The following is a 111950-nucleotide window of genomic DNA, read 5'->3' as shown; positions in this document are numbered from 1 at the left end:
GAAGTCGGCGAGCGCAAAAGTGTTCTGGTTTAGCGTGGCGCCGGTGTAGAGGACGTTTTCGGAATATTCGAAACCCTCATAGATCGAGGGATACCAGAGCAAGCCGTTGTAGCGCTCGACGATCGGCAGCACGGCCTTGCGGCTGCCCGACATCGAACAGCCGAAGATCACGTTGACGTCGTCCTCGGTCAGAAGCTTGCGGGCCAGCGACCGAAACGCCTCGGGGTCGCTACCCGGGTCGTAGGCGATTGGCTCGATCTGCCGCCCCAGCACGCCGCCGCCGGCATTGATCTCCTCGATGGCAAGCGCCGTCCCGTAGAAATGCTCGCTTTCGGTGACTGAGGTGATGCCGCTGCGCGAAAAAAGGATGCCGACACGCCATGTCTGGGCTGTTCCTGTCACGGCAATCCTCCCCTGCGCTTTTCCGGCAAAGGCCTATTGCACGCGCGACGTCATGGCAATCGTCATCACATGCCAACGTGCTGGTGGTGTTCGAGCTTGCAGCTGCTCATGGCAGCCTAAAATCAGCTGCATTGCCTTCTGCGGCCGCGCGCTGGATAGTCCTGCCGATGTTGCAGACCATAGCGAGTCACTGGCCCCAGATCCTGGTGATCATTCCAGCGGTGATGGCGACCATCGGCATCGTCCACGCCATCATGACGAAGGAGGATGTCCGCGCAGCCACGGGCTGGGTGGGCGTCATGCTTTTGTCGCCGTTTGTTGGCGCGATCATCTATGCGGTTGCCGGCATAAACCGGATCCGACGCGCAACGATCAGCGCGCAGCGGCCGCTCGATGGAGAGGCGGCTTCGGCAAAACGCGACGGCGACATTGCCGCGGAAAAACTGATTGCCGAGCGCTACGGCCTGCGCTTTACCGGACTGAAGACATTGGGCGACAGGGTGGCGCGGCGCGCCCTGACATCGGGAAATGCGATTGCGATCCTCAAGACCGGTGACGAGGCCTATGCCGCGATGCGCCGGGCGATCGACGGCGCATCGCGCAGCATCCTGCTTGAGACCTACATCTTCGACAATGACGAGGTTGGCCAGCTTTTCGTCGAAGCGCTGGCCGGAGCGGTGCGACGGGGTGTGACCGTTCGCGTGCTGATCGACGCCGTCGGCGTGCGCTACTCCGTCCCCAGCATCCTCAAGCTTCTCAAAGACGCAAACATCACCGTCGATCTCTTCAATGGCAACATCGTCATGGGCCTGCGTCTTCCCTATGCCAACTTGCGAACGCACAGGAAGATCCTGGTCGTCGACGGCACGGTCGCCTTTACCGGAGGGATCAACATCCGCAAGGGATTCTCGGCCGAGTTCTCGGGGTCCGCCAGCTCGGTGGACACGCATTTCCAGGTCACCGGACCGGTGGTGGCCGACCTGTTCTCGGTTGCCGCCGAGGATTGGCGCTTTGCCGGCAACGAGGCCCTCAAGGGCGACGTCTGGCAGGTGGACGTGCCCTCGCCGCCTGCCGGTCAGCCAATGCTGGTGCGGGCGGTGGCGTCGGGGCCGGATGCCCGCATCGAAACCAACCAAAAGCTGCTGATGGGGGCATTTTCCGTGGCCCGCCATTCGATCCTCATCATGTCGCCCTATTTCCTGCCGGATCGCGAGCTGATCAGCGCGCTGACGACGGCGGCCCGGCGCGGCGTCGAGATCGACATCGTCGTGCCGGCGGTGAACAATCTCTTCCTTGTCGACCGTGCGATGACGGCGCAACTCGATCAGGTGCTGAAGCATTATTGCCGGGTATGGCGCCACGCGGGCGCGTTCGACCATTCGAAGCTGCTTTCGGTCGACGGCGTCTGGGCCTATGTCGGCTCGTCCAACCTCGATGCCCGCTCGCTGCGGCTGAATTTCGAAATCGACATGGAGGTTCTGGATGCAGGCTTTGCCGCCGAGATCGAAGCGCGCATCGGATCGGCAATCGCCTCCGCCACACAAGTGACGCTCGAGACCTTGAAAGCGCGGCCTTTTGTCATTCGTGTCTTCGACCGATTGCTGTGGCTGGGATCGCCCTATCTATAGAAGCTGAAAGCCGGAAAGACATAAGCAGCGCACATATGCAGAGAACCGTACGCAGCCTTCGGGCGAACATGCTTTCAACCATTCGCCGCAGAAAAGCCCGCGCGACAGGGTCCGCGCCGCATGAGCGGACGGATGCTGCCGGCACGCTGGTCGCATCCTACAACGTCCACAAATGCGTAGGCGTCGACAGGAAGTTCGACCCGGACCGGATTGTCCGCGTCATCCGGGAAATCGGCCCCGACGTCATTGCGCTGCAGGAGGCGGACAACCGTTTCGGCGACCGCGCCGGGCTGCTCGATCTTGCCCGCCTCGAAATGGAAACGGGCCTGGTGCCGGTGCCAATATCGGGAAACGGCAAGGGACATGGCTGGCACGGCAATGTCTTGCTGTTCAAGCGCGGCACGGTTCGCGATGTCCATCAGATAAAGCTGCCGGGCCTGGAACCGCGCGGGGCGCTGGTTGCCGAGATCGACCTGGACGAAAAACGGACGCTGCGCATCATTGCCGCGCATCTCGGCCTGCTGCGCCGGTCACGCTCCGAACAGGCCCGCGTCGTGCTCGATATCATGAACCGCCCGGACGAAACGCCAACGCTGCTGCTTGGCGATCTGAACGAATGGCGGCTCGGAAACCGGTCGGCGCTGAAGACGCTGCATGCGACTTTCGGCTCCTCGCCGCCGGCGGTTCCCACCTTTCCGTCGAGCCTTCCGCTCCTGGCGCTCGACCGGATCATGGCCAACCGACACGACATGATCTCGACAGTGGAAGCTCACGACACGCCGCTGTCGCGGGTTGCCTCCGATCATCTGCCGCTGACAGCTTTCCTGCGGCTGTAGCTGCCTCAGCCGTCCCGCAGCCAGACCAGCATCTCGCCGGGCTCGCGGTTGTCCCAGGCAAAATACGGAACGGCGGTGATCTTGGTCTCGCTCACCGCCGGCGGTGCGGTGCGGTAGAGCCCGGTCTCCCAGTTTTCCTGGGCCTCCGTGCTGGCTATGGCCGAAAGCGTGACGATGCCGCCGAGCAGGTTCGGCTCGGGATGCGCCTCGATTTTTGTCGTTCGCGGCAAAGCGATACGGTGCAACTGGCCGGCATTGTCGGTTTCCTCGACACAGTAGATCAGCGGACCGCGAGCGAGGGCGACGCGGCCGATATCCTGGCGCACCTCGGGGTTGGCGAAGAGGCGGGCAATGGACATTTCGAGATCGAGTTCCACCCGGTCGCCGTGGCGCCACTCGCGCCGGATCGCGGCATAGCCGTCGCTGGTGATGCCATCCAGTTCGACCGCGGCGCCGTTGACCTTGAGCGCCGCCTTGCCGCACCAGGAGGGCACGCGCAGGTGCAAGGTGAACTCGACCGACGCTTCGGTTTCGATCCGGAGCGAGACCGCGCCGTCCCAGGGATAATTGCTGGTTTGGATCAGACTGACCGACCGGTTCGATATGTCGAAGCGGGCGGTCGAGTCGCCGTAAAGGTGGACGGCGAGTGCGTCGTCCGACAGGCTGTAGAAATAACTGCCGATGGAGGCGACCATGCGACCGATATTGGGTGGGCAGCACGGGCAGCGGTGCCATTTCCAGCGATTGTGCTTACCACGGCTCTCCAGCGGATTTTCGTAGAAGAACAGCGAACCGTCGAGCGACAGGCCGGAGATCGAGCCGTTGTAGAGCGCCCGCTCCATCATGTCGGCGTAACGCGCATTGGGACCCATGCCGAGCATGCGGCTGGCCCAGAACACCAGCCCGACCGAGGCACAGGTCTCGGCATAGGCGGTTTCGTTGGGCAGGTCGTAGTCGCTGGTAAAGCCCTCATTGTGCGCCGATGGCCCGATGCCGCCGGTGATGTAGAGGTTCTTGGTGGTGAGATCGTTCCAGAGACGATCGAGCGCCACGCGCAGCGTATCGTCGCCATATTCGGTGGCGATGTCGGCCATGCCTGAGAACAAATACATCGCCCTGACCGCATGGCCGACGACCTTGTCCTGCTCGCGCACCGGCTTGTGCGACTGGTTGTACTCGTAAGTCTTGAAATGATAGGCTTTTGGGTCCGTGCCGCGGGCCAACGCCTCCTCGTCGAAATAGTGTGGCTGCTGGCCGCGCTGGTCGATGAAATACTTGGCCAGGTCCATGTATTTCTGCTCGCCCGTCGCCCGCGCCAGCTTGACCAGCGCCAGCTCGATCTCCTCATGGCCGCAATAGCCCTTCTTCTTGCCGGGCTCGGGGCCGAAAGTGTCGGCGATATGGTCGACATAGCGGCACATAATGTCGAGCAGCTTGCGCTTGCCCGTGGCCTGGTAATAGGCGACCGCGCCTTCGATCAAATGGCCGGCGCAATAGAGCTCGTGGCAATCGCGCAGGTTGGTCCAGCGCTTGCCGGGCTGGATGCGCTGGTACCAGCTGGAGAGATAACCGTCTTCCTGCTGCAGTCTGCCGTAGAGATCGATGACGGCGTCGATCTTCTTCTCGAGTGCCGCGTTCTTGCGCCGGTAGAGCGAATAGGCGGCGGTCTCGATGGTCTTGCCCCAGTCGGAGTCCCAGAACATCTGCGTCGTCACCGTCGAGCCGGTGAAGCCGGGGCTGGCTGCCTCGTCGGGCGACGGCGAATGGAACGGGATGACGACGCCAGGTGACGGCCGGCCCGGGTCGATCTGCTCCAGCATGCGCGCTTCGACGCAGCGCTCGTAGAGGATGTCGGCGGTGCGCGACGCCACGGCATCGACACGGTCGCCCCAGAAGCCGCGCACGTCGACCTGCGGCACCGGCAGCGGACGGAAGGCGAGTTTGCCGGGCTTGGCGGATGGTTGGGCGGTCATCGTGTCACTCCGTTGGATATTGGTCATTTCACGGCGGGTCATTTCACCGCGCCGGCCATCAGGCCGCGGATGTAGAAGCGTTGCAGCAGCAGGAAGAGCACCAGGCACGGCACCATCATCACGGTGACGCCCGCCTGCACCGCGCCCCAGTCGATGGCGCCGAAGCGGCCCGATTGCAGCGCCGTCATCATGATCGGCAGCGTGAATTTGGACTGGTCGGTCATCAGCACGAGAGCGGCCAAAAACTCGTTCCAGGCGCCGAGGAAGGCGAACAGCGCGATGGTGACGATGCCCGGCCAGACCAGCGGCAGCATCACCTTCAACAGCATGGTGACGTTGTTGGCGCCGTCCATGCGCGCGGCCTCCTCGATCTCGCGCGGCACCGCGTCAAAGGCGTTGCGCATCATGAAGATCGAAAACGGCAATTGCAGCGTGGTGTAGACCAGGACCAGCCCGGTCAGCGTGTTGTGCAGGCCGATCTTGGTCAGCACCAGGAAGATCGGCGTCAGGATCGACTGGAACGGGATCATGATCGTCGACAGGATGACGATGAACAGCAGGTCCTTCATGGGAAAGCGGAAGCGCGAGAAGCCGTAGCCGGCGAGCACGCTGACGATCACCGACAACACCACCGTCATCGACGCGACATAGAGGCTGTTTTGCGCCGGCAGCCAGAGGCCGTCGCCAAAGGTGTTGAGCGTGCGGTAGTTCTCGATCGAAAAGCCAGTCGTTGGCCACGGCGGCAGCGGCGGCTGGCGCGCCTCCTGCGCCGGCTTGAAGGTCGACAGCACGGCCCAGACGATCGGCGCGATGAACAGCGCCGACGCTATCATGCCGGTCGAATGCTCGGCGATGTTGAGCCCGAGACGGCTCCTGCGGCTTCTTGCCTGCGCCATCAGTCGATGCCCTCGGGTTTGCGCAGCAGCCATAGCTGAACCAGGCTGAGCGCCACCAGTATGGCCAGCAGGATCATCGACAATGCCGCGCCGTAGCCGAGTTTGAACGAGACGAAGGACTGGTTGAAAATCCAGTAGACGGCGGTCAGCGTCTGGTTGCGCGGGCCGCCGCGCAGGATGATGTAGAACTGGTCGAAGGCGAGGATCGAGCCGGCGACCGACAGGATCAGCGCCAGCGCCAGCGTGCGGCGCATCAGCGGCAAGGTGATGGCGCGAAAGCGGGCGAACGGCCCTGCCCCGTCGATCATCGCGGCTTCCTGCAGATCGGTCGGGATCGACTGCAGGCCGGTCATCAGGATTATCATGGTGAAGCCAGCCACCTTCCAGACGACCATGGCGATGATCGACCAGAAGGCCGGCTGAAACGTCGCCAACAGATTGAACTTTTTCGCGGTCAGGCCGAGGTCGAAAGCGGCCGGGCTGAACAGGCCGGAATCGACATTGAGCAGCCATGACCAGAGCAGGCTGGCCGAGGCGAAACCGACGACGGCCGGCATGAAGAAGGATGTCCGGTAGAAGCCGGTGAGCGGCCGCGGCCTTTCGATGAACAGTGCCAGCGGAAAGGCGACGGCGAAGATCACGATGGTCACGATCACGGTGTAATAGCCGGTGAAGCTCAGCGCGTTCCAGAACCTGTTGTCGCGCAGGATCGCCCGGTAATTGTCGAAGCCGATGTAAAAATGCTCGCCCATCAGCGGCCAGTTGTGCAGCGACATCCACGCCGTCATGCACAGCGGGATGATGAAGAACACGACGACCAGCGCCACGGCCGGCGCCACATAGAGCAGGCCGATCCACTGCCGGCGGCCGGCGCCGACCAGCTTTCTGGCGCGTGGCGGGGTGGTGGTGATGGCGGTCATGGGTAGGCTCCGGGTGCGGTGGTCCCCTCCCCCTCGAGGGGAGGGTCCGGCCGAAGGCCGGGGGTGGGGTCCTCTGCGCAGTGCGCCGACGAAAAAGGAACGTCGAGCACTGCCGAGACGACCCCACCCGGACCTGCGGTCCGACCTCCCCTCAAGGGGGAGGTAGGGCGATTGCATGTCCGGCCGCCCGTCCAGGGAGAACGGACGGGCGACCGGATCAGGACTTTTGACGGCAAAGGCGTTGCGCCACCCCTGCCGCCGGCCAGTCCTTATTTCTGCGCCTGGTCGATGATCGACTGCATGGTCTCCTGTGCATTCGCTATTGCGCCATCGACGTCGTCGCCGAAGAAGACCTCGTTGATCATCTGCGTCCACGGACCGTTGGCCGAGTTGATCAGATCGTTGAACACCACGGAATAGGGCGTGCGGCCCTTGGCCATGGCTTCGGCGGCGATCTGGTAGCGCGGATCGAGATCCTTGAGCGCGTCCTTGGCGATGTCGCCACGCACCGGCAGGCTGCCGTATTTGGCCAGGATGGTCTGGCCCTCGAGCGAATAGGCGAAGTCGAGGAACTCCTTCACCACGGCGAGCTTCTTGGTGCCCTTGGTGACGACGAAATTGTCGCCGCCGGCGAAGGACGACCAGCCGCTGTCCTTCCCCGGCAGGAAGGTGACGCCGTAGTCGATGTCAGGATACTGGGTGTTCAGCGCACCGATGGCAAAAGCGCCGGACGGCGAGATGCCGATATTGCCGCCGGCAAAGGCGGCAAAGAAGTTGGCGCCGGTGTCGGTCTGCGCGCCGGCCGGCACCAGATCCTTCTTGACCATAGAGCGGTAGAGATCGATGGCGCCGCGCAATTGCGGGCTGTCCAGCGTCGCCTTCGAGCCGTCTTCGCTCAAAATGTCGCCGCCCGAGGCCCAGATCAGCGGCGTGAAGGTAAAGATGTTGCAGCCGCCGCAATTGCCGGAGAAGTAGAAGCCCTTGATGTCGCCGCCGAGCGCGTTGACCTTCTCGGCGTCGGCCGCGATCTCGGCCCAGTTGGTCGGGCCCTTTTCGGGATCGAGCCCGGCCTGCTTGAACAGTTTCTTGTTCCAGATCAGCACCGAGGCGTCGGCCGAGAACGGCAGCCCATAGATGTGGTCCTTGTAGGTGCCGGTCTTGACATGCGCCGGCGACAGGCTGGCGAAGTAAGGCAGCGATTTCGCCCAGTCGGTGATGTCTTCGAGCTGGCCGGCGGCGGCAAAGGACGGCGTGTAGATCAGGTCGAGCGACAGCGCGTCGGGCGCCGTGCCGCCGGCAGCGGCAGCACCATATTTCGGGATGATCTCGGCATTGGGAATGATGTCCAGCTTGACCTGATTCTCATGGCCCTTGTTGAAGGCATCGACGATGCGCGGCATGAAGTTCGAGCCGTCGGCGCGAACCCAGATGTTGGCGGTCTCGGCGGCAGAAGCTGTTGCCAGCGTGCCCAAAATGCTCGCAAAGGCGAGCCCGGCGATCATGGTCTTCATGGTTCTCCTCCTCATGGTTTTCTTCTCCTCCCTGTGGCCGCGCTCCCCGCGCGACCTTTTGATTCTCAACCGCCCGGCGGGCGGCCGCATGACTGACGCACCACCAGCCGGCACGGCAGTTTTCGAATGCCCGGCGCGGCCGGTTGGCCACCGACGAGCGAAAGCAGAGTGAGGCCGGCCTCGCGGCCGAGCGCTGCCAGGTTCATGTCGACCGAGGTCAGCGGCGGGCGGGTTGCCTCGGCCACGATCTCCCAATTGTCGAAACCGATGACGCCGACATCGCCAGGCACGCCAAGGCCGCGCTCGCGCAGCGCATCGATGACGCCGCGCGCGATCTGGTCGTTGCCGCAGAAGACGGCGTCGGGTTTCTCGCCCTTGCCGTCGAACAGTTTTCCAACGGCGTCATGCCCCCAGGCTTCCGACCAGGTGCCGAGCAAGGGCTCGGTGACCGGCAAGCCATTCTCGACAAGCACATCGCGAAAAGCCTGCGCCCGCTCATGCACCACGGCAAAACTCGCGGGACCGCTGACATGGGCGATGCGGCGGCGCCCGAGCCGGCAAAAATGCTCGACCGCCAGCCGCGCGCCGCCGGCATCGTCCGAGACAAAGGCGATGGCGCCGGGATCGGGCTGGCTGAAAGCGTAGATCACGGGAACGCCGAGATTGGCGAGGTCGACCGGCAGATGGCGGTCGATGCGCTTGCCGCTGGCGATGATGCCGTCGATGCGCTTGTCCAGCATCGCCTCGACATGCAGCTGTGCCAGCCGCGGATCGTCCTCGACATTGCACATGAACACCGAGACACCGGCATCGACCAGCGCATCGGAAATGCCCGACATGACCGGCAGCGAAAAGCGGCCATAGGTGTCGTTGGTCAACAGGCCGACGGTAAAGGAGCGGCGCCTGAGCAGGCTCTGCGCCAGGCTGTTGGGGCGAAAGCCAAGCCGCTGCGCCGTCTCGCGAATGCGCTGCCGCGTCTCCGCAGTCATCCGCCCCTGCCCGTTCAGCGCCTTCGACGCTGTGGCCACACTGACGCCAGCCATCGCCGCGACTTCACGCAGGGTGACGGGTTGCTTGGTAGGTGGTGGCGTGTCGGAGGCCATTGATCGGGTGTCGGTCCTCGGTTTGGGAAAAGGTTTTCTCTTACGGGCCTGTAGTGTGTCGAGGTGGTGGGTCGATGGACGCTGCGGGGTTTGGGAAAAGGTTTTCTCAGAGGAGATTAGGATGAGAATTTGGGGATGGCAAGAGGGATGTGGCGAACTGGCGACGAGATCGACACGGTTTGCTGCCAGTGACCGCGTTCATGTCAAAACCCGGTATTGAGAGTTTAGTCTAGGCCAGAGAAAGCGCCCTCCCGCAAGGGCCAACGAGCGGCCGCGCAAGATCCGACCCCAGACACACTCCAGAAACAAAATTCAACAGTTCGGAAAAACTGGCGAAAAGATCGGGTGGCATAAGCTGCCGCGGTCGGGATTCCGGGTTGTTCCTTTTTGGCAGCGTCGGTCCTTCATCAACAATCGCAGCGGCGGCAGGGCTGAAAATGCCTGCTCGAGCAGGAACAGCCGGGCGTTGCCCGGCCAGGACGAAAGAGTATGGAAATGGACTTCGATATCGCCGGACTGGACAGCGACGCGGCAACGCCGATCGTGCCAAGCGCACTGGCAAGGATCGCTCCGGCAAGGGGTGCGCAGATCCTGACGGGCGCCGACTTTGCCCGGCAGCCGGGTGAGCGGCTTGAGACGGTGTTCGAGCAGCTTGCCGTCACCTTCGCCGCCTTGCCGGCGGTGATCTCCGACGGGCGTGTCTGGACGTATCAGGAGCTGAACAGCCGCGCCAACCAGTTCGCCCGCATGCTGATCAAGCACGGCGTGCGGCCGGGTCACCGGGTCGGGCTCATTCTCGACCGGTCGGCGGAGACCTATGTCGCGTTGCTGGCGGTGATGAAGGCAGGCGCTGCCTTCGTGCCGCTGGCCACCGCGTTTCCGCAGGAGCGGATGGCGCTGATCATCGAAGACGCCGGCGTCAGCATGATCGTCACCATCGCCGCCTATGCGTCGCGCGCCGGTCAACTGCCGGTTCCCCATGTGCTGATCGACAGCGCCGCCGCCGAGATCTCCGCCCAGTCGCCTGCGCCGCTGAAGCCGCAGGCGAAGACCACCGACGACATTTGCTACATCCTCTACACCTCGGGCACCACCGGCAAGCCCAAGGGCGTGGTCATCAGGCACCAGAGTTTCGTCAACTTCATACACGTCGCCGCCGCCTCCTACGGATACCGGCCGGGCGACCGGGTCTACCAGGGCATGACCATTGCCTTCGACTTTTCCTCCGAAGAGATCTGGGTGCCGTTCGTCGCCGGCGCGACGGTGGTGCCGGCGCCTGGCCAGATGCCACTGGTAGGCGAGGAACTGGCGGATTTCCTGCGCCTTCATGACATCACCTGCATGGCCTGCAGCCCGACCTTGCTGTCGTCGATGACGTCGGACGTGCCCAGCCTGCGCACGCTGCTGGTGGGCGGCGAGGCCTGCCCGCACAATCTGGTGGTGCGCTGGTCGAAGCCGGGCCGGCAGATCCTCAACACCTATGGCCCGACCGAAGCGACCGTCACCGCGACGATGGGGGCGCTGACGCCGGATAAGTCCGTGACCATCGGCGCGCCGTTGCCGACCTATTCCATCGTCATTCTCGACGCCTCGCTGCCGCAGCTTGCCGAGCCCGGCGAGCTGGGCGAGATCGGCATTGCCGGCATCGGGCTCGCCGTCGGCTATCTCAACCGGCCCGACCTGACCGAGCAGAAATTCATTGCCGATTTCGTCGGCCTGCCGAACAACCCGTCGCAGCGCATCTACCGCACCGGCGACCTTGGCCGGATCAACGACAGCGGCGAGATCGAGTATGCCGGGCGCATCGACACACAGGTGAAGATCCGGGGATATCGCATCGAGCTCGGCGAGATCGAGGCGGTGCTGCTCGACCAGCCCGAGATCGCGCAGGCTGCCGTCACCACCTGGGAGATCGAGCCCGGCCGCGTCGAACTCGTTGCCTATTACGCGCTTAAGACCGGCGTAGCGGCGATTTCCCGAGGGGATCTCGCCCAGACGATGAAGCGGCGGCTGCCCGATTACATGGTGCCCTCCTACCTCGAGGAACTGCCTGCGATCCCGATGACGGTCTCCAACAAGGTCGATTTGCGCCAGCTGCCGAAGCCGACCAGCGTTCGGCTTTCGGCCGATCGCGCCATGGTGCCGCCCGCCAATGAGGACGAGCGTTTCCTGGCCGACGCGCTGGCGACGGTGCTGAAGTTCGACGCGGTGTCGGTCGAGGACCACTTCTTCGACGATCTCGGCGCCAACTCGCTGCTGATGGCCCATTTCTGCGCGCGCGTGCGCACCCGGAAGGAATGGGCGACGACGTCGATGCGCGACATCTATCTCTATCCGACGGTTGCGCGCCTGGCGCAGCATCTGGGCGTGGCGGAAGAGATGACGACGGCGACCAACGAGCCTGTTCTCACCCGCCGGGCCTCGAACTTTGCCTACTGGACCTGCGGCGCGGCGCAGCTTTTGTTCTACTGCCTCTACAGCTACGTCGCGTTGTGGGCGATCAATGACGGCCTCAACTGGATGTATGACGCGCTCGACGAACCGCTGCAGCTCTATTTCAGGTGCGTGGCGCTGTCGGCCGCCGTGTTCTTCGGCATGTCGGGCTTTGCCGTGCTGGCCAAATGGGTGCTCATCGGCCGCTGGAAGGCGGAAGTGTTTCCCATCTGGGGCCAACGCTACTTCCGCTTCTGGGTGGTCAAGACCTTGATGCGCACCGCGCCCGTCGTGCTGTTCCGCGGCAGCCCGCTCTACAGCCTCTATCTGCAGCTGCTCGGCACCAAGCTCGGGAAAAACGCCGTCATCGAATCGAAGTCCGTGCCCGTCTGCACGGATCTCATCTCGATCGGCGACAACACCATCCTGCGCAAGGAATCGATGATCCTCGGCTTCCGCGCCCAGTCCGGCTATATCCACACCGGGCCGCTCACCATCGGCCGCGATGCCTTCGTCGGCGTCGGCTCCACGCTCGACATCGACACCAGGATCGGCGACGGCGCCCAGCTCGGCCACTCGTCCTCGCTGCATCGCGGGCAAAGCATCCCGGACGGCGAGCACTGGCATGGATCGCCGGCGGTGCCGACCACGGCGGACTATTGCAAGGTGCGCAACGTCAATCCTTACCAGGTCCGGCGCTTCCTCTATGAAACGCTGCAGTTGGTCGGCCTGTTCGGCCTCGTCACCCCGCTGCCGCTCCTGTTCCACAGCTACTGGGAATATGTCGGCGACGACTATCAGGAGACGATCGGCCTTGTCGCGATCGGCACCACGGTCACGCTTTTCGGCTACATCGCCGTGGCCTTTGCGGCGGCGACGCTGGTGCCGCGCCTGACAAGCCTGATCTTGAAGCCAGGCCGCACCTACACGCTCTATGGCTTCCGCTACTGGCTGCAGACCGTCGCCGAATTTTCGAGCAATTCCCGCGTGCTCGGGCTGCTGTTCGGTGACAGCTCGGCCATCGTGCACTATATCAGCGCCATCGGCTGGAACCTTAACAAAGTGGTGCAGACCGGTTCCAATTTCGGCTCCAACCAGCAGCACGAAAACCCGCTTCTGTGCGAGATCGGCACCGAGACCATGGTGTCGGACGGGCTGTTCATGATCAACATGCACAAGTCCGCCTCGGCCTTCAGGCTCGAGCCGACGCGCATCGGCGAGCGCAACTATCTCGGCAACAACATCTACTATCCGCCGGACGGACGCACGGGCGACAACGTCCTGCTCGGCACCAAGGTGATGATCCCGATCGACGGGCCGGTGCGCGAGAATGTCGGCCTTCTCGGTTCGCCTGCCTTTGAAATCCCGCGCATGGTCAACCGCGACAAGGAGCTTATCGCCGGCGTCGACGAGGCAGACCGGCGCCAGCGCATCCCGTTCAAGAACCGCCACAATCTGGTGACGATCCTTTTGTTCGTGGCAACGCAATGGGTCATGCTGTTCGTCACGCTGGCGATCTGGGACCGGGCGCTGAACTACTATACCGAATGGGCGGAAGTCGCCCTGTTCGTCGCCGTGATCTTGACCTCGGCGATCACCATTCCGTTCTACATCCTGGTCGAGCGGGCAAGCCTTGGTTTCCGGCGCCTGAAGCCGCAGATGACGACGATCTACGATGTCGCCTTCTGGCGCCACGAACGCCATTGGAAGCTGGCGGATTCGCCGATCGTGCGCCTGTTTGCCGGCACGCCGTTCCGGCCGATGATCCTGCGCCTGCTCGGCGTCAGGGTCGGCAGCCGAGTCTATGACGGCGGCAGCAATTTGACCGAGCGCTCGCTGGTCGAGATCGGCGACGACGTCACGCTCAACGAGGGCTGCGTCATCCAGGCCCATTCGCTGGAGGAAGGCGCGTTCAAGTCGGACTTCATCCGCATCGGCGATGGCTGCACGCTCGGACCTTCCGCCTTTGTCCACTATGGCGTGGTGATGGGCAAAGGCTCGATGGTCGATGCGGACTCCTTCGTGATGAAGGGCGAAGAGCTGGAACCCAACTCGATATGGCGCGGCAACCCGGCCAAGCTGCATCGGTTCGTCCAGCCGGTCACGGACGATGGTTCCAGGGCATCGGTTTGACGACCGCAGACATCCGTCTGGTTTCGGTGACCGCGGCCAACCGGGCCCTGGTCGCGGTCCTGGAACTGGCTCCGGATCAGATGGATTTCGTCGCCAGCAATGCGGAGTCCCTCGACGAAGCCGAAACAGACGCGGACGCACAGCCGCGCGTCGTCATGGAAGGAGATCGCATCGTCGGTTTCCTGATGTACGAGGCAGACGACGATGAGGCGCGCATCTACCGCTTCATGATCGATCGCGCCCATCAGGGCCGAGGCTACGGCAAGGCCGCGTTGCGCGAAGTGCTGGATGAGATCACGGGGCTCGGCCACATCAGCCACGTTTCGATCTGCTACGAACCTGGGAATGAAGCGGCGCGCCACCTCTATCGCGCTGCCGGTTTCGTCGAAGAAGGGCTGGACGAGGACGGGGAAATGATCGCCGATCTCGCCCTGCCGGGATAGATCGACCAGCCATGACACGGCCGCTCGACGTTGACGCGAGCCTGTCGGCGCAGACATCGCTGCTGGCGGCGATGGTCGCCATGGCGCCGATCGGCGTTCGCATCGGATGCCGCACGATACGCGAAGCCGATGAGAACCACCTGCTGCCGCAGGAAGCTCGCTCCATCCCGTCACGCCAGCCGCCGATGCGGCGGGCGAGCGGCGCGGCGCGGTGGATCGCGCGCGGACTGCTGGCCGATATGGGCTTGAACGATGTCGCTGTTTTGCGCGGCTCATCCGGTGCGCCGGTATGGCCCCAGGGGATAACGGGGTCGCTGGCTCACGACGACGAGATGGCCGTGGCGGCAGTCGCACCCATTGGCCACATCGCCTCGCTCGGCATCGACGTCGAGCCCGCCCTGCCCTTGCCCGACGAAATCTTCCCGCTCGTTGCAACCACTGCGGACCGGACCGACGCAACCGACCGGCGTCTTGCCGGTCGCATCCTGTTTGCCGCCAAGGAAGCCGTCTACAAGGCCGCCTACCCGCTTGATCGCGAGGTGCTGGACTATGAGGACATCTCCGTCGATCTCGACGCAGGCGCCGCGATGACGAAGACAGGCCGCAAAGCGAGGCTGGTCTACTGCGCTGCTCCGCGTGTCGTCGTTCTGGCGTTCGTCGACGGTGGCCAAGGCTCGTCCCTGTAAGCGCGAGAGGCGGCCTGCGCAGTGCTTGGCCAGGCCAGCCGAGTGCGGATCAAATTAGCTAAACTTTTATTAAACTATATGGGATCACCCTTGGCGCGCCTACAGTCGCAGACGGCGGATCACAGGTGATGTCGCATGGCGCGAAACCCGGAAACGAAACTCGACGATCACAGCCTGATAACGTCGATATTGGTCAAGAGGCATCGAGCGGAAGCGCCCGATATTGTCGACGCCGACGAACTGAAGGAGCGGACGGCAGAGCTCGCACTTGTCCTGGATCTCGCTCACCAGGCATTCGCAAAGAAAGCGCCGGCAGGACCGATAGTCGACCGTCTGGCAGGCCGACTCCACGAGCTTCGCAGGCAGTCTGCTCCCGCGGTCTGGCAGGCACTCATTCCCCTGGCCCAGCAACATCGCGTTGCCGAATATTTGCTGCAAGATCCGTTCACGCGCTGGTCCTTCGAAAAGCCGCGCGGCTATTCGGGCGATGCAAGCCTGCTGGACATTTACTACAAGCACCCCAGCGCCGACGAGATGGTGGCTTCTTCGACCCCGCTTGGCCAGGAGATCTACGCCTATACGAGCGAGGCGGCGAGTTCTGCTGCCGGACGAGAGCGGCGCAACATCCTCGCCAAAACGGTGGATGAGACGGCCCGCCGGGTCGGGAATGCCGAGGTGCTGGCGATCGCGTGCGGTCATCTGCGCGAAGCCGAACTCTCCGAGGCGCTCTCTCAGGAGAAATTGAAACGCTGGATTGGACTGGACCAGGATCCTGTCAGCGTCGACATCGTGAACCGCGATTTTGCCGGCACGGTGGTTAAGGCTGTGGAAGGCTCGGTGCGGGGCCTTCTTCGTCGCGCCTACCCTCTTGGCGCATTCGACCTCGTCTATGCCTCGGGTCTCTACGACTATCTGGCGCCCGCTATCGGCATCCGCCTGTTTCAGAGAGCCATGGAAATGGTCAAGCCCGGTGGCGAACTGCTTTTTGCCAATTTCAGCGACGAGATCACGACCGATGGCTACATGGAAACCTTCATGGATTGGCCGCTGATCCTGCGTTCGGCTGACGATATGTGGGACATCATCAATGCCGCGGTCGACAGGAATTGCGTAGACGCCGAAGTGTTCTATGGATCGAACCGAAACATCGTTTACGGCAAGGTCCGCAAAGCGTGATCCCAGGATGTGGACGGCGGTGACATTCCGGGCCGGCGGTTGACACCAGGCACCAAGTCCGCGCGCCTTGGGTTCTTTGGTCGAAGGTCTCAGCCATGAGGTCGAGAATTTCGGGTTGAACGCCGGGCAACCGCTGCCATCCAGCTGTCAATCAAACAAATTTAAGAAAAATGTCCGGGTCGCGCGAAACATTCCGTAAGGCCGGCTCCTTATGATTGTGATTTTCGTGAGGCTAGGCGCGACCGCAACGCGGAACATCAGCGCTATCTTATGAAACGGGGCGTAGAATCCTGTCCAGCCGGAGCGAATCATTAGGATCTGTGCATGACTCAAACGTTGGCCGATGTGGTTGAAGACGAAGTCCTTCCGCAGCGGCAAGAGCCACTTCCGGGAGACCTGCGCAAGCTTTACCGAATGGAGGGCGAGAGTGCCCGCAGAAAGGCTGCCCGGCAGGGGCTCTGGCTCGCGGTTGCGTGCTATCTCTCGTTTTCCGTCACCGATATACTGCTGATCCCGGATGTCGCGGCTTACACGATCGGCGCGCGTTTTGCGGTCAGCGCAATCGCGCTCGTCGTCCTCGAAACACAGTATCGCCTGGGGTTCAAAACGGAAGGGCTTGATCTCACCTGCGCGGTCGCCCTGGTCTCAGGCTATATTGGTTGGTTGATTCCGGCGATAACGACCGGATACACTCAGAATTTCTCTTACTTCATGATTTTTGGCTCCATCTTCATGATGGGCGCCAACCTGTTCTTTCGATTCCAGTTTGTCCTTTCGATTGTGTCGTCTGGCGTGGTCCTCGCCGCGTTCTTCGTCGCTCTGTATTTGTTTCCTGCAACCTTGTCTTACCAAATCGCCCTCGGGACATTTTACATCTCGTGCTTCACGTTTACCTCCTACGTGAACTGGAAGCTGAATGAGGAGCGCTACAACGTCTTCCTGAATGCGCTGGAAGCCAAAATCCAGCACAAGGAGGCCACCGAACGCGGACAGGCGCTGCTCAATCTGTCGAGAACCGATCCCCTTACAGGTCTCCAGAACCGGCGAGCGATTGACGAGAAACTGCGGGACTACTGGAGTGGCTGGCAGAGGTTCGGCAACAGTTTTGTGGCGATTCTCATCGACGTCGACTTCTTCAAGAAGTTCAACGACTGTTACGGCCACCAAGAGGGCGACCGCTGCCTGATCCTTGTCGCCAACGCCCTTAGCGAAATGATCAAGGGGTACAATGGCTCAATCGGCCGCTACGGTGGCGAGGAATTCATTGTCCTGGCTCGCCTGGAAGAGAAAGAGCAGGTCGCGGACCTTGCCGAAGCCATTCGCCGCACGGTGGAGGATCTCGGCCTTACCCATGAACTGCGGCGCGACGGCATCTCGGTCGTGACGGTGAGCGTTGGGGCTGCGTTCACCCGGCTGCAGACCGGCGCCAAGCTGGAGAAGATCATCCACGAGGCTGATCGCGCACTTTACCTGGCAAAAGCCGGCGGTCGAAATTGCGCCCGGCTGTTCGATCCATCCGACCCCCAGAGCAGCGACGAGAGCGAGAACATTGCCGCTTTGCTGAAGATCGCGATCGGCCAGGATCTCGTTTCACTCGTCTATCAACCGATCCAGGATGTCGCATCGGGCCGGGTCGAGGCGGTGGAGGCTCTGATGCGCCTCAAAATGCTGGACGGCACATCGGTCCCACCGAGCCTGTTCATTCCGGTCGCGGAACGAACCGGCGCGATCCTGGAACTCGGCCGCTGGGCAATACGGACAGTGTGCGCCGAGCTCCTGGCGGACGATCATATCAGCGTCGTCAGTGTCAATGTCTCTCCGATCCAGCTCAAGACACCCGGCTTTGCCACCTCGGTTGCGGCCATTCTGGGCGAGACCGGCGTGGGCGGCAGCCGGCTGGCCTTCGAACTCACCGAGGGGCTGGAGATCGAGATGCACTCGGACATTCTGCGCTGCATCAGCGACCTCAAGCTGCTCGGGGTCAGGATATGGCTCGACGATTTTGGGACGGGCTTCGCAGGCCTGTCATGGCTTCGTCTGATCGATTTCGATACGGTGAAGATCGACCGCTCGTTTCTTCACGACTGCGCCGCCCCCAGGGGCAAGGCGATGCTCCAGGACATTATTGCCCTGGTCCGGAATCGCGGCCACAAGATCCTGGTCGAAGGGGTGGAAACCGACGAGCAGATGGCGCTCATGCGCGATTTCGGCATAGACAAGATCCAGGGCTTTCGCGTCGGCCGCCCCGCTCTGGCCAAAAGTTTCCAGACGAAACAGACCCCCTACAAACGCACACTCACTGTCGTCAAGTCCGCATGACAGCGGTGCCGGCGGCGACCCGGCGGTGCCTGTCGCGCGACAAGCTATCGAGACTGGCGGGCGCCACTTTGCCGGATCCGCTTCAGCCAGGGCGCCAGGTGGAAGCCGCTCATCAGCAGGTACATCGGCACCATTCCGCTGAGTGGTGAAACACCCTGCCCGCCCATGCAGAGCATGGCGGCATCGCCACTGAGGATGCAGGTCAGCAGCGCCATGACCGCGAAAGTCGGCGCCGCTGCGAGGGATATGAGATCAGCTGCGCCGAGCGCGGCCTCGCCGGCGCCGTCTGCATGAGGCTCGCTCATGGTCTGTTTCCCTTGATACCACGGAGGCAGCAGAAGCCCCGCTAATCCACGGAGCTGGGCTCGCGCAGGCCAATTACTCGGCGCGGTCGCGGAATGCCGCCTCGCCGGCGTCCGACACCTCTTCCCATTTCTTGTCGGGCGCCGCGTCATAGCTGTCGTGCCAGTTCCACCATTTGTAGGTCGGGGTCTGCGGATAGCCTTCGGGCGAGTCCTCCCAGACCTCCTGGCGGCCGAGCGGGGTGGCGTCGAGGTAGTTCCAGACGGTGCCCATCGCCTCGTCGCCGCGGCTGTTGATGAAGTAGGTGCGAAACACCCTGTCACCGTCGTGGATGAACACGTTGTGGCCGTGCCATTCGGCGACGCCAAAATCGGCGTCAAAGCTGTCGGTGATGGTGTACCAGGGCATCTTCCAGTCCATCCGCTGCTTCAGCCGCGCAATGTCGGTCTGCGGGGCGCGCGAGGCATAGACCAGCGTGGTGTCGCGGGCGTTGAGATGGGTGAGATTGCCGACCTGATCGGCGCCCATGGAACAGCCGCGGCAGGCGTGATCGGGCCAGCCATGGACGCCGGGCTCGAAGAAGGCGCGGTAGACGATCAGCTGGCGGCGGCCGTCGAACAGGTCGAGCAGGCTGGCCTTTCCGTCAGGCCCTTCGAAGACATATTTTTTCTCGACTTCCATCCACGGCATCCGCCGCCGCTCGGCGGCCAACGCATCGCGAGCGCGGGCCTGCGCCTTTTCCTTCACCAGCAAGGCTTCACGCGCGGCCTCCCACGCCTCCTGCAAGACGATCGGCGGTGTCTTCATGGCGAGCCGCGCCGAGCCTCCCTCGCCTGTGCCATTCGTGTGACTGGTCATCGTTCTTCTCCTCTCTGCCGTTGCGTGCGGGTCGTGAGTTAGGGCGCGCGTGCCAATTGGCGATAAAGGCGATGGTATCTCGCTATTTTCCGGGCTCCGAAGCCACCTGCCCGATGGGGCGCGCACCGGCCATATAGCGATCATTATCAAAGGGTTCGGCCTGGTTGCTTTCGAGGTCCCACAGATGCCGGTGGGTGGCCGGCAGGTTGCCGAGATAGACATGCAGCGCGCCCGAGCGCGCATTGCCGGTGTTGGCCACCGAATGCACGATGTGCGGCGGCATATGCATCACGGCGGGCGCGGCGATGTCCTGCCTCTCCGGCACGTCGATCTCGCTGCCGATAATGGGATAGATGAAGTTGGTCTCGCTGCCCTTGTAGATGCCGATCAGCGCATCCATCAGATGGTTGTGCGGGGGATACTGCAGGCCGGGCGACAGCGTGATGTGGTAGATCGTCAGATTCGGGCTGGCGTGCAGAAGCACTTCGTCGTCGTCTTCCTCATGCGCGAGCACGCCCGTCGCGTGAAAACGCCTGGTATGGTCGTGCAGCACCGTCCTGACGCGTTCGAACGGATCGGGGCCTTGCGCGGCGTTGACGATATCATTGGTTACGGCGTAGAGAGGCGAGCTGGGGGAAAGAGACATTGTCAGTTATCCCTTCTGAGATGCTCAGTGCAAATATCTGAGAAGCTCACGCTAGCGAATGCCGATACCGGCGTCAACTGGGCCCAAACGGAAGACCAACATGACTCCTCCGAAAGCCGCGGCGGCATCGACCGCCGACATACTGCGCAGCGAAGAGGCCTATGAGCAGGTCAAGACCGATATCGTCGCCTGCGTGCTGCGCCCCGGCGAAAGCCTGACCGAAAAGCAGATCGGCGACCGCTACCAGATCAAGAAGGCGACGATCCGCTCGGCGCTGGCCCGTCTGACGCAGGAAGGGCTGATCAAGAGCGAGCCCAGGCGCGGCTATGTCATCGCGCCGCTCAGCCTGCGCGACGTCAACGAAATCTTCGATGTGCGCAGCCTGATCGAGCCGGAAGTGTTCCGTGTCGCTGCATCGGGCCTCACCGCGCGCGGGCTGGAAGATGTGAGACTAGCGGCGAAGAAGGTGCTGAAGCCGGAGACGCTGCGCAGCCACGTTGCGTTCCTCGCCGCCGATCGCGCCTTTCGCCTGGCGCTGGCGGAGCTGTCGGGAAATCTGCGGCTGGCGCGCCTGCTCGATCAGATACTCGACCAGTCGGAGCGCGTTCTCCATCTCGGCTTCAAATCGCGCGACCTGACGCAACTGATCATCAGCCAGCAGCAGGAATTGGTGCTGGCCTGCGAGGTGGCGGAGGTTTCCGGCATCGTCAAACTGGCGCGTTCGCAGTGCCTGCTGCTCAAGAAACAGGTGCTCGAAGCCTTGCTTGCCAGCGCCAAGCTGCAGGAAGCCAATCTGCAGACCTTCGCATAGAGCCTATTCCCATCCCGATGAAAGATCGGGATGGGGCTCTATCTTCCCTCACCGTGTAGGCGCCTGCTAGGACGTCGCACGCAGGTTGCGGCGGGCGCGCCGCCTGTGTGTTGCGCGCGCCGCCTCGGCCACCGCGCCGTTGATTTCGACCACGACGCCTTCGCGCGGCTTGGCGTTGGTGACCCTGTGCAGGCGCTCATAAGGCAAGAGCTCCTTGATCCGGGCATTGAGCGACGCGACTTCAGCTCGCAAATCCTCGCATTCCTGCCTCTGGACATCGTACTGCATTTGTTCAGATGCCTGCTGCAGGGAAAGCTGCGAATAATTTGCGTTCACCGCCGAAAGGTTCATCTTGTCGCTCTCGCTCTCCTTCATGAGCGCAGACAGTTTTTCATCCGCAACCTGCTTTTCGGCCACGGCGTCGCTCCATTGAGTCCGAAGCGTGGCTATCTCGGCAGCCGCTGCGCTGCTCTCGTTCGAGGCCAGCTCCAGTCGCGACTGGAGGTTCTGAATTTCAGAACGCAAGCCGTCCATCTCCAGGTGATTGCGGGTGAGCTCGGCTTGCGTGTCACTTTCCATGAAACGGGCCGCTTCCGTCATTTCCGACAGCTTCGTTTGCGCCATCTCGAACGATTTCTGAAGCCGCATTTCCTCCTTCTCGCTCTTGCCAAGCGCAGCCAGCAGTTCCGAAAGTCGCACCGCCTCGCTGGCATGAATCGTCGAGAGCTCGTCGAGCCTATGGCGCGTCTCGGTTTCCCGCTTGTGCGCCTTGTCGAGTTCAATCTGCAGGCTGACATGCTTTTCCCGCAGCATCTTGTTCTCACGTAAGCGTCTGTTGGCCTCGACCGTCTTGGCCGCTAGCGTCTTGACGACCTCGCCGAATTCCGCTTCGCGTTTTGCGCTTGCATTGGCTGCCTCGACCAGTTCCAGCCTCACTGCAGCCAGCGCAGCTCGAAGTGCCTCCTTGTCCTGAACCAGGCCCGCCTCATGCTGCTGCAAGACTTCGACGGCGCCTTCGCGCTCGCGCAGCTTTCTGGCCGCATCGTGGAGCTGTTCCGACAGACCTCTTTGGTGTGCGGTCAGGCCGGTATTTGCCAGTTCCAGTTCGTTAGCGCGAAGAACATCGCCATGGAGGATGTTCAAGAATTCGCGTGTCAGATGGTGCGAAGTCGCGATCTCCGACAGTTTCGCGTTGATCTCCTCCAGATAGTCCTGGGCATCGTGAAAGAGCCCATCAACCGCACTCAATGCAGCCAGCCGGGTTTGCGTGTGCGAAGTCAGCAGCCGTACGGTCTCTGGACGATCCGCACCGTTCTCTGGCTGGGCGTTGTCGTTGTTTGTCGCGAGATTCTCGTCCGCGTTCTCCGGCGGCGACTGGTCGTCTAGTTTGAGACACTCATCGAACGCGTCCGCCAACTCGGCTTCGAGCTTCTCAAATGCTCTGTCGGAATTAGCGGCACGCTTCATCAACCCCTTGAAACTCATGGCCTAACACTCCTTACACTCCCTCCATTTTTTTACTTAAGGAATTGCTAACATTCCTTTTTACATCCTCTTCTTCCGTTGGGGAAGCCCCACCGAGCCCTGAGCAGCCTTGGTTGATCGATACGCTCTTGGGCGCCGGCGCAGCAGACGCGACGCTGGCCCGCAGTTCACCCTGCTTGCGTTTGGCCTTGGTGGCGCCGCCCGTAAGGCAGATATCCGGTCACCCCCGCGCAGGGGCACCAAGCGCCCTCACCCGGCGGCACGCTTGCCGCGTTTGGTCTTGCCGGCCCGCGCTTCTAGCGTCTTCTCGATCTGCCGCTTCAGCTCGTCCTTGATATCGACGGTCTCGGCCAGCAAGGCGTCGATCTTCATGAAGTCGAGCACCCGGTATTTCGACACCGCCGGACGGATCAGAATGTCGGGCTGGCACTGCTTAAGCTTGTTGGCGATGATCGACTGCATCATCAACTGCGTGGCGCCGAACATCAGGTCGACGGAGGTCGGGTTCTTGCGCTCGGCTTCGGTCGGGGCACCGACGACATCGACGGCGATAATGATGTCGGCGTCATGCTCGATCAGGTCGAACGGTACCGGATTGTAGATGCCGCCGTCGATCAGCAGCCGGCCGTCGCGCATCACCGGGCGGAATACCGCGGGAATGGCGGCCGAGGCGGCGAGTGCCGAATGCAGGTCGCCGTCTTCGAAGACGGCCAGCTTGTGACCAAAATAGTCCGTCGCCGTCACCTTCAGCGGTATCTTCAGCTCGGCGAAGGTTTCGGGAATAGCGTCGGGCAGGAAGGCTTTCAGGATGCGCTCGACATTGAACTGGCTGACCCGCAAGCCGCCCTGCATCGCCTCGGCAAAAGTGCCCGGCCGCGCCCGCCACATGCGCGTCGCCACCTCGGCGCGGCGCATCAGGATCGAACGCGTATAGTCCTGGATGTCCCGGCCGGCCATGCCCGAGGCCATGCCGGCGCCCATGATGGCGCCGATCGACGAGCCGGAAATGGCGACCGGCCTGATGCCCAGTTCGTCCAGCGCCTCGATGACGTGGACATGCGCCAGCCCGCGCGCGCCGCCGCCGCCAAAGGCGATGCCGAAGCTTGGACCAGCACTCATCCCTTGCCGCCCAGCGCCAGTTTTGGTCCGACGACCATGATGGCCGGCTCGGCAGAAAGCAGTTTCTTCGCCGCCGCCTTGACCTGGTCCAGCGTCACCCCGTTGATCAGGGCGCCGCGGCGCTGCATGTAGTCGATGCCGAGCTTGTCGAGCTGCAGTTCGACCAGCGTCGCTGCAATCGCGCTCGAGGAATCCAGATTGTTGATGGCATAGGCGCCGACCATGTATTTCTTGGTCGCTTCAAGTTCTTCCTCGGTCGGCCCCACCTCGGCCATGCGCTTGACCACCTCGCGCACGACGCCCAGCGTCTCGGCCGCCCTGTCGGAGCGGGTCGCCGTGGTGACGAGCAGCGCATCGGCGTGTTTCTGGTCGATCAGGTCGGAACTGACGCTGTAGGCCAGGCCGCGCTTTTCGCGCACTTCGTCGAACAAGCGCGAGGTGAAGGTGCCGCCGCCGAGGATCTCGTTCATCAGCACCGCGGCGAAAAAGTCCGGCGCGTCGCGCTTCACGCCGGGATAGGCCAGTTGCAGCGAGGTCTGCGGCAGGTCGTAGTTGACCTCGAGTTGCTGGCCGAGCTTCGGCTCGATATCGGCGACGGGGTTCAGCGTCTGCTTTTCCGGCAGGTCGCCGAACAGCGCGTCGAGCTTTTGCTTCAGCGTCCTGGCGTCGATGTCGCCGACCACCGCCACATGCAGGCCGTCGCGGGCGAAATTGGCCTTGTGGAAGGCTTTCAGATCATCCGGCGTGATGGTGGCGAGGCTTTGCTTGGTGCCCTCGTCGGACCTGGAATAGGGATGGGTGCCGTAGATCGCTTCCGCCCATTTGGTCTGGGCGATGGTGCCCGGGTCGTTCTCGCCGGCGATGATGCCGGACAGGATCTGCGAACGAATGCGGTCGATCGGCGCCTGGTCGAAGCGCGGTTTGGTGACCGCCAGCCGCAACAGGTCGAACGCCGCGTCGTTGCGTTCGGCCAGCATACGCATCGAGCCATAGGTGCCGTCGCGCCCGGCCTCGAAGCCCATTTCAGCGCCGACATCATCGAGCTTTATCTGGAAGGCCTCGCTGTCGAGATCGCCGGCGCCCTCGTCGAACAGGCCGGTCATCAGATTGACCAGCCCTTCCTTGCCAGCTGGGTCCTGCGTCGAGCCACCGTCGAAGACGAAGCGGATGGCGATGATCGGCACCGTATGATCTTCCACCAGCCAGGCGGTGATGCCCTTCGGCGATTTCACTTCCTGGATGTCCATGGCGCGAGCGGCGAGCGCCGGCAGGGTAAGGAAGACGAGGGAAAGGAACAGGGTCGCCAGCGGCGTGGCGGTGCGGCGGGGCAGGATCGCGAGTCTGTTCATCGGATCAGTTCCCCGCCTGGGTTTGCGGCAAGAGATAGCCGGTCGTCGAATGATCCAGCACAAGATACCGCACGGCGACGGCCTTGACCTCGTCGGCGGTGACCTTGCGGATGCGGTCGGGCCATTCCTCGATATCCCTGACATTGCCCCCGACGGCCAGCGTCGAGCCATAGATGTTGGCCATGGAATCCTGCTTGTCGCGGGCGAAGATCATCGAGCGGACGTAACGGGCCTTGGCCTTCTCCAACTCCTCGCCAGTGACCCCGTCCTTGGCGATGCGGATGATTTCGGCGTCGACCGCCGCCTCGACATCGGCGAGCTTGGCATCACCGCGCGGCGCGCCATAGACGGTGAAATTGGTGGCGTCGTGCATGGTGCCCTGGAAGAAGGCCCCGGCGCTGGCGGCTATGCCTTGCTTGACCACTAGCTCCTTGTAGAGCCGGCTGCGGCTGCCGCCGCCGAGGATTTCAGCCAGTATGTCGAGCGCTTCGGCTTCGCCCGGTTTTGCCGTGCGATAGGACGGAACCACCCATTGCGTCGAAAAGCTGGGCACGCTGACGCGCGCATCGGTGAGCGTCACCGTGCGCCTGGTGTTCTGCTCCGGCTCGACCGGACGGATGCGCGGCGGCAGGTCCGGACCGCGCGCGACCTTGCCAAAGGTCTTTTCGGCCAGCGCCTTGACCGCGTCCGGCTCGACGTCGCCGGCCACCACCAGCACGGCGTTGTTGGGGGTATAATATTTGTCGTAGAAGGCCGTGGCGTCGGTGCGGTTCAGCTGCTCCATCTCCTGCATCCAGCCAATCACCGGAATGCGGTAGGGCTGGTTCTGCCACAGCGTGGCGTCGACTTCCTCGTCGAGAACCGCCTCGGGATTGCTGTCGATGCGCGCGCGGCGCTCCTCGAGGATGACGTCGCGCTCGGTCTTGATGACCTCGTCGGTGAGGATGAGGTTACGCATCCGGTCGGCCTCGAAGCTCATCATGTCGCCGAGTGCCGAGGGCGCCACCGTCTCATGGAAGGCGGTGTAGTCATAGGAGGTGAAGGCGTTGTTGGAACCGCCTATGGCCGAGATGGCGCGGTCGAACTCGCCGGCTGGATGGTTCTTGGTTGCCTTGAACATGAGATGTTCGAAGAAATGGGCAATGCCGGATTTGCCCGGCGGCTCATCGGCACTGCCGATCTTGTACCACACCATATGGGTGACGATCGGCGCCCGGTGATCCGGGATGACGACCACCTCCATACCGTTGTCGAGCAGGAAGTCCGTAACCTTGCCGTCCTCCGATGCGGCCAGAACCGGGCTGGTCGTGACCAGGGCCAGCGCGGTCGTCAGCAGCATTCTGCGCAGAGATGTCATCAATGGCTCCGGATTTCATGCCGCGACGATAGGCAAGGTCTTGTGGACAAGCAAAGTGAATTGTTGGTCATGTTGCCGGCAAAGGCGGCGGCAAAGAGGCCGCCCCCGGGCTTGCAAGGGATGCTGCAAGCAATCAGCCGGCTTCGATGAAACGAATGACGGTCTCGCCATAGCCACGCTCGTCGACCACCGCAAAGCCGGGGCCAAGCTCGAACGGGGCCGCCGCCGCTTCTTCGACGACGCAGAGCGCACCGGGCGAGAGCCAGCCACCGGCCTTGGCCGAGCGCAAGGCGAGTTCGCCAAGACCCTTGCCGTAGGGCGGATCGGCAAACACCAGTCCGAAGGCAGCGATGGTGCCGGCCTCGCCCAGTGCTGACGCATCCCGGCGAAAAATCTTGGTGCGCCCGGTCAGCCCGAAGGCTTCGACATTGGTGCGGATCAGGCCGCGCCCTTCCGCCGCTTCCTCGATGAAGACGCCATAGGACGCGCCACGCGACAGCGCTTCGAGGCCGAGCGCGCCGGTGCCGGCGAACAGGTCGAGCACGCGCGCGCCGTCCAGTTTCTCGGGATAGCGATGCGCCAGCACGTTGAAGACAGCCTCGCGGGTGCGGTCGGTCGTCGGGCGGATGCCATTGCTGCGCGGCGTCGCCAGCGGACGCCCGCGAAACTCACCGCCGACGATCCGCATTACTTGCCCTTGGGGCCGTTACGCGGCCGGTCACTGCCGGGACGATCGCCCCGCGGCTTGCCGAACGGTTTTGCACCGCCGGGCTTGCCATAGGCGGCCTTGAACGAAGCCTTGCGGGCCTTGGCATCGCTGGCCTTGGCCGCGTCTGCCTCCGCCCTGCCCTTGCCGATCGGCCGCGCGCCAGGCGCCATCCAGACATTGGCCTTGCGCTGGCCCGGCGGCTCGATCGGCCGCTGCTCGCGTTCCGGCCTCTTCCCGCCTGGCTTGCCGCCGAAGCCGCCACGCGGCTTGTCGCCGAAGCCCCCGCGCGGTTTCTCGCCGAAGCTGCGCTCGGGCCTCGGGCCACGCTCGCCAAAGCTCTTTTCCGGCCCAGCACCTCTGTCGGGACTTGTCGACAGCTTGCCCAGCGCCTCGTCGCGGCTGCCTTCGCGGCGCTTGCGGTTCTTGATCAGCCCGCCCTCGCCGATCGGACGGCGCTCGCCGTCGCGGGTGAATTTCGGCCGCTCGGGTTCCTCTTCGCGCACGGTTTCGCGCCGCACCGGCTTGTTGGAAAACGGCTTGGTGATCTCGGCGTCGAAATTGGCGCCGGATTCCTCGACCAGGCGCTCGCCAAGCTGGTCGCGCAGCACGCGGCCCTTAATCTCGAGAACATGGCCTTCCTTCAGATCATCCAGCTGGAATGGGCCGTAGGAAATGCGGATCAGCCGCGTGACGTCGAGGCCGAGCGAGCCAAGGATGTTCCTGACCTCGCGGTTCTTGCCCTCTCGCAGGCCAAGCGTCAGCCAGGCATTGGTGCCCTGCTCTCGGTCGAGCGTCGCTTCGATGGCGCCATAGAAGACGCCGTCGACGGCAATGCCTTCGCGCAGGCCGGCGAGCGCGCTTTCCTCGACCTTGCCGTGGACGCGCACGCGGTAGCGCCTGAGCCAGCCGGTGGCCGGCAGTTCGAGCACGCGCGACAGCCCGCCATCATTGGTGAGCAGCAAAAGGCCCTCGGTGTTGATGTCAAGGCGACCGATGGTCATCAGCCGCGGCAGGTCGGCCGGCAGCACGTCGAACACGGTTTTGCGGCCCTCGGGATCGCGGTTGGTGGTGACCACGCCGGCCGGCTTGTGGAACAGGAACAGCCTTGTGCGCTCGATCGGTGGTATCTCCATGCCGTCGAGATGGATGATGTCGCCGGGCATGACATTGAAGGCCGGTGTGGTCAGCGCGCGGCCATTGACCTTGACGCGGCCGGCCGCAATCAGCTCCTCGGCATCGCGGCGCGAGGCGAGGCCGGCGCGCGCCAGCCGCTTGGCGATGCGCTCACCTGCCTCTTCCGTTGCCTCGGCGGCACGCGGGCGCGGCTTGAAACCACCGCCTGATGCGCCCTGGGGACGATCGCCAAAGTCGCGCTTGGGGCGATCAGCGAAGTCACGCTTAGGCCGGTCAGCAAAGTCACGCTTAGGCCGGTCGTCGCGCGGTTTGAAGTCACGCTTCGGCCGTTCGCCTTCGGCGGCCATCGGCCGATCGCCGCGCGGTGCATAGGGTTTGCGCGGACCTTCGCGCTTCTCATAAGGCTTGCGCTCGCCTTCAGCGGCCATTGCTCGGTCGCCGCGTGGCGCATAGGGTTTGCGCGGTCCTTCGCGCTTCTCGTAAGGCTTGCGCTCGCCCTCGGCGGCCATCGGACGATCACCACGCGGGGCATAGGGCTTGCGCGGGCCTTCGCGTTTTTCATATGGCTTGCCCTCGGGGCGCGGACCCTTGCTGAATGGCCGATCGCCGCTCTTGAAGTCGCGCTTCGGCCGCTCGCCGTCGGTGGCCATCGGCCGGTCGCCACGCGGGGCATAGGGCTTGCGCGGGCCTTCGCGCTTTTCAAAAGGCTTGCCTTCGGGGCGCGGGCCCTTGCTGAATGGCCGGTCGCCGCTCTTGAAATCGCGCTTCGGGCGCTCGCCCTCAGCGGCTATCGGCCTGTCACCGCGCGGTGCGTAGGGTTTCTTGGCGCCGAAGGATGGCTTGCCGCCTTTGCCGGCGGCGCCATCGCGGCTGCGCGGTCCCGCAGCTTTCGGGCCGCCTCTGGCCGGACCCTTTTTGGGCCGGAATTTCTTGTCGTTGTCGTCCATGTGGCCTTTGCCTGTTTGCGCTGCTACAGCGTGGCGCATCCTTTCGGGCGCGCAAAGAACGCTGTAGCACTTTTGATTTGGCGCATGATCATTTCCGAAAACCGAGTCCGATTTTCGAGGTTATGCGCTCAATAACAGGATCACGCCTGAGTGGCGAGGAGATAATCGGCATGGAAACCCGCGTGAAGCGGCCGGATTTCATGGCGCTGGCGTTGCAAGAGGCCGAAGCCGCCGCCTTGCGCGGCGAAGTGCCGGTCGGCGCCGTCATTGCCAGCGGCAGCACGGTGGTGGCAAAAGCCGGCAATCGTACCCGCGAGTTTGCCGATCCGACGGCACATGCCGAGATGCTGGCGATCCGCGAGGCTTGCCAGAAGCTGTCAGCCGAGCGGCTTACCGGCCACGATCTCTATGTAACGCTGGAGCCCTGCGTCATGTGCGCCGGTGCCATTTCCTTCGCCAGGCTGCGCCGGCTCTATTTCGGCGCCGCCGACGAGAAGGGCGGCGCGGTGGTCAACGGCGTGCGCTTCTTCACGTCACCCACGTGCCACCACACGCCCGACATCTATCCGGGCATGGCCGAACATGACGCGGCGTTGCTGCTGAGGGATTTTTTCCGGGAGCGACGCGAACCTTAGCGCCTGTTACAGCGTCCGTTGCGTCCAGGAACGCGTAGCGCTGGAAAGCCGCGTGCTTACCAGGGCAGCCAGTCGAACATGCCGCCGCTCTTGCTCTTGGCGGCTGCCTCCTTCTTGAGGCGGCGTTCCTTCTTGTATTCGTCCTCGCCGAGCTGGTCCTGCGGCGCCGTGTCGGCGGCGACACGGTACTGCACCGGCGGCTCGCTCAGATATTTGCGCTTGGTCGGATCGCCCTGCTTGCTTTCTATCATGCGGCGCTGGATTTCGGCGGCGCGACCCTTGTCCGAGTCAGCCGGCGACCAGCGTGGCGGATGGCTCGAACCCGAATCCGCCATCGCCTTCTTGATCGATTCCGGGTCGGTCTGCACATCATCGACGATCTGCGACTGGTAGGCAGGATCGTCCTGATGCGCGGTGGCGTCGGCACGCAGGCGGGCGCGGCGTTGCTCGGGCGATTCGGGCCATTCGGCGCTCGCCGTCTCGATGCTGTCCTGCGGCGGCGGCAGCACTTCCTTCTGTCCCAGCGCCGGCTTCACCAGTTCGGGACGCGGCTTGTAGTCGATCCGTTCCTTGTGCTTCGGCGCGATCGAAAAGGCGCTGGAGAGATCGCCCGCCAACTGTTCACCGGCGGTCTTGTCGGTGCCGTAGGTGGGCGAGCCCATGCAGCCGGACAGAGCGAGCCCCGATGCGACAAGCGGCGCTAGCAGCGCAACGCGCGCGTAAGTTCTCTCGGTCATGCCAAAAAGTCCCACTCTAGACAGCCTCTCGATCGCCACCGGCCAAAGGTCCGGTCCCCATCGTCGATGCTCTTGCGACGGAAATCCGGCGACAATTTGTCGTCCGGAGTTTCGCGTGTTTACCTCAACCGCTCGTTAAGGGCAACGCGCGGGGGGCTGTCAGCCCCTCGCCGTGGCATTTGTGCACCGTTTCAAAGCCGCCCGAGCGCCTTCAACTCTTGCAGGACAGCGGCGTCCCGGGCCGAAACATCGGGGAATTCGGCATCCTGTCCGACATCGGCGGTGTAGCGCCATGAGCGCGCGCATTTCGCCAGGCCCCGATCCTGCGCCTTCTCGATCACGACCGCTATGCCCTTGACGTCGTCCAGGGTGAAGGCGCCGGAAGGCGCGTTGCCGTGGGCGATGACGAGATCGCTGGTGATCGCCATCTCGGCCATGTCGACATCCGCTATCGCCGCTTCGAGCGCGGCATCGTCCAGCGTGACCACCGGCACGGCTTCCAGCGACGAGCCGATCACCTTCTGGGCGCGCGCGATCTCGAGCGCGCCGGTGACGACACGGCGAACCTGCCGCACTTTGCGCCATTTTTCCGCCAGCGCCTCGTTCTTCCAGTCCGCCGGGATTTCCGGAAACTGGTCGAGATGCAGCGACACGGCGTCCGGATGACGGTCGAGCCAGGCCTCTTCCATGGTGAAGGGCAGCATCGGCGCCAGCCACTTCACCAGGCAGTCGAACAGGTGGCGCACCACTTGCACGGAGGCCTTGCGCTTCACGCTCGACGGCGCGTCGCAATAGAGCGCGTCCTTGCGGATGTCGAAATAGAAGGCCGACAGTTCGACCACCATGAAGTCTAGCAGCGTGCGGGTGACGCGCTTGAACTCGAAGGCATCGTAGCCCGATCGCACGATCTCATCGAGCTCGGCCAGCCGGTGCAGCATCAGCCGCTCCAGCTCCGGCATCTTGTCCAGCGGCACCTCCTCGCCATCGTCATGGGCGAGCGTGCCCAGCATCCAGCGGATTGTGTTCCTGAGCTTGCGGTAGGCGTCGATATTGGTCTGCAGCACGTTCTTGCCGAGCCGCTGGTCTTCCCAATAGTCGGTCGTCACCACCCACAGGCGCAGGATATCGGCGCCGGACTGCTTGATGACGTCCTGCGGCACGACGGTGTTGCCGAGCGACTTCGACATCTTACGTCCCTCTTCATCCATGGTGAAGCCATGGGTGACGACGGTTTCGTAAGGCGCCCTGCCCCTGGTGCCGCAGCTTTCGAGCAGCGAGGAGTGGAACCAGCCGCGATGCTGGTCGGAGCCTTCCATATAGACGTCGGCCGGCCATTTCAGGTCGGGACGGTCCTCCAGCGTGAAGACGTGCGTCGAGCCCGAATCGAACCAGACGTCGAGGATGTCCATCACCTGCTTCCACTTCGAAGCGTCGTGGTTGCCGAGGAAACGCTCCTTGGCGCCGGCCGCGAACCAGGCGTCGGCGCCTTCTTTCTCAAAAGCGTCCATGATGCGCTGGTTGACCGCCTCGTCCTTCAGCACATTGCCGTCGGCATCGGCGAAGACGGCGATCGGCACGCCCCAGGCGCGCTGGCGCGACAGCACCCAGTCGGGCCGCTCCTCGATCATGGCGCGGATACGGTTCTGGCCCGCCGCCGGCACGAAGCGGGTGTCATCGATCGCCTTCAGCGCGCGGCTGCGCAACGTCGTGCCGTCGCCGAGATCCTTGTCCATATAGACGAACCACTGCGGCGTGTTGCGGAAGATAATCGGCTTTTTCGAGCGCCACGAATGCGGATAGGAATGCTTCAGCCGGCCGCGCGCGAACAGCGCATTGCGCTTGATCAATTCGTCGATGACCGCCTGGTTGGCATTGCCCTTCTTGCCATTGTCGTCGATGACGCGCGCTGGCCCGCCCTCGCGGTCCGGGCCAAAACCCGGCGCGTCCTTGGTGAAGAAGCCGCCATCGTCGACCGGGAACGGAATGGCTGTGTCGATGCCGCGCTGGCGAAGCTCGTTGGCGGCATCCGTCCAGGCATCGAAGTCCTCGCGACCGTGGCTGGGCGCTGTGTGAACGAAGCCGGTGCCGGCATCGTCGGTGACATGATCACCGGCAACCATCGGCACCGGGAATTCATAGCCACCGCCGAAGCCTTTGAGCGGATGCGAAAGCGTAAGACTTCCAAGCTGTTCCGCCGAAACGCTGTGAAGCCGATTCAAGGTGACCTTGGCCTTGGCCGCCGAGTCTTCCGACAATGCATCGGCAAAGATCAGCTTCTCGCCCGGCTGCGGACCGAAGGCGTTCTCGACCGCCGTGACCTCATAAAGCCCATAGCCGATACGCGACGAATAGCTGACCGCGCGGTTGCCCGGGATGGTCCAGGGCGTCGTCGTCCAGATGACGACATGAGCTTCCAGCAGGTCCAGTGACGTCTCGGTCAGCTTTGGATCCCGTGCCGGCTGCCCAGCCTCAAGGCTGGCGACTGGAAACTTCACCCAGATCGTATCGGACTCATAATCCTGGTACTCAACCTCGGCCTCGGCAAGTGCTGTGCGCTCGACCACGCTCCACATCACCGGCTTGGAGCCGCGGTAAAGCTGGCCCGACATGGCAAATTTCAGCAATTCGCCGGCGATACGCGCCTCGGCATGGAAGGCCATCGTCGTATAGGGGTTCTTGAAATCGCCGACGACGCCGAGCCGCTGGAACTCGCCGCCCTGCACCGAGATCCAGTGCGCAGCGAATTCGCGGCATTCCCGGCGGAACTCGTTGACCGGCACCTCGTCCTTGTTCTTGCCCTTGGCGCGGTATTGTTCCTCGATCTTCCATTCGATCGGCAGGCCGTGGCAGTCCCAGCCGGGCACATAGTTGGAGTCATAGCCGCGCATCTGGAACGAGCGGGTGATGACGTCCTTGAGGATCTTGTTCAGCGCATGGCCGATATGGATGTTGCCGTTGGCGTAGGGCGGGCCGTCATGCAGCACGTATTTTTCACGGCCGGCCGCGCTTTCGCGCAGCTTGCGGTAGAGGTCCATGTCCTGCCAGCGCTTGACCAGCAGCGGCTCCTTCTCCGGCAAGCCGGCACGCATCGGGAAATCCGTCTGCGGCAGATAAAGCGTCTTGGAATAGTCGATCGTATCGGTTGTGTCGGTCATTGGTCTGCCATGTGCATTGCCCGGCGGGCGTAGAAGCTCGGGCGTTGAAATCTTCGCTTTGACGCGTATCGGTTTCCCAAAACCGGACCCATTTTTGGGCGATATGCGTCGATCATTTGGAAAAAGCGCGAGAGGCACGCGCAAGATCCCCGGCGGCTCCAGCGGCGCTCAGGCCGCCCGGAACACCGGGCTCGTAATTCGTATCGTCAGCGCGCGAAGGCGCGAAAAGCTCGTCATGGCAGGGCTTTTAGCGGAGAAAGCCGCAGGAATAAAGCGTCTCTCGTTCGATTCAGCTACATCGTGAAGTCGAAACGATAGGTGGTCGAGACGCCGATCATGAACTGGTTGCGCTCGCCGCGCTCCTTGACCAGGCTGGAATCGGCGGCCGGGCCCATCAGGCGGGAATATTCGCCAAACAGGCTGGCCGTCATCGGTTCGGTCACCTTCCAGGTTATGGCGCCGCCAAGGCCTGTCGATTTCAAGCCGCCGCCGGGATGGTATTCGCTGAGGCCCGAGGCCACCGCCTCCTGCGCATTGACGCCATAGTAGGCATCGAAATAGCCGGAAGAGGCGAAGGAAACGCGCGGACCGCCCGAAATCCTGACATTTGGCGTCACATCATAGAAGGCGTCGGCGGCGATGTCGGCGACGAAACCGTTATGGGCGCGAATGCCGTGGCGCAGTTCGGCGCGAGCGCGCAGCCAGTCCGTCGGATAGAATTCGAAGAAGCCACCGACCTCGCCGCCCCAGCGCACCGGGTCGAGGCCCTTCAGCTCATCGTCGCTGCTGCGGGAAAACAGGAATTTGCCGGTCAGGCCGGCGCGGACACCGCCATCGTCGACCAGCGCCAGCGAGATGTTGTCGTTGCGCGAGACAAAGCGGGCGGTGGGACCAGCCTTGCCGAGCGAGATGATCGGCTGGGCACTGAGCAGGTACTTCTTGCCGCCCTCGAAATTCGGCGCGACCATGCCGGTGGCGCCAACCGTTAGATACCAGTCGCCGGACAGCCAGCCGAAGGTGCCCTCACCGGCCTCGGCGGCAGCGGGCGCGCCCAACATGACGGCCGCCAGAAACGCAGACATTTTTCCGACCGGACTCATGGTCACTCCACTAACACAACACAGCCGCGCACCGGCCACAGCTTTGACGGTCGTTTGGTAAAATTTGATTTAAATCCGTGACAGGGGAGCTCGGTTTGTTGTCCTTGCTGGCTGTCGCCTTCGGCTGGACGCGCGCCGCCACCGGTATTAACCTCGTGGCCGGCAAATGCCAGACGTTCTTCTATGCCAAAGCGAGACTGGAGGAGATGCGGCAATGACCCTGCGCGGCGATGCATTGAAGGACGCGATCGGCCAGACACGAGACAAATGGGGGTGGTTCGTCGCGCTCGGCGTGCTGCTGCTCATCTTCGGCGGCATTGCCTTCGGCAATCTGTTCATCGCCACGGTCGCCTCGGTCTATGTCGTGGGTTGGCTGATGCTGATGGCCGGCATCATCGAGATCATTCATGCCTTCGGCGTCAAGACCTGGGGCCGCTTCTTCTACTGGCTGCTCAGCGGCCTGCTCTATGCCGTCGCCGGGTTCTTCGCCTTTGACAATCCGCTGCTGGCCTCGGCGGTACTGACCTTCCTGCTGGCGGTGTCGCTTGTCGCGTCAGGCGCGCTCCGAGCCTGGGTCGGCTACAGCCATCGGCCGGCCAATGGTTGGGGCTGGGTCGTCGCGGCCGGCCTGATCAGCGTGCTGGCGGGCCTGACCATCGCCATGGGCTGGCCAGTCAACAGCCTGTGGGTGCTCGGGCTGTTCCTGGCCGTCGATCTGATTTTCCAGGGCTGGACCTTTATTGCCGTCGGGCTTGCCCTGAAGAAGTAAGGGCGCTGAAGACGTCGTTCAAAAAGCCACGGCCGCGTCGAGGTCGGAAAGCGGGCTGACACCGGCAAGCAGCGCCCTCGCCTCGGCCTCGTCACGCTTCATCTGCGCAACCAGAGCGTCGAGCCCGTCGAACTTCACCTCCGAACGCAGGAAGCCGAAGAACGACACCGCGCAAATCTCGCCATAGAGATCGCCGGAAAAGTCGAAGACAAAGGTTTCCAGCAGCGGCGCGCCATTGTCGTCGACGGTCGGACGGCGGCCGAAGCTGGAAACGCCGTCGTGCAGCGTGCCGTCGGCGCGGCGGAAGCGGACGGCATAAATCCCTTCCTTCAGAGTCGCTTCCGGGGAAAGCCTCATGTTGGCGGTGGGAAAACCCAGCGTCCGGCCCAGCTGCTGGCCGCCGATCACCTCGCCCTCGACGGTGAAGCGGTAGCCAAGCAGGCCGGCGGCCTCGGCTACCTCTCCCGCGCACAGCAACGACCGGATGCGGCTCGACGACACCACCTCGGCGCCCTCGTCGCGAAAGGCGTCGACCAGGGTGACGCCAAAACCGTGGCACTCGCCTGCCGCCATCAGAAAAGCCGGACCGCCCTGCCTGTCCTTACCGAAGTGGAAATCGAAACCGGTCACGGCATGCGTGATGCCGAGGTTCTTTTCCAGCACGTCGGTGACGAAAGCCTCCGCCGACAGGGAAGCGAAGTCGCGCGTGAACGGCTGTTCGACCAGGGCTGCAAAACCCAGATGCGACAGCAGCCGCGCCTTCATCGGCGGCGGCGTCAGCACGAACAGCGGCATATCCGGCCTGAACACCTTGCGCGGGTGCGGCTCGAAGCTCAGCGCGAGCGCGGGTGCGCCGCGCCGCGCCGCCTCGGTGAGCGCGCGTTCGAGCACGGCCTGATGGCCGCGATGAACGCCGTCGAAATTGCCAATCGCGACAACGCCGCCACGCAGTTGGGCGGGCAGCGGCGAGATTGCGGAAATGCGGTCCGTCATTTCGAGGCTTCCGTCATGGCGCGACCCTATCGCAGTCTCGGAATAACTGCGACCGGCCGGTAGCCGTGCTTTTCCAGAAAGGCCTGGAGTCGCGCCGGATCCGGCTGCAGCGGGTCGCCATAGTCGCGGGCATGGACGCCGCCCGACACGTAGAGCACGTCGAAGCCATTGTCGGCGGCGCCCTTGACGTCGGTCATCATGCCGTCGCCGATGGCCAGCACTCGGCCGCGCTCGACCGTGCGGCCGAGAAGGCCGGCGACCTCTTTCAGCGCGACGTCATAGACCGGTGCATAAGGTTTTCCGGCGATCAGCGTGCGCCCGCCAAGCCGGGCATAGTCGCGGGCCAAGGCCCCCGCGCACCAGATCATCCGCTCGCCGCGCTCCACCATGATATCGGGATTGGCACAGATGAAAGGCAGGTTCCTGGCCCGCAGCCGCCGCAGAAGCTCGGCGTAGTCCTCCGGTTTTTCTACCTCGTCATCGAACAGCCCGGTGCAGACGATGCCGGATGCCTCGAACTCCTCGACGAGTTCGACGTCAAGACCGTCATAGAGCGTGAAATCGCGGTCGGCACCGATATGGAAAATCTGGCGCGGACCCTCGGCAATCAGATCGCGAGTGACGTCGCCGGAGGTGACGACCCGGTCATAGGCCGCAGGCGGAACGCCGATGGCGTTCATCTGCGCCACCACGTCTGCGCTGCGGCGCGGCGAATTGGTGATCAGCACGACAGGCAGTTTGGCCGCGCGCGCGGTTTCCAAGGCCAGGGCCGCCGCCGGAAAATGCCGTTCGCCATTGTGAACCACGCCCCAGACATCGCAGAGGATGGCACTATAGGAATCCGACAGATCCGCGAGCGAGCCGATGATGTCGGGCGTATGCGCCATGCCGTTTCCCAAAATGATGATCGTTGCAGGAGCCGCCGCCGACGGTCCGCCGCAGCCGGTCCGCATTAGCCGAAGCGCCTCATCCTGTCACCAGCTTTTGCAAGGCGATGTGACGACCCTTGCGCTGGGCAGCAATATTCGCCGCCGCCGACCGCGTGGTTAATGAGCGTTGAATGGATGGCGTGATCTTGAAAGCATTTCAGAAACTCGAAATTTAACGATTTGTGGCATCGTCCTGCCGACAACTGGGGTTTGGGCAGGGGTTCTGACGACATGATCCGGAAATTCGGAAGTGACAGGCGTGGCAACTACGCATTGATGACCGTTATTGCCATGGTGCCGCTGATGGGCGCCGTGGCGCTCGCCGTCGACTATTCGGAGTTGCTGCGGCAAAAGCAGGATACGTTGAACGCACTGGATGCCGCAGGCATCGCCACCGCACAGCAGATCGTCGCGGGCAAGAGCGACACCGCCGTCACGGCCTTCGCCAAGACTTTCTTCGAGGTCAATCTCGGGCACGTCAAGCCGGCGAATACCCTGCTGACCGTCACGCTGCCCGCCACCAACACAGGCGGCGGCACGCTGAAGCTGTGCGCCGCTTTGACGTACCATCCCTATTTCCTGCCGGCGGCCGCCATGCTGATCGGAAGGACTGCCGAGAATGTCAACCTGTCGGCATGTTCCGAGGTTCGCCTCAAGAACACGCTGGAAGTCTCTCTCGTACTCGACAATTCCGGCTCGATGAGCACCAACGGCTCCGGTACCGGCCAACCGCGAATAGACCTGCTCAAGCAGGCCGCGACCGAACTTGTCAATACGATGGCGCTCCAGGCCGCACAGATGAAGCAGGTCACCAAGCCGATGCAGTTTTCCCTGGTTCCGTTTTCGGCGTCGGTCAATGTCGGCGCAGCCAACAAGGACGCGACCTGGATGGACACGACCGGCATTTCGCCGGTCCATCATGAGAACTTCGATTGGTCGACGATGACAGCGGCCGCCAATGCGAACAAATGGGTCGAAAAAGTGGGCACCATGTACTACCAGCGGGGCACGGGCTGGGGCACGGACAAAGACAAGCAGATGACCCGCTTCAGCCTTTACAAGGATATGCTGGCCACGACCTGTACGAAAAAGCAAGGCGGCACTTGCAAGACCTCTGTGACCGCCGCGTATGAAGCCTGGAAGGGCTGTGTGGAGGCAAGGCCGTATCCCTACAATGACGACGATACATCGCCGGCCACAGGCACGCCCGCCACCATGTTCGTGCCGATGTTCGCGCCGGACGAAGCCGGCAATTTCTGGGTCGACAGCACTCGCACCAGCACATCGTCATGGGGTTACACCAACAATTGGTGGATCGATTCTCTAGACACGCTGACCGTGCCCAAGCGCCAGGCGGACATGCGAAAGTATTTCCTGACGAAGCCCTGGGACGCAGCGGCCGCAGCCACCGATGATGGACCCAATTCGGGATGCACGACCGCCGCGATCACGCCGCTGCAGGACGTAACGACCACGGCCGGCAAGAACACTATCACGAACGCCATCGCCGCCATGGCGCCGACCGGCAACACCAACGTGCCGGAAGGGCTGGCCTGGGGCTGGCGGACGGTGTCGAGCAACGAGCCTTTCACGGAAGGCCGACCGAACACCGAAAAGGGCAACGACAAAGTGGTCATCGTGCTGACCGACGGCGCCAACACCTACAGCATCGGCCCCAGCAACGACATGACCACCGGCTATGCCAAAAACGGATCGACCTACGCCGCTTACGGTTACACCGGACCGAAAACGGGGGAAACCGCGACCCGAATGTTCGTTAATACAACCGTCACCAAGACAACTTATACGGACGCCAACTACACAGCCGCGCTTGACCAGCAGATGCAAACGCTTTGTGCCAATGCGAAGAATGCGAACATTCTCCTGATGACCGTCTCGCTCGACCTGGTTACCACCAAGCCCGCGGAAAAGACTGCCATCGACGCGCTCAAGAAATGCTCCTCGGATTCGCGCTTCCGCAAGGATCCGACCGACCCGACCGGCAAGACACCTGCGAAACTCTACTGGAACGCGACTGGCGCCACCTTGTCGCAAAGTTTCAAGGAAATCGCCGACGAACTGTCGAACCTGCGCATCGTCAGCTGATCTTCTGAACTTTTCGAAACGACACGCCCCGCCTCCGGCGGGGCGCTTTGTTTGGAGCGCCTGTTCAAGGTGCGCCGACGCGCTTGGTTAGCTTTTGATGAAATGCCGATCGCGCAATCGACAGGTTTCCCAAACCCGTCCTTCAGCGTTTTGTGAGACTCTGGCTGGATTGAGAATACGCAGGCGGGGCCGCTTACAGACATGCGTGAATTCTGGCGTCAATTCTTCCGTGACCGGCGCGGCAACTATGCACTCGTGACCGCATTTGCCATGGTGCCGCTGATGGGCGCCGTGGCGATGGCCGTCGACTACACGGAAATGTCCAACCAGAAGCAGTCGGTGGTGAACGCGCTCGACGCTGCCAATTTCGCCACAGCGCGTCGCCTGGTCCAGGGTGCCACCGAGGATCAGTTGAAAGCCTACGCGCTCGACTTCTTCAGAGCCAATCTCGACAAAGTCGATCCTGCCAAAACCACGCTCAGCGTCACGCTGCCGACCACCACCACTGGCGGTGGCATTCTCAAGTTGTGCGCCGCCCTGGTGTATGATCCCTATTTCCTGCCGGCAGCGGCGATGCTGGTCGGCAAATCCTCCGGCGAGATCGACTATTCCGTTTGCTCGCAAGTCCGGCTGAAGAACACCCTGGAAGTCGCCATGGTGCTGGACAATTCGGGCTCGATGACGACGCCTGGCACCGGTTCGGGACAAAAGCGCATCGACCTTCTCAAGCAGGCCGCCAAGCAATTGGTCGACACGCTGGCCGTGCAGGCGGCGATGATCAAGCAGATCGACAAGCCGGTCCAGTTCAGCCTGGTGCCGTTCGCTGCCTCGGTCAATGTCGGGCCGGCGAACGACAACGCGTCCTGGATCGACGCCTATGGGCTGTCGCCAATCCACAACGAGAATTTCGACTGGTCGACGCTGAACGCCGCCAACAAATATGCCCAGAAAATCAATGGCATCTGGTACAAGAAGGGTACTGGCTGGGGCACCGAGGAAGGCCAGATGCTGACCCGGTTCTCGCTCTATCGCGACATGAAGGTCGTCACCAGCCACGAGCGGATCGCCGGCAGCGAGCGCGTCGTCTGCGACGTCTACCGTTCCAACCACACCTGCAAGACCAGTCACAAGGAATACGACTACACCGACACGTATGGCCCATTCGCCAGCTGGCAGGGCTGCGTCGAGGACCGGCCTTATCCCTACAATGTCAACGACGCGCCGGCATCCGGCGGGCCCAACAACGGCGGCATCGGCGTCGGCGATCCGGCAACGATGTTCGTGCCTATGTTCGCACCCGACGAGCCCGGCAATCACTGGAAGCTGACCCAGGATCCGGACGAGGCGAACCCTGTAACCTATGGCGCGGCAAACAGCTGGTGGAACGACGACCCGACAAGCACCACCGGCAAGACGCGGCAATCCAACATGGCCAAATATTTCCAGCCGCGGCCGATCGATGCGCCGGTGCTGGCCAAGGGCGCCGGCCCCAATTACAGCTGCACCACCACGCCGATCACACCGCTGACCGACGTCACCGATGCCGCAGGGCTGACCAAGATCAAGGCCGCAATCGACCTGATGACGCCCAACGGCAACACCAATGTGCCGGAAGGTCTGGCCTGGGGGTGGCGCACCGTCTCCAGCACCGAGCCCTTCACCGAGGGACGTCCGGAGACGGAACGCGGCAACGACAAGGTGGTCATCGTGCTCACCGATGGCGAGAACACCTATTCGACGGTGAGCAGTGACCCGGCCGGCAACAAGTCGACCTATGCCGCCTACGGCTATACCGGCCTCGGCTACAATGGCGGCGCGGTCACCCGCCTGTTCGGCGGCACGTCGAGCGCCGTCGGCCAGTTCAACTATTCGTCCAGCAACTACACTACCGCGCTCAACGACCAGATGGCGACGCTGTGCAACAACGCCAAGGCAGCCAACATCATGGTGATGACCGTGGCGCTGGACCTGTCGACCACGGATGCCAGCGACAAGAAGGCGATCGACGCGCTGAAGACGTGCTCGTCGGACTCGCGCTTCCGCAAGGACCCGACCGACCCGAGCAAGCCGGCCAAGCTGTTCTGGAACGCAACGGGTGCAACGCTGTCGGACAATTTCAAGGAAATCGCCAACGAGTTGTCGAACCTTCGCGTGGTGAGCTGAGGCAATTTTCGACACTGGCGCAACGGTCGGCCCGGCCAAGCTCTTGTGCGTCGGTGTCGCGCGAGGCAAAGATCGAACGCTTCCCGGAGACCACCATGCCTGAAACCGCCAACCATCTCGCCTTCGCGCTGGTCTGCCTCGGCATGGTGCTGACGCCTGGTCCCAACATGATCTACCTGATCTCACGCTCGCTGTCGCAGGGACCGAAGGCCGGCCTGATCTCGCTCAGCGGCGTGGCGCTCGGTTTTCTCTTCTACGTGCTGTCGGCGGCATTCGGCATCACCGCGCTGCTGCTCGCCGTGCCCTTCGCCTATGACGCGCTGCGCTTTGCCGGTGCGCTCTATTTGCTGTGGCTCGCCTGGCAAGCGGTGAGGCCGGGCGGACGCTCGCCGTTCCAGGTGCGCGAGCTGCCGAAGGACAGGCCGCGCAAGCTGTTTGCCATGGGCCTGATGACCAACCTGCTCAACCCGAAAGTGGCGGTGCTCTATCTGTCGCTGCTGCCGCAGTTCATCAGCCTCGACAAGGGCCATGTGCTGTCGCAATTGCTGGTGCTCGGCGCCACGCAGATCACGATCAGCCTCACCGTCAACGCCATCATCGCGGTGACGGCCGGCTCTATCGCCACCTTCCTGGCGGGACGGCCGCTGTGGCTGGTGATCCAGCGCTGGATGATGGGCACGGTGCTTACCGCACTTGCGCTCAAGATGGCGACCGACGCGCAGCGCTGACCCAGGAAGCCGATCTCGACACGGCTGCCTAGTCGTAACCACGACTACTCCGGCAAATTGAAAACCGCCTCGATGTGATGGCCGTCCGGGTCGACAACGAAGGCGGCATAGTAATGCGGACCGTAGTCGGGCCGCAGGCCGGGTGCACCGTTGTCGCGACCGCCATGGGCAAGCGCGGCGACATGGAATTGCGCGATGCTTCCACGGTCAGGGGCGGCGAAGGCCAGGTGAAAACCGGGACCGGGCGGACGCTGGCCTTTCGGGCGCAATTTGATCGCCAGCTTGTCGCCGCCGCCGGGAGGCCCGTAACCGACGGCCTGGTCGGGTTCGCCAGGTTCGAGGTCTTCCCAGACCCTGATATAGCCGAGCGGCGCAAGAGCCGCGTCGTAGAAGGCTGCCGCGCGCCCGATATGGGAAACGCCGAAGGAGACGTGATGCAGCACTTTTTGACCTCATGGTGTTTTTCGAATCGGCCTGGATGTGGCGATTTTCGCTGCCCTGCCCGGCAAAAGCCATGATCGCCATTATCTCAGGCGGGCATGACCCTTGCGAAAATCGACAATCACCAAGCCCCATCGAACTTGAACAGGCGCATGCTGCTGAAAGGCGCCGGCCTTGCCGCACTGGCCGGGCTTGCCGCTTGCAGCACCGTTTCGCTGCCCACCGGCGAAGGCGCCGGCGCCTCGTCGTCGGCCGCCGGCACGCTGGCCAGCATCCGCGCTTCCGCAGGGCTCGGACCGCTTGTCCCCGATCACCAGCTCGAACAGGCGGCGCTGCAGCAGGCCAGCTTCATGGCGCGGCGGCGGCGCATGAGCCACACCACCGGCTGGGGCAAGGACTTTGCCTCGCGTGTCAAAGACAATGGCATTTCCGGCGCAGCTGCCGAAAACATCGCCGAGGGCCGCTTCGACCAGCAAAAGCTATTCGACATCTGGATGCATTCGGCCGGCCACCGCCGCAATATGCTCGACCCGCGCTTCACCCGCTTTGGCCTCGCCTATGTCAGGGACGGCCGCGACAGTGCCATCCGCTATTGGAGCCTTGTGCTGGGAAAATAGCAGCAAGCAAGTGGCGGCGATGTTCGTCGCGTTGCGCGGCAGATCGTCGGCGACCGCCGGTTGGCCAGTCCGTCAATCCCGGCGCTGGAGCAATTTCTCGATGCCCTGCGCCGGGACCGGTTTGCTGAAAAGATGGCCTTGCATTTCGTCGCAATTGTTCCGGCGCAGGAAGGCGACCTGCTCGTCCGTTTCGACGCCTTCGGCAAGGACCCTCAGATTGAGCTTCTGACCCAATGAGATCACGGCGCTGGTGACAGCCTGGTCGTCCTCGTCGGTGGCCAGATCGTTTATGAAAGACTTGTCGATCTTGAGCCGCTGGACCGGAAAGGTCTTGAGCGCACTGAGGCTGGAGTAGCCCGTGCCGAAATCGTCGATCGAAATCTGAACGCCCAGCCTTTGCAGCCCGTTCATGGTGGCGACCGCCACGTCGAAATCCTGCATGATAAGGCTTTCGGTCACTTCCAGTTCGAGATATCTGGCCTCCAGACCGCTTTCCTTCAAAGCGTTGACGACACGGCTGATCAGGTTCTTCTCCCGGAACTGTCTCGCCGACACATTCACGCACACGGTCACGGGCGGCAGGCCAGCGTGCTGCCATGCCTTGTTCTGCCGACAGGCCTCGTGAAGAACCCAGTCGCCGATCGGCACAATCAAACCTGTCTCTTCGGCAGTCGGAATGAAGGTCAGCGGCGCTACCACGCCGCGCGTCGGATGGTTCCAGCGTATCAACGCTTCGACGGCGACGACCCGCCCTGATCGGAGATCGACTTGCGGCTGATAGTGCAGGGTAAATTCCGAACGCGCGAGCGCGTTTCGCAATTCATCCTGGAGCAGGAGTTTTTCATGAGCCCTCGAGTTGAATTCGGGAGCGTAAAACTGGAAATTATCGCGACCGATTTCTTTCGCGCGATACATGGCTGCATCGGCATTGGCGAGCAGCGTGTCCGGGCTCGCCCCATCCTTGGGATAGTTTGCGATGCCGATACTGGCCGTCGTTCTCAGGCGATGCTCTCCGATATGAACCGGCTCGGCAATCGCGTCCCGTATCGTTTGCAGCGCCTCCGAAACAAGATCGATGTTGGCGGGCTGGTCGAACAGAACGATGACAAATTCGTCGCCGCCAAGCCGCACCACGGTATCGGTCACCTTTACGCATTCAACCATACGACTGGCGAGGGTCTTCAGCAGTTCGTCGCCGGCATTGTGGCCAAGCGTGTCGTTCACCAGTTTGAAATTGTCCAGATCGATGAACACCACCGTCACCCAGCGGTCGTATCGTTGCGCATACAGGACCGCTTGCGAGAGCCGGTCCTCCAGCAAGGCGCGGTTGGGAAGCCCGGTCAGCACGTCATGGTTGGCCATGAAGTGGATTTGATCTTCAGCCAGTTTGCGCTCGATCGCGATCCCGGCGATGTGCGTCGTGAATTCTATCAGGCGGGTCTCGGCCTCGACAGGTTCACGCACAGTCTTCGAATACATGGCAAAGGCGCCCAGGACGACGCCCTGGTGGGACAGGATCGGGGTCGACCAGCACGAACGATAGCCATGCGGCGCCACCAGTTCACGGTAGTCCTCCCAGAGCGGATCCTGCTGGATATCGGTGACAATGACTGGCTCCCGCCGGTAGATGGCGGTTCCACAGGATCCCACCTTGGGACCGATAGCGACCCCGTCAATGGCGCTCGTATAGGCTTTCGCCAGGCTCGGCGCCGCACCGTGGCGCAAATGGATGCCGTCCTTGTCGAGCAGCAGGACGGAACCGAATATCCCCTTTAGCTGGGCCTCGACGAAGCGCATGAGACGGTCGAGCACGTCCTCCAGCGGGGCGCTCGTGGCGATCATTTCGAGGATGTTTGCCTGCCCGCTGCGAAGGACATCCGCCTGCTTGCGGGCCGTGATGTCATGGGCGATGCCAACCAGGCCGAAGATCTCATTTTGACGATTGCGCAACGGCACCTTCGTCGACGAAAGCCATTTGCCGGCGCCCGACGCATCGACGACAAACTCTTCCGCGTCGATCATCGGTTGGCCACTGCGCAGGACCCTCTCCTCGATCTGGCGAAATTTCTCCGCAACCTCCGCAGGATGGAGGTCAAAATCGGTCAACCCGATCATGTCGCTGGTCTTGTCGTGGCCACTGTCGGTCGCAAGGGCGCTGTTGACCACGACGAAACGGCTTTCGGTGTCCTTGACCCAAAGATAGTCGGGCACCCAGTCGATCAGCGCCTGGAGCGAGATGCGCTCGTCGACGATCTGGCGATTGAGGGTGAGTTCGGTAATGTCCTCATGCGTGGCCACCCAACTGCCGTCAGGCATCGGCTGGTTGCGGATCTGGATTGTTCGCCCATCGGCAAGTTTGGCGGTCCAGAGCCGCGAAGCCTTGCCCGAATTGTGCGACCGGGCGGTTGCGAGATAGGTGTCGGCATCCAGCGCCGCGGTGCCGGCGATGACGCGGCGTTCGACGATTTCGCCCAGTGTCACGCCGGGCCGTAATTCCTCGGGCGCAATTCGGTAGATTTCCGCATAGCGACGGTTGCTCAGGATCAGCCGTTCATTGGCATCGAAAAAACAGATGCCTTGCGAAATATTGTCGACCACCGTCTCGAATCGCAGCGCCTGTCCTTCGAGCGTTGCGATCGCAGCCCGAAGCTCACGCTCGAGTGTGTCGTTGGAGGCAGCCGCGAGTTTCGCCAGGGTGGCCAGACTGGCGGGCTGCGGCGCATCGGCGGGTTTCCTGGATGATTTCGTGACCAAACAGACCTCCTCCAGTTTGGCGCCTGGAACAAAGCAAAATTCCCTCTCCTGCCATCCGACAGTCGGTTCATAGTGTTACTTATGTACTAATAGCAGATAAACTGGATCGAAGTCAGAAGCGACGGCAGCTGGTTGACTCCAGCAAAGGCCGTCTTCAATCTGCTATTGGCACAGCAGAATCGATATTCTTCAACATCTGGAGAATTTGGCGATCATCCCAGCAAGCGCTTCGGCCTTACATGTCTGCAGGCGCGTCCGCGATAGCGTCATCTGCTACCGGCAAATATCGGCGTCGCTTCAATCCATATGTGCGGCAGGCGCTCCGCCAGCGGCCGGAGCAGCCTTTGGCTTGCGCAGCAGGAACACGAACGGCACGGCAAGCAGCGTCATCATCATCAACAGCTTGAAGTCATTGACGTAGGAAATCATCATTGCCTGGATATTGACCAGCCCGTCCACCTGGGACAGGGCCGTTGGGTCGCCGCCTGCGGCTGCCGGCGAAGCCGCCCAAAGGTTAGGGTTGAACGGGTTGATGAAGGCCGAAAGCTCGGCATGATTGATCTGCGTGTTGCGCACCAGCAGAACCGTCACGACCGATACGCCGATGGATGAGCCGAGATTGCGCACCAGGCTGAACAAGGCGGTTGCATCGGTGCGGTAGCGCGGGTCAAGCGTGGCGAAGGCCACGGTCGACAGCGGCACGAACACCATACCCATTCCCAGGCCCTGGATGATGCCGGAGCTGAGGATCAGCCAGTTGTCCATCTGCGGCGTGAAGCTGGCCATGGTGTAGAGCGACTGCGCGGTGAGCAGAAAGCCGATGACGACGAGAATCCTGGCATCGACCTTGCTCATCAGCCGCCCGACGACGAGCATCGAAATCATCGTGCCGACGCCGCGGGGGCCAATGACGACACCGATGGTCATGGTCGGATAGCCGAAGATGGTCGCCAGCATTGGCGGCAGCAGCGACATCGAGGCCAGGATGAGCACACCCATGACGAAGATGAACGCCAGCCCGGTCACGAAATTGCGGTCGACGAATATCTTGGGGTCGATGAACGGGCGCTCCGCCGTCACCGTGTGAATGATGAAAACCCAGAAGCCGGTTATCGCAAGACCGAGCTCGATCCAGATCTCGACCGAGGAAAACCAGTCGACCTCGCCGCCGCGATCCAGCATCAGCTGCAGCGCGCCGACACCGAGCGAAAGCATTGCGAAGCCGAAGAAATCGAAGTTGCGCACCCGCCGGGCAACGGCCGGCAGATAGGCGGCCATGCCGAGGAAGGCCGCAATGCCGACCGGCAGGTTGATGAAGAAGACCCAACGCCAGTTGAAATTCTCGGTCAGCCAGCCACCGAGCGTCGGGCCCAGGATCGGCCCCAGCATGATACCGGCACCCCAGATGGCCATCGCCTGGCCGTGGCGTTCCCTGGGATTGATGTCGAGCAGGAAGGTCTGCGACAGCGGCACGATCGCGGCGCCGAAAACGCCTTGCATCAGCCGGAACAGCACGATGGATTCTAGGCTCCACGCCAGACCGCACAGCATGGAGAGGATGGTGAAGCCGACCACAGCCGTCAGGAACAATTCCTTGCGGCCGTACCGGTCGGCCAGCCAGCCGGTCACCGGTGTCATGATGGCGGCGGCAACGATGTAGGACGTCAGCACCCAGTTGATGTTGTCGGGAGAGGCGCTGAGATCGCCGGTCATGGTCGGCAGCGCGACATTGGCGATCGTGGTATCGAGCGCCTGCATGACCGTCGCCAGCATGAGCGCAACCGTGATCAGGCCTCGGTGGGGCACTTCCTTGAAGGGTTCTGGCGTGCTCATGATGCAAAACTTCCGACAGGTAACAAAACCGTGTACACTAGGTTTCCGGGCGGCGAGGCCTTCCTAGTGGAAAGACACTCATCGCGGTGGGACGCGACTATCGATGTGGGGGTTACATCGACCGAACGTCTCGACACATCAGGCGCTTGCCGCCCGGAAACCTGAGGACCGAAGAGCCCTGCGTCGAGTCGTCCAGGTTTCGGTCAGGCCGCAATGTGGCCCGGTCCAACCCCAACCCCTCGCACACCTCCCATCGGACCAATCCTGTCGTCTGCATTCACCCTGCCTGCACGGCGAGCGCTGGTATTCGTCCGTGACCATGAATTTTGCCGAACACCGATTTTCACTTTTCGGTATCACGGTCCATTCACGGTCTATTGAGCCTCGCCAGCCGTGGCGTGGCCAAAGATACTCGGAAGCCCGCGCGAAACGCCGGTGTCGACCGTGACTGAGACGCTCATGCCGGTGCGCAACGCCATTTTGGCGTCGGCATCGGTCAGTTCCAGGCGCACCGGGATGCGCTGCGTGACCTTGACCCAGTTGCCGGTGGCATTCTGGGCCGGCAGCAGCGAGAACTCGGCCCCGGTGCCGGCGCCGATCGCCTTGACCGTGGCTTCGAACGTCCTGCCCGGATAGGTGTCGACGACGATCTCGGCCTTCTGGCCGGGCTTCATATGGGTGAGCTGGGTTTCCTTGAAATTGGCATCGATCCAGGTGTCGCCGGTCTCGACCAGCGCAAACAGCGGCGTGCCGGAACCGACATACTGGCCGACCTTGAACGACGAGGCCTGGCTGACGACGCCGTCGGCCGGCGCCTTGACCGTGGTCTGTGCCAGATCGTAGGCGGCTTTGTCGCGCGCCGCGAGTGCGGCCATCACGGTCGGGTGCTTGTCGGTCTCGATATCGGGGTTGCCGGCAAGTGCCGCCTTGGCGCTGATGATACCCTGCTGTGCCACAGCCAGCTGCTGCTTGGCCTTGTCGAGGTCGTTCTTGGCCTGGTCCAGCGCCGACTTGGTGTTGATGCCCTTCTGGGCAAGGTCGGCGGCGCGGTCATATTGCGACTGGGCATAGTCGACTTCGCTGGTGGCGGACTTTTCCTGCGCCGTCGCCTGGCTGTAGGAAGCGCGCAGCTGCTCGATGCCGACCCGTGCGACTGCAACAGCCGCGTCGGCCTGGGCCAGCGCGATCCGGTAAGGCTCCGGGTCGATGGCAAACAGCACGTCGCCCTTTCTGACCAGCTGGTTGTCGGCGATATCGACCTGAACGATGCGGCCCGCCGTATCCGAGGCGATCGACACCTTGGCCTGCTGCAGATTGGCGTTCTCGGTCTCCTGGTAGCGGCCGCCGGTCACCCAGACGTAGGCGCCGCCGGCGATCAACGCCGCGGGCAGTGCAAACATTAAAAGGAAACGACCAGCGGGGCGCTTCTTCTTCGGCGCCACCGACGCCGGCTGAACCGGAGGAGCAATCGCCACCGGCGCAGCCGCCGGCTGCGATGGCGCCTCGGCGACCGGTTGCGCCGGCGCCTGCATCTCTAGCCTGGTTACGTTCTCTTCTATCTTGGCTGCCGCGTTCATGCTGCTGCGCCTTCCGTACTCTTCACTTTTTCCAAGGACGACGTCTCGCCATCCGCAAGATTCTGCACGATCATATCCAACGCCCGGATCAGGACACGGCGATCTTCCGGCGAGACGCCGACGAGCGATTCCTCATAAACCTCTCCGGCAAGGCTCTTGACGTGGGCATAGGCCGCGCTCGCCTTGGCGGTCGGGAAGATCATGCGCACGCGGCGGTCGGTGGCGTCGGGGCGGCGTTCGATCCAGCCGCCCTCCTCCATGCGATCGACCAAGCGCGAGACACTGATCGGCTCGATTTCGAGAAGTTCGGCGAGCCGTGCTTGCGCGACTCCAGCCTCCTTGGCGACGCGGACCAAAAGCCGCCATTGTGCCGACGAAAGGCCGAAGCCGCTGGCACGCGCCTCGAACCGCTTGCGCATCAAACGCTGGACGTCGTGGATCAAAAAGCCCAATCTGTCGATGCCATCGGAAACCATGAGCGGGATATATAATGAGCGTGCTTACCATTCAAGATGCTGCATTGCACCAGAGGTTCAAATAATTGTGTGGCAGCCATGCAAGGCGGGTCATGGTTAGCGATTTCTGAAGGCGCATGTGCGCCATGCCCGGAACCACGCATTGCCATCGGCGTCTGTCCCGTGGCTATGGACGAATCCAATCATGCGCAATATGGATGGAGGTACGGTCTGCCGTGGCGCTTTCGCGCTGAGGCAGGCGACGTTCGATCAATGACGCTGCGCCGGGCGCCTGTTCGATGACGCCGCCTTGCAACGTGTCGAAACCGGGGGACCTGGTCATGGCCGACAACAAGCCGACAACAGACGTTACCAAGGATTGGCAGGCATCGCAGGGCCAGAAGTCCGGCGCCACGCGCCTCCGGCTTTTCGCCGCGCTGGCCTGGATCATTGCCATTGGTGGCGAGATCTACGGGATCGTCTTGCTCCGCCAGCACAAATTCGACCAGGGCAACCTGCCGCTTTTGATCGGCATTCTGGTCGGGATCGCGATTTTCGCCATTGCCGGCAGCCTGCTGTGGAAGGCGGCCAACCGGAAGGACCCGGCCCGCGAATCCGACACATTCCGTTTCTTCGTCCAGAACCAGCTCGGCGCGATCATCACGCTGATTGCCTTCCTGCCGCTGGTTCTTTTGATCCTCAACGACAAGAACATGGACCCGAAGAGCAAGAAGATTGCCGGCGGCGTCGGCGCGGTGCTTGCCGTGCTGGCGACACTGATCGGGGTCAGCTACCAGCCGCCGTCGGTCGAGCAGTACACGCAGGACATGAACCAGTGCGCGGCGCAGATCAAGGCGGGGCAGCCGACCACGGCCTGTTCGCCCGAGGTCGCCGCCCAGGCGCAGGCGATCGCCACCGACTCGACCACGGTGGCCGATGCGACGAAGGACGCGGCACACCCCAATGGCCAGGATATCGTGTACTGGATCGCGCCGGAAAACGGCGCCGCGAAGTCCGCCACCGAGCATGTCTTCCACCTCTGCGCGGCCGTCAGTCCGCTGAAGGACAAGACCGTCAACAGCGGCACCGTGACGGAAGCCTACGCCCAGAACGCCATCCGCATCACCAAGCAGATCGAGATGGAACAGAAGCAGTGCGGGTTCACGACGGCGGCGGCACCCGCGGCAGCGCCGGCGGCACCCGCGCCGGCGCCGGCGCAATAAATCCGATGGCGTTCTGGCGCGCCCGGCTGGGCGCGCCTGCAGCATGGCGGCAAAAGGCGGTCTGGGCATTGCCCGCTCACCGCAGCCGTGGAGTGAACCGGCCTATAGCTTTCTGAAAAAGCCGGACAGAATGTTCGGCCCGGCTTCGCCCGGCCGCAGCCTGATCCCGTCCTCGAATCCATTCAGCGTCACGCACTCGAAACCGTTGTCAGCCAGCAGCGCCACCAGCGATTGACGGTCGAAATGGTGCAGGTGCTCGTTGGGCAGACGCATGCGCCACGTCCGGAACCACCCGTCGCCATCGGCGCCGAGCTCACGCCAGCGACAATAGGGAACGGCGATGGCGAGATGGCGGGCCTGAAGGCGGGCGAGAAAACCCAGGTCAGGGATGTGCTCGAGCACGTCGAACATGGCAACGAGATCCCAAGAGCCGGCAAGCGCCTCCTCCCAATCGACAAAGCGCACCCCCTCGGGCAGCGGAAACCGGGTGATGTCACAGCCGGCGCAATCGGCAACTCCGGTAATTTTGGCGGCCTCGACGAAGGTGCCGGTGCCATAGCCGATCTCCAGCACCGAGCGCGGTATCTCGCCGGTGATCCCCAGCACCCAGCCAAGCCGCTGATAGCCGAGCTTGATGGTCCGGTCGCTCAAATCCTCGTAGTAGGAAATGTACTGCTTGTCGTATGTGATCGGCGTGGCGTCGATCTGGTGGATCACGCCAAACCGGTCCACGTCGTAATTGTCTAGCATGAGCGTTCGGCCCCCGGATTTCGGATCCTTACATGACGGAGCTAAACGCAACGTAAGCGGCAGGGGCTGGCAATCCTGGTCAGGAGCACGCTGCCCCGGTACTGCACCGTCCTCGTACCTGGTCGTTGAGCGAGAACGGTGACAGACTTCACGAATGGCCGCGACGGACAGCATGCCTGCCGGATGTCAGTTTTCGCGCCACGGGCGGACCTCTCGGAACCGAGAACTGGATGCCGCATTTGGGCCGGGAGCAGTAGGTCCGCTTGTGGCGAGGGAAGAACGATAGCGGACCTTCAACCTCAAAGGTCCGATGTCGTTACTAGGCCTCAGGGCATCCATTCGGCAGCATCCGCTTTTGGCTGGCCGCAAAAACGACGTGGTTGCATTATCGCTGCCCAGTGTGCCGAGCACGCTCGCATTCGAAATGCCAGTCGACTACGCTCGTCGGCGAAGCTTGGGTGGACGAGGCAGGACACCATCACATGGAGCGAAGGCTTACCGCAATCCTTGCTGCCGACGTGGTCGGGTACAGCACGCTCATGGGCGAAGATGAGGTCGGCACTCTCGAGCGATTGAAGAGTTGCCGTCGCGAACTGATCGACCCTACGATCAAGGAATTCCACGGCCGCATGGTCAAGCTCATGGGCGACGGCGCGCTCGTCGAGTTCGCCAGCGTCGTCGACGCCGTCCAGTGCGCTGCCGTGATCCAGCGCCGAATGGCGGAGCGCGATCGGGGCGCCGAAGCGCGGCAGATCCGGTTTCGCATCGGCGTCAATCTCGGCGACGTCATCGTCGAAGGCGATGACATCTATGGCGATGGCGTGAACATTGCCGCGCGCCTGGAGGCAATGGCGGAGCCCGGGGGTATTTGCATCTCAGGCACGGCGTTCGACCACGCCGTGCACAAGGTGGATGTCGGCTTTGCCAGTCTTGGCGAGCAGCGCCTTAAGAACATCGCCGATCCTGTTCGCGCCTATCGGCTGCTGCTGGATCCCGCAGCCTCGGGAAAGGTCACGGCCGCCCCCCACCGGCCGGGCCTGCGCGTCATGATCCTGGCAGGCGCCGCCGCCCTGGCGATTGCCGCGATTGCCGGCATTTTCGCATGGCAGAAGTTCTCGGTGCCATCGCGGCCATCGGTTGCGGTGCTGCCGTTTGCAAACCTCGGCGGCGATCCAGGCCAGGACTATTTCGCTGACGGCATCACCGAAGATCTGATCACCGACCTCACCAAGCTTTCCGGTCTGGACGTCATCGCGCGCAACTCGGTGTTTGCCTACAAGGACAAGCCTGCAGCGCTGGCGGACGTCGCGCGCGACCTTGGCGTCCGCTTCGTCGTGACGGGGAGCGTCCGCCGCACCGGCGAGCAGATCCGCCTCAATGCCCAGCTCATCGATACGGCAACGGGCGACAATCTGTGGGCCAACCGGTTCGCCCGCGGCATGGCCGGCGTGTTTGCCGTCCAGCACGAGATGAGCGGGGAGATCGCCAATGCGCTTGGCATGCAACCTTCGGCAGCGGAAAGCGAGCGCATGGCGCGCCCGCCGACCGTAAACCTCGAAGCCTACGACTTCTACCTTCGGGCCGAGCAGACAGCGCGGACGGGCCGGCGCGACGGGCTGCGGGAGGCGCTCACGCTCTACGATAAGGCGGAGGAGCTCGACCCTGCCTTCGCCGAAGCCTTCGCGGCGGACGCAAGCATGACAGTCTATATCTGGCGCGAATCGTTCAACGACATCATGCAGAGCGCGCCCGCGCGCAAGCGCGCCTATGAAAGGGCAAGCCGTGCGCTGCAACTCGACCCGGATCTTTCGTCGCCTTATGCGATTCTTGGCATCATGCAGGTCGTGGATCGCCGCTACGAGGAAGCCATCGCTTCGGCCGAGCGAGCCGTCGCACTCGGCCCCGGCGATGCGGAGACGCAGATAGCTCTAGGATACGTCCAACTGTTCGCTGGCAATCATGCCGAGGCAGCCGCAGCGGTCGAGACAGCGCTCAGGCTCGATCCCAACCTTTCACCCATCAACCGGCAAATTGCCGGTCTGGTCTTTCTCATTCAAGGTAGCAACGACAAGGCGATCGAGGCGCTCGAACGCACGCGCGACGATGCGCCGTCAGTCGGAGATTTCAGAATTACGCTTGGTGCCGCATACGCCCGCGCCGGCCGCCTGCAGGATGCGAGGGCGGCGGTCGTCGAGGGACTAGGTTCCATGTCGACACCGGGGTTCGATTCATTGTCCGCATACCGGCTCAACGGTGCCCAATACCGTAACCCCCAGGATTTGGCTCTCATCATCGACGCGTTGCAGCAGGCGGGCTTGCCCGAATGGCCGTTCGGCTTCACCGGCGACGAGCACAACCGCTTGAAGGGCGAGGAGATCGCCTCGTTGGTGCTGGGCCATACGCTGAAGGGCCAGCTTGAACCCGGTCTCCAACCAGCCTTCCTCCAGATCGGGAGCGACGGCAAGGCAGCCTTCCGCTCGACGACGCGGCTGGTCACCGAGACCATCCGTCTCGATGGCGACCGATTGTGCGAGCTGAGCGAGAATATGTTCGGGCGCCCCGACTGCGGACCTGTCTACAAACGCCGCGACGATGGAGGCGGCGGCTATTCCTTCGTCAACTCAAGCAAGGTGTTCCACTTCACGGTGGTTCAGTAGACGCACACGCGCGTCTCAGTGATATTTGTCGAGCTCCATAGCGGTGGCACACACTCGCGTCCGACGCGGGACTAGAATAGGCTGCACCGAAGCCGCTTGATCGACCGGGAGGGCGCAGGCAGGTATGGAGCGAAGGCTTACCGCGATACTTGCTGCCGATGTGGTCGGATACAGCACGCTCATGGGCGAGGATGAGGTCGGTACACTCGAGCGGTTGAAAAGTTGCCGTCGCGAACTGGTCGACCCCGCGATCAAGGAATTCCACGGGCGCATTATCAAGCTCATGGGCGACGGCGCGCTGGTCGAGTTCGCCAGCGTCGTCGATGCCGTCCAGTGCGCGGCCATGATCCAACGCCGGATGGCCGATCGCAATAAAGGCACCGCCGATGCCCGGCAGATCCGGTTTCGCATCGGCGTCAATCTCGGCGACGTCATCGTCGAGGAAAATGACATCTACGGCGATGGCGTCAACATCGCCGCGCGACTGGAGTCGATGGCCGAGCCGGGAGGTGTATGTATCTCGGGCACGGCGTTCGATCACGCGCTGCACAAGGTTGATGTCGGCTTTGCCAGTCTTGGCGAGCAGCGCCTGAAGAACATCGCCGATCCGGTTCGCGCGTATCGGCTGCTGCTGGATCCTGCAGCCGCAGGGAAGATTAAGGTGGCGGTTCGCCGACCGGTATCCCCCCGGGCGATCGTGATGGCAGGAATCGCGGTCCTGCTCGTCGTGCTCCTTGCAGGATTGTTTGCGTGGCAATCGGGGACATCTTCCCTGGCCGAGCGACCATCGGTTGCCGTGCTGCCGTTTACAAACCTCGGGGGTGATCCGAGCCAGGACTATTTTGTGGACGGCATCACCGAGGATTTGATCACCGACCTCACCAAGCTTTCCGGTCTGGACGTCATCGCGCGCAACTCGGTGTTCGCCTACAAGAACAAGCCTGCAGCGCTGGCCGATGTCGCGCGCGACCTTGGTGTCCGCTACGTCGTCGAGGGGAGCGTCCGCCGCACCGGCGAGCAGATCCGCCTCAACGCCCAGCTTATCGATACGGCAACGGGCGACAATCTGTGGGCCAACCGGTTCGACCGCGGCATGGCTGGCGTGTTTGCCGTCCAGGAAGAGATGAGCGGGGAGATCGCCAAAGCGCTTGGCATGCAACCTTCGGCAGCGGAAAGCGAGCGCATGGCACGCCCGCCGACGAACAATCTCGAGGCCTACGACTATTATCTCCAAGCCGAGACGGCGTCACGCAACGTCCTGCTGGCCGGGCTGCGGGAGGCGCTTGCGCTCTATGAAAAGGCGGAGGGGCTCGACCCAGCGTTCGCGGAAGCCTTTGCGGCCGACGCGCGCACGACAGTCTATATCTGGCGCGAGGCCTTCAACGACATCATGCAGAGCGCGCCCGCGCGCAAGCGAGCCTATGAGAAGGCTAGCCGAGCTTTGGAACTCGAACCGGACCTTTCATCGCCCTATGCCATTCTCGGTATCATGCAGGTCGTGAATCGCCGCTACGAAGATGCGATTGCCTCTGCCAAGAAGGCTGTTTCAATCGGTCCGGGCGATGCAGAGGCGCAAGCAGCCCTTGGATATGTTCAGTTATGCGCCGGCAATTATGCCGAGGCAGCCGCAGCGGTCGAGACAGCGCTCAGGCTCGACCCCAACCTTTCACCCATCAACAGGGAAACTGCAGGGCTGGTTTTTCTTCTTCAGGGGAATGTCGATAAAGCGATCGAGACTCTCGAACGCACCCGCGACGATGCGTCCACGGTTGGCAACTTTCGGTTTACACTCGCTGCGGCGTATGTCCGCGGCGGCCGTCTGCCGGATGCGAAAGCCGAAATCGCAGCTGGGCTCCACCTCGTAGCAGGGTCCAGCTACGTGGACTCTTTGGCTGGGTGGCAGATGACTCATGCACATTTCCGGAACCCGCAGGATCTGGCGATCCTCGTCAACGCACTGCGCCAGGCAGGCCTACCCCAATGGCGCTATGGCTTTACCCCGGACGAGCATGACCAGTTGAAGGGTGCTGAGATCGCGTCCCTCGTCATTGGCCATACATTGCAAGGCCAGATCGAACCCGGTCTGCAACCAGCCTTCCTTCAGATCGGGAGCGACGGCAAGGCAGCCTTCCGCACGACGACGCGGCTGGTCACCGAGACCGTCTACGTCGATGGCGATCTCTTGTGCGAGCAGAGCGAGAACCTGTTCGGGCGCCCCGACTGCGGTCCCGTCTACAGACGCAATGACGAAGCCGGCAAAGGCTACTCCTATGCCAATACAAGCAAGGTGTTTCACTTCACGGTCGTCCAGTAGGCGAACCTGGTCTCAGTGATACTTGTCGAGCTCCAAATTGGCCGCGACCTTCGGCCAGTTGGCATCGGCTTTCGGTATTTCTTCAGCTGCATGCGCGGCGAAACTGTCCGCATTGCCGACATCGTAGATCAGGTAGAGCTTGCCATCGATAATCTTGAATGCTTCCGGATCGACGTTGATCGTGACCCCACCGCCCACGACTTCGCCGGCACAGTAGCCGCCATATTGAGGAGCGTACTTGACCGGTTCGCTCATGAACATTTCCTGGTGTTTCTTGCTGGCGAAATGCCAGGGTGTCCCCAGCCAGTCATAGGTGAACTCTTCGGAGCCCTTCACAGCCTTGCCGTCAGTGAAGTAAGCGACCGTGTCGTAGCCCATGATCGCCACACCTCCGAAATAGCCGGTGTTTACCGAATCGTCCGCCCAGGCCGATCCCGCGCCGGCGACCGCAGCGACCGCGACCAGGGCGGCCGCCCCCAAATTCCGAACCAGTCGTGACTTGATCATCGTGCTCATCTGCATCCTCCTTCAATCGTGGATTTCTGCGCACTTCGCCGCGTTCGCCTCGCCAAGGATTTTGGCTTGGCAGGTACCACCATGGCGTTTGAACAGTCGTAAGATTTCCGTGTTGCCCTTCCAGAATGCGCGCGTTGTCGGCATGTAGCCATGACCCTCGGGATGGTTCACATCCGCACCTTTCGCGATAAGAAATTCGGCCAGTTCAAGGTGGTTTTCCTCGCCGGCCACCAACAACGGCGTAGCGCCCGCCTTGTTGGCGGCATCGTCGAGCACCGCGCCTTTTTCCAGCAGCAGCTTGGCGACCGGCAGGCTGCCCGAGAAGGCCGCCGCATGAAGCGGGGTAAAGCCGCCCGAGTTACGCGCCATGACGTCGGCGCCCTTGCCCAACAGGAATTCGGCGATTTCGGGCTGGTTGTCGAGCGCTGCAGCGATAAGGAGGGTTGCCTGGTCGCGTGCCCGGCTGTCGACGTCGGCACCGCCTGCCAGGGCTTGCTCGACGGCACCCTTGTCGCCGGCGGCGATGGAGTCGAACAATTGCTCACCTGCGGCTGCAGTTGTAGCCGCCAATACCAGCATTCCAAGTGCCAGCAGTCCGCGCATGACGCAGGGGTAGCATATATTAGCCTGGAATCATACAAGCTGCGTGGGGCTTATCGGGGCAGATGCTGGCGGAGGCGCGGCCGGACATTGCGAACGCGGCCTGGGGCGGGAAAGGCACTATGGCGACTGACTTCGTTCGCAAGCACAGGTCCAGTTCGGATTTTTGAAGAGCGCCGATTACGGAGGGCCTCCCAAAGCTTGGATGCGCTGGGTGGCCTCGCGCATGATCGCCTAGCTTGCCAAAGGCGAAAATCCGACCCGCTGCCCCGCAGACCTTGACGAAAATCGATGCGCCTGTTTGAGACATGGGGGCAAATGGGGCATTTGCTCCGTGGGGGGAGATGAGCAAGCGGTGGGCAAACTGAAGCGCGTTCTTCGAATGCTTGCCGCGATGATCGTGGCCTCCGCTGTGACCGGCTGCACCAGCGTTTCCTACTACGCGCAGTCGCTGGAGGGTCATGTGCAGATCATGGCCGCTCGCAGAAATGTCGGGAAGCTCATCCATGATCCTTCGACGCCTAAGGCATTGCGCGCCAAGTTGACGTCGGCGAGCGCCATACGTCGGTTTGCGACAGATGAACTGGCGCTGCCCGAAAACAACAGCTACCGCAGCTATGTCGACATCCATCGGGACGCCGTGACCTGGGCCGTTTTTGCCGCGCCGCAATTCTCGCTCGCGCCAATAACATGGTGCTTTCCGGTCTTCGGCTGCGTTCCATACCGGGGCTACTTCTCTCGGAAATCCGCGGCTGAAAGCGCGGCCGAGCTTCAGAGACAGGGGCTGGACGTCTATGTCTCAGGCGTCACCGCCTATTCCACACTGGGCTGGTCCAGTGACCCGCTGCTAAGCACCATGCTGCGTCAGGACGACACGTATCTCGCAAGCCTTATCTTCCATGAACTGGCGCATCAGCGCCTCTATGTGGATGACGATTCCGCATTCAATGAGGCTTTCGCGGTTGCCGTCGAAACCACCGGCGTCAGGAAATGGCTGCGCGCCGCTGGCGACAAGGCCGGATTGCGCCGCTACGAAGCTGATCGCAAGCGCGGCGCCGATTTTCTCGGACTGGTTTCGAAAACCCGAGAGGAGTTGAGGCAGGTCTATGAAAGTTCCCGTACCCCGGAGCAGATGGCGGTCGCCAAGGCAGCCACGATCGACAGGCTGCGGATGCGCTACCGGCAGATGCGCGACAGACGCTGGGCCGGATACCGGAGATACGATGCCTGGTTCGATGCCCCGATCAACAACGCAAAGCTCGCCGCGACTGCTGTCTACGGCGAACAGGTTCCGGCCTTTCTTCGCTTGTTCGATTTGTGTTCCGGCGATTATCCAAGGTTTTACGCTGCTGTTCGACGGATCGCGGATTTGCCCAAACCTTCGCGTGCCGAAGCACTCAAGGCTGCGGATACGTGCAGACTTGAACAAGCATGAGGGCCCGGCCTCTGAATGCTCCGATGTCAGATGGGCCGAAAAACTAGCCAGAATGAAGCCGTTCCGCTGGCGACCCCATCGTGGCCGCAACTTCCTCGTCGACTTCGCTGTCTATGGACGAACTGCCGGCGAGCAGCCGAAGGGTTGGCGTGCCAGCTTTCGCAGCGCGACGCGCTCAGACGGCGATTTGAAGCGCCCCGTAGCGCTTTACTTCAGCCTCGATCTCCCTGACCAACGTCTCTAGCGCGGGATTTCGGGAGTTGCGGGCGCGTCTGATTACATAAGCCAGGTCTGGAGGCTTGGGAAATATGTTGTCGGCAATCTCCATATCGGGCTGCAGGTACCGCTGACTTAAGAGTGCGACGCCGAGGCCCGCCACTACGCCTGCAGTGATGCCGGCTGCGCTGGAGCATTCGAACACGGTCTCGAACACCGTATCCTCGTCCTGCCCGACGTCGATGCCCCAGCGCCGGTAAAAGCAATTCTCATCGAAGGAAAGAAATGGGACCGGCTTCCCGTTCGGCAGAACCAGGTCGCGAGATTTCACCCAATGCAGCGTCTCGCGGAACAGAAGGATGTCGGCGGGGCGGACCTCATGCTGGAATACTTGGATGATGGCGGCATCAATCGCTCCTTGGCCCAGCAGATCCTGCAACACGAGGCTCATGCGAACTTGCGTGCGTACGCTCACCTCCGGGTAGAGCCGGCGAAACCGGCCAAGAATGCGCGAAAGATCCGTGCAGGTCGTATCCTCGGTCATTCCCAGCGCGATCTTGCCTTGCAAAGTGCTTTTCGACAGGCTCAGGACCGCCTCGTCATGGATGCCCAGAATGCGCCGCGCATAGCCAAGCAGATCCTGTCCGGCCGTGGTGAACATCTGCGCGTTTGCTTTCCGGGTGAGGATTTCGCAGTCGAGACTCGTTTCGAGTCTCTTGACCTTGTGGCTGACTGCCGATTGCGACAAGCCGAGAATTTCGGCCGCGCGCGTGACGCCGCCGTGCTTCTCGATCGCGACCAGGGCGCGTAAGGCGTCGACATCCAGGCGGCGGCTCATCACTCCGGCCATGACATTCCTCGCTCGATACAAAAGCAATGCGTCGATTTCTGACCCACCGACGCTCTCTAAGGCAACAGTGTATGCTGGTTTTAGTGGCTATTTCATGAACGTATCGAAATTTGTCATGTGCAAATTTGCACTGGTGTCGCCAATAGTCTGGCCAACATAGGCCGTGCTCCGCTTCGGGGGCCACGGGCAGGCCTGAATAAAGAGATCCCATGACGCTCCGGCGAACCAAAACCCACGTCTCGTATGGCCAATAATGGCGACGGTCCTGGTCATAAGCTGGAGTTCTGGTTTCGTCGGCATCCGCTACGCCAGCGAGAATGCCGATGTCATGCTGGTGCTGTTCTGGCGGACCTTGATGTCCGGATTGATCCTCTTGCCATTTGCTCTCCTGATCGGATCGCGCATAAGCGGGCGTGCCTTGATCCAGCAGATGGCCTTCGGCATGGCGATGATGTTCCTCTATCTAGGCGGATTCGCGCTTGCCATCGGTCAGCGCGTGCCGACTGGCCTTGTCGCGCTGATTTCCGATCTTGTGCCTCTCGCCATCGCGGCCTTGTCGCAGCCCGTTCTGGGACAACGATTGACCGGGAGACAATGGATCGGAACGGCTCTTGGAGTGGCCGGCGTGCTTATCGTCTCGCTGGACAACCTGACCGTCGGGACGGCCCCGGCCTGGGCATATTTGTTGACAGCCGCTTCCATGACGGTTTTGGCGCTGACAACCGTAGTGCAGAAGCGGATGGGGACGATCAATATGCCCATCCATCAGAGCCTGTGCATTCAATGCTTGACGGCGGCGATCCTTTTCGCCGCTTGCGCCGAATGGAATGGCGGGCTGATGCCGCCCCTCGACGCCCGCTTCGGGTGCGGCATCGCCTGGCTGGTGCTGTTTTCGACCTTCTTCTGCTACGGCACGTACTATGTAAGCCTGCGCCTTTACACGGCATCACAGGTCAGCAGTGTGATCTATCTCAGCCCGCCGGTGACGATGCTCTGGGGCTGGTCGATGTTCGGAGAGCCGCTTTCGACGGCCATGTTCCTGGGCCTTGCGGTGACACTGTTCGGTGTTTGGTACATGTCGTCGAACAACTCACCGTCGAAGGACGCGGCAGTTTTGAGTTCAGTCAGCAGGAACGCCGGCTCTTTTATCGCCGAGGGCGGATTCGATCTCATGGTTGACCGCGATCGACGCCAGCATTGGTTCAACCATGGACATCAAGGAGGTAACCCATGAAGCTCACAGATTTCAAAGCCCTCACCTTCGACTGCTACGGCACCCTCATAGATTGGGAATCCGGAATGATCGACGGCCTGAAGCCGCTGACCGAAAGGGCTGCCCGGAGCTTAGGTCGGAACGACATTCTGGAAGCGCACGCTCGGCACGAATCTGGCCAGCAGAAATGGACTCCGGAGAAACGCTACTGCGACCTTCTGCCGATCGTTTACAAGCGACTTGCGGAGGAATGGGGTGTCATTGTCACTCAAGAGGAATGCGTGGCGTATGGCGAAAGCGTGAAGAATTGGCCGGCTTTTGCCGACTCCGCGGAATCCTTGCAGTATCTCAAAAAGCACTACAAGCTGATCATCCTCTCCAACGTCGACAACAAAAGCTTCTCGTTTAGCAACGAGAAGCTCGGTGTAGATTTCGACGCGATCTATACGGCGGAGGATGTCGGCTCCTACAAACCTTCCGACCGGAATTTCAACTATATGCTCGAAAATCTCGGGACGATCGGAGTCGAGAAGCGACAAATCCTGCACACCGCGGAAAGCATGTTCCACGATCACACTCCTGCCAAACGCTTGGGTCTAACATCGTGCTGGATCTATCGCCGGCATGCGGACCAGGGCTTCGGCGCAACGATGAATCCCGGCGACATACCGACGGTGGATTTCCGCTTCGACTGCATGGCCGACCTCGTCAAGGCGCACGCTGAAGAATTGCGGGCGGCTGATACCCGAGCCGCCAGGCCGCCTACTGCGTGACAGCAGGCGGAGATCGGTTCGTCTCGCCGCCCTACAGCTTTCCAAAAAGGCCGGACAGAATGTTCGGACCCGCTTCGCCCGGCCGCGGTCTGATCCCGTCCTCGAATCCGTTCAGCGTCACGCACTCGAAGCCGCGATGTGCAAGGCGTCACACCCGGCTGAAGCCTGCCGTTATCAAAAGACGCAGAGGTGGCGTCCCCCACCCTCCACGACGTGGTCGCGAAAGGGGCAAACCGTTCCTTATTGGGCGGTGGTCCTGAAGGCCCCACCGGCCGCTCACCCTGTAGCAAGCGACGACGAGCCCTACACGATGCCACAGGCGATCTTCGCTACGGCGCCAAGGGGCGACTCTATGTTCCCTTGACGATTCTCGGCTTGATCGGTCGGCGGGATTGAGCCCCGCTCTCGATGGTCAAGGCCAACCGCTTCTCGTCTTCGATGGCGCGATCGACTGCCTCGATTTCCTCTTGGAGAACCTTCAGCTCGGCTCCGTAGCTGGAACCGTCGCTGTCCCCAATCTGAAAGCCACTTGCCCGCATGGCGTCGCGAGTATGGTGTACGTTGCGGACTCCTTCGCGTCGGGTCGCGACCAGAATTTCCCTGAACTCTCCAAGACGTTCAATGTGACTGCGAGGCATTTGCGTTCTCCTATTTCGTCGTCATCGTCGCTGACGGCGATTCAGCCCGGCAAGAACCTACGGCGCAGAAGGTTTAAGCGCCTCTAAGAGATACGCTCGACAGAGCATGAATGCGGAAGCTCAAATTTGAACGTCTTGCAAAGTTAGAGACGGCAGCTGGAACCTGGGTTGGGGCTGCGCGCCTCTGCTGCTCGGGGCTCTTGCCGGTCCATCCGGCCGCCGATTCTGGATCGCGAGGGTTCGTCTATGAGCGCACAGCCCGGATCAGCCGGGCACGGCACGCTTGAGATCGCCAGCGGGCGGCTCTACTGGTCCGAAAACTTCACGCTCACGCCGCGCTGCCGGAAATAGGCCTGCATCAACTTGCGGCCCTGGCGGTTGTTCTGCGCCAGCTTGGTCGGATCGAACACCGCCTGTTTGATGCCCTCTCGTGCCAGCGCCGCCTTAAGGGTCGCAATATGCGCGTCGATGTCGGCATTGTCCGCCCGCAGCGAGGCATAGATCGTTTCGGTCGCCTCGGCCACGGTCGGTTCGCTCATAGGTGTCGTCCTTTGGTTGGTTGGGCGGCGGCATAGCACAGATTCGCGGCACGCCGATACCGATGAGACCCTCAGTACGCAGCGCCCGGGTTTTGGCAAGCGACAACAGGGTCGCTGCGAACTTGCAAGGGTAGATGTCAACCAATTCGCGACAATGGTAACCGGCGCCGAAGCCCGATGCATTCGCCATCTCGTGGCCATCGCAACCTTGCCGTTGGCGATGGAAGTGGCTTTCCCACCTCCGATGACGTGGTCGCGAAAGCTAACCGTTCTCTATGGGGCTTCGTAGAGTTCCAGCGGCAATCCATCTGGGTCTCTGAAAAAGGTAAACCGTTGGTCTGTATATGGGTCGATCCGGATTGGCTCAACGGCAACGCCGGCGGCTTCCAGGCGCATAATTACGGGATCAAGATTCGCCACGGCAAATGCCAGATGTCTCAGGCCTGTCGCCTCTGGATGGGACGGCCGCATCACTGGTGCAGGGAAGGAGAACAATTCCAGTTGGACGGACCCGATCTGCAGATCCGCCTTCCATGACTGCCGCTCTTCCCGATAGACCTCCCGGATCAGTTCGAGGCCGAGGAGTTCGACGTAGAACCGTCGCGACCGGTCGTAGTCGGTGCAGATGAGCGCGACGTGGTGAATGGCGTTCAGCATGCTACGAACTCTAGCCAAGCCGGGATTTCAGGCCAAGGTCACCATCGGGTACGCGGGGCACTTTGTTGATGTCGCCGTTCGCGAGGGTAGCCTTGTCCGGATTGGGCACAGCGTCGGATGGTCGGCCTGCCCGTTGTCTGTCAGTGCCCCGCCCAGGCCCCGACGCAGTAGAGCGCCTCAATCGCAGCGCGCCCGCCCCCGTGGCGGATGTCATAATCGGATGGCTTATGGTGCCGATCATGGCTCTGATCGGGTTCTTCGTGCCGCTGAGAAAAGCAGTTCGTGCAGCCCGTTCCATGGGCTATAATGCGCGCAGCATTGAGGTACCGGGATGCCGGGCTGGCTCGTATCAACCGTCCCTACGAATGTCTCGTCCGCTAACGGAGGGACATCGTGAATGTCCTGATTGTCTATGGAACGACTGAAGGGCAGACGGGGAAAATTGCCGCACGGGCGGCAACGCGTATTCGCGAGCGCGGGCACCAGGTCGAGCTGCTGGATAGCGCAGCGCTCGCATCCGATTTGAAGCTCGGACACTTCGACGCGTTCGTCATTGCCGCGTCGATCCACCAGGAGCACCACCAGGAAACCGTCACGAACTTCGTATTTGCGCATCACGAGGCGCTGAGCACCAAGCCCTCGGCCCTCATATCCGTCAGTCTGTCGGCGGCGCTGGAAGACCAAAAGACGGAGGCTCAAAAGTATGTGGATCGCTTCGTCGCCGTGACAGGGTGGCAACCACGCATGACCCTTCTTCTCGGGGGCGCATTGCGCTTCACCAAGTACGATTACTTTCAGGAGCAGTTCGTCAAATTCGTCGTCATGAAGAGCGGCGGCCCGAGCCCCGAGCGCGATCACGAATTCACTGACTGGAACGCACTCGCCGACTTCGTCGATCGATTTCTCGAGACGGCCAAACAAGGAGGTGCCTGAGTCCGGCGCAGCCTGCATCGAGATGCACAAAGTGAAGCTGGCCCTTTCACCTGGGGAGTCCCGTGATCGTCACTGAGATGACCGCCCAAGAATGCAGGATGCACCTGGCCGACAGCAGGGTCGGGCACCTCGCGTGCTTAAGGGACGGGATGCCGTACGTCGTGCCGATCAGCTTCGTTTACGAGAACGGCCACATCTACAGCTTCTCCCTGATCGGCCAGAAGGTCCGGGCGATGCGCGAACATCCTCAGGTCTGCTTCGAAGTCGACGAGATTGCCAACCCTCGCAGCTGGTGGAGTGTCGTTGCTTTCGGCCTCTACGAAGAACTGGCCGAAGCGGGCCCTCAGCAGAATGAGCGCGACCATGCCTGGTCGCTGTTGCAGAAAGCGCGCCCCAACTGGTGGGAACCTGGCAGCGAGACACCTCACGCCGAGGACAAGGTGGCCAGTCCGCCTCACCTCTTCTTCCGCATCAACATCGAGAAGATCACCGGTCGTCGTGCCCTGGTCTGACCGGCCCAGCCTGTTTCATGATGATCTCGCGATGCGGATAAGGGATGCTTATGCCGTTTGCCTTGAACGTGTCCCACAGCGCCAGCAGCACTTTGCCGCGCACATTGGTCAGGCCTTGCTGCGGGTCTCGGATCCAGAAGCGCAGGACGAAGTTCAGTGAGGAGTCACCGAAGTCGGTCAGCCAGCAGACCGGTCGCCGGTCGGCCTCGACCCGGCCGACGCTGATCGCGGCCTCTATCGCCAGTTCGCTGACCTTGTGCGGATCGGCGTCGTAGGAGACGCCGAAGTTCACGTCGAGGCGCACGAGGTTGTCACTGAACGACCAGTTGATGACCCTCTGGGTGATGAAGTCCTCGTTGGGGATCAGGAATTCGCGGCCGTCGCGCGTCACCACCGAGACAAAGCGCGCCCGCAATTCGCGTATCCAGCCGAAGGTGCCTTCGAGCGAAATCGTGTCGCCCGGCTTGATCGACTTGTCGAGCAGGATGATCACGCCGGAGACGAAATTCGAGACGACCTTCTGCAGTCCGAAAGCCAGACCGACGCCAACGGCGCCGGAAAACACCGTCAGCGCCGTCAGGTCGAGACCGACGGCGGAAAGTGCCACGGCGCCGGCCACCAGCACGAGGCCGATCTTGGCGACCTTGCCGACGAGGACGCGGATCGACTCCTCGGAGAGGCGGACGCGCTCATCGATGTAATTGCCGGCGACCACCGCAAGCCAGACCGTTGCGATCAGGAGCAGCGCCGCCTTCAGCACCATGAGGGCCGAAAGGCGAACCGCGCCTAGAGGGATTGCCAGGCCGTCGAGGAAGGCGGCCGCTTCGTCACTGACGCCCAGTATGACAAGGGCCGCGTAGATCCAGGCCAGCCAACCCAGCGTGCGCGCGATGAGGCGGTTGCGGATGATGCGCGACAGCACGGTCGCGAACAGCCACGCCAGCGAGAGCAACAGCGCGACGAGCAGGAGATGGGTGCGGCTCGGCCAGGTGATGACGAGCAACAAGTTGAGCGCGGCAAACAGGAAGATAATGAACAGGATCCAGTCGGTGCGCCGCAACAGCGCGATGACGACCCTTAAGAGTCCGGGATGGCCCTTGATCTGGCGTGCCTGGTTCTCGACGAGAGGCTCGACCCGCAGCGCCGCCAGCTTCGCCACGACAAAGAGCGAGGCGATGATGCCGACCTGATAGACGAACCATGGCGTGGCGGCATAGTCGAACCATCCACCGGCCCAGGCCAGCGCTCTATCGATGGCGTCGCGAAAATCCATTGCCACACGACCACTTGGCTAACGAACTGCAACTCGCGGTCCACAATGTCGTCGGCCTTGTGATTGGTCGAGTTGAGCTTGAGGATGGCTTTGTGAGCGGCAGCGGCGGAACAAATGCAGCAGGGCCCCCGCGAGGGGGCCTTGCCACTGATTCTTGCAAGATGATCGCCAGCCCTACTTCCCCATCACCTGCTTGGCGTTTTCTGCGGAGATCGCTGTCGTCTCCACCGTCACCGTCGGCTCCGCCGAAGTCGCGCAGTTGAGCAGGATCTTTTTCGACATCTCGATCGCTTCCTTGGCACCAGTCGGACAGGTGAAGGTCGCGACCCAATCGACATGCGGATTCGCCTGCCCAATTTAAGAAACCTCAGAAAAAGCCAAAAATTGATCATCGAAGCGCTTGCGCAAGCGCTTCGATTGGATTAATTCAATCTCCGTGACGAATTTGGCGCCGTAGAGCCGCACCCCAAATTCGCCTTCGGAGGGTCAGCAACAGTCACTGCCGACACGCGTCGCGCTCGCGCTTCGTGACGGCCTGGTGCTGCCTGCAAATTGTCAAACGGAACGGGAGGAAGTGATGAACATCAAGCAGAACGGACTGTCTCGCCGCACCTTCGTAAAGGCCTCGGCAGCACTTGGCGCGACCGCCGTGGCGGCTGCCTCGGGAATCAAGATAGCGCGAGCCGCGCCGGCCGAACTCAGATATTTCTATCGGGCGCCATGGCCGTCTTCGGAGGTCTACGCCAATTGGCTGATCGACGAGTGGAACAAGAAGAACGGCGATCGGGTCCATGTCACCGGCGCCAGTGTCGACGGCGAAACCTACAAGACCAAGCAGACCATCGAGCTGTCTTCGAGCAATCCGCCGGACCTTTTCTATTCCTGGGAAGGCGGGCGCGGCAAGGAAATCGTCGACAACGGCTTCTCCGCCGATCTGACGCCCTATTACGAGAAGTATGGCTGGGACAAGAAACTGAACCCGGCTGGTGTGACGCTGTCCGTCTACAACGGCAAGAAGCATTTCGTGCCGACGGAAATGTGCGCCTCCGTGGTCTGGTACCGCAAGGACATCTACGAGAAGCTTGGCCTCAAGGTTCCGACCACATGGGACGAGCTCATGGCCAACGCGCAGAAGGGCAAGGAAGCCGGCCTTGCCGCATTCATGCTGGCCAATCAGAAGAAATGGCCCTCGCAGTTCATGTGGTCGGCAATCCTGGTCAACAAGCACGGTCTGGACGTCTATGACGGGCTGATCAACGGCACCATTCCGTGGACCGACCCGCGCGCCGTCGATGTCACCGCCATGATGCAGAAGCTGGCCCAGGACGGCATGTTCGAGCCGTCGTTCAACTCGATCGATCTCGGACCGGCCATGGTGCCATGGACGCAAGGCCACGGCCTGCACTGGTATCAGGGCTCGTTCAATCTCGGCCGCTTCCGCGGTGACCAGCCGCAATGCTGCGTCGTGCCCATGGACTTCTTCCCGATGCCAGCCTTCCCGGGCAAGAAGCCGGTGATGTCGGTGTTCGCCGAGGATACAATCATGATCCATGCAAACAGCCCGAACAAGGACGCCGCGGCGGAGTTCCTGGACTGGATGGTGTCCGACGAAGCGATGAGCAAGAAGCTCGAGATCGACAAGCCTTATCCGTCGAACGTCAATTCAGACCTGTCGCGGCTGAGCGAGATGGAGCAACGCCTCGGCAAGGCAATGGCGGAGTCCGGCTCGTTCACCTTCATGCATGTCGACCATGCCACGCCGCCGGCGATCTCGGACAAGTTCCTCGACGGCGTCCAGGGTGTGCTGGCCGGCGCCATGTCGCCTGAAGACGCGATGAAGCTGACCGAGGACGAGGCGGCGCGCGTCAAGAAGTCCTAGGCGATGACCGAGCGGGAGAGGCGCAGCGCCCTTTTCCCGCATCCTCCCCGGCGGCGGTGCACTTCGGCGCATCGCCGCTTGGCGGGAGCCGCGTGCTGGTGAGCCCGACGCCGGCGCACACAGCCATTTTCCCAGTCAATCGAAAGGCGCAACACCATGGCCAGCAGCGCAAGGCGCTTCGATGATGGTACCTTCGTCGGTTTTGCCCGCCAGCATGTGTTCGTAACCGTGTTCGGCGTCGCCGTGCCGTTGCTGGTGTTTGCCTGCTTCATCGGCTACCCGATCCTCTACACGATCTACCTCAGTTTCTTCGAATGGAACGGCATGGCGCCGCAGAAGAAATTCGTCGGCTTCGCCAACTACGCCTACCTGTTCCATGACAATTATTTCTACATAGCGCTGGTCAACAACGCCAAGTGGCTGGTCGTTTCGCTGGTCTTTCCGGTCTCGCTCGGTTTCCTGATCGCCTATGTGATGAAGGCGCGGCTGGTGTTTGCGCCATCGCTGTTGCGCACGATCGTGTTCTTTCCGGTGACGATGTCGCTGATCGCGGTCGGCCTGATGTTCCTGCTCATCCTCAATCCGGTGTTCGGCGCCTTCGACACTCTGCTGCGGTCGGTCGGCCTCGGCTTCCTGGTGCATGAATGGTTCGGCGACTACCGCATCGCGCTCTACACGTTGGCGGTCATTTCCGGCTGGGCCTTCACCGGCATGCCGATGATCTTCTACTTCGCCGGCCTCGGCGACGTTCCGAAGGAAACATTCGACGCCGCGCGCATTGAGGGCGCGGGACATTGGCGCATGATCCGCAGCGTCGCCCTGCCCCAGCTGCGCCCCGTCACCGCGATCATCGTCATGCTGACGCTGTTCGAATCGCTGCGCGCCTTCGACCTGATCGCGGTGCTGACCAAGGGCGCGCCTTTCGGCATGACCAACGTGCTTGGCTATCTCGTCTACATGGAGAGCTTCTGGAATTCCCGCTTCGGCTACGGCGCAGCACTCAGCGTCGTAATCCTGGTGATTGCCGGGTCGCTGGCGGCTTTCCTGCTCGGCAAGGTCCTGAAGGGTGCTTTCGATGTCTGACACGACCATGATCGCCACGGGCCGCAGCCCCCTTCTTGCGGTTCTGCCCAAACTTGCCGCAACCGCCCTCATGCTGGTGCTGGCGGCAGTATGGCTCGGACCACTGCTTTTGATCGTGATGACGTCGATCAAGTCGAACGCCGAATTTCTGGCGGGGCCTTTCGCCTTGCCGAAATCGCCGACCATCCAGCCCTATATCGACGTCTGGTTCGGGCTGGGGTTCGGCACGCTTTTGAGAAACAGCCTGATCTATGCGACGGCAGGCTCGGCGCTCGCGGTGACGCTGGCGCTGGTCCCCGCCTTTGCGCTCAGCCGCATGAACGTTCCGGGGCGCAAATGGATCTTCGGCCTTCTGCTGACCGGTCTCATGCTGCCGCAGCAGACGGTGCTGATCCCGCTCTACGACACGCTGCGCACATTCCACCTGCTGGATACCAAGATCGGCCTGATCATCGTCCACGGCGTCTATGGAATGCCCCTGCAGGTGCTGATCCTGCGCGGCTTCATGACGACAATTCCGCCGGAAATCGAAAAGGCCGCCTATGTCGAGGGCGCGACCGATTTCCAGGTTTTCTGCAAGGTGATCCTGCCGCTGTCGGTTCCCGGCATTCTCGTCGGCTACACGCTGAACTTCATCGCCATCTGGAAGGAATTCGTGTTCGGGCTGGTGTTCCTCAACAGCGAGGACAATTTTCCAGTGACGGTCGGCATGCTGAAACTGAACAGCGACCGCTACCTCGCCGTCTTCAACCTGCCGGCCGCGGGTCTCGTCATCTCGCAATTGCCGATCGTGCTGCTGTTCATCCTGACTTACCGGCAGATCTCGGGCGGCAATCTCTCGGGCGCCGTGAAGGGCTGATGTCGGTGGCCTCTTTGCAACAAGGAATTTGTAATGGCTGATGTGTCCCTGAAGGACGTCGAGAAGCGCTATGCGATGGTGCCGGTTCTGTCCGGGCTGAACCTCGACATAGCCGACGGCGAATTCACCGTGCTGGTGGGTCCGTCCGGCTGCGGCAAGACGACGACGCTGAACATGATCGCCGGGCTGGAATCGATCACCGGCGGCACGCTGCGGATCGGCGCGCGCGACGTGACCACGCTGCCGCCGAAGGACCGCGACATCGCCATGGTGTTCCAGTCCTATGCGCTGTTTCCGCACATGACGGTTCGCGACAACATCGCCTTCGGCATGAAGATCCGCAAAACCCCTAGGGCAGATATCGAAGCGCAGATACGGCAGGTCTCGCAGCGGCTGCATATCGACGACCTGCTCGACAGACTGCCCAAGGCGCTGTCCGGCGGCCAGCGTCAGCGTGTTGCGCTTGGCCGCGCGCTGGTTCGCCGCCCAGGCGTGTTCCTCATGGACGAACCTTTGTCCAACCTCGACGCGAAGATGCGCATCGAGGCGCGCAGTTTCCTGACCAAGATGCATCAGGAGATCGGGACAACCACCGTCTACGTTACGCACGACCAGGCAGAAGCCATGACCATGGGCAGCAAGATCGTGGTCATGAATGGCGGCAAGATCCAGCAGGCGGCGGCGCCGCTCGAAGTCTACAACCAGCCGGCCAACCAGTTCGTCGCCGGCTTCATCGGATCGCCTGCCATGAACTTCCTGAGCCTCGCATACGACGGCAGCTCGCTGTCGGACCAGGCCTGCGGGCTGCGGATTTTGGTCCCGGAGTGCCGGCGCGCGGCACTCGCTGGTCAGCAGGGAAAGGTGGTTACGCTGGGCGTGCGGCCGGAGCATTTCAGCATCCTGCAGCCCGGTGCCACCGCAGGCCTCGATTCGATCGCCTTCAATGTCGATGTGGTCCAGCATCTCGGCCACGAAATTCTTCTCGACCTCAGCATCGGCGATCACAGGTGCATCGCTCGGCTGCCGCCCAGTGACCGTTCCAAGCTTGGGGAAAGCCGGCTGTTTTCCATCGATATGGACCACGTCCATTACTTCCACGGCGACAGCGGCGAAAACCTCATTGATTATGCCCGGCAACAATGAATAGTCGGCGGCGGATCGGCGACTAGGGGCCGTTCTCCGGCAGGCGGGTGCCGCATCGAGGGTAAAGGGATGGCGAGAGCGACTGCAACGATCAGCGACGTCGCCCGCCGTGCCGGAGTGTCTACGTCGACCGTGTCGCACGTCATCAACGGCACGCGGCTCGTCAGTCCGGAGAAAACCGCTCTCGTCAACGAGGCGATCGCCGCGACGGGGTATCAGCCGAACGCGCTGGCACGGTCGCTGGCGCGCAAGGTCAGCAACTATGTCGGCATCGCCGTATCGGCGATTACCAATCCTTATTTCAGCGACATCATCTGCGCCATCGAGAATGAGTGCGCCCGCCTCGGCCTGCTGGTCTTCCTCGCCGATACGCGCGACGAGCCTGGCCATGAACTGGCCGTCGTTCAGGCGCTGCAGGAGCGGAGGGTCGACGGCATCATCCTGGCCCCGTGCGGCGACCCTGACAACGCAACCGTGCGCTATCTGGAAAGGAGCGGCATCCCGACCGTGCTCGTCGACCGGTTCACGGCGTCGGCCTTCGATCATGTCGGCGTCGAGAACAAGCAGTCCGTCGCCAACCTAGTTTCGCACCTGGCCGAATTCGGCCACAGGCGGATCGGCATGATTGGCGGCCATGCCGGCTTCAGCACCACGACGGAGCGCATCGAAGGCTACAGGCTTGGCCTGAAGCGCCACGGGATCGCCTTCGATCCGGAGTTGATACAGTCATCGAACCAGACTTTTGAATCTGCCCAAAACTCGACCACGGCGCTGCTCAACCTGACAAAACGGCCAACCGGCATCATTGCCGGAAACAACCAGACGACGATCGGCGCCGTGGCCGCCATCCGCAATGCCGGCCTCAGAATACCGCAAGACATATCGCTTGCAGGCTTCGACGACTTCGAGTGGGCGAACTACTTCGAACCACGGCTGACCTTGTTGGCGCAGCCCTGCGATGAGATTGGCCGCAAGGCCGCGCAGATGCTCGTCGAACGGATCGGCGGTTTGCACGCAGCACCTCGTTCGGTCAGGTTGAAATCGACCCTTGTTGTCAGGAACTCTTGCGCGGCTCCGGCGATTTCCTGAGCCCCCTGACGGATCGCGTCGGGATGCGAGCCGTCCTGATTTTGCGCGGTGCGCAATTTCGATCAAACTGGTTTCGCGGAAAGACGGCAGCATGTCCGCGAGGAGACACATGAACCCGACCGAGAAAGCCCTGTGGTTCGTCGAAAGCCACCTGCCGGAAGCGGTCTCGCTCGACGATGTCGCGCAAAGCAGCGGCGTGTCGCGCTTTCATGTAACCCGAGCCTTTGGCGCCGCCACCGGCCGTTCGGTGATGGGCTACATGCGCGCGCGCCGGTTGAGCGAGGCGGCGCGCAAGCTGGCGGGCGGCGCGCCCGACATCCTCTCGGTCGCGCTCGATGCCGGCTATGCTTCGCATGAGGCTTTCACCCGCGCCTTCCGCGACCAGTTCGGCACCACGCCGGAACTGGTGCGCGCGCAGGGCACGCTCAAAAACCTCGATCTCGTGGAGCCGATCCTGATGGACCAGTCCTTCCTCACCACGCTCGAGCCGCCGCGTTTCGAGACCAGCCGGCCGTTCCTCATCGCCGGGCTCGGCGAACGCTACAGCTGCGAAACCAGCGCCGGCATTCCGATGCAGTGGCAGCGCTTCGGTCCCTATATCGGCAACATTCCGGGCGAGACCGGCGACGTTGCCTACGGCGTCTGCGTCAACGGCGACGACGCCGGCAATTTCGACTATATCGCCGGCGTCGAAGTGTCGGATTTTTCCGACCTGCCCAAGGAATTTTCGCGCGTACGGGTGCCGGCGCAGAAATACGCGGTGTTCGCCCATCGCGAGCACATCTCGACCATCCGCCGCACGGTCAACACGATCTGGAACAAATGGCTGCCGGCCTCCGGCCATGAGATATCAGATGCGCCGGAGTTCGAGCGCTACGGCCCGGAATTCGATCCGCGTAGCGGCAATGGCGGACTGGAGATCTGGATCCCGGTGAAGAGCTAGAGCTGCAAGTTCCAGTTCTGGCCGACCAGATCCTTGCCGAAGGAATGGTGGCGCTCCTCCTCGACAAGCTTGAAGCCCGCAGCCTCGTAGATATGACGGGCGGCGGTGAGGATATCGTTGGTCCACAGGGTCAGCATCTTGTAACCCTTGGCGCGGGCGAAGCCGATGCATTCATCGACCAGCCGCTTGCCGATGCCCAGCCCGCGCGCCGAAGGCTCGACATAGAGCAGGCGCAGCTTCGCCACCTCTTCGGACTTGCGCACGAGAAAGACCGAGCCGACGACCTCGCCTTCGCGCTCGGCGATCCAGCTGCGCTCCCATTTCGGATCGAAGGATTTTATGAAGGCGCCAAGGATCTCGGCGACCAGCGCCTCATAGGTTTCGTCCCAGCCATAGTCCTGCGCATAGATCATGCCCTGGCGACGAACGATCCAGCCGATGTCGCCGACCTGCAGCGGCCGCAGCATATAGGGTACTTTGGGGGCGGCGCCCTCGCCCAGCAGACGTTGCACCGTCTGCATCGCCTTGACCAGACGGTCCTGTTCCAGAGCGGGAAGCCGATCGAGCAGGGCCGCGACCTGGTCGTGCGAATCCTGGTTTAGCGGTGCGAAGGCCTGACGCCCGGCCGGCGTCAGCACGATCGACGAGCGCCGCGCATCCGCTTCGGTCGCGGCGCGTTCGACCAGGCCGCGCTCCTCGAATTTCTTCAGCAAGCGGCTGAGATAACCTGCATCAAGGCCGAGATCGCGGCCGAGATCGGTGGCGGTCAGGCCATCTAGATGCGCCAGTTCATAGAGCACCCGCGCCTCGGTCAGCGAGAAGGCGCTTTTCAGCAGCCCTTCGTCGAGCAGCCCGATCTGGCGGGTGTAGAAACGGTTGAAGGCGCGCACCGCGTCGATGCGCTCCTTGCCGGCTTGATGATGAATGGTCATGGCAGTCTCCTGCCCGCACAGTTGATCAATTACTTGACAGAGTCAACTAATCGATGAGCTGGCATCACTCACGCCATCGGCAGTGCCGGCCAGCGATCGACGATCCTGCCGCCGGAGAGCATCGCGATCGAGCCGAACTGCTGCAGCACCGCCTCGCTTTGCGTCGGGCGCAGCAAAGCGTAGTCGCCGGGTTTGACCGTCGCGTCGTTCGGCAAGCCCATGAATTGCTGGTTGGAAGACAGGCCGAGCAGACTGTTGGTCTCCATACCCTCCGGAAATACCGGTTCGGCCATCCATTTGCCGCCAAAGAGATAGCAGCCCTTGCGCGGAAACCGGCCAAGCGCCTGCAGCAGGCGCGAAACAGCGAGGGGACCAGGCAGCATCGGTTCGACCACTTTCAGGATCGGCGTGGCGATGAAGGCAGCCGGTTGAAAACCATCGAGGCCCGGCGTGTCGAAATCGCTGGGCAGCACGAAGGCCGAGCCCATCGACACTTCATTGGCCGCCCCGCCATGGTGAAGCAGCGCGGTCTTGCTGCCGCCAATGTTGAGGATGCGGCGCTGGTCTTCGCCGAGGCAAGCGACGAACGCCGTTGCCAGCGCCGACGCCTTCGCCAATGCTTTTGCCGGCCCGCCGAACAGGCCGGGAATGTGCGGCGCATGCGCCTCGTAGGCCATGACGCCTTCGCAGCGCAGCCGGGCCGGGAGCACCTTCAAAGCTTGCGACAAGGCCTCCGGGCTGGCAAAGCCGCCGCGATGCAGCCCGACATCGATCTCGAAAGCGATGTGCAGCTCGGTGCCGAGTTCGGCTGCCAGCGCGCCATATTCCGCCAATCTCTCTTGCGTGTCGATCAGCCAACAGACGCGTGACCAGTCGGCGCTGCCTTTCGAAAGCACGGCCCTCGCCGCGTCGACCGGCATTGGCTTGCCATACAGGATGTCGGCATCGGGGAACGCCTTCAGCACCACTGCCGTGATCGGTGGATGGAAAGTCATGAAGCGGCTCGTGCCGAGCGCCTTGCCGATATGCGAAAGCAGCGGCAGACAGGCCAGCGACTTGTCGACCAGCCGCACGGCAAGGCCTGGCGCCAGTCTTTCTCGGACCAGCGCAATGTTGCTGTCGAGCCGGTCGAGGTCGAGCAGCAGGCAAGGCTGGAAGATGCCGGCGGACCTCAGCGCATCCGACAATGCGGTGAAATAGGCGCTCATGGTTCGATGCCGAACAGCTCGGCCATATAGGGCGAAACAAAACGGTTTTCCGGATCGATGTCGCGGCGCACCGCCATGGCCTCGTCCCAGCGCGGATAGAGTTTTTTCAGCGCCGCCGCTTTCAGGCTGTGCATCTTGCCCCAGTGCGGCCTGCCGCCATATTTCAAGAAGATCGGCTCGGCCGCCCGCATGAAAGGCAGCGGATCGCTCGCCGCGTCATGGTGGATGGCGATCGAACAGGTCAGCCTGTTATAGAATGGCGACAGCCAGAATTCGTCGGGTGCGACCGTGCGCACTTCCATCGGGAAATAGACCTGGGGAAAGCGCTTCTCCGTCAGTTCGATGATCTCGGCCAGCGCCTTCGGACCATCCTCGAACGGCAAATGATATTCCATCTCGTTGAACTTCGTCTGCCGGTCGCTGGCATAGACTTTGAGCCAGTCCTGCACATAGTCCTCCGCCGGCAGCTTGGCGATGGCGCCCAGGATCAGCCGGCGGCGCAGCGACGGCAGCCAGGCCAGCGCGGTGCGCAAACGGCGCAGCGTCCTCAAACCAGCCTCGTCCTCCTCCACTGGCCGCTGTGTCGGTGCGGCATCGCTGAGATCGCTGGCAATGAACTGGGCATAACCGGAAAACGGAATGTAGTAGAACTCGGCCGAGCGATGCGCGGCCATCATCGTCTCGAAATCGCGCAGCATGTCGGCGATCGGCAACACCCATTTGCGGCGGCGCAGCCGGTAGGTGGCAATGTTGTTCAGCGTCACCTCGGTCAGCACGCCGAAGGCGCCGAGCGCGACGCCAATGGCGTGGATCGTCTCCTGATCGCTAGCCCTGGTGAAGTCGCGGACCTTGCCGAGCCCATCGACGATCTGCACCGTCTCCAGTTGAGTGTGATAGGCGCCGAGCGTAGGGCCTGAGCCATGGGTGGCGGTGCCGAGCGCGCCGCCGATGGCTTGCCGGTCGATGTCGCCCATATTGGGCAGCCCCTGGCCGATGCCTTGCAGGAGGTGCATCAGCGAGCCGAGCCGTGTCCCTGACCTCACTCGTGCCTGATTTAGCTGAACGTCGTGCGACACCAGGCCCTCGAGCTTTTCCAGCGAGACGATCGTGCCTTCGGATTTCACCAGCGGCGTGAAGGAATGGCCGGCGCCGACGACCCGCACCGGGCCAGGAGCGGTACGCACCAGATCGCCAAGCTCGCCGGCGTCGGCGGGACTGGCGATCAGTTTTGGTTCAGCACGGACAAAACCGGACCAGTTGCTCCAGCTGTTCATGCTGCCTCCTCACCTAGGCAATTGCGCGGCGACGCCGCACCACGAGGACGAACAGGCCGAGCAGCGCCACGCTGGCGGTGGCGCTGGCGGCGGCGAATTCCGGCACCGGCCTAAAATCCTTGCCATCGATCAGCAGCGACGCCGCGATCGGCCCGATTGCCAGACCGAAGAGCTGGGCGGCCGGCACCAACAGCACTGATGTCCGCGTCTCGTCGGCGGTGATCGCCAGCCGGATCTGATAGGGCACAATGAACAAGAGGATGAAGCCCATGACCAGCGCAGCGGCCCAGAACACCGTCAGGCCCGGGCCGCTGGCGAGCACCACGGAGCTGGCAAAAGCGATCACGCCGATCGCCACGATGGCAAGGCGGTAGTCGATGCGCGCCTCGAAGGCAGTCGCCGTCATCGCGCCAAGAACCTGCACCGCGAGGCTCGCCGAGACGATCAGGCCAACGGTGCGGCCGTCAATGCCGTATTGCGCGCCGAGCGGTTCCAGAAAGGCCCAGACCGCGCCGAAGAACATGAAATAGCAGAAGACAGAAGCCAGCGCGGTGAGCGAAGGAACGGTCAGCACATTGGCCAGATTCTCGTCCTTGGGCAGCTCTGCATAGTCATCAGGCACAATGAAGGCGACCGCCAGCGAGGCGACGCAGACGACGGCAAGGACGATGAAGCCACCGACCGACCCGGCGGCCGGGATGACATAGAGCGCCAGTAAGAGAGCAAGCGCGCATTGCGCCAAAGTCTGCATGGTGACGAAATAGCCGCCGATGCGCTCGGCCCGACGCGAACGGGCGATCAGTTCGGTGGCGACCGCCACCAGCCCACCTTCGGCCAGCCCGGCGACAGCGCGCACTGATATCAGCATGCCGGTGCTGACGGCATAGGCCGTCCACAAATTGGCTAGAGCCAGCAGGATCAAAAGCGCTGCACTTTTCCAGCGCATATTGTGCGCCGAGAGCAACATCGCCACCACAGCCGAACCAATGGCAATGGCGACCATCTCCGCCGTCGCGACCAAAGCCAGTTCGTCGCCGCTGACATGTCCCTCGGTGTAGAGCGCACCGAGCAGCACCGGCTGCAGCCCGAGGATGAGCAGACCAACCGAACCGATCCACAGCGCCGAGGCAAGCTGGCCGCCGGTCGGGTTGCCGACCAGCCAATCGGCATTGTGCTCAGCCTTTGCTAGCGTCACAGGCCCCTCCCCAGCGTCCTTGCCGTGCTTCAAAAAATCTGACAACCTGTCAGCATTCCTCAAAACTGATACTTGATCATATTTTTTGTCAAGCATGAATTTGGGGCTGCCGCGGGAGATCTGGCGCATGAAAGAAGCAAGCCGGACTGCAACCGAGCCGAGGCGCATGCCGAAGCAGGAGCGCAGCCGCGACCGCATCGACGCCATCCTGGCAACGACCATGCGGCTGATCGGCGAAAAGGGCATCGATGCCGTCACCATGAAGGAAGTCGGCATGCTAGCGGGCGGGCCGATCGCCACCGTCTATCACTACTTCCCCAACAAGTCGGCGATCCTGGCGATGCTCTACGAGCGGTTCTCCGAGGAAAGCCGGGCGCGCTTCGGCGCCATCATCGCCGAGATTGACGGACTGGACGATGTGACAGCAGCAGCGGACCGTCTGCTCGAAGACTACTATCGGCGCGTCGCCGAAGACCCCGCTATCCAGGATCTGCAGAATGCGATCCAGGCCGACAAGGCGCTGCAACATCTCGACATCGCCGAGACCCGGCAGCAGGCGAAGCTGTTCTGCGATCATGTCGGCCCTCTCCTGCAGCCGGAGAAGCGCGACCAGTTCGCCCGCGTGGTATTCCTGTTCTTTCAGCTTGCCGGCGGCGTCGTACGTCTGGCACTCACCCAAGACGAAATGGAAGGCCGCCGGACCCTCGACGATTACCGGTCGATCATCCACACCCAGTTGCGGCTGTTTCTCTGATTACGGGTCGAGCTTCGGCGCCAGGATCTCGACCAGCCAGTCGACAAACACCCTGACCCTTGGCGAAAGCTGGCGGCTGCGCGGATAGAGAACCGAGATCGGTGTCGCGGACGGCGGGCAGTCGCCCAGCACCTCGCTCAGCCTGCCGGCGGCAAGATCCTCGGCGAAACGAAGCCACGGCGCCTGGTAGAGGCCGAAGCCGAGCCGCACCAAAGTGGCGCTGGTGTCGGAATTGGCCACGGTGACCAGCGACGGCAGGACGATTTCGCGGACCTCGCCATCAACCTTGAATTCCAGCGGCATCACCTGTCCGGTGCGCGACGAGACGAAGCCGATCATCCTATGCCCGGCAAGATCATCGAGAGAGCGCGGCACGCCGTGGCGCTCGAGGTAGGCCGGGCTGGCGACCGTAATCTCGCGCGCGGTGCCCAGCCGGCGCATGATCATGTCGCTGTCGGGAAGCACACCGGCACGGATGACACAGTCGACGCCTTCGCGCACCAGATCCACCAGGCGATCCCCCTCGCCGATATGCACGCTCAGGCCGGGGTGGCGGGCAAGCAAGGCCGGCAGTTCCGGCAGGATGAACGTGCGGGCCATGTGGCCGTTGACGTCAATGCGCAACCGCCCGCTGGCCTCGTTCGCGCCGAAGCCGCCTTCGGCTTCCTCGACATCGGCCAGGATGCCGGCGCAACGCTGATAATAGGCCTCGCCGTCGGGCGTCGGGGTGACATGGCGGGTGGTGCGCCGCAAGAGCTGCACGCCGAGCCGCTCCTCCAGCTGCTTGATCGCCGAGGTCGCGCTGGAGCGCGGCAATCCGAGATCGGCGGCGGCAGCCGTGAAGCTGCGCCGTTCCACGACGCGGGTGAAGAGGCGCATGCTGTCCAGCTTGTCCATGTCGATTGTTCGCATAATTTGAATAGAGAAGGCAATATCGGTCCGATTATATCGGCAATCAAGAAGAATACATCACTGCCATCGCAACCGATGGAGATTGACCATGACCACACAGAACCGACAGATAGCCCTGATCACTGGCGGCAGCCGTGGATTGGGACGCAACACCGCGCTCCACCTTGCCCGCAAGGGCGTCGATGTGGTGGTCAGCTACCGTTCCCGCGCCGATGAGGCACAGGCGGTGGTGGCAGAGATCGAGGCGGCGGGCGGCCGCGCCGTGGCGCTGGCGCTGGATACAGGCGCTGTCGCAACCTTCCCAGCCTTCGTCGAGGAACTGAAGCGCACGTTGCGCGAGACCTGGCAGCGCGATCAATTCGATTTCCTGGTCAACAATGCCGGCACAGGCCTGCGCAAGACCATCGCCGAGACGGCCGAGGATGAGTTCGACACGCTGGTCAACATCCATCTCAAGGGCGTCTTCTTCCTCACCCAGGCGCTGCTGCCGCTGATCAAGGATGGCGGCCGCATCATCAATATTTCGAGCGGGCTGGCACGCTTCTCGGTGCCGGGCTCGTCCGCCTATGCGATGATGAAGGGCGGCATCGAGGTGTTCACACGCTACCTGGCCAAGGAGCTCGGTATGCGCCAGATCACCGCCAACACGGTAGCACCCGGCGCGATCGCGACCGACTTCAACGGCGGCCATGTGCGCGACGACGCCGACGTCAATCGCGTCGTGGCCGGGATGACCGCACTCGGCCGTGCCGGAGTGCCCGACGACATCGGACCGATGATCGCCTCGCTGCTGTCGGAGGACAACCGCTGGGTCAACGCCCAGCGTTTGGAAGTGTCGGGCGGGATGAACATCTAGCCATCGAACACCTTCAATTATCCCCGCGTGTCCTGCGCCCGCTGTTCCGCCGTTGCTGGCCGGCGCAGCGGGCATATTTCGTGGCAAAGCCAATGCCGAGTGGCGCATCCCAGAGACAGCCAATCGCGCAAAACAAAATTTCGCGCCTCGTCGTGCCGCTACGCGCCTTGACTCCGACTGGCCGCGCGCCTATTTCACCGCCACGTTAGCACTCGCCTTTGGTGAGTGCTAACTCATACGTCCGGCGCCGCCGGATGGAGGAACTGTTCTCACCGTTCTCATTCGAGGAAGAAAAAATGGCAAAGTCGAAGTTCCGCCCGCTTCATGACCGTGTGGTCGTTCGCCGGGTCGAATCCGAATCCAAGACGGCCGGCGGGATCATCATCCCGGATACGGCGAAGGAAAAGCCGCAGGAAGGCGAGATCATCGCCGTTGGTTCCGGCGCCCGCGACGAAGCCGGCAAGCTGGTCCCGCTGGACGTCAAGGCTGGCGACCGCATCCTGTTCGGCAAGTGGTCGGGCACCGAAGTCAAGCTCAATGGCGAAGACCTTCTGATCATGAAGGAATCCGACATCATGGGCATCATCGGCTGATTATCGGCCTCACCGTCAACTGAATTTCGGGCTTGATCCCAAGCCCCTGCCAGGAGCTAAAACATGGCTGCCAAAGACGTAAAATTCTCCCGCGACGCCCGCGAGCGCATGCTGCGCGGCGTCAACATCCTCGCCGACGCGGTGAAGGTCACGCTCGGCCCCAAGGGTCGTAACGTCGTCATCGACAAGTCGTTCGGCGCCCCGCGCATCACCAAGGACGGCGTCACCGTCGCCAAGGAAATCGAGCTTGAAGACAAGTTCGAAAACATGGGCGCGCAGATGGTCCGCGAAGTTGCTTCGAAGACCAACGACATCGCCGGCGACGGCACCACGACCGCGACCGTTCTGGCGCAGTCGATCGTCCAGGAAGGCCACAAGGCGGTTGCCGCCGGCATGAACCCGATGGACCTGAAGCGCGGCATCGATCTCGCGGTTGCCGACGTCGTCGCGACGCTGATCAAGAACGCCAAGAAGATCAAGACCTCGGAAGAGGTTGCCCAGGTCGGCACCATCGCCGGCAATGGCGACTCCTCGGTCGGCTCGATGATCGCGGAAGCGATGCAGAAGGTCGGCAATGAAGGCGTCATCACCGTCGAGGAAGCCAAGACCGCTGAGACCGAACTCGAAGTCGTCGAAGGCATGCAGTTCGACCGCGGCTACCTCTCGCCATACTTCGTCACAAACGCCGACAAGATGGTTGCGGATCTGGAAGACGCTTACATTCTCCTCCACGAGAAGAAGCTCTCCAACCTGCAGGCCATGCTGCCGATCCTCGAGGCTGTCGTGCAGACCTCGAAGCCGCTGGTCATCATCTCGGAAGACGTCGAAGGCGAGGCTCTGGCCACGCTGGTCGTCAACAAGCTGCGTGGCGGCCTGAAGATCGCCGCCGTCAAGGCGCCGGGCTTCGGTGATCGCCGCAAGGCCATGCTGGAAGACATCGCCATCCTCACCGGTGGCCAGGTCATCTCGGAAGACCTCGGCATCAAGCTCGAGAACGTCGGCCTCAACATGCTCGGCCGCGCCAAGAAGGTATCGATCTCCAAGGAGAACACCACCATCGTCGACGGCGCCGGCAAGAAGGCCGAGATCCAGGGCCGCGTTGCCCAGATCAAGCAGCAGATCGAGGAGACCACCTCGGACTACGACAAGGAGAAGCTGCAGGAACGTCTGGCCAAGCTGGCCGGCGGCGTTGCCGTGATCCGCGTCGGCGGTGCGACCGAGATCGAAGTCAAGGAAAAGAAGGACCGCGTCGATGACGCCCTCAACGCGACCCGTGCGGCCGTCGAAGAAGGCATCGTTCCCGGCGGCGGCGTCGCTCTGCTGCGCGCTTCGCTCACCATCAAGGCAACCGGCGCCAACTCCGACCAGACCGCAGGCATCAACATCGTGCGTCGCGCTCTGCAGGCTCCGGCCCGCCAGATCGCGGCCAACGCCGGTGCGGAAGCATCGATCGTTGCCGGCAAGATCCTTGAGAACAAGGGCGCGACCTTCGGCTACAACGCCCAGACCGGCGAATATGGCGACATGATTGCCATGGGTATCGTCGATCCGGTCAAGGTCGTTCGCACCGCTCTCCAGGACGCGGCCTCGGTCGCCGGCCTGCTCGTCACCACCGAAGCCATGATCGCCGAAGCTCCGAAGAAGGAAGCGGCTGGCGGCGGCATGCCCGGCGGCATGGGCGGCGGCGGCATGGGCGGCATGGGTGGCATGGATTTCTAATCCAACCCCTATCAGCCTTCAGATACGGAAAGGGCGCCGAAAGGCGCCCTTTTTGTTTTGAGGTCGCGTTGTTCAGACGGCGGCATCGGCGCGTCGCCGGACTTCTCCTGCAGCCAGCACTGCAGTTTCGATCAGGGCCGCGACCTCATCGGCCACGGCCTGCAGCGGGGCGCGGTCGCGGGTGGCGCGGGCGATCACCATCAGGCCTTCCAGCGATGATTCGACGAGCAGAGCCAAGGCGTGCGCGCGGCGCTCGGGCACCCCTGCCCTGACGAAGGCCTGTTGCAGCAGACCTATCCATTGCACGAAGGCCGAGCGGCACAATTCGGCCAGTTCCGGCACATCGGTCGGCGAGTCCAGCACAACGGGAGCGATCGGGCAGCCGAGCGAAAATTGGTTGTCTTCCAGCATGCGCCCGACCGCCTGGTAGATGTGGTGGACGGCCACCGCCGGGTCGGCTTCGGCGGCCAGCGCCTCACCCAGCCTTTGCGTCACACCGGCGACGCTGTCGCGCGTCACCTCGATGACCAACTGGTCCTTGCCGCCGGGAAAATGGAAGTAGAGCGAGCCTCGCGGCGCCCCGCTGGCGCTCAGAATGTCGTTGAGCGAGGTGCCGTGATAGCCGCGCTGCCTGAGCAGCAGCGCCGTCGTCTCGAGTATGCGGGTGCGGGTGTCGTTCGCCATGTCAACCTCTGTCAGCAGTCAGCATTATAGGCCTTGCGGAGAATATGACAATCGGTCTACATAATATGTAGATCAGTCTACATATATTTGAGGAGATCGACATGCAAAGCTACCGTCTTGAAGGGTCCGGCGGGACCGAATGCCTGGTGATGCACGACGAGGTGCAGCCGGAGCCAAAACCGCATGAGATCGTGGTGCATGTTCACGCCACCTCGCTCAACCGCCGCGACACGATGATCCTCAAAGGCACCTATCCTTTGCCGCCGCGCCAGGATGTCAGACCGCTGAGCGACGGCGCCGGCGAAGTTGTCGCCATTGGCGATGCCGTGACCCGCTTTGCCGTCGGCGACCGCGTCACCGGCAGCTATTTTGCCCGCTGGATCGATGGCCGCATCAACGCCGGGCTGATCGACCAGCTCGGCTGCACATTGGACGGCATGCTGGCCGAATACGCCGTACTCGACGAACAATGGGCCGCGCGGCTGCCCGACCATCTCGACTGGCATGAGGCGGCAACGCTGACCTGCGCCGGGCTGACCGCCTGGAATGCGGTGACCGGCGCGGGAATTCCGAAGCCTGGCCAATGGGTTCTGGTCATCGGTTCGGGTGGCGTCTCGCTGTTCGCGCTGCAGTTTGCCAAGCTGCTCGGCTGCCGCGTCGTCGCCGTCACCTCGCGCGCCGAGAAGGCGAACAGGCTGCGGGCGCTGGGCGCCGACCTTGTCGTCTCCAGCACGGACACGCCGGAATGGGGGGCGGCTGTCCGCGAACACACCGGCGGCATCGACCTCGTCGTCGAGACCGGCGGCCCGGCGACTTTCGCGCAGTCGCTCATCGCCAGCACACTTTACGGGCACATCGTGCTGCTCACGCTGCAGGATGCCAAAGGCGGCTCGATCCAGCTGCCGGCAGCGCTCTACCAGCGCAGCCTCGCCACCATCAGCCGCCTCTTCGTCGGCAGCCGAACCAACCTCGAAGCCATGCTGCGCGCCGTCTCGATGCATCGCCTGAAGCCCGTCATCGACAAGGTCTTCCCCTTCACCGAGGCCGGCGATGCCTACCGCTATTTCCAGCAGGGCGACGTCTTCGGGAAAGTGGTCATCACCGGCGCCTGATTTCCCACCCCTCAAACAACGGAGAGCAGACATGACAATTCGTGAAGCCTCGGCCGAGTGGCAAGGCACACTGAAAGAGGGTTCGGGCCGTTTGCGGCTCGGCAGCGGTGTGTTCGAAGGCGCCTACTCCTTCCCGTCGCGGTTCGAGAACGGTCCGGGCACAAATCCGGAAGAACTGATCGCGGCCGCACATGCCGGCTGCTTCTCGATGGCGCTGAGCGCCATACTGGGCAGGGATGGATATGAGCTCGCGTGCATTCGCACCGTCGCCAAGGTGCATCTCGGCGCGACCACGGCCGGGCCGACGATCACCCGTATCGAGCTCGAAACGCAAGCCGAGATTCCGGGCCTTGAGCCCAGAGAATTCCAGCGCCTTGCCGAGACGGCGAAGACGACCTGCCTCGTCTCGCGCGCCCTAGCCGGCGTGGCAAGCATCACGCTCAGGGCCGAGCTTGTCGCACCCGTCGGCGCGGAAGCATGAAACCAGGAGATTTGAGATGAAACAGGAGAGCATCGTGGACATCCATCCGGACGACCGATCCCGTGAGACGGCCGAGATCATGCGGCGCTTCAACGACGTGTTCCAGTTGCACGATCCGTCGGCACTCGCCGAACTGGTGGCCGAGGACTGCGTCATCGAAAACACCGTGCCTGCGCCGGACGGCGCCCGCCATGCCGGCCGCGAGGCCTGCGTTGGGCTGTGGTCGGCGATCGCCACCCAGGCCGGCACGCGCTTCGACCTCGAAGAGACATTCGTCGCCGGCGAGCGGGCAACGATCCGCTGGCGCTATTTTCATGCCGACGGCAACTCCATCCGCGGCGTCAATTTGATGCGCGTCGCGGATGGGCGCATCGTCGAGGCAATGGGCTACGTGAAGGGATAGCGCCCAGAGCCTGTTCCATCCCGATAGAATCGGGACGGGGCTCTATCTTCTTGTTTGAGCATGATCTTTTCCGAAAACCGGATTCCACTTTTCGGGATCATGCTCTTGAAACGCTACCTGTCCGCCAGCGCCAGTTTGGCGCCGAGCATGACGAAGGCGCCGGCGAAGGTGCGGCGCATCCAGGTCAGCACCATCGGCCGCGACACGACATGGCTGCGAATCGAGGCTGCGAAGATGCCGTAGCCGACAAAGACGACGAAGGTCAGGAGCATAAAGACGCTCGAGAGCTCCAACATCTTCGACAGCGCGTGCGGTTCGGTGGTGCTGACGAACTGCGGCAGGAAGGCAAAAAAGAAGATCGACAGTTTTGGGTTGAGGATGTTGATCAGGATGCCGGAGGTGATCACCTTGCCGGCCGAGCGCGGCGCGACATTTTCCTCGACGCTCAGGCCACCCTTCTCCTTCAGCGTGTTCCAGGCCATGTAGAGCAGATAGGCAACGCCGAGATATTTCAGCGTTTCGAAGGCGACAGCACTTGTGTGCAGCAGTGCCGCCAGGCCAGTGATGGCGGCGGCCATATGCGGGATAATGCCGAGCGTGCAGCCGAAAGCGGCAATGATCGAGGCCCGCGCCCCGCGCGAAAGGCCGGCGCTCAGCGTGTAGAGAACACCGGTGCCGGGCGAAGCCACGACGATCAGCGACGTCAACAGAAATTCGATGCTCACGGATGGTTCCTCCGACGCGCCCTGCCCGGCGGGAAGGTATCGGGCCGGACGGTGGCGCACAAGACGGAGGCGAAAGGCCGCTAGACTGGCAGCCCGTGCGCCTTGCGCGCCATCAGGCAATCGTCGTCGCCGGGCATGCAGGCGCGGCAGACATCGGGGCGGATCTCGTAGATGCCGCAAGCGGTTCGTTTGCCAACCTCGCCGGTGAGTGCCGAGCAACGCACGCCGTCGCAGCGCATGCCGGATTCGTTGGCGGATACATATTTTGCCGGGATACGGTCGAGCTGCGCGTCATCCTCTGTGGAGAAGCGCGGCCATTCGGCCGAATAGGAACAGCAGGCGCCGCAGCTCTGGCAGTCAAAGATTGCGACGGGGTTGGCATCCTCCCGCGGCGATAAAAAATCGGCGGCGGCGGCCGGGCCAAGCAGCCCGGCGGCGATGAGATTGCGGTCCGCGTCCTTCGGCAACGAGGCTATTTCTTCTTGCCGGCCTTGCCCTTCGACGGCGCCGCCGGCGAAAGAAACAGATCGGTCGAGGTCTCGGCGGATCCATCCACCGGCTTCACCGCCGCCGGCTTTTTGTCATTGGCGGCCGGCTTGGCCAACTTCACGGCAGCAGGCGCCGTCGGCTGGTCCTTGGCGGAAAACTTGATGGCCATGTCAATCCTCGTCAGAAAAACGCGATGATGGCGCATTCGGGTTGCGCAAGCGGCCGATCAGCGCCGAGACCGCCGTGATGTTCATTTCTTCGGGCGACCAGTTCCTGGCCTCCGCAATGTGATGCGGCGCCAGTTCGCGGTGCGTGCTGCCGCTATAGGCGGCGTCCTGATGGGTGACGCGCTCATGGGTCTTTTTGTCCTCGCGGATATATTCGATCAGGTAGTTCGGCGCTTCGGCGCGGCCGCGCACGCCGACGCGCACCTGGGCATCGCCATGCGCACGCTTGCAGCGCTCGAGCTTTTCCAGCACCCGGCGGACATATTCGACCGGCTTGTCCATGCCTGGGACCATGGACGCAATGGTCGCATCGGCATCGATCGGTGTTGGCGGCACGCGTTTGGTTGCCATCAGCGTTTGCCCGCCCGTTTCGGCAGGGCCGCGACCGCGGCAGCCGCGGCCAAATCGTCGGCTTCCTTTTCCAGGCGCAGTTCACGCAGCCGTGCGGTCTTGGCTTCCCGTGCCTGGCTGACGGCGTCCTGTTCGGAGGTGATGCGGTTGAGCGACATCGACTGGGTCTGGGCCTTGCTGAAGATGGATTCAGCCTGGTCGCGGGATCTCTTTGAAGTGGCGGTCAAGGTCTTTCTCCCGTTCGGAGCATGCTGCCGAAAAGCGGCGAGATCGGTCTTTCGGCCAGGACCACGCACAAAGCAAGACGGCAGTCGGATTCAGATAGCTGAAGCGTCCTTAGCACGTTCGGATGACCGCGCGGCGCTCTTTTGAACTTTTGCAGCGCCGAAAAATGAAAAAGGCCAGGCATTGCCTGACCTTCCATCACAGCGCCACGCCTCCCTGGGGAGACGCAGGCCTCAGAATTCGCCATTCACCGGTGCCAGTACATCCGTGGTCACCGGGAAAGCTGAATTCCGTTTTAGGCCGCCTTCAACTGATCGGCGGACATCTTGCCCGACTTGTTGTCGCGGACCATCTCGTAGCCGAGCTTCTGGCCTTCGACGATGTCGCGCATTCCGGCGCGCTCTACGGCCGAGATGTGAACGAAAACGTCGGCTGAACCGTCGTCAGGCTGAATAAAACCAAAACCTTTGGTGGCGTTGAACCATTTAACTGTGCCGGTGCTCATGACGAACCCTTTCCATGGCAAGTATTCGTTAATCGCGGTGCGAATGCACAACGATTTTTGTCTCGATTTTTGATGGGGAAGTTCGTCAAAGGCGCGCATGTGTGCGCGGATAACAAAAGTCGGTCAAACAAATATCGACGAATTTCTTCTACGCTTCTTTTGAAGCCGTGTCAATTTTTGGTTTAGGCAACGGCAAGATTCGACGCAAAGTTGTCCGCAGCCAGGATCTCAAAAGGACCTGAGGCAGCGCGGTGCGCGGGCGGCAGGCCCTCCCAAAAAAATTCTACACACGAGGGAACCAACCCCGCGCCTGTGCATTTTATGGGTGCCGTCAGCAATTCATGAGAGCAATCGAATGAAAGGCTAATGGCAACAGGACGCCCCCCGCGCGATAAAAGGCACGAGGGGCGTTCTTGTATTTGGCGCCATGCAGTGGTGCCCCTCAGATGATTGCGCTCATCAGCGGCAAGATTTCATAGCGGAAGCCCCTCCCCGAGCGGACGACGGGGTCGGCATCGGTCACCGCCCTGGCCTCAGTCTCGCTCCCGACGCGCAGGATCAGTAGCCCCCAAGGACCGGCCGGGTCTGCGACCGGGCCGGCCAGGATCATGGTGCCATCGCGAAGTTTGCCGCGAAGGTAGTCGGCATGCCGGCCCATCAGTTCCCTCTCCTCCTCCGTCATGGTGAAGGCGAAGTCAGGCCGAGGCGGGATCAGCCGGCAGTGGAAGATCGATGGCACTGCCGCCTCGCCCGGTCCGTCGTTGCTGGCCATACCTCCTCCTATTCGTCCGGACCAGGCTCCGGCCAGGTTTCTTTCGCTGCCTCCGCATACCAGTGGCGCATCGCCGGCGTCGCCAGCACAGCGTCGACATAGGCACGGGTATCCGGCGCGAGCTCGCCGCCATAGGTGTCGAAGCGGGTGACGATCGGCGCATACATGGCGTCGGCCGCGGTGAAATGGCCGAACAGGAATGGGCCGCCCTTGCCGTACCCGGCGCGGCACTGCCGCCAGATCGCCTCGATGCGCTCCCGCTGCACTTCTCCATCTGCGTCGAGCGGCTTGTGACCCTTGGGACGGCGCAGGTTCATCGGCCAGCCATAGCGGACCTCGCGAAAGCCGGAATGCATCTCGGTCGCCACCGAGCGGGCGAGCGCGCGGGCGCCGATATCGGTCGGCCACAGCTTCTTTTGCGGAAACAAGTCGGCGAGATATTCAAGGATGGCAAGGGTTTCCCAGACGATCCTGCCATTGTGATTCAGGACTGGCACCAGCCCGGTCGGCGACACTTTTGCCAGATTGGCAAAGGTCTGCGGCGTGCGCAGGCGCACAAAACCTTCCTCGAACGGGATCTCCAGATGCTTCATCGCCACCCATGGCCTGAGCGACCATGAGGAGAAGCATTTGTTGCCGATGTAGAGCTTGAATTCAGCCAAGATGGTCTCCCCAATTTTTCGCCACACTAGCCAGCGGATGCGAGACCAGCAAAGCGTTTCGGCGGCCATGCACTGGTCCAGCCTTCACCCCTGATATCAGTTGGCCTGTGCCGCCATTTGCGCACCAGGCGAGACACCCGCACGCGCGCGGATGGCGGCGACCGCGCTGGCGATCTCCGCATTGACCAGCAACGCCTCGCGGCCGGCGGTGATGGTGAGATCGACCTGTTCGACCGGCAGTTTCAGGCGCGTCGGGATCAGGTTCAGCTTGACCTGCCTTGCCGGATCGAGGTCGGCGAAGGACAGATGCTCGACGACGAGATGGACATCGCGGCAGTTCCAACTGCCCGCCGAGCCGCGATAGGCGGCCACCGTCGCGACCGGCAGACTGCAGCGATAGCGCACCAGCTCGTCCTGCCATTGCGAGACGGCCAACGTCAGCGCATCGAATTCGTCACGCACCGAGGCCGCCAGCGTTGTGCCGGTCACGGCGCCGAACAGCTGGCTGAGCTTCGGCCCGTGGATCTTCTTGGCCCAGGTCACATCGCGGTCGCTGCCGGCGTCGGCGACGATGAAAAGCAGCGTCCTCAACCTGACGGCGGCGGACGGTGACAGCGGACCGTAAGGGTTACCGGCGGCAGAGCGCTCGAGCGTGAAGCCGGTGACGCCGATGTTGTCGGTCAGGCCACCGTCGAGCAGCTTTACAAAGTCGAGTGGATCCTCCTTCTGGTAGGAATCGAGCGCCCTGGCATGGGCCCTGAGCCGGGTCGACGCGTTGCGATCGGCCAGCGCCCGCTCCAACCATTGCGGCCGGTGATAGTCGCAATGCGGACTGGTGGCCGAGATCACGATCGGCGCGAAGACGACAGGCACGGCGGCGGAGGCGGCAACCGCATCGGCCAGCCGCACCTTGTCGAGATCGCTGCACAGGGCCGCGAAGGTGTCGTAGCTGAACAGGAACGGCGTGCGGTTGTAGAGATCGGACGCATTGACCCAGACGATGGGGCGGTCCGGTTTGCGGAAGGCCTCGAACGTCGCGCCATCGAAGAGATGGTCGTTCAGCCATTTGGCAAAGCCGCTGCGGTCGTTGACGCCGCCATTGTAGGCGCGCACCAGATTGAGCGGCGATAGCGATGTCCTGAGATCGGCTTCCGCATCCTGGATGAGGAAACGCTCGCGAAAATCCTGATAGCCGTCCTTGCCCCTGTAGCCGAAATAGGCTGCGGCGATGGCGCCGCCGGACGCTCCGGAAATCATCCTGATGTCATCGACCAGCGTACGGCGGTACGGCCGCTCGTCGATGACGATCTCGTCCAGCGCCCGCAGCACGCCATAGGAAAAGGCCGCCGCCCTGGTGCCGCCGCCGGAAAAGGCGAGGCCGACCACAGTCGAGCCGTCGTCGCCCGGATCGGGAAGGAAGGTCGGCGACGGGTGGCCAACCTTGGAGACCTCGACGTTGATCGGCCCGACATCGTTGGCGACGCAGCCGGCCATCAGCATGGCGGCAGCCAAGGCAAGGTCTGGACGAAAACGCATCCGACACCCCCGGGCCAACCCTCAAATTGCGGCCCGAGCGGAGCCTATCCGGATTGCCCCGCCGGGCGCAACCGGCGCGGTTGGCATGGCAGTGTGGAACCAGAAGGACGCCGGCCCGTTTGCCTCTCGCGAATGAAGCACCGGAATTCAAATCCCAGGAGATGCAAAAATGGTGAACAAGGATCAGGTCGCGGGCGTGGCCAAGCAGGTCAAGGGCTCGATCAAGCAAGCCGCCGGCAAAGCCACCGGCAATCGGCAGACGCAGGCCGAGGGCACGGCCGACAAGATCGCCGGCAAGGTACAAAAAGCCTATGGCGACGTGAAGGACAAGATCAGGAAGGCGCTCTAACACAGCACCGCGGAACGCTTTGACGATCGAGGAAAGGCGGCCTCTCAGGCCGCCTTTTCATGTGTTCCAGCCTTTGCTGAAGGCATTGGTGAAAGTCACGGCGCCATGGTCGTCGCTGGCCTCGCCCAGCACCACATCCATGCCGTCACTGGTCACCCGCGCGACAGCGAAACCGCCCATATAGGCGGCCTTCGGCTTGAACAGATCGAGGCCGTCACGGCGGTAGATCAGCGGCGTGTCGTGCTGGTGGCCATGGAAGATGGCGACGACATTGTAGCCCTTCAGCGCCGAAAGCAGCGCCTGGCGGTCGGCCTCGCTCCACCAGTGCGGCGCGCCGTTGCCGTCATCGTCATAGGTCCTTTTGGCGGCATCCCAGCGCTCGGTCGAAAAAGTATCCCAGCCATAGTGCTGGAACAAGATGACAGGGCGGCCGTCCGCTGCGTAGGTCGCCAGATCCTGCTTCAGCCATGGCAGGCTGGAGATGGCGCCGTGGCCGGTGTCGCCGGCGAAACGGTGCGTCTGGACGAGATGCAGGCCGCCCCAATCCCAGGAATAGCAGTCGGTATCGACATCATAGTCGGTCGCCGGCACCGGCGGCTTGAAGAACACGCCGGCGCGGTGATTGACCTCGACATAGTCGCGCATTTCGCGGCGGTACCAGTCGACATGGTGCGGCGGGCCGTTCTGATCGAGGTCGTGGTTGCCGAGCCCGACATAGACCGGCATGTGCACGCGATCGGGGCCAACGCCTTGGCTGTAGCGCTGGCTGAACTGCAGCAGCTGCGTGCCTTCGCTGGGCTGGGTGATCTGGCCGCCGCCGTCGTCGGTGATGTCGCCGCCGACGACGAGGCCGAGCGGCGTGCCGATTCGGCTGCCGGCCGAACGCAGGCCGGTGGCGACGCCATTGATTTCCGCCGGCCAGTCCTTGTCACCGAGGCCGTTCAGCGCGGCGACGCTGCGCAGCAAGGCGGCGTCGGTCTTGCCTTCCTGCTGGCAATTGGGGCTCAAGCCGCTGGCCATGCGGCAGGCGTGGATATCGGCGACGAACAGAAAGGTGGCGTCGATGGGCGCAATGCGCTGCCCGGTCTGGCCAAGCGCCGGGCGGGCGACAGCGCCGGCCACGGCAAACCCCGCCGCCTGCGCCAGGAAGCCGCGCCGGGAGACCAGTTTTTTCGAAAGGCGAGTCATCATGGCGCGAAATTCAGCACAGCCGGCAACGGTTCGTCCAGTTTTGCGCGCGGGTCACAAGACCTGCTGGCCATCGACAGCGTGTTGCGGGTCTGTCATTTCTACGCGCGCTAACGTTCAGCTTGTACGGGGACGCCATGAAAGCTGCACCTATCGGCATGATGCTGGCCGCATTGCTGTCGGCGGGTGTCGCCGATGCCGCCGATTGCATCGACGCAAAATCCGCCAAGGCCGGCTTCGTGCTGGAAATGCCCGGCATCCGCAGCGAGTTCCGGCCGGCAGCGGGCGGTATGGTTTCCGTCGCCAACACATACCAATCCGAATCGCCGCAGACACAGTTCCTGTTCGGCGGCTTGATCGAGGTGTTTCGCGACAGCGATACGGGTCGGCTGGCGATGATCCCGTTTTCCGATCTGCGAAAATTGTTCCCGCTGAAGACGGGAGCGAAGAGCACGATAGAATTCGTCGAGCTGTCGGCGAACAAGCAGCCGAAGAGCACCAAGACGCTGACGTTGGTCGTCAAGGGCAAGGAGACGTTCAGCCTGGGCGACTGCAAATACAACGTACTTGCCGTCAGAGAGACCTTCAAGAATGGGGCCGGCGAGACGCTGGATGCGTTCACTGCGCTCTATTCACCCGATTTGCGGGCAGCTCTCGCCCGGCGCTACGACGAAGGCACCAGCGGAGAATCGGTGAACGGTTACACGACGATCAAGCCGCTGCCTAACTAGTGGATTGAATCGTACGCTTGGCACGGCGCCGCAGAATTGGCTGCCTGGCCGCCGTCTGGATATCCGTTCCTTCGGTTGTCACCGCTGGCTGTCCGCGACGCGATCAATGGCGTCGGTCAGTCGTTTCCGTTCCTTGTTGATCCACTGACCCTCCGAGTAGTTCTGGAGAAACGTCTCAGCGAACTCCACAGGGTTCTCCCCGACGACCGCGCGGATCGGGGTTCCATTCACGACGCTCTGCTCGAAGAGGTCGGCGAGATCCTCCAGCATCGACACCAAGGTGTCGCCTTTCGTTATCGCTCCGAAGTACATCAGGTACCGATCCAGCGCATCGATCGCGGCGCGATAGTTAGCGGGAAGCTGTTGCGTGCGCGCTTTGTACTGCCGGTAGCGCTTCTTCTGCTCGAGCGCCCCTGTGATCTGCTCGATCCATCCTGTGGCCATGTCTATTTCCTTTCTGCGTGGAGCTGTTCGAGCCGTTCTGCGAGGAAGCTCCACGTCCTCCAGAACTCTTCGAGATAGTCCCGTCCCTGAGCGTTGAGCGAATAGACCTTGCGCGGCGGCCCCATCTGGGACGGGATCTTGTGCACGTCGACGAGGCCCTTTTGCTCGTTCCTGACGAGCAGGGCGTAGACGGTGCCTTCGGCGATGTCGGAGAAGCCCTGCTCTCGCAACCGTGCCGTGATCTCGTAGCCGTACGCCGGCTGCGCGGACAGAATCGCGAGGATGATGCCCTCGAGCGTGCCCTTGAGCATCTCTGTCATCTGCTTGCCCACGCAACCTCCTCTGGCTATTCAGTGTTACTAACTACCGGTATATAGCGTCACTGAATAGCGGTCGTCAAGTGCGACGTTGCCTGATTGTCGAGGATGGCGTGGCCGTCTTGCCAGGCGGGCCTCGCGCTCGACGGCGTTGAGGAAGCGGATGAATCGGTAGAACCGGCGGGCCAGCGCCGTTCGTCTGGCCGCTAAGGCCCTGGTCGCGGCAGTACCCTGCGACGTCGTCTGGCTCTCGCTCCGTCCTGGACCGATGGAGCCGAACTGGTCACGCGCTGCAATTCCTCCAGGCAGTCGCGCAGCACGTTGGCATCCTGCGCCGTCTTGGCCATCGACATGGCGCCGGAGTAGGTGGCGACGGTCAGTGCTGCAAAGCGCTGCGCATCGGTGCCTTGCTCCCTGCCCGCTTGCTGGTCGGCCCTGACCTTGTCAGCGATCGCCTGGCGCCACGCGGAAAAGATGTGGGCCAAGGCAACGCGAAAATCCGGGTCGGCGAGCGACAGTTCGTGCGCCAGATTGTTGAGCGGGCAGCCGCTCACGAAGCCCTGCTGGTCCAGTTCCTCAGCCACGGCTGCGAAGACGCCGCGCACGCCCTCGCGCGCCGAGCCCGCCACCAGCAGCGGCACGATCCAGGTTTCTTCGACCGCTGCGGCCACACGCTCCTCGATCACGGCAAGCGCCAGCGCCTTCTTGGTCGGGAAATGGTGGTGCAGCGCGCCGCCGGTAACACCTGCCGCCGCCATCAGGTCGCCCATGCTGGAGGCATTGTAGCCGCGCGCCTGAAACGACGCTTCGGCGACGTCCAGAACCTTGTTGCGCACGCCTTCGGGGTCGTTGGTGCGTTTGGATGACCGCCCTTTCGGACGCCCGGCAATCTCTGCTGACATCTGCGCACGATAGCAGATTGACAAAACAGGACAATCGGTCTGTTTTATAAACCGGATGATCATCCTGTTTTGGAGGCGACGCAATGAACTTGCCCTTAGCTGCCCCTACGAGATCCACCCTGCTCGCTTCGCCAGTCGTCGAACTCCGGCAATACACGCTGAAGCCCGGCAAGCGCGATACGCTGATCGATATCTTCGACACCCACCTGATCGAAGGCCAGGAAGATGCGGGGATGACCATCATCGGTCAGTTCCGCGACCTTGACCGGCCTGACATGTTCGTCTGGATGCGTGGTTTCGACGGCATGGAGGCGCGGAAAGACGCACTGACCGCTTTCTATGAAGGGCCGGTGTGGGGTGCCTACAGCAATGCCGCCAATGCCACGATGATCGATTCCGACGATGTGCTGCAGCTGAAGCCGGCATGGCCGGGCGCCGGCTTCGACCTGTCGGGGTTGCAACGGCCAGTACCGGCATCGGCAGCCCATCAAGACGCCGACGTCGAAAAATTGAACGGTGACAGTCGCTTGAAGGGTATCGTTGTCATGCAGATTCATCATTTGCGGGAGGGCGCGCAGGCCGGCTTTGCCGAAACCTTCGAGGCCTTGGCCGTCCCAACGCTCAAGGCGCTCGGCGCAAAGCTGCTCGCCGCCTTCGTCACCGAACACGCCGAAAACAGTTTCCCCCGCTTGCCGGTGCGAACATCCGAAAACGTCTTCATCAGCGTCACCGGTTTCGACAACATCGAGGCGCACGCCCGCCATGAAGCGGCCTTGGCGAACGCGCCGAAGTTGCAGGCATTTCTGCAAGCAGCGCAGTCGGCCATCGCCAAACCAACCGAAACCTTGCGCCTGTCGGCGACCTCGCAATCGCTGCTGAGGTAGCCCCTCGTATCAGGCCCCTGCCCTGAATTTGCCGGTGATGGCGGCGGCGACGAGTGCCGGATCCTCCCAGTGCGGATTGTGGCCGCAGCCTTCAAGGCGGACGAAGTCGGAACCTGGAAGCGCGCGCAGCAGCGCTCGCTGATGCGCCTCGCCGAACAGCGGATCGACTGCGCCGCCAATGATCAGCGTCTTCTGCCGCACGGCCGACGCCGCACCGGCCAGATCAGCGCTGCGAAGCTGTTCTAGGATCAGCCGCCAGCGCGCAGCCGGCATTGCAGAGGCCTCCTGCGCCATCAATGCCAGGAAGGCCTGCGGCACGCCGGGCCCGCAGGCATGCCACCAGCCATAGAACGGGTCGGCAGGCGAGATCGGATCGCGCAAGGCCCGGACGCCGCTCACCATTTGATGGTCCTGCGAGATGCCGGGCTTCAGCGTACCCGCCAGCAGCACCAGCCCACTGATCAGCTCGCCATACTTGGCTGCCGCCTCGACGGCGATCATGGCGCCAAGCGAATGGCCGACGAGAACCGGCCGTTCGAGCCGCAACCGCGCGATCAGCCCGGCAATGTCGTCGGCGAAGTCCGCAGGCCGGAAAGCGCGCGATCCGGCCTCTGAAGCGCCATGGCCGCGCAGGTCCGGGATGACCAGCCTGCGGCCTGCCAGATGCGGCACCAGCAGCGAAAAGCTGCGGCTGGTGTCAGTGAACCCATGGATCAGCAGCAGGGCCGGCCCGGCGCCGGGGATTTCGATGCAAGCCATGGCGAGGCCACCGACATCGACCATGTGCTTGCGGCCGGCCCACTCTTCCTGCCCGGCCTCCAGTCCAGAGGAATTCACAGGCCGAGCTTTTCCTTCACCGCGGCCAGGCCAGGCTTGCCGTCGAAACTGGTGACCCCGGCCAACCAAGCGTCGAGACGGCCCTTGTTCAGGGTGATTGCCTTCAGTGCGGCCTCTTCAGGCTTCATGCCGTCATTGATCAGATAGCCCATGCCGACATTCTCGAAGTCGACGTCGAAGACGAGATTCTTCAAGAGTTGCGCGACGTTCGGGCATTCCTGCAGATAGCCCTTGCGCACCTGCGTCGACACTGTTGCTGCGCCGAAATTCGGGCCGTAGAACTTGTCGCCGCCGGTCAGATACTTGAAGTCGTACATTGTGTTCATCGGATGCGGCGCCCAGGCCTGGAAGACGATGAACAGCTTTTCCTTGATCTCGTAGCCGACCTCCGACAGCATGCCGGCTTCGCTCGACTCGACCACCTGCCAGCCATCGAGGCCGAGCGAAGGATCGGCGATGGCATCCATCATCAGCTGGTTCGATCCGGGCTCGATGCCGTACATCTTCTTGCCGAACTTGTCGGCGAATTTGTGCAGGTCGGAGAAGTCCTTGACGCCAGCCTCCCAGACATAGGTGGGCACCGCGAAAGTGTATTTGGCACCTTCGAGATTGACGCGCACATTCTCGATCGAGCCGTCCTTCTTGTAAGGCGCATAGTAAACGACGGTTGCGGGATCCCAATAGCCAAGGAACGCGTCCAGGTCCTTGTTCTTCATGCCCTCATAGATGACGTTCATGCCGAGCACATCGCTTTTCGCCTGATAGCCGAGCGCGTCAAGCAGGACGCTGGCGATCCCCGTGGTGAAGGCGAGATCGTTCCAGCCGGGTTCGGCCATGCGTACCGTCTTGCACTGCTCGGTCTCGCCCGCCTGGGCGGCGTGAGATGCCAGCGCCAGCGCTGCCAGACAGACGCCAGTTGCAAAGATGCGTTGCATTTCGGTTCTCCTCATTGTGCTATGTTGACCATTTGGTCTAATTATTGTCCCACCGGTCAATTATTGATCTAAATGGACGAAAATGTCAACTTGGATTCGTGATGCATGGATCGAACCCGTGAAACTGACTCGTCTTAGCGACATACGCCGCAAGGAACTGCGGCAGGCGGCTTTCGCTGTCCTGCAGCGCGAAGGCATTGCCGGAGCGACCTTGGAAAAGGTCGCCTCCCAGGCCGGTGCATCGAAGGGCATCGTGCTGCATTATTTCCGCAACAAGCAGGAATTGTTCGAGCACGCGATGCGCGAGGCCAACGTCGTCCTGCGTGATGCGGTGATCGCACGGCTTCGCCGGGCACGGACTCCGATGGAGCGCCTGGATGCGGTGATCGAAGGCAATTTCGAGCCGCATTTGTTTCAGCCTCCACTCTGCCATGCGTGGCTTTCGCTCTGCGCCGAGGTGCCGCGCGACGAGAATCTGGCACGTATCCAGAAGGTGATCCACGCGCGCATGCGCTCTAACCTTTTGTCCGGCCTGCGCGGTCTTGCCCCGCCCAGGGAGGCCGAGGACATCGCGCTTGGCGTCTCCGCGCTGATCGACGGGCTCTGGCTGCGGCTCGCCCTGCGGCCGGGAAGTGTGTCGCGCGAACAGGCGATCCGCCAGGTCAAGGATCATGTCGCCGCGCGGCTGGTCTTCCGGGAAGCCTTGCCTGGCGACGGAGCAGCAGTAGCCTCTGGCCGGCGGTCTGGCGAAGTTCATACTGAGCGATAGGCCGATGACTTGACCGCGACTGCCGGCAGCGGTGCTCTGACCGTGCGGCGGGTGGCGAGAGCGCGCAGGAGTATTCGATGAGATTGGGCGGCAAACGGGCCCTGGTCACCGGCGGTTCCGACGGCATCGGCCTGGCCATCGCCGAGGCCTTTTTGCGCGAGGGTGCTGAGGTTCTGATCGTCGGCCGCGACGCCGGAAAACTCGGCGCCGCTCGCGAAAAACTCGGCGCCGGCGTCGAAACGCTGTCGGCAGACCTAGCCACATCAGCCGGTATCGACGCCGTGGTCGATCAGGTGAAAAAGTCCGGCCGGTCGCTGGATATCCTGGTCAACAATGCCGGCGTGGCGTTCCTGGTGGCCTTCGAGACGGTCAGCGAAGAGCAGTTCCAACAATCCTTCGCGCTGAACGTGACGGCGGCGTTCTTCCTCACCCAGCGCCTGCTGCCGCATCTCACGCCAAGCGGTGCCTCGGTGATCAACATCTCGTCCTATTTCGCCAACAAGATGATCCCGAAGCGGCCGTCGAGCCTCTATTCGCTGTCGAAGGGCGCGCTGAATTCGCTGACCAAATCGCTGGCCTTCGAGCTCGGCCCGCGCGGCATCAGGGTCAATGCCATCGCACCCGGCACGGTCGACACCGCTATGCGGCGCAAGTCGATCGAGAACCTGCCGGCGGAAGCACAAGCCGACTGAAAGCCTATGTCGAGCGCAGTTATCCGCTCGGCCGCATCGGCCAGACAAAGGACCTCGCCGGCATTGCCGTGTATCTGGCCAGCGACGAGGCGGCGTGGACCAGCGGTGGCATTTTCGCCATCGACGGGGGGTACACTGCAGGGTGAGAAGCGGTCGGCCGCTATGAGCCGCCAGAGTCCCGGAAACCAAGCACTCCAACAGCTTCGAGTATCTGCTCGCGAACCCAGCGGTGCGGCGGCTCGTCGTCGTGGCGCGCGTGCCAGTACATCCTGACTTCAGGAACGGAAATGGGGACCGGCGGTTCAAAGATGGCGAGCGGCAGGCTCTTCGCCGCCCAAACCGCGAACTGCATGGGAACCGCGGCAAGATAGTTTCCGTTTGCCACCGCCAGCGCGACAGCCTGAAAGTGCGGCAACGCCAGGCTCACACGACGCGTTCGCCCGATCCTGCCGAGCGCCTCGTCGGTAGAGCCCGACATCGAACCGTCGATGGAGCGAAGAACGTGGGGCAGTTCGCAGAAAAGGTCGATCGGCAGCCGCTCGCTGTCCGCAATCCCGCTCTGCCTGATTGCGGCGTTGTCCCTCGCCGCAATGATTGCGAATGGCGAATGGAATAGCGGCGTGCTGGAGACCCAGTCGGAAACCTCCAGTGGGCGTTCGAGTGCCGCGTCGATTTCATCCTCCTGGAGCAGCCTCGAAACGTCGCCCCGCGCGCTGTCCAGAAAGCGGAACGACACGCGGGGCGCCATTTCGGCGACACGTGCCGCCAGAAACGGCATCAGCATCATGGAGAAGAAGTCCGCGCCCATCAGCGTGAAGGTTCGGTCAAGTTCCGCCGGATCGAAGGTTTTCGTGGACTGGAAGACACGTTCGATTTCGCGAAGCGCCACGCGCAACGGCTCCGCCAGGCTCTCGGCCCGCGGCGTCGGCACCATCTCATTGCCGCGCCGCACGAACAGTTGGTCGTTGAGGACATGCCGCAGGCGATTGAGCGCAGCGCTGACCGCAGGCTGGCTGAGGCCGATCTGCTCGCCGGCGCGTGTAACGCTTCTTTCCCGCAAAAGCGCGTCGAACACCCGGACAAGATTGAGGTCGAGCGCGTTCAAATTCATCGCATCAATTCATCCCATACGATCATTCGATTTCCGTTGCGGGCATGTCCTTGGTTAGGTCGTCGTCAGCGCCACCCAGTCGGCACAGGCGACAAAAGGAGCAGAAAGCCATGACAATGACCCCCGGGACGATCACAGGCAAGGAACTCTTCTGGTTCAACAACACACTCATCGCGATCCACATCCCGTCGGCCGCGGGAGAGGACGGCATCTGCGTCGTCGAGCATTGCATGCCGTATGGCGACTCTGCGCCGCTGCATGTGCATCGCCAGGAAGATGAGGCGTTTCATGTTCTGGAGGGGCGGATGCGCTTTCAGATCGACGGCCAGGAACGGCTTGCTGGCCCCGGCGATACAGTCATCGCACCGAAAGGCCTACCGCACACCTACCGGGTCGAGTCGCGCGAAGGCGCGCGCACACTCACCGTCACGCGCGGTGCGGATTTCGAAACGCTGCTGCGCCAGGCGGGTCGCCCTGCCGAGCGGCCGGAATTGCCACCCCAGATGGAACCGACGCCGGAAATCATCGCGGCTCTGGTGCAGCTCTGCGCAAAGAACGGCATCGATATTGTCGGGCCGCCGCTGGGGTGAGCTGCTTGTCTCCCCCCTTGAGGGGGAGATGGCCGGCAGGCCAGAGGGGGTCGCTGCGCGTGATGCGCCAGCTTCCTGTGGCGGCGACAGGGGCCGCGTCAAGACGTACCGACCCCCTCTGTCGCCTTCGGCGACATCTCCCCCTCGAGGGGGGAGATTGCCTGCGCCTTCAACCGATTTGCATCCTCGGCCATCGCAATCTCCGCTTGAAGCGATTTGTGCAACGCGATACGCCGTTGCCGAATTCGTCATTCGGAGAGAGCCGTGAGCGCGCCAAAGACCAGAACCGAAACCGACACGTTCGGTCCCATCGAGGTCGAAGCCGACCGCTACTGGGGCGCGCAGGCGCAGCGTTCCCTCGGCAATTTCAAAATAGGATGGGAAAAGCAGCCGGCCTCGATCGTCAGCGCCTTGGGCATCGTCAAGCGCGCGGCGGCCGAAGCCAATATGGAGCTGAAGCGGCTCGACCCGGCACTCGGCAAGGCGATCGTCGAAGCCTCCCAGGAGGTCATCGACGGCAAGCTCAACGAGCATTTCCCGCTGGTCGTCTGGCAGACCGGCTCGGGCACGCAGTCCAACATGAACGCCAATGAGGTGATCTCCAACCGGGCGATCGAGATGCTGGGCGGCGTCATGGGCTCGAAGAAGCCGGTGCACCCCAACGACCATGTCAATATGAGCCAGTCGTCGAACGACACCTACCCGACGGCCATGCACATCGCCTGCGCCGAGCGCATCGTGCACGACCTGCTGCCGGCGCTGAACCATCTGCATGCAGCACTCGAAGCCAAGACGAAGGCGTTCGCCCACATCATCAAGATCGGCCGCACCCACACGCAGGACGCGACGCCCCTGACGCTGGGCCAGGAATTTTCCGGCTATGCGGCGCAGGTCGCCTCCTCGATCAAGCGCATCGAGCTGACGCTGCCCGGCCTGCAGGAACTGGCGCAGGGCGGCACCGCCGTCGGCACCGGCCTCAACGCGCCGGTCGGTTTTGCCGAAAAGGTGGCGGCGCGCATTGCCGATATCACCGGCATCGGCTTCGTCACCGCACCGAACAAGTTCGAGGCGCTGGCGGCCCACGATTCCATGGTGTTTTCGCATGGCGCCATCAACGCGGCCGCCGCTGCCCTGTTCAAGATCGCCAACGACATCCGCTTCCTCGGCTCCGGCCCGCGCTCCGGCCTTGGCGAACTGTCTCTGCCGGAAAACGAACCGGGCTCGTCGATCATGCCCGGCAAGGTCAACCCGACGCAGTGTGAGGCTCTGACGCAGGTCTGCGTCCAGGTGTTCGGCAACAATGCGGCGTTGACCTTCGCCGGCAGCCAAGGCCATTTCGAGCTCAACGTCTACAATCCGCTGATGGCCTATAACTTCCTGCAGTCGGTGCAACTGCTGGCCGACGCCTCGGTGTCCTTCACCGACAATTGCGTCGTCGGCATCGAGGCGCGGGAAGACAACATCAAGGCGGCACTCGACCGCTCGCTGATGCTCGTGACGGCACTGGCGCCGACCATTGGCTACGACAATGCGGCCAAGATCGCCAAGACCGCGCACAAGAAGGGCACGACCCTTCGCGAGGAAGCGCTGGCAACCGGACTGGTCAGCGAGGCCGACTACGACCGGCTGGTGCGGCCCGAGGACATGACGCATCCAGGCTGAAGTCACACTCGATCACAAAAGCGTTATCTCGGTGAACGAACTGTCGCCGGATAGGCATCTTTGGTGAACAGTCGACCTGAACTATCTGGAGGAGGTATTCGCAACCTCCCGGAGAGTCACCATGTCCATCAACAGTTCAGTCGCCGGTTCCGGCGCCGCTTCCAATGCCTCAACCACAATCCTGCTCGGCCGCATCCTGCTCGCGGTCATCTTCCTGCTTTCCGGTTTCGGCAAGCTCACCGCGATTGCCGGCACCGCCGGCTACTTCGGTAGCCTCGGCCTGCCGTTGCCGACCGTGACGGCAATCGTCGTTGGTCTGATCGAGCTTGTCGGCGGTCTCGCCATCCTCGTCGGTTTCCAGACCCGCATCGCCGCCTGGGTGCTCGCCATCTTCACCGTCGCCACCGGGCTGGTCGCCCACACCGGCTGGGCCGACCAAATGCAGATGATCCAGTTTCTCAAGAATCTCGCCATTACGGGCGGGTTCATCCTGCTGGCCTCCTCGGGTGCCGGTGCCTATTCGATCGACGCCAAGCGCGCCTGAAGCCCAATCACAAGCAGTGCAACATGGGGGTCCGGAATTTTCCGGGCCCCTTTTTCGTTGTCTGTGCATGCGTCCCCGTCAGCCGATTCCTGCTAGAATCGCGGCGTCGGGATAAGGAATGGGTCAGCCGGCCCGACCAACACGGAGGTAACCATGCCCCGCAACGCATTGCTGCTGCTTTCCCGTTTGCTGCTTGTCGCCCTGTTTGTTCCCTCGGGCTTCCATGCACTTGCCGACATTGCCGGCACGACGGGCTATTTCGCCAGCCTCGGCCTGCCGCTGCCGACGCTGGCGGCCTGGGGAACCGGGCTGTTCGAGCTGATCGCCGGACTGCTCATCCTGGTCGGCTTCAAGACGCCGATCGTGGCGCTGCTGCTGGCCGCGTTCTGCGTCGTTGCCGGCTTCATCGGCCATTACGGACAAGGCGCCGACGACCCGATGCTGAGCTTCCTGCATTCACAGATGCTGATGAAGGACATCGCCATAGCAGGCGGTTTCCTGGCGCTGGCGATGGCTGGTGCAGGTGCCTATTCCATCGACGGCCGAACATTCGGGATCGGGTCTGAGGCTACTTGACCGAAATGCTCGGCCCGCCCTCGACGGCCAGCACCAGCCGACGGTTGGTGATCCTTGCCAGCTGCGCCAGCCGGCCCGCCGGCCGCTCGCCGTAGAGATCGGCCAGCGACGCCGGCAGCACCAGCGCCAGTGCGCCATTGGGGCGGGGTTCCCATTTCAGCCTGGGCATGACGCCCGGCATTGCCGCCGTCAGCAAGTAGACGACGCGCAGCATCGCCGCCAGCACGCGGGCCCGCTCGAGATAACGCGGCGTCGCCAATCCACGAATTTCGGGGACGGCCTCGTTGAACACGCCCTCGTGGCGAAACAGGCCGACAAGCGCCAGGAAGGCGCGGCCAGGGTGATCGACGCCGATAAAGGAGGCGTGGGCGATGATGTTGAGCGACTGCTTGCCGCGGTATTCCGGGTGCGCGCGCCAGCCGATGTCGGCAAGCAGGCAGGCCGCTTGACGATAACGCGCCTCGTCCTCGGTCTCGTCGATGCCGAAGGCAGCGAAGGCCTTGCCCGTCCATTCGACAAGCTCATGCGCATGGGTGACCGAGCGCGAGCGCAGCTGGGCCAGTTCCTCCGCCGCGGAAATCAGTGGATCGGCCTTCTGCTCGGCTTCACCCAGCAGCGAATAAAGAAAGCCCTCGCGTACGCCGAGCGCCGAGACGATGATCTTCGACGGCTGCATCGCCGCCATGATCTCCTGCAGCACGATCGCGCCATAGGGCAGCAACGAGCGACGATTCTTGGAGACGCCTTCGATGCCCCTCACCTTCTCGATCTCGCCCTTGGCCACTTGCTTCAGGAAGTTCGCAGCACTGTCGGCGCTGATTTCGTAGTGGTGCATGACGCCGAGCGGATAGTTGCTCATTTCCATGTGCAGCCGGGCAAGATTTCGCCAGGTGCCGCCGACCGAATAGAAGGCCCTGCCCTGCCCGCCCTTCAACAGCTTTGCCCGCGCCAGTTCCTCGCGCGCAATCTTTGCCGCCTGGGCGAGCGAGTTCTTGGCCATGTCCTGCAGGCGCAGGCCGCCCAGCGGCAGCGTGATGCCGTCGCCGATCGCCTCGCCATTGACGTCGATCAGTTCCAGGCTGCCGCCGCCAAGGTCGCCGGCAATGCCGTTGGCCGGGTGGAAGCCTGAGATGACACCGAGCGCCGAATAATGCGCCTCCTCGCGGCCGCTCAGCACCCGGATCTCGGTCTTGAGCACATCTTCGGCGCGATGGATGAAGTCGGGACCATTGACCGCCTCGCGGGCGGCGGCGGTCGCCAGCACATACATGTGCTCGGCGCCGACCTGGTCGGAAAGGGCGCGGAAACGCCGGAATTCTTCCATCGAGCGCGTTACCGCCTCGGGATCGAGCTTTCCGGTCGAAACGATGCCGCGGCCGAGGCCGGCCAGCATCTTTTCGTTGAACAGCGTGGTCGGAGAACGCGCCAGCCCTTCATAGATGACAAGGCGGATCGAGTTCGACCCGATGTCGATGATGGACAGCGGTCGGCGGTCCTGAAGCCGGCCCTGGGACGTTGCAATCATCAGCCGGACGCTGCGGCGTTTTTCTTGCGGCGCTTGAACTGCGCGATGCGCTTGGGCGCATGCGACTTCAGCGCATCGCCCCGTCCCGACAGGCTCGGATTGGTCATGAAATATTCCTGCGCGTTGAACGGTTCCTCACCCTCCTCCAGCATCACGCGCCGGGAGGTTCCGTCTGCCAATACGTCGAAACTTTGCTGGTTGTCCATGATGTTGCCCAGCATGATCTGGCCAAGGATCTGTTCATGCACAGTTGGATTGGTGATCGGCACCATGGTCTCGACGCGGCGGTCGAGATTGCGCGGCATCAGGTCGGCCGAGGCGATGTAGACGATCGCCTCGTCGGACGGCAGGCCATGGCCGTTGCCAAAGCAAAAGATGCGGCTGTGTTCAAGGAAACGGCCAACGATCGACTTGACCCTGATGTTTTCCGACAGGCCCGGCACCTGTGGCCGCAGGCAGCAGATGCCGCGCACGACGAGGTCGATCTCGACGCCGGCACGGCTGGCGTCATAGAGCGCGTCGATGATGATAGGGTCGACGAGCGCGTTCATCTTCATCCAGATGCGCGCTGGCCTGCCCTCGAGCGCATGGCCAACCTCGTCGGCGATGTGCTTCAAGATGCGGCTTCTGAGCGTAAACGGCGAAATGGCCAGCCGCATCTCATCGGTCGGCTCGGCATAGCCGGTGATGAAGTTGAACAGCTGGGCGACATCGCGCGCAATGGTCGGATCGGTGGTGAAGAAGGACAGGTCGGTGTAGATGCGCGCGGTGACCGGATGGTAGTTGCCGGTGCCGAGATGCACGTAGTTGCGCAGCTTGCCGTCCTCGCGCCGCACCACAAGCGACATTTTGGCGTGGGTCTTCAGTTCGAGGAAACCGAACACGACCTGGACGCCGGCGCGCTCGAGGTCGCGCGCCCAGCGGATGTTGGCCTCCTCGTCGAAGCGCGCCTTGAGCTCGACCAGCGCTGTCACCGACTTGCCGGCCTCGGCGGCGTCGACCAGCGCCCGCACGATCGGGCTGTCGTTTGAGGTGCGATACAGCGTCTGCTTGATCGCCACCACTTCCGGGTCGGCCATCGCCTGGCGAAGGAACTGCACCACCACGTCGAAGGATTCGTAAGGGTGGTGAACGACGATGTCCTTCTCGCGGATGGCGGCGAAACAGTCGCCGCCATGCTCGCGGATGCGTTCGGGAAAGCGCGGATTGTAGGGCGTGAACTTGAGGTCGTCGCGGGCCACGGCGACGATTTCGGAGATCTGGCTGAGCGCCAGCGGACCGGTCAGAACGCTGATGCGGCTCGACGACACGCCAAGCTCGCCGGCGACGAAGTCACGCAACTCGCTGGGCATCAGCCTGTCGAACTCGATGCGGATGACCGAGCCGCGGCGGCGGCGCTTCAGCGCCGTCTCGAACAGGCGCACGAGATCCTCGGACTCTTCCTCGACCTCGATATCACTGTCGCGGATGATGCGGAATGTGCCGGAGCCCTTGACCTCGTAGCCGGGGAACAGCTTGCCGATATAGAGGCCGACCGCCTCTTCGAGCGGGATGAAGCGGACATGATGCTTGCGGTCGGGCAGACGGATAAAGCGCTTCAATGCAACCGGCAGGCGCAACAGCGCGCTCATCTCCTCGCCATTCTTGCGATGACGCAGTTGCAGCGCCATCGAGAAACCGAGATTGGGAATGAACGGGAACGGGTGCGCTGGGTCGATCGATAGCGGGGTCAGCACCGGAAACACCTGCTCCTGGAAATGGTCTTCCAGCCAGACCTTCTCGTCCTTGGTCAGGGCGTCGCGGGCGATGCTCTCTATGCCTTCCTTGTTGAGCAGCAGCATCAGCGCCGAAAGGCTCTTCTGCTGGTCCTCCTGCAGGCGCTCGACCTCACGCAGCAATTGTTCGAGCTGCTGCTCCGGCGTGCGGCCGTCCGGGCTCTTGAGCGTGATGCCCTCGCGCACCTGGCCGGCGAGACCGGCGACGCGGACCATGAAGAACTCATCGAGATTGGCTGCCGAGATCGACAGGAAGCGGACGCGTTCGAGCAGCGGATGATTGAGGTTCAGCGATTCTTCGAGAACGCGGCGGTTGAATTGCAGCCAGGAAAACTCGCGGTTGACGAAACGGTCGGGGTTGCCGCCTTCGGAGCTGGCCTTCTCCACGGTGGTGAATTCGCTCTGTACCGGCTTCAGTTCGTTCATGGTTCCTGCTCTTCTCGACCGCTCAGCCGGTTAACCGGCTTAACTTATCCTGTGACAGGCTTTTGCGACAGTTTCATTTCATCGATCTTGCAAAGAGACGGGTTATGATCCAGATGCAATTCTACGAGAGAGCAAGGAGACGACGATGGCAGGCGGTTCCATTCCCCATTTCCAGAACGATGCGGGCCACGCGGCGATCGACATCGGCGTCAGGGAATTCATGTGCACCGGCGCCAATCCGCCTTTCGACCATCCGCATGTGTTTCTCGACATGGGCGACGACGATGAAAAAGTCTGCCCCTATTGCTCGACGCTCTATCGCTATTCGTCAAAGCTGAAGGCAACGGAAACGGCGCCGGCCGGGTGCCTGTATATCGACCAGGCCGCCTGATTCTTTCGCGACGATCCCAATGAGCGACATGCAGTCCCGGCAGATCGTTATCGCCGGGGCGGGTGTTGCGGGGCTGACCGCTGCCCTAGCGTTCGCCGAGCGCGGCTATCCGATAAAGCTGTTCGAACAAGCGCCGCGCCTCGAAGCGGCTGGCGCCGGCATCCAGCTTTCCCCCAACGCAACGCGCATCCTTCGCCAGCTCGGCGTGCTCGACCGGCTGTCGCCGGCAGCGGTGCGGCCGGAGGCGGTCGTGCTTAGGGATGCAGGAACATTGCGCGAATTGGCGCGCGTCCCGCTTGGCGACTTGGCCGAAAAGCGCTGGCAGGCCCCCTACCTCGTCGCTCACCGCGCCGATCTGCAAAACGCGCTGATGGCGCGCGTGGCGGAATTGCCTGGCATCAAGCTTGTCACCGGCGCGCGCGTCAGCGGCGTCGCCAAGGGGCCGCATGGCCTCATCGCAACGACTGAGATTGGCGACAAGAGCGTCGAGGCCGAGGGGTTCCTGCTGATCGGCGCCGATGGTGTCTGGTCGGCGACCCGTGCTGCTGCCGGGTTTTCGTCCAGAAACCGGTTTTCGGGCGAACTCGCCTGGCGCGCCACGGTCAGCGCCGACAGCGCCGCCGGAAAAGCCTTCGCGGCGATCGCTGCAACCGACTGCGTCACCTCCTTCCTGCATCCCGGCTTCCACCTCGTCGCCTACCCCGTCAGCAAAGGCACCGCCTTCAACCTTGCTGCGTTCACCAAGGGTGAGATCATCGCCGAGGGTTGGTCCGGCAATGCCGACGTCAAGATCCTCACCAGCGCCATGCGCGGCACGGCGCCGGCACTGGCCCGGCTGGTCGAAGAAGCCGGGCCGTGGACGGCGTGGCCGATCCATACAGTGGACCAGCGCCAGCCCTGGACGACTTCGGATGGCATCGCGCTGATCGGCGATGCGGCGCATGCGATGACGCCGTTTGCCGCACAGGGCGCGGCGATGGCGATCGAGGATGCCGCAACGCTTGCCGGCTTCGTCGCCGCCTTGCCTGCCGATCTCCAGGGTGCGCTTGCCGCGTGGGAACAGGAACGGCGTCCGCGTGTAGCAAAAGTTGCCCGCCGTGGCGCCGTCAACCGGCTCGCCTGGCATGCTGCGGGGCCGGTGGCGATGGCCCGCAACCTGTTCCTGGCGACGCGCTCGTCCGAAAAGCTCGCCTCAGACCTGGACTGGCTCTATGGCTGGCGGGTGCCCGAAACCGTCGGACGTCGATAGCTAATCATAAAGCCGCATCGACAGGCCGAGCGAGACCGGCAATGGGTTCCACCAGCCGGTGCGCAGGCCGGCTGTGCGCAAGGCCGCCGCCGTCCAGGTGTTGCAGCCGACCAGCGCATTGAAATGGCCTTTGGCTTCATAAAAGCCGTCATATCTGGAATAGGCCGCATCCGGGACAAGGATCGGACCGTTCGGCCCTTGCTGGAAGCTCGCTTCGGTGAAATCGAGCAGTGCGGCAAAACGCTCCTCGCCGATGTCGAAGCCGGTGACATCTGGGCGCGGTTCGCTGATGTCACCGGCGACATCGACATGCATCACCGACGCGTCGAGGGTCAGCGCCCTCAGCACTGGCACCGCTTTCAGTTCGGACCAGGTAGGCGTCTCCAGATAGAAAGYGCGGCCGCCCCAGCCGAAGACGATGTAGCGAACTTCAGGACTATCGGCGGGAATGCCGGCATCGACAAGGAAATGGAAGCGCTGACGCACGCGGTCATCGACCGGAATGGCGATATCGGTGTGGATCGGGTTTTTCAGCATGAGGATATGCCGCGTCGCGGCGGTGCTGGCATTGGCCGTCCGCCACAGCGGGCGCGGCACCAGTGTACCCAGCGCCACGGCAAGCGCTGCCACGACGATGAACAGGCCAAGGATGCGCCAGAGCTTCTTCATCGATGGCGTCCTTGCGCCCCTGCGCTGCACAACGAACCCTACCTCAGCCGATCCATACGAAAAAGAGCCCGGCCGGGTTTCCGGCCGGGCTCTTCATTTCGCATTGAAATCGTCAGTGCAGGATCTGCGACAGGAACAGTTTTGTCCGCTCATGGCGCGGGTGATCGAAGAACTCGGCCGGCGTGTTCTGTTCGACGATCTGGCCCTGGTCCATGAAGATCACCCGGTTGGCAACCTTGCGGGCAAAGCCCATCTCGTGGGTGACGCACAGCATGGTCATGCCCTCTTCGGCGAGGCCCACCATCGTCTCCAGCACTTCCTTGATCATTTCCGGGTCGAGCGCCGAGGTCGGCTCGTCGAACAGCATGATGCGCGGGTTCATGCACAGCGAGCGGGCAATGGCGACGCGCTGCTGCTGACCGCCTGAGAGCTGGCCGGGATATTTGTTGGCCTGCTCCGGGATTTTCACGCGCTTGAGGAAGTGCATGGCGATTTCCTCGGCCTGCTTCTTCGGTGTCTTGCGCACCCAGATCGGTGCCAGCGTGCAGTTCTCAAGGATGGTCAGATGCGGGAACAGGTTGAAGTGCTGGAACACCATGCCGACTTCGCGGCGCACCTCGTCGATCTTCTTCAGATCGTTGGTCAGTTCCTTGCCGTCGACGATGATCTTGCCCTTCTGGTGCTCTTCCAGCCGGTTGATGCAGCGGATCATCGTCGATTTGCCGGAGCCCGAAGGACCGCAAATGACGATGCGCTCGCCGCGCATCACCTTCAGGTTGATGTCCTTCAGCACATGGAATTCGCCATACCATTTGTGCATGGCGATGATGTCGATGGCGACATCGGTGGTGGAGATATGCATCTTGGCGGCGTTGACCTTGATCTCTTCCGCGCTGACCGCATTTTCTATGACCATGGCAGGGTCCCCTTTTTGTTTTTAGCGTTTGTGGCCGGTGTCGAGCCGGCGTTCCGTGTACATTGAATAGCGCGACATGCCGAAGCAGAACAGCCAGAAGACGAAGGCTGCGAACACCAGGCCGGATCTGGCGGTTTGCGGTGTCGCCCAATTGGGGTCGGAGAAGCCTAACTTGACGATGCCGAGCAGGTCGAACATCGAAATGATCGTGACCAGGCTGGTGTCCTTGAACATGCCAATGAAGGTATTGACGATGCCGGGGATGACCAGTTTCAGCGCCTGCGGCATGACGATGAGATACATTTTTTGCCAATAGCCGAGGCCGAGCGAATCGGCGCCCTCATATTGCCCCTTCGGGATCGCCTGCAGGCCGCCGCGCACCACTTCGGCCATGTAGGCGGCGGAAAACAATGAATAGCCGATCAGCGCACGCAGCAACTTGTCGAAAGTGACGCCGGGGGGCAGGAACAGCGGCAGCATGACGCTGGCCATGAACAGGACGGTGATCAGCGGGATGCCGCGTATGGTTTCGATGAAGATCACGCACAGCATCTTGACGACCGGCATTTTGGAGCGTCGGCCGAGCGCC

107 protein-coding genes (2 of these 107 running past the window's edge) are annotated in these 111950 nt (G+C 62.6%); 47 read left to right on the top strand and 60 right to left on the bottom strand.

What is annotated here, in order from left to right; translation table 11 throughout:
* Positions 1–402: the beginning of a transporter substrate-binding domain-containing protein gene (locus AC1DVW_RS04440; RefSeq protein ID WP_477321418.1), read on the bottom strand. It extends 732 nt beyond the left edge of the window; only the first 402 of its 1134 coding nucleotides appear in the window; its start codon is at positions 400–402; its stop codon lies beyond the left edge, outside the window.
* A gap of 167 nt (positions 403–569) precedes the next feature.
* Between AC1DVW_RS04440 and AC1DVW_RS04435 the strand changes: the two genes are divergently transcribed.
* Both AC1DVW_RS04435 and AC1DVW_RS04430 read left to right on the top strand, forming a co-directional pair.
* Positions 570–2030: a phospholipase D-like domain-containing protein gene (locus tag AC1DVW_RS04435; RefSeq protein WP_477321416.1), complete on the top strand. Its 1461-nt coding sequence runs from the start codon at positions 570–572 to the stop codon at positions 2028–2030.
* A 35-nt stretch (positions 2031–2065) separates the two neighbouring features.
* Complete coding sequence (locus AC1DVW_RS04430) at positions 2066–2866, top strand: endonuclease/exonuclease/phosphatase family protein (RefSeq protein ID WP_477273552.1); 801 nt, start codon at positions 2066–2068, stop codon at positions 2864–2866.
* 5 nt (positions 2867–2871) lie between these two features.
* Here the strand turns inward: AC1DVW_RS04430 and AC1DVW_RS04425 are convergent, their stop codons facing one another.
* From AC1DVW_RS04425 to AC1DVW_RS04405, 5 genes are all read right to left on the bottom strand, one after another.
* Positions 2872–4839 (bottom strand): glycoside hydrolase family 127 protein, encoded by a 1968-nt coding sequence (locus AC1DVW_RS04425; protein ID WP_477321414.1) that lies wholly within the window; start codon positions 4837–4839, stop codon positions 2872–2874.
* 38 nt (positions 4840–4877) lie between these two features.
* Positions 4878–5735: a carbohydrate ABC transporter permease gene (locus AC1DVW_RS04420; RefSeq protein WP_477242683.1), complete on the bottom strand. Its 858-nt coding sequence runs from the start codon at positions 5733–5735 to the stop codon at positions 4878–4880.
* The gene (locus tag AC1DVW_RS04415) at positions 5735–6655 is read right to left on the bottom strand and encodes a carbohydrate ABC transporter permease (RefSeq protein WP_477242682.1); all 921 of its coding nucleotides are present in this window, start codon (positions 6653–6655) and stop codon (positions 5735–5737) included. Before AC1DVW_RS04415 ends, AC1DVW_RS04420 begins: the two co-directional genes overlap by 1 nt.
* 269 nt (positions 6656–6924) lie before the next feature.
* A complete protein-coding gene (locus AC1DVW_RS04410) occupies positions 6925–8166 on the bottom strand; it encodes an ABC transporter substrate-binding protein (protein ID WP_477321412.1) in 1242 nt (413 codons plus the stop codon).
* Between the two features lie 65 nt (positions 8167–8231).
* Positions 8232–9269 (bottom strand): LacI family DNA-binding transcriptional regulator, encoded by a 1038-nt coding sequence (locus AC1DVW_RS04405; protein WP_477321410.1) that lies wholly within the window; start codon positions 9267–9269, stop codon positions 8232–8234.
* Positions 9270–9758: 489 nt separating this feature from the next.
* On the opposite strand from AC1DVW_RS04405, the gene AC1DVW_RS04400 reads away from it, so the two are divergent.
* The 5 genes from AC1DVW_RS04400 (at position 9759) to AC1DVW_RS04380 (ending at position 18459) form a co-directional block, all read left to right on the top strand.
* Positions 9759–13835, top strand: coding sequence for a Pls/PosA family non-ribosomal peptide synthetase (locus tag AC1DVW_RS04400; protein WP_477321408.1), 4077 nt, complete (start codon positions 9759–9761; stop codon positions 13833–13835).
* Complete coding sequence (locus AC1DVW_RS04395) at positions 13760–14278, top strand: GNAT family N-acetyltransferase (RefSeq protein ID WP_477321406.1); 519 nt, start codon at positions 13760–13762, stop codon at positions 14276–14278. The genes AC1DVW_RS04400 and AC1DVW_RS04395 overlap by 76 nt, the downstream gene beginning before the upstream one ends.
* An 11-nt stretch (positions 14279–14289) precedes the next feature.
* The gene (locus AC1DVW_RS04390) at positions 14290–14964 is read left to right on the top strand and encodes a 4'-phosphopantetheinyl transferase family protein (RefSeq protein ID WP_477321405.1); all 675 of its coding nucleotides are present in this window, start codon (positions 14290–14292) and stop codon (positions 14962–14964) included.
* A 135-nt stretch (positions 14965–15099) separates the two neighbouring features.
* A complete protein-coding gene (locus AC1DVW_RS04385) occupies positions 15100–16140 on the top strand; it encodes a class I SAM-dependent methyltransferase (protein WP_477321403.1) in 1041 nt (346 codons plus the stop codon).
* Between the two features lie 324 nt (positions 16141–16464).
* A complete protein-coding gene (locus tag AC1DVW_RS04380; protein ID WP_477273577.1) occupies positions 16465–18459 on the top strand; it encodes a putative bifunctional diguanylate cyclase/phosphodiesterase in 1995 nt (664 codons plus the stop codon).
* A 44-nt stretch (positions 18460–18503) separates the two neighbouring features.
* On the opposite strand, the gene AC1DVW_RS04375 is transcribed toward AC1DVW_RS04380, so the two are convergent.
* The 3 genes from AC1DVW_RS04375 to AC1DVW_RS04365 form a co-directional block, all read right to left on the bottom strand.
* Positions 18504–18764 carry a hypothetical protein gene (locus AC1DVW_RS04375; protein ID WP_477242673.1) on the bottom strand — a complete coding sequence of 87 codons (261 nt, stop codon included), beginning with the start codon at positions 18762–18764 and terminating at the stop codon, positions 18504–18506.
* A gap of 73 nt (positions 18765–18837) precedes the next feature.
* On the bottom strand, positions 18838–19620 hold the full coding sequence (locus AC1DVW_RS04370; protein WP_477242672.1) for a DUF899 domain-containing protein: 783 nt from the start codon (positions 19618–19620) through the stop codon (positions 18838–18840).
* Between the two features lie 82 nt (positions 19621–19702).
* A complete protein-coding gene (locus AC1DVW_RS04365; RefSeq protein WP_477242671.1) occupies positions 19703–20266 on the bottom strand; it encodes an autotransporter in 564 nt (187 codons plus the stop codon).
* Between the two features lie 100 nt (positions 20267–20366).
* Between AC1DVW_RS04365 and AC1DVW_RS04360 the strand changes: the two genes are divergently transcribed.
* Positions 20367–21077: a GntR family transcriptional regulator gene (locus tag AC1DVW_RS04360; RefSeq protein ID WP_477242670.1), complete on the top strand. Its 711-nt coding sequence runs from the start codon at positions 20367–20369 to the stop codon at positions 21075–21077.
* Between the two features lie 66 nt (positions 21078–21143).
* Here the strand turns inward: AC1DVW_RS04360 and AC1DVW_RS04355 are convergent, their stop codons facing one another.
* The 6 genes from AC1DVW_RS04355 to AC1DVW_RS04330 form a co-directional block, all read right to left on the bottom strand.
* Positions 21144–22562: a coiled-coil domain-containing protein gene (locus tag AC1DVW_RS04355; protein WP_477321401.1), complete on the bottom strand. Its 1419-nt coding sequence runs from the start codon at positions 22560–22562 to the stop codon at positions 21144–21146.
* Between the two features lie 249 nt (positions 22563–22811).
* Positions 22812–23681, bottom strand: coding sequence for a patatin-like phospholipase family protein (locus tag AC1DVW_RS04350; RefSeq protein WP_477273585.1), 870 nt, complete (start codon positions 23679–23681; stop codon positions 22812–22814).
* Positions 23678–25030 (bottom strand): M16 family metallopeptidase, encoded by a 1353-nt coding sequence (locus AC1DVW_RS04345; RefSeq protein WP_477321399.1) that lies wholly within the window; start codon positions 25028–25030, stop codon positions 23678–23680. Before AC1DVW_RS04345 ends, AC1DVW_RS04350 begins: the two co-directional genes overlap by 4 nt.
* 4 nt (positions 25031–25034) lie before the next feature.
* The gene (locus AC1DVW_RS04340) at positions 25035–26387 is read right to left on the bottom strand and encodes a M16 family metallopeptidase (protein ID WP_477321397.1); all 1353 of its coding nucleotides are present in this window, start codon (positions 26385–26387) and stop codon (positions 25035–25037) included.
* 133 nt (positions 26388–26520) lie between these two features.
* The gene (gene rsmD, locus AC1DVW_RS04335; RefSeq protein ID WP_477321395.1) at positions 26521–27075 is read right to left on the bottom strand and encodes a 16S rRNA (guanine(966)-N(2))-methyltransferase RsmD; all 555 of its coding nucleotides are present in this window, start codon (positions 27073–27075) and stop codon (positions 26521–26523) included.
* Positions 27075–29177 carry a pseudouridine synthase gene (locus tag AC1DVW_RS04330; protein WP_477321393.1) on the bottom strand — a complete coding sequence of 701 codons (2103 nt, stop codon included), beginning with the start codon at positions 29175–29177 and terminating at the stop codon, positions 27075–27077. The genes rsmD and AC1DVW_RS04330 overlap by 1 nt, the downstream gene beginning before the upstream one ends.
* Positions 29178–29359: 182 nt before the next feature.
* Between AC1DVW_RS04330 and AC1DVW_RS04325 the strand changes: the two genes are divergently transcribed.
* The gene (locus AC1DVW_RS04325) at positions 29360–29812 is read left to right on the top strand and encodes a nucleoside deaminase (RefSeq protein WP_477321610.1); all 453 of its coding nucleotides are present in this window, start codon (positions 29360–29362) and stop codon (positions 29810–29812) included.
* Positions 29813–29868: 56 nt separating this feature from the next.
* Here AC1DVW_RS04325 and AC1DVW_RS04320 read toward each other — a convergent pair whose 3' ends face one another.
* From AC1DVW_RS04320 to AC1DVW_RS04310, 3 genes are all read right to left on the bottom strand, one after another.
* The gene (locus AC1DVW_RS04320) at positions 29869–30549 is read right to left on the bottom strand and encodes a hypothetical protein (RefSeq protein ID WP_477242663.1); all 681 of its coding nucleotides are present in this window, start codon (positions 30547–30549) and stop codon (positions 29869–29871) included.
* Between the two features lie 191 nt (positions 30550–30740).
* Complete coding sequence (gene ileS / locus AC1DVW_RS04315) at positions 30741–33704, bottom strand: isoleucine--tRNA ligase (protein WP_477321391.1); 2964 nt, start codon at positions 33702–33704, stop codon at positions 30741–30743.
* Positions 33705–33997: 293 nt separating this feature from the next.
* On the bottom strand, positions 33998–34786 hold the full coding sequence (locus AC1DVW_RS04310; protein ID WP_477321389.1) for a MipA/OmpV family protein: 789 nt from the start codon (positions 34784–34786) through the stop codon (positions 33998–34000).
* 232 nt (positions 34787–35018) lie between these two features.
* On the opposite strand from AC1DVW_RS04310, the gene AC1DVW_RS04305 reads away from it, so the two are divergent.
* Positions 35019–35573: an HdeD family acid-resistance protein gene (locus tag AC1DVW_RS04305; RefSeq protein ID WP_477321387.1), complete on the top strand. Its 555-nt coding sequence runs from the start codon at positions 35019–35021 to the stop codon at positions 35571–35573.
* Between the two features lie 18 nt (positions 35574–35591).
* Here the strand turns inward: AC1DVW_RS04305 and AC1DVW_RS04300 are convergent, their stop codons facing one another.
* Together AC1DVW_RS04300 and AC1DVW_RS04295 are read right to left on the bottom strand one after the other, a co-directional pair.
* A complete protein-coding gene (locus tag AC1DVW_RS04300) occupies positions 35592–36566 on the bottom strand; it encodes a bifunctional riboflavin kinase/FAD synthetase (protein WP_477321385.1) in 975 nt (324 codons plus the stop codon).
* Positions 36567–36592: 26 nt separating this feature from the next.
* The gene (locus tag AC1DVW_RS04295; protein WP_477242658.1) at positions 36593–37453 is read right to left on the bottom strand and encodes a TIGR01459 family HAD-type hydrolase; all 861 of its coding nucleotides are present in this window, start codon (positions 37451–37453) and stop codon (positions 36593–36595) included.
* Between the two features lie 273 nt (positions 37454–37726).
* Here AC1DVW_RS04295 and AC1DVW_RS04290 point away from each other — a divergent pair, with 273 nt between their 5' ends.
* The 3 genes from AC1DVW_RS04290 (at position 37727) to AC1DVW_RS04280 (ending at position 42492) form a co-directional block, all read left to right on the top strand.
* Complete coding sequence (locus tag AC1DVW_RS04290; protein ID WP_477321383.1) at positions 37727–39601, top strand: pilus assembly protein TadG-related protein; 1875 nt, start codon at positions 37727–37729, stop codon at positions 39599–39601.
* A 201-nt stretch (positions 39602–39802) separates the two neighbouring features.
* Positions 39803–41764, top strand: coding sequence for a TadE/TadG family type IV pilus assembly protein (locus AC1DVW_RS04285; protein ID WP_477242656.1), 1962 nt, complete (start codon positions 39803–39805; stop codon positions 41762–41764).
* A 95-nt stretch (positions 41765–41859) separates the two neighbouring features.
* Positions 41860–42492 (top strand): LysE family translocator, encoded by a 633-nt coding sequence (locus AC1DVW_RS04280; RefSeq protein WP_477242655.1) that lies wholly within the window; start codon positions 41860–41862, stop codon positions 42490–42492.
* Positions 42493–42536: 44 nt separating this feature from the next.
* Here AC1DVW_RS04280 and AC1DVW_RS04275 read toward each other — a convergent pair whose 3' ends face one another.
* The gene (locus tag AC1DVW_RS04275; protein WP_477242654.1) at positions 42537–42935 is read right to left on the bottom strand and encodes a VOC family protein; all 399 of its coding nucleotides are present in this window, start codon (positions 42933–42935) and stop codon (positions 42537–42539) included.
* A gap of 96 nt (positions 42936–43031) precedes the next feature.
* On the opposite strand from AC1DVW_RS04275, the gene AC1DVW_RS04270 reads away from it, so the two are divergent.
* Positions 43032–43550, top strand: a complete 519-nt coding sequence (locus AC1DVW_RS04270) for a CAP domain-containing protein (protein ID WP_477242653.1) — start codon at positions 43032–43034, stop codon at positions 43548–43550.
* A 72-nt stretch (positions 43551–43622) separates the two neighbouring features.
* On the opposite strand, the gene AC1DVW_RS04265 is transcribed toward AC1DVW_RS04270, so the two are convergent.
* The 4 genes from AC1DVW_RS04265 to AC1DVW_RS04250 form a co-directional block, all read right to left on the bottom strand.
* A complete protein-coding gene (locus AC1DVW_RS04265; protein ID WP_477321381.1) occupies positions 43623–46304 on the bottom strand; it encodes an EAL domain-containing protein in 2682 nt (893 codons plus the stop codon).
* Positions 46305–46601: 297 nt separating this feature from the next.
* A complete protein-coding gene (locus AC1DVW_RS04260) occupies positions 46602–48137 on the bottom strand; it encodes a DHA2 family efflux MFS transporter permease subunit (protein ID WP_477321379.1) in 1536 nt (511 codons plus the stop codon).
* A 374-nt stretch (positions 48138–48511) separates the two neighbouring features.
* Positions 48512–49714 (bottom strand): HlyD family secretion protein, encoded by a 1203-nt coding sequence (locus tag AC1DVW_RS04255; protein WP_477321377.1) that lies wholly within the window; start codon positions 49712–49714, stop codon positions 48512–48514.
* Positions 49711–50190, bottom strand: a complete 480-nt coding sequence (locus AC1DVW_RS04250) for a MarR family winged helix-turn-helix transcriptional regulator (RefSeq protein WP_477242649.1) — start codon at positions 50188–50190, stop codon at positions 49711–49713. The genes AC1DVW_RS04255 and AC1DVW_RS04250 overlap by 4 nt, the downstream gene beginning before the upstream one ends.
* A 320-nt stretch (positions 50191–50510) precedes the next feature.
* On the opposite strand from AC1DVW_RS04250, the gene AC1DVW_RS04245 reads away from it, so the two are divergent.
* A complete protein-coding gene (locus AC1DVW_RS04245; protein ID WP_477321375.1) occupies positions 50511–51392 on the top strand; it encodes a hypothetical protein in 882 nt (293 codons plus the stop codon).
* Between the two features lie 102 nt (positions 51393–51494).
* Here AC1DVW_RS04245 and AC1DVW_RS04240 read toward each other — a convergent pair whose 3' ends face one another.
* Positions 51495–52142: a class I SAM-dependent methyltransferase gene (locus tag AC1DVW_RS04240; RefSeq protein WP_477321373.1), complete on the bottom strand. Its 648-nt coding sequence runs from the start codon at positions 52140–52142 to the stop codon at positions 51495–51497.
* 482 nt (positions 52143–52624) lie between these two features.
* Here AC1DVW_RS04240 and AC1DVW_RS04235 point away from each other — a divergent pair, with 482 nt between their 5' ends.
* Positions 52625–54799, top strand: coding sequence for a tetratricopeptide repeat protein (locus AC1DVW_RS04235; RefSeq protein ID WP_477321372.1), 2175 nt, complete (start codon positions 52625–52627; stop codon positions 54797–54799).
* A gap of 124 nt (positions 54800–54923) precedes the next feature.
* Positions 54924–57113, top strand: a complete 2190-nt coding sequence (locus tag AC1DVW_RS04230; RefSeq protein ID WP_477321370.1) for an adenylate/guanylate cyclase domain-containing protein — start codon at positions 54924–54926, stop codon at positions 57111–57113.
* 12 nt (positions 57114–57125) lie between these two features.
* On the opposite strand, the gene AC1DVW_RS04225 is transcribed toward AC1DVW_RS04230, so the two are convergent.
* A complete protein-coding gene (locus AC1DVW_RS04225) occupies positions 57126–57629 on the bottom strand; it encodes a YHS domain-containing (seleno)protein (protein ID WP_477242644.1) in 504 nt (167 codons plus the stop codon).
* Between the two features lie 12 nt (positions 57630–57641).
* A complete protein-coding gene (locus AC1DVW_RS04220) occupies positions 57642–58232 on the bottom strand; it encodes an ankyrin repeat domain-containing protein (RefSeq protein ID WP_477242643.1) in 591 nt (196 codons plus the stop codon).
* A 379-nt stretch (positions 58233–58611) separates the two neighbouring features.
* Here AC1DVW_RS04220 and AC1DVW_RS04215 point away from each other — a divergent pair, with 379 nt between their 5' ends.
* A complete protein-coding gene (locus AC1DVW_RS04215) occupies positions 58612–59664 on the top strand; it encodes an aminopeptidase (protein ID WP_477321608.1) in 1053 nt (350 codons plus the stop codon).
* Between the two features lie 175 nt (positions 59665–59839).
* On the opposite strand, the gene AC1DVW_RS04210 is transcribed toward AC1DVW_RS04215, so the two are convergent.
* Positions 59840–60730 carry a LysR family transcriptional regulator gene (locus AC1DVW_RS04210; protein WP_477273629.1) on the bottom strand — a complete coding sequence of 297 codons (891 nt, stop codon included), beginning with the start codon at positions 60728–60730 and terminating at the stop codon, positions 59840–59842.
* Between the two features lie 253 nt (positions 60731–60983).
* On the opposite strand from AC1DVW_RS04210, the gene AC1DVW_RS04205 reads away from it, so the two are divergent.
* Together AC1DVW_RS04205 and AC1DVW_RS04200 are read left to right on the top strand one after the other, a co-directional pair.
* Complete coding sequence (locus AC1DVW_RS04205) at positions 60984–61964, top strand: DMT family transporter (protein ID WP_477321368.1); 981 nt, start codon at positions 60984–60986, stop codon at positions 61962–61964.
* Positions 61961–62716 carry a haloacid dehalogenase type II gene (locus AC1DVW_RS04200; protein ID WP_477321366.1) on the top strand — a complete coding sequence of 252 codons (756 nt, stop codon included), beginning with the start codon at positions 61961–61963 and terminating at the stop codon, positions 62714–62716. Before AC1DVW_RS04205 ends, AC1DVW_RS04200 begins: the two co-directional genes overlap by 4 nt.
* 350 nt (positions 62717–63066) lie before the next feature.
* Here AC1DVW_RS04200 and AC1DVW_RS04195 read toward each other — a convergent pair whose 3' ends face one another.
* The 3 genes from AC1DVW_RS04195 to gloA2 all read right to left on the bottom strand — a co-directional run bounded on the left by AC1DVW_RS04195 (position 63067) and on the right by gloA2 (position 64550).
* On the bottom strand, positions 63067–63354 hold the full coding sequence (locus AC1DVW_RS04195) for a hypothetical protein (RefSeq protein WP_477273633.1): 288 nt from the start codon (positions 63352–63354) through the stop codon (positions 63067–63069).
* A 305-nt stretch (positions 63355–63659) separates the two neighbouring features.
* Positions 63660–63893 carry a hypothetical protein gene (locus tag AC1DVW_RS04190; protein ID WP_477321364.1) on the bottom strand — a complete coding sequence of 78 codons (234 nt, stop codon included), beginning with the start codon at positions 63891–63893 and terminating at the stop codon, positions 63660–63662.
* Between the two features lie 273 nt (positions 63894–64166).
* Positions 64167–64550, bottom strand: a complete 384-nt coding sequence (gene gloA2, locus AC1DVW_RS04185; RefSeq protein ID WP_112561848.1) for an SMU1112c/YaeR family gloxylase I-like metalloprotein — start codon at positions 64548–64550, stop codon at positions 64167–64169.
* A gap of 393 nt (positions 64551–64943) precedes the next feature.
* Here gloA2 and AC1DVW_RS04180 point away from each other — a divergent pair, with 393 nt between their 5' ends.
* Together AC1DVW_RS04180 and AC1DVW_RS04175 are read left to right on the top strand one after the other, a co-directional pair.
* Positions 64944–65483 carry a flavodoxin domain-containing protein gene (locus AC1DVW_RS04180; protein WP_477321362.1) on the top strand — a complete coding sequence of 180 codons (540 nt, stop codon included), beginning with the start codon at positions 64944–64946 and terminating at the stop codon, positions 65481–65483.
* Between the two features lie 62 nt (positions 65484–65545).
* Positions 65546–65995: a pyridoxamine 5'-phosphate oxidase family protein gene (locus tag AC1DVW_RS04175; protein WP_477321360.1), complete on the top strand. Its 450-nt coding sequence runs from the start codon at positions 65546–65548 to the stop codon at positions 65993–65995.
* On the opposite strand, the gene AC1DVW_RS04170 is transcribed toward AC1DVW_RS04175, so the two are convergent.
* Positions 65970–67268, bottom strand: coding sequence for a mechanosensitive ion channel family protein (locus tag AC1DVW_RS04170; RefSeq protein WP_477321358.1), 1299 nt, complete (start codon positions 67266–67268; stop codon positions 65970–65972). The genes AC1DVW_RS04175 and AC1DVW_RS04170 overlap by 26 nt on opposite strands.
* 577 nt (positions 67269–67845) lie before the next feature.
* On the opposite strand from AC1DVW_RS04170, the gene AC1DVW_RS04165 reads away from it, so the two are divergent.
* From AC1DVW_RS04165 to AC1DVW_RS04140, 6 genes are all read left to right on the top strand, one after another.
* Positions 67846–69147, top strand: a complete 1302-nt coding sequence (locus AC1DVW_RS04165) for an ABC transporter substrate-binding protein (protein ID WP_477321356.1) — start codon at positions 67846–67848, stop codon at positions 69145–69147.
* A gap of 156 nt (positions 69148–69303) precedes the next feature.
* The gene (locus AC1DVW_RS04160) at positions 69304–70230 is read left to right on the top strand and encodes a carbohydrate ABC transporter permease (protein WP_477273647.1); all 927 of its coding nucleotides are present in this window, start codon (positions 69304–69306) and stop codon (positions 70228–70230) included.
* The gene (locus AC1DVW_RS04155; RefSeq protein ID WP_477242627.1) at positions 70223–71089 is read left to right on the top strand and encodes a carbohydrate ABC transporter permease; all 867 of its coding nucleotides are present in this window, start codon (positions 70223–70225) and stop codon (positions 71087–71089) included. Before AC1DVW_RS04160 ends, AC1DVW_RS04155 begins: the two co-directional genes overlap by 8 nt.
* Positions 71090–71122: 33 nt before the next feature.
* On the top strand, positions 71123–72232 hold the full coding sequence (locus AC1DVW_RS04150) for an ABC transporter ATP-binding protein (RefSeq protein WP_477321354.1): 1110 nt from the start codon (positions 71123–71125) through the stop codon (positions 72230–72232).
* Between the two features lie 69 nt (positions 72233–72301).
* Positions 72302–73321 carry a LacI family DNA-binding transcriptional regulator gene (locus tag AC1DVW_RS04145; protein ID WP_477242623.1) on the top strand — a complete coding sequence of 340 codons (1020 nt, stop codon included), beginning with the start codon at positions 72302–72304 and terminating at the stop codon, positions 73319–73321.
* A 109-nt stretch (positions 73322–73430) separates the two neighbouring features.
* Complete coding sequence (locus AC1DVW_RS04140; protein ID WP_477321606.1) at positions 73431–74264, top strand: GyrI-like domain-containing protein; 834 nt, start codon at positions 73431–73433, stop codon at positions 74262–74264.
* Here the strand turns inward: AC1DVW_RS04140 and AC1DVW_RS04135 are convergent.
* From AC1DVW_RS04135 to AC1DVW_RS04120, 4 genes are all read right to left on the bottom strand, one after another.
* Complete coding sequence (locus AC1DVW_RS04135) at positions 74261–75196, bottom strand: bifunctional helix-turn-helix transcriptional regulator/GNAT family N-acetyltransferase (protein ID WP_477321352.1); 936 nt, start codon at positions 75194–75196, stop codon at positions 74261–74263. The two genes, AC1DVW_RS04140 and AC1DVW_RS04135, sit on opposite strands and share 4 nt — an antisense overlap.
* 68 nt (positions 75197–75264) lie before the next feature.
* Positions 75265–76404, bottom strand: coding sequence for an alanine racemase (locus AC1DVW_RS04130; RefSeq protein WP_477321350.1), 1140 nt, complete (start codon positions 76402–76404; stop codon positions 75265–75267).
* The gene (locus AC1DVW_RS04125) at positions 76401–77678 is read right to left on the bottom strand and encodes a D-arabinono-1,4-lactone oxidase (protein WP_477321348.1); all 1278 of its coding nucleotides are present in this window, start codon (positions 77676–77678) and stop codon (positions 76401–76403) included. The genes AC1DVW_RS04130 and AC1DVW_RS04125 overlap by 4 nt, the downstream gene beginning before the upstream one ends.
* Before the next feature lie 13 nt (positions 77679–77691).
* Entirely contained in the window at positions 77692–78873 is a 1182-nt protein-coding gene (locus AC1DVW_RS04120; protein WP_477321346.1) for an MFS transporter, read from the bottom strand.
* A 127-nt stretch (positions 78874–79000) separates the two neighbouring features.
* Between AC1DVW_RS04120 and AC1DVW_RS04115 the strand changes: the two genes are divergently transcribed.
* Complete coding sequence (locus tag AC1DVW_RS04115; RefSeq protein ID WP_477321344.1) at positions 79001–79627, top strand: TetR/AcrR family transcriptional regulator; 627 nt, start codon at positions 79001–79003, stop codon at positions 79625–79627.
* Here the strand turns inward: AC1DVW_RS04115 and AC1DVW_RS04110 are convergent, their stop codons facing one another.
* Positions 79628–80524: a LysR family transcriptional regulator gene (locus tag AC1DVW_RS04110; RefSeq protein ID WP_477321342.1), complete on the bottom strand. Its 897-nt coding sequence runs from the start codon at positions 80522–80524 to the stop codon at positions 79628–79630.
* Between the two features lie 103 nt (positions 80525–80627).
* Between AC1DVW_RS04110 and AC1DVW_RS04105 the strand changes: the two genes are divergently transcribed.
* The 3 genes from AC1DVW_RS04105 (at position 80628) to groL (ending at position 83707) form a co-directional block, all read left to right on the top strand.
* A complete protein-coding gene (locus AC1DVW_RS04105; protein ID WP_477321340.1) occupies positions 80628–81395 on the top strand; it encodes an SDR family NAD(P)-dependent oxidoreductase in 768 nt (255 codons plus the stop codon).
* A 296-nt stretch (positions 81396–81691) separates the two neighbouring features.
* Positions 81692–81988: a co-chaperone GroES gene (gene groES, locus AC1DVW_RS04100; protein WP_006203049.1), complete on the top strand. Its 297-nt coding sequence runs from the start codon at positions 81692–81694 to the stop codon at positions 81986–81988.
* A 63-nt stretch (positions 81989–82051) separates the two neighbouring features.
* A complete protein-coding gene (gene groL / locus AC1DVW_RS04095; protein WP_477273667.1) occupies positions 82052–83707 on the top strand; it encodes a chaperonin GroEL in 1656 nt (551 codons plus the stop codon).
* A gap of 72 nt (positions 83708–83779) precedes the next feature.
* On the opposite strand, the gene AC1DVW_RS04090 is transcribed toward groL, so the two are convergent.
* Complete coding sequence (locus AC1DVW_RS04090) at positions 83780–84391, bottom strand: TetR/AcrR family transcriptional regulator (protein WP_477321339.1); 612 nt, start codon at positions 84389–84391, stop codon at positions 83780–83782.
* 101 nt (positions 84392–84492) lie between these two features.
* On the opposite strand from AC1DVW_RS04090, the gene AC1DVW_RS04085 reads away from it, so the two are divergent.
* The 3 genes from AC1DVW_RS04085 to AC1DVW_RS04075 are packed head-to-tail and all read left to right on the top strand — an operon-like array spanning position 84493 to position 86387.
* Positions 84493–85503, top strand: coding sequence for a zinc-dependent alcohol dehydrogenase family protein (locus AC1DVW_RS04085; RefSeq protein ID WP_477321338.1), 1011 nt, complete (start codon positions 84493–84495; stop codon positions 85501–85503).
* A gap of 31 nt (positions 85504–85534) precedes the next feature.
* Positions 85535–85984: an OsmC family protein gene (locus tag AC1DVW_RS04080; RefSeq protein ID WP_477321336.1), complete on the top strand. Its 450-nt coding sequence runs from the start codon at positions 85535–85537 to the stop codon at positions 85982–85984.
* A gap of 16 nt (positions 85985–86000) precedes the next feature.
* Positions 86001–86387, top strand: coding sequence for a nuclear transport factor 2 family protein (locus AC1DVW_RS04075; protein WP_477321334.1), 387 nt, complete (start codon positions 86001–86003; stop codon positions 86385–86387).
* 113 nt (positions 86388–86500) lie between these two features.
* Here the strand turns inward: AC1DVW_RS04075 and AC1DVW_RS04070 are convergent, their stop codons facing one another.
* The 9 genes from AC1DVW_RS04070 to AC1DVW_RS04030 all read right to left on the bottom strand — a co-directional run bounded on the left by AC1DVW_RS04070 (position 86501) and on the right by AC1DVW_RS04030 (position 91879).
* Positions 86501–87112: a LysE family translocator gene (locus AC1DVW_RS04070; RefSeq protein ID WP_477317068.1), complete on the bottom strand. Its 612-nt coding sequence runs from the start codon at positions 87110–87112 to the stop codon at positions 86501–86503.
* An 80-nt stretch (positions 87113–87192) separates the two neighbouring features.
* Positions 87193–87579 carry a YkgJ family cysteine cluster protein gene (locus tag AC1DVW_RS04065; protein WP_477321332.1) on the bottom strand — a complete coding sequence of 129 codons (387 nt, stop codon included), beginning with the start codon at positions 87577–87579 and terminating at the stop codon, positions 87193–87195.
* Positions 87580–87584: 5 nt separating this feature from the next.
* Positions 87585–87770 carry a hypothetical protein gene (locus AC1DVW_RS04060; RefSeq protein WP_477273679.1) on the bottom strand — a complete coding sequence of 62 codons (186 nt, stop codon included), beginning with the start codon at positions 87768–87770 and terminating at the stop codon, positions 87585–87587.
* A 1-nt stretch (position 87771) separates the two neighbouring features.
* Positions 87772–88179 carry a hypothetical protein gene (locus AC1DVW_RS04055; protein ID WP_477242595.1) on the bottom strand — a complete coding sequence of 136 codons (408 nt, stop codon included), beginning with the start codon at positions 88177–88179 and terminating at the stop codon, positions 87772–87774.
* Positions 88179–88406, bottom strand: a complete 228-nt coding sequence (locus tag AC1DVW_RS04050) for a hypothetical protein (RefSeq protein ID WP_477321330.1) — start codon at positions 88404–88406, stop codon at positions 88179–88181. The genes AC1DVW_RS04055 and AC1DVW_RS04050 overlap by 1 nt, the downstream gene beginning before the upstream one ends.
* A 293-nt stretch (positions 88407–88699) precedes the next feature.
* The gene (locus AC1DVW_RS04045; protein ID WP_010915421.1) at positions 88700–88909 is read right to left on the bottom strand and encodes a cold-shock protein; all 210 of its coding nucleotides are present in this window, start codon (positions 88907–88909) and stop codon (positions 88700–88702) included.
* 442 nt (positions 88910–89351) lie between these two features.
* On the bottom strand, positions 89352–89681 hold the full coding sequence (locus AC1DVW_RS04040; RefSeq protein ID WP_477321328.1) for a YciI family protein: 330 nt from the start codon (positions 89679–89681) through the stop codon (positions 89352–89354).
* Between the two features lie 8 nt (positions 89682–89689).
* Positions 89690–90343 (bottom strand): glutathione S-transferase family protein, encoded by a 654-nt coding sequence (locus AC1DVW_RS04035; RefSeq protein WP_477321326.1) that lies wholly within the window; start codon positions 90341–90343, stop codon positions 89690–89692.
* Between the two features lie 96 nt (positions 90344–90439).
* Positions 90440–91879 carry a patatin-like phospholipase family protein gene (locus AC1DVW_RS04030; RefSeq protein WP_477321324.1) on the bottom strand — a complete coding sequence of 480 codons (1440 nt, stop codon included), beginning with the start codon at positions 91877–91879 and terminating at the stop codon, positions 90440–90442.
* Between the two features lie 169 nt (positions 91880–92048).
* Between AC1DVW_RS04030 and AC1DVW_RS04025 the strand changes: the two genes are divergently transcribed.
* The gene (locus tag AC1DVW_RS04025) at positions 92049–92228 is read left to right on the top strand and encodes a CsbD family protein (RefSeq protein WP_477321322.1); all 180 of its coding nucleotides are present in this window, start codon (positions 92049–92051) and stop codon (positions 92226–92228) included.
* A gap of 57 nt (positions 92229–92285) precedes the next feature.
* On the opposite strand, the gene AC1DVW_RS04020 is transcribed toward AC1DVW_RS04025, so the two are convergent.
* Complete coding sequence (locus tag AC1DVW_RS04020) at positions 92286–93419, bottom strand: metallophosphoesterase (RefSeq protein ID WP_477321320.1); 1134 nt, start codon at positions 93417–93419, stop codon at positions 92286–92288.
* 134 nt (positions 93420–93553) lie between these two features.
* On the opposite strand from AC1DVW_RS04020, the gene AC1DVW_RS04015 reads away from it, so the two are divergent.
* A complete protein-coding gene (locus AC1DVW_RS04015) occupies positions 93554–94147 on the top strand; it encodes a hypothetical protein (protein WP_477321318.1) in 594 nt (197 codons plus the stop codon).
* A gap of 78 nt (positions 94148–94225) precedes the next feature.
* Here AC1DVW_RS04015 and AC1DVW_RS04010 read toward each other — a convergent pair whose 3' ends face one another.
* From AC1DVW_RS04010 to AC1DVW_RS04000, 3 genes are all read right to left on the bottom strand, one after another.
* A complete protein-coding gene (locus AC1DVW_RS04010) occupies positions 94226–94591 on the bottom strand; it encodes a DUF1048 domain-containing protein (protein WP_477273696.1) in 366 nt (121 codons plus the stop codon).
* A 2-nt stretch (positions 94592–94593) separates the two neighbouring features.
* Positions 94594–94923 (bottom strand): PadR family transcriptional regulator, encoded by a 330-nt coding sequence (locus AC1DVW_RS04005; protein WP_477242577.1) that lies wholly within the window; start codon positions 94921–94923, stop codon positions 94594–94596.
* 191 nt (positions 94924–95114) lie between these two features.
* Positions 95115–95810, bottom strand: coding sequence for a TetR/AcrR family transcriptional regulator (locus AC1DVW_RS04000; RefSeq protein ID WP_477321316.1), 696 nt, complete (start codon positions 95808–95810; stop codon positions 95115–95117).
* Positions 95811–95893: 83 nt separating this feature from the next.
* Between AC1DVW_RS04000 and AC1DVW_RS03995 the strand changes: the two genes are divergently transcribed.
* A complete protein-coding gene (locus tag AC1DVW_RS03995; RefSeq protein ID WP_477321314.1) occupies positions 95894–96694 on the top strand; it encodes an NIPSNAP family protein in 801 nt (266 codons plus the stop codon).
* Positions 96695–96703: 9 nt separating this feature from the next.
* Here AC1DVW_RS03995 and AC1DVW_RS03990 read toward each other — a convergent pair whose 3' ends face one another.
* Positions 96704–97531: an alpha/beta fold hydrolase gene (locus tag AC1DVW_RS03990; RefSeq protein ID WP_477321312.1), complete on the bottom strand. Its 828-nt coding sequence runs from the start codon at positions 97529–97531 to the stop codon at positions 96704–96706.
* Positions 97528–98466 carry a choline ABC transporter substrate-binding protein gene (choX, locus tag AC1DVW_RS03985; protein ID WP_477321310.1) on the bottom strand — a complete coding sequence of 313 codons (939 nt, stop codon included), beginning with the start codon at positions 98464–98466 and terminating at the stop codon, positions 97528–97530. Before choX ends, AC1DVW_RS03990 begins: the two co-directional genes overlap by 4 nt.
* A gap of 82 nt (positions 98467–98548) precedes the next feature.
* Between choX and betI the strand changes: the two genes are divergently transcribed.
* The 3 genes from betI to AC1DVW_RS03970 all read left to right on the top strand — a co-directional run bounded on the left by betI (position 98549) and on the right by AC1DVW_RS03970 (position 100073).
* Positions 98549–99235 (top strand): choline-binding transcriptional repressor BetI, encoded by a 687-nt coding sequence (gene betI / locus AC1DVW_RS03980; protein WP_477321308.1) that lies wholly within the window; start codon positions 98549–98551, stop codon positions 99233–99235.
* A 77-nt stretch (positions 99236–99312) separates the two neighbouring features.
* Positions 99313–99927, top strand: a complete 615-nt coding sequence (locus tag AC1DVW_RS03975; protein ID WP_477321306.1) for an SDR family NAD(P)-dependent oxidoreductase — start codon at positions 99313–99315, stop codon at positions 99925–99927.
* On the top strand, positions 99924–100073 hold the full coding sequence (locus AC1DVW_RS03970) for an SDR family oxidoreductase (protein ID WP_477321604.1): 150 nt from the start codon (positions 99924–99926) through the stop codon (positions 100071–100073). The genes AC1DVW_RS03975 and AC1DVW_RS03970 overlap by 4 nt, the downstream gene beginning before the upstream one ends.
* A 14-nt stretch (positions 100074–100087) precedes the next feature.
* On the opposite strand, the gene AC1DVW_RS03965 is transcribed toward AC1DVW_RS03970, so the two are convergent.
* A complete protein-coding gene (locus AC1DVW_RS03965) occupies positions 100088–101038 on the bottom strand; it encodes a LysR family transcriptional regulator (protein ID WP_477321305.1) in 951 nt (316 codons plus the stop codon).
* 116 nt (positions 101039–101154) lie between these two features.
* Between AC1DVW_RS03965 and AC1DVW_RS03960 the strand changes: the two genes are divergently transcribed.
* The 4 genes from AC1DVW_RS03960 to AC1DVW_RS03945 all read left to right on the top strand — a co-directional run bounded on the left by AC1DVW_RS03960 (position 101155) and on the right by AC1DVW_RS03945 (position 104410).
* Complete coding sequence (locus tag AC1DVW_RS03960; RefSeq protein WP_477321303.1) at positions 101155–101628, top strand: cupin domain-containing protein; 474 nt, start codon at positions 101155–101157, stop codon at positions 101626–101628.
* A 264-nt stretch (positions 101629–101892) separates the two neighbouring features.
* Complete coding sequence (gene fumC / locus AC1DVW_RS03955; RefSeq protein ID WP_477321301.1) at positions 101893–103290, top strand: class II fumarate hydratase; 1398 nt, start codon at positions 101893–101895, stop codon at positions 103288–103290.
* Between the two features lie 121 nt (positions 103291–103411).
* On the top strand, positions 103412–103834 hold the full coding sequence (locus AC1DVW_RS03950; protein ID WP_477273715.1) for a DoxX family protein: 423 nt from the start codon (positions 103412–103414) through the stop codon (positions 103832–103834).
* Between the two features lie 153 nt (positions 103835–103987).
* On the top strand, positions 103988–104410 hold the full coding sequence (locus AC1DVW_RS03945; RefSeq protein WP_477321299.1) for a DoxX family protein: 423 nt from the start codon (positions 103988–103990) through the stop codon (positions 104408–104410).
* Here the strand turns inward: AC1DVW_RS03945 and ppx are convergent.
* The gene (ppx, locus tag AC1DVW_RS03940; RefSeq protein WP_477273719.1) at positions 104403–105935 is read right to left on the bottom strand and encodes an exopolyphosphatase; all 1533 of its coding nucleotides are present in this window, start codon (positions 105933–105935) and stop codon (positions 104403–104405) included. The genes AC1DVW_RS03945 and ppx overlap by 8 nt on opposite strands.
* A complete protein-coding gene (locus AC1DVW_RS03935; protein WP_477242551.1) occupies positions 105935–108136 on the bottom strand; it encodes an RNA degradosome polyphosphate kinase in 2202 nt (733 codons plus the stop codon). Before AC1DVW_RS03935 ends, ppx begins: the two co-directional genes overlap by 1 nt.
* A gap of 145 nt (positions 108137–108281) precedes the next feature.
* Here AC1DVW_RS03935 and AC1DVW_RS03930 point away from each other — a divergent pair, with 145 nt between their 5' ends.
* Positions 108282–108527, top strand: coding sequence for a zinc-finger domain-containing protein (locus AC1DVW_RS03930; protein ID WP_477242549.1), 246 nt, complete (start codon positions 108282–108284; stop codon positions 108525–108527).
* Between the two features lie 19 nt (positions 108528–108546).
* On the top strand, positions 108547–109776 hold the full coding sequence (locus tag AC1DVW_RS03925; RefSeq protein WP_477321297.1) for an FAD-dependent monooxygenase: 1230 nt from the start codon (positions 108547–108549) through the stop codon (positions 109774–109776).
* On the opposite strand, the gene AC1DVW_RS03920 is transcribed toward AC1DVW_RS03925, so the two are convergent.
* The 3 genes from AC1DVW_RS03920 to AC1DVW_RS03910 all read right to left on the bottom strand — a co-directional run.
* The gene (locus AC1DVW_RS03920) at positions 109777–110445 is read right to left on the bottom strand and encodes a TIGR02117 family protein (protein WP_477321295.1); all 669 of its coding nucleotides are present in this window, start codon (positions 110443–110445) and stop codon (positions 109777–109779) included.
* Between the two features lie 112 nt (positions 110446–110557).
* On the bottom strand, positions 110558–111307 hold the full coding sequence (locus AC1DVW_RS03915) for an amino acid ABC transporter ATP-binding protein (protein ID WP_031240865.1): 750 nt from the start codon (positions 111305–111307) through the stop codon (positions 110558–110560).
* A gap of 75 nt (positions 111308–111382) precedes the next feature.
* Positions 111383–111950: the end of an amino acid ABC transporter permease gene (locus AC1DVW_RS03910; RefSeq protein ID WP_477321293.1), read on the bottom strand. The gene runs 590 nt beyond the window's last position; 568 of the gene's 1158 nt are visible here — the last part of the coding sequence; the start codon falls outside the window, past its right edge; the stop codon is at positions 111383–111385.

Source organism: Mesorhizobium sp. P3_B5 (assembly GCF_056402815.1).
Note: the sequence above shows the minus strand (reverse complement) of the source record. Positions and strands in the feature narration are given on the sequence as shown.

Excerpts from the sequence above, each read along its gene's own strand:
- AC1DVW_RS04435 (WP_477321416.1), top strand. The coding sequence starts at position 570 with ATGTTGCAGACCATAGCGAGTCACTGGCCCCAGATCCTGGTGATCATT.
- AC1DVW_RS04430 (WP_477273552.1), top strand. The coding sequence starts at position 2,066 with ATGCAGAGAACCGTACGCAGCCTTCGGGCGAACATGCTTTCAACCATT.
- AC1DVW_RS04425 (WP_477321414.1), bottom strand. The coding sequence starts at position 4,839 with ATGACCGCCCAACCATCCGCCAAGCCCGGCAAACTCGCCTTCCGTCCG.
- AC1DVW_RS04420 (WP_477242683.1), bottom strand. The coding sequence starts at position 5,735 with ATGGCGCAGGCAAGAAGCCGCAGGAGCCGTCTCGGGCTCAACATCGCC.
- AC1DVW_RS04415 (WP_477242682.1), bottom strand. The coding sequence starts at position 6,655 with ATGACCGCCATCACCACCACCCCGCCACGCGCCAGAAAGCTGGTCGGC.
- AC1DVW_RS04410 (WP_477321412.1), bottom strand. The coding sequence starts at position 8,166 with ATGAAGACCATGATCGCCGGGCTCGCCTTTGCGAGCATTTTGGGCACG.
- AC1DVW_RS04405 (WP_477321410.1), bottom strand. The coding sequence starts at position 9,269 with ATGGCCTCCGACACGCCACCACCTACCAAGCAACCCGTCACCCTGCGT.
- AC1DVW_RS04400 (WP_477321408.1), top strand. The coding sequence starts at position 9,759 with ATGGAAATGGACTTCGATATCGCCGGACTGGACAGCGACGCGGCAACG.
- AC1DVW_RS04395 (WP_477321406.1), top strand. The coding sequence starts at position 13,760 with ATGGCGCGGCAACCCGGCCAAGCTGCATCGGTTCGTCCAGCCGGTCAC.
- AC1DVW_RS04390 (WP_477321405.1), top strand. The coding sequence starts at position 14,290 with ATGACACGGCCGCTCGACGTTGACGCGAGCCTGTCGGCGCAGACATCG.
- AC1DVW_RS04385 (WP_477321403.1), top strand. The coding sequence starts at position 15,100 with ATGGCGCGAAACCCGGAAACGAAACTCGACGATCACAGCCTGATAACG.
- AC1DVW_RS04380 (WP_477273577.1), top strand. The coding sequence starts at position 16,465 with ATGACTCAAACGTTGGCCGATGTGGTTGAAGACGAAGTCCTTCCGCAG.
- AC1DVW_RS04375 (WP_477242673.1), bottom strand. The coding sequence starts at position 18,764 with ATGAGCGAGCCTCATGCAGACGGCGCCGGCGAGGCCGCGCTCGGCGCA.
- AC1DVW_RS04370 (WP_477242672.1), bottom strand. The coding sequence starts at position 19,620 with ATGACCAGTCACACGAATGGCACAGGCGAGGGAGGCTCGGCGCGGCTC.
- AC1DVW_RS04365 (WP_477242671.1), bottom strand. The coding sequence starts at position 20,266 with ATGTCTCTTTCCCCCAGCTCGCCTCTCTACGCCGTAACCAATGATATC.
- AC1DVW_RS04360 (WP_477242670.1), top strand. The coding sequence starts at position 20,367 with ATGACTCCTCCGAAAGCCGCGGCGGCATCGACCGCCGACATACTGCGC.
- AC1DVW_RS04355 (WP_477321401.1), bottom strand. The coding sequence starts at position 22,562 with ATGAGTTTCAAGGGGTTGATGAAGCGTGCCGCTAATTCCGACAGAGCA.
- AC1DVW_RS04350 (WP_477273585.1), bottom strand. The coding sequence starts at position 23,681 with ATGAGTGCTGGTCCAAGCTTCGGCATCGCCTTTGGCGGCGGCGGCGCG.
- AC1DVW_RS04345 (WP_477321399.1), bottom strand. The coding sequence starts at position 25,030 with ATGAACAGACTCGCGATCCTGCCCCGCCGCACCGCCACGCCGCTGGCG.
- AC1DVW_RS04340 (WP_477321397.1), bottom strand. The coding sequence starts at position 26,387 with ATGACATCTCTGCGCAGAATGCTGCTGACGACCGCGCTGGCCCTGGTC.
- rsmD (WP_477321395.1), bottom strand. The coding sequence starts at position 27,075 with ATGCGGATCGTCGGCGGTGAGTTTCGCGGGCGTCCGCTGGCGACGCCG.
- AC1DVW_RS04330 (WP_477321393.1), bottom strand. The coding sequence starts at position 29,177 with ATGGACGACAACGACAAGAAATTCCGGCCCAAAAAGGGTCCGGCCAGA.
- AC1DVW_RS04320 (WP_477242663.1), bottom strand. The coding sequence starts at position 30,549 with ATGACCGAGAGAACTTACGCGCGCGTTGCGCTGCTAGCGCCGCTTGTC.
- ileS (WP_477321391.1), bottom strand. The coding sequence starts at position 33,704 with ATGACCGACACAACCGATACGATCGACTATTCCAAGACGCTTTATCTG.
- AC1DVW_RS04310 (WP_477321389.1), bottom strand. The coding sequence starts at position 34,786 with ATGTCTGCGTTTCTGGCGGCCGTCATGTTGGGCGCGCCCGCTGCCGCC.
- AC1DVW_RS04305 (WP_477321387.1), top strand. The coding sequence starts at position 35,019 with ATGACCCTGCGCGGCGATGCATTGAAGGACGCGATCGGCCAGACACGA.
- AC1DVW_RS04300 (WP_477321385.1), bottom strand. The coding sequence starts at position 36,566 with ATGACGGACCGCATTTCCGCAATCTCGCCGCTGCCCGCCCAACTGCGT.
- AC1DVW_RS04295 (WP_477242658.1), bottom strand. The coding sequence starts at position 37,453 with ATGGCGCATACGCCCGACATCATCGGCTCGCTCGCGGATCTGTCGGAT.
- AC1DVW_RS04290 (WP_477321383.1), top strand. The coding sequence starts at position 37,727 with ATGATCCGGAAATTCGGAAGTGACAGGCGTGGCAACTACGCATTGATG.
- AC1DVW_RS04285 (WP_477242656.1), top strand. The coding sequence starts at position 39,803 with ATGCGTGAATTCTGGCGTCAATTCTTCCGTGACCGGCGCGGCAACTAT.
- AC1DVW_RS04280 (WP_477242655.1), top strand. The coding sequence starts at position 41,860 with ATGCCTGAAACCGCCAACCATCTCGCCTTCGCGCTGGTCTGCCTCGGC.
- AC1DVW_RS04270 (WP_477242653.1), top strand. The coding sequence starts at position 43,032 with ATGACCCTTGCGAAAATCGACAATCACCAAGCCCCATCGAACTTGAAC.
- AC1DVW_RS04260 (WP_477321379.1), bottom strand. The coding sequence starts at position 48,137 with ATGAGCACGCCAGAACCCTTCAAGGAAGTGCCCCACCGAGGCCTGATC.
- AC1DVW_RS04255 (WP_477321377.1), bottom strand. The coding sequence starts at position 49,714 with ATGAACGCGGCAGCCAAGATAGAAGAGAACGTAACCAGGCTAGAGATG.
- AC1DVW_RS04250 (WP_477242649.1), bottom strand. The coding sequence starts at position 50,190 with ATGGTTTCCGATGGCATCGACAGATTGGGCTTTTTGATCCACGACGTC.
- AC1DVW_RS04245 (WP_477321375.1), top strand. The coding sequence starts at position 50,511 with ATGGCCGACAACAAGCCGACAACAGACGTTACCAAGGATTGGCAGGCA.
- AC1DVW_RS04240 (WP_477321373.1), bottom strand. The coding sequence starts at position 52,142 with ATGCTAGACAATTACGACGTGGACCGGTTTGGCGTGATCCACCAGATC.
- AC1DVW_RS04235 (WP_477321372.1), top strand. The coding sequence starts at position 52,625 with ATGGAGCGAAGGCTTACCGCAATCCTTGCTGCCGACGTGGTCGGGTAC.
- AC1DVW_RS04230 (WP_477321370.1), top strand. The coding sequence starts at position 54,924 with ATGGAGCGAAGGCTTACCGCGATACTTGCTGCCGATGTGGTCGGATAC.
- AC1DVW_RS04225 (WP_477242644.1), bottom strand. The coding sequence starts at position 57,629 with ATGAGCACGATGATCAAGTCACGACTGGTTCGGAATTTGGGGGCGGCC.
- AC1DVW_RS04220 (WP_477242643.1), bottom strand. The coding sequence starts at position 58,232 with ATGCGCGGACTGCTGGCACTTGGAATGCTGGTATTGGCGGCTACAACT.
- AC1DVW_RS04215 (WP_477321608.1), top strand. The coding sequence starts at position 58,612 with ATGCTTGCCGCGATGATCGTGGCCTCCGCTGTGACCGGCTGCACCAGC.
- AC1DVW_RS04210 (WP_477273629.1), bottom strand. The coding sequence starts at position 60,730 with ATGGCCGGAGTGATGAGCCGCCGCCTGGATGTCGACGCCTTACGCGCC.
- AC1DVW_RS04205 (WP_477321368.1), top strand. The coding sequence starts at position 60,984 with ATGGCGACGGTCCTGGTCATAAGCTGGAGTTCTGGTTTCGTCGGCATC.
- AC1DVW_RS04200 (WP_477321366.1), top strand. The coding sequence starts at position 61,961 with ATGAAGCTCACAGATTTCAAAGCCCTCACCTTCGACTGCTACGGCACC.
- AC1DVW_RS04195 (WP_477273633.1), bottom strand. The coding sequence starts at position 63,354 with ATGCCTCGCAGTCACATTGAACGTCTTGGAGAGTTCAGGGAAATTCTG.
- AC1DVW_RS04190 (WP_477321364.1), bottom strand. The coding sequence starts at position 63,893 with ATGAGCGAACCGACCGTGGCCGAGGCGACCGAAACGATCTATGCCTCG.
- gloA2 (WP_112561848.1), bottom strand. The coding sequence starts at position 64,550 with ATGCTGAACGCCATTCACCACGTCGCGCTCATCTGCACCGACTACGAC.
- AC1DVW_RS04170 (WP_477321358.1), bottom strand. The coding sequence starts at position 67,268 with ATGGATTTTCGCGACGCCATCGATAGAGCGCTGGCCTGGGCCGGTGGA.
- AC1DVW_RS04165 (WP_477321356.1), top strand. The coding sequence starts at position 67,846 with ATGAACATCAAGCAGAACGGACTGTCTCGCCGCACCTTCGTAAAGGCC.
- AC1DVW_RS04160 (WP_477273647.1), top strand. The coding sequence starts at position 69,304 with ATGGCCAGCAGCGCAAGGCGCTTCGATGATGGTACCTTCGTCGGTTTT.
- AC1DVW_RS04155 (WP_477242627.1), top strand. The coding sequence starts at position 70,223 with ATGTCTGACACGACCATGATCGCCACGGGCCGCAGCCCCCTTCTTGCG.
- AC1DVW_RS04150 (WP_477321354.1), top strand. The coding sequence starts at position 71,123 with ATGGCTGATGTGTCCCTGAAGGACGTCGAGAAGCGCTATGCGATGGTG.
- AC1DVW_RS04145 (WP_477242623.1), top strand. The coding sequence starts at position 72,302 with ATGGCGAGAGCGACTGCAACGATCAGCGACGTCGCCCGCCGTGCCGGA.
- AC1DVW_RS04140 (WP_477321606.1), top strand. The coding sequence starts at position 73,431 with ATGAACCCGACCGAGAAAGCCCTGTGGTTCGTCGAAAGCCACCTGCCG.
- AC1DVW_RS04135 (WP_477321352.1), bottom strand. The coding sequence starts at position 75,196 with ATGACCATTCATCATCAAGCCGGCAAGGAGCGCATCGACGCGGTGCGC.
- AC1DVW_RS04130 (WP_477321350.1), bottom strand. The coding sequence starts at position 76,404 with ATGAGCGCCTATTTCACCGCATTGTCGGATGCGCTGAGGTCCGCCGGC.
- AC1DVW_RS04125 (WP_477321348.1), bottom strand. The coding sequence starts at position 77,678 with ATGAACAGCTGGAGCAACTGGTCCGGTTTTGTCCGTGCTGAACCAAAA.
- AC1DVW_RS04115 (WP_477321344.1), top strand. The coding sequence starts at position 79,001 with ATGAAAGAAGCAAGCCGGACTGCAACCGAGCCGAGGCGCATGCCGAAG.
- AC1DVW_RS04110 (WP_477321342.1), bottom strand. The coding sequence starts at position 80,524 with ATGGACAAGCTGGACAGCATGCGCCTCTTCACCCGCGTCGTGGAACGG.
- AC1DVW_RS04105 (WP_477321340.1), top strand. The coding sequence starts at position 80,628 with ATGACCACACAGAACCGACAGATAGCCCTGATCACTGGCGGCAGCCGT.
- groES (WP_006203049.1), top strand. The coding sequence starts at position 81,692 with ATGGCAAAGTCGAAGTTCCGCCCGCTTCATGACCGTGTGGTCGTTCGC.
- groL (WP_477273667.1), top strand. The coding sequence starts at position 82,052 with ATGGCTGCCAAAGACGTAAAATTCTCCCGCGACGCCCGCGAGCGCATG.
- AC1DVW_RS04090 (WP_477321339.1), bottom strand. The coding sequence starts at position 84,391 with ATGGCGAACGACACCCGCACCCGCATACTCGAGACGACGGCGCTGCTG.
- AC1DVW_RS04085 (WP_477321338.1), top strand. The coding sequence starts at position 84,493 with ATGCAAAGCTACCGTCTTGAAGGGTCCGGCGGGACCGAATGCCTGGTG.
- AC1DVW_RS04080 (WP_477321336.1), top strand. The coding sequence starts at position 85,535 with ATGACAATTCGTGAAGCCTCGGCCGAGTGGCAAGGCACACTGAAAGAG.
- AC1DVW_RS04075 (WP_477321334.1), top strand. The coding sequence starts at position 86,001 with ATGAAACAGGAGAGCATCGTGGACATCCATCCGGACGACCGATCCCGT.
- AC1DVW_RS04060 (WP_477273679.1), bottom strand. The coding sequence starts at position 87,770 with ATGGCCATCAAGTTTTCCGCCAAGGACCAGCCGACGGCGCCTGCTGCC.
- AC1DVW_RS04055 (WP_477242595.1), bottom strand. The coding sequence starts at position 88,179 with ATGGCAACCAAACGCGTGCCGCCAACACCGATCGATGCCGATGCGACC.
- AC1DVW_RS04045 (WP_010915421.1), bottom strand. The coding sequence starts at position 88,909 with ATGAGCACCGGCACAGTTAAATGGTTCAACGCCACCAAAGGTTTTGGT.
- AC1DVW_RS04040 (WP_477321328.1), bottom strand. The coding sequence starts at position 89,681 with ATGGCCAGCAACGACGGACCGGGCGAGGCGGCAGTGCCATCGATCTTC.
- AC1DVW_RS04030 (WP_477321324.1), bottom strand. The coding sequence starts at position 91,879 with ATGCGTTTTCGTCCAGACCTTGCCTTGGCTGCCGCCATGCTGATGGCC.
- AC1DVW_RS04025 (WP_477321322.1), top strand. The coding sequence starts at position 92,049 with ATGGTGAACAAGGATCAGGTCGCGGGCGTGGCCAAGCAGGTCAAGGGC.
- AC1DVW_RS04020 (WP_477321320.1), bottom strand. The coding sequence starts at position 93,419 with ATGATGACTCGCCTTTCGAAAAAACTGGTCTCCCGGCGCGGCTTCCTG.
- AC1DVW_RS04015 (WP_477321318.1), top strand. The coding sequence starts at position 93,554 with ATGAAAGCTGCACCTATCGGCATGATGCTGGCCGCATTGCTGTCGGCG.
- AC1DVW_RS04010 (WP_477273696.1), bottom strand. The coding sequence starts at position 94,591 with ATGGCCACAGGATGGATCGAGCAGATCACAGGGGCGCTCGAGCAGAAG.
- AC1DVW_RS04000 (WP_477321316.1), bottom strand. The coding sequence starts at position 95,810 with ATGTCAGCAGAGATTGCCGGGCGTCCGAAAGGGCGGTCATCCAAACGC.
- AC1DVW_RS03995 (WP_477321314.1), top strand. The coding sequence starts at position 95,894 with ATGAACTTGCCCTTAGCTGCCCCTACGAGATCCACCCTGCTCGCTTCG.
- choX (WP_477321310.1), bottom strand. The coding sequence starts at position 98,466 with ATGCAACGCATCTTTGCAACTGGCGTCTGTCTGGCAGCGCTGGCGCTG.
- betI (WP_477321308.1), top strand. The coding sequence starts at position 98,549 with ATGTCAACTTGGATTCGTGATGCATGGATCGAACCCGTGAAACTGACT.
- AC1DVW_RS03975 (WP_477321306.1), top strand. The coding sequence starts at position 99,313 with ATGAGATTGGGCGGCAAACGGGCCCTGGTCACCGGCGGTTCCGACGGC.
- AC1DVW_RS03965 (WP_477321305.1), bottom strand. The coding sequence starts at position 101,038 with ATGAATTTGAACGCGCTCGACCTCAATCTTGTCCGGGTGTTCGACGCG.
- AC1DVW_RS03960 (WP_477321303.1), top strand. The coding sequence starts at position 101,155 with ATGACCCCCGGGACGATCACAGGCAAGGAACTCTTCTGGTTCAACAAC.
- AC1DVW_RS03950 (WP_477273715.1), top strand. The coding sequence starts at position 103,412 with ATGTCCATCAACAGTTCAGTCGCCGGTTCCGGCGCCGCTTCCAATGCC.
- AC1DVW_RS03945 (WP_477321299.1), top strand. The coding sequence starts at position 103,988 with ATGCCCCGCAACGCATTGCTGCTGCTTTCCCGTTTGCTGCTTGTCGCC.
- ppx (WP_477273719.1), bottom strand. The coding sequence starts at position 105,935 with ATGATTGCAACGTCCCAGGGCCGGCTTCAGGACCGCCGACCGCTGTCC.
- AC1DVW_RS03935 (WP_477242551.1), bottom strand. The coding sequence starts at position 108,136 with ATGAACGAACTGAAGCCGGTACAGAGCGAATTCACCACCGTGGAGAAG.
- AC1DVW_RS03930 (WP_477242549.1), top strand. The coding sequence starts at position 108,282 with ATGGCAGGCGGTTCCATTCCCCATTTCCAGAACGATGCGGGCCACGCG.
- AC1DVW_RS03925 (WP_477321297.1), top strand. The coding sequence starts at position 108,547 with ATGAGCGACATGCAGTCCCGGCAGATCGTTATCGCCGGGGCGGGTGTT.
- AC1DVW_RS03915 (WP_031240865.1), bottom strand. The coding sequence starts at position 111,307 with ATGCATATCTCCACCACCGATGTCGCCATCGACATCATCGCCATGCAC.